106 protein-coding genes and 1 tRNA gene (2 of these 107 only partly in view) are annotated in these 113,125 nt (G+C 63.4%); 47 read left to right on the top strand and 60 right to left on the bottom strand.

Annotation, left to right across the window (positions count from 1 at the left end):
- The 7 genes from FIU89_RS20535 to cysQ form a co-directional block, all read right to left on the bottom strand.
- Window positions 1-146: the start of a beta-1,6-N-acetylglucosaminyltransferase gene (locus tag FIU89_RS20535; protein WP_152494306.1), read on the bottom strand. Its footprint begins 1,555 nt before the window's first position; only the first 146 of its 1,701 coding nucleotides appear in the window; its start codon is at window positions 144-146; the stop codon falls past the left edge of the window.
- A gap of 13 nt (window positions 147-159) precedes the next feature.
- On the bottom strand, window positions 160-1,146 hold the full coding sequence (locus tag FIU89_RS20530) for a glycosyltransferase family 2 protein (RefSeq protein WP_152494621.1): 987 nt from the start codon (window positions 1,144-1,146) through the stop codon (window positions 160-162).
- Between the two features lie 184 nt (window positions 1,147-1,330).
- A complete protein-coding gene (locus tag FIU89_RS20525) occupies window positions 1,331-2,353 on the bottom strand; it encodes a glycosyltransferase family 2 protein (protein ID WP_152494305.1) in 1,023 nt (340 codons plus the stop codon).
- A 39-nt stretch (window positions 2,354-2,392) separates the two neighbouring features.
- On the bottom strand, window positions 2,393-3,376 hold the full coding sequence (gene galE / locus FIU89_RS20520; protein WP_152494304.1) for a UDP-glucose 4-epimerase GalE: 984 nt from the start codon (window positions 3,374-3,376) through the stop codon (window positions 2,393-2,395).
- A gap of 16 nt (window positions 3,377-3,392) precedes the next feature.
- On the bottom strand, window positions 3,393-4,292 hold the full coding sequence (locus FIU89_RS20515) for a UTP--glucose-1-phosphate uridylyltransferase (RefSeq protein WP_152494303.1): 900 nt from the start codon (window positions 4,290-4,292) through the stop codon (window positions 3,393-3,395).
- Between the two features lie 119 nt (window positions 4,293-4,411).
- Window positions 4,412-5,212 (bottom strand): 3-deoxy-manno-octulosonate cytidylyltransferase, encoded by an 801-nt coding sequence (locus FIU89_RS20510; protein ID WP_152494302.1) that lies wholly within the window; start codon window positions 5,210-5,212, stop codon window positions 4,412-4,414.
- On the bottom strand, window positions 5,212-6,009 hold the full coding sequence (cysQ, locus tag FIU89_RS20505; RefSeq protein WP_152494301.1) for a 3'(2'),5'-bisphosphate nucleotidase CysQ: 798 nt from the start codon (window positions 6,007-6,009) through the stop codon (window positions 5,212-5,214). Before cysQ ends, FIU89_RS20510 begins: the two co-directional genes overlap by 1 nt.
- 138 nt (window positions 6,010-6,147) lie before the next feature.
- Between cysQ and FIU89_RS20500 the strand changes: the two genes are divergently transcribed.
- A complete protein-coding gene (locus FIU89_RS20500) occupies window positions 6,148-6,969 on the top strand; it encodes an ABC transporter permease (protein ID WP_152494300.1) in 822 nt (273 codons plus the stop codon).
- Window positions 6,966-7,580, top strand: coding sequence for an SH3 domain-containing protein (locus FIU89_RS20495; protein ID WP_152494299.1), 615 nt, complete (start codon window positions 6,966-6,968; stop codon window positions 7,578-7,580). The genes FIU89_RS20500 and FIU89_RS20495 overlap by 4 nt, the downstream gene beginning before the upstream one ends.
- 12 nt (window positions 7,581-7,592) lie before the next feature.
- On the opposite strand, the gene FIU89_RS20490 is transcribed toward FIU89_RS20495, so the two are convergent.
- Window positions 7,593-8,201, bottom strand: coding sequence for an alpha-ketoglutarate-dependent dioxygenase AlkB (locus tag FIU89_RS20490; RefSeq protein ID WP_152494298.1), 609 nt, complete (start codon window positions 8,199-8,201; stop codon window positions 7,593-7,595).
- Window positions 8,202-8,412: 211 nt separating this feature from the next.
- Here FIU89_RS20490 and dnaK point away from each other — a divergent pair, with 211 nt between their 5' ends.
- The 3 genes from dnaK to radC all read left to right on the top strand — a co-directional run bounded on the left by dnaK (window position 8,413) and on the right by radC (window position 12,532).
- Window positions 8,413-10,329, top strand: coding sequence for a molecular chaperone DnaK (gene dnaK, locus FIU89_RS20485; protein WP_152494297.1), 1,917 nt, complete (start codon window positions 8,413-8,415; stop codon window positions 10,327-10,329).
- 65 nt (window positions 10,330-10,394) lie between these two features.
- On the top strand, window positions 10,395-11,564 hold the full coding sequence (gene dnaJ, locus FIU89_RS20480) for a molecular chaperone DnaJ (RefSeq protein ID WP_152494296.1): 1,170 nt from the start codon (window positions 10,395-10,397) through the stop codon (window positions 11,562-11,564).
- Window positions 11,565-11,770: 206 nt separating this feature from the next.
- Complete coding sequence (gene radC / locus FIU89_RS20475) at window positions 11,771-12,532, top strand: DNA repair protein RadC (protein WP_152494295.1); 762 nt, start codon at window positions 11,771-11,773, stop codon at window positions 12,530-12,532.
- Between the two features lie 4 nt (window positions 12,533-12,536).
- Here the strand turns inward: radC and FIU89_RS20470 are convergent, their stop codons facing one another.
- The 3 genes from FIU89_RS20470 to secA all read right to left on the bottom strand — a co-directional run bounded on the left by FIU89_RS20470 (window position 12,537) and on the right by secA (window position 18,175).
- Window positions 12,537-14,096: a substrate-binding domain-containing protein gene (locus FIU89_RS20470; RefSeq protein ID WP_152494294.1), complete on the bottom strand. Its 1,560-nt coding sequence runs from the start codon at window positions 14,094-14,096 to the stop codon at window positions 12,537-12,539.
- Between the two features lie 21 nt (window positions 14,097-14,117).
- On the bottom strand, window positions 14,118-15,347 hold the full coding sequence (locus tag FIU89_RS20465; protein ID WP_152494293.1) for a hypothetical protein: 1,230 nt from the start codon (window positions 15,345-15,347) through the stop codon (window positions 14,118-14,120).
- Window positions 15,348-15,454: 107 nt separating this feature from the next.
- On the bottom strand, window positions 15,455-18,175 hold the full coding sequence (gene secA / locus FIU89_RS20460) for a preprotein translocase subunit SecA (RefSeq protein ID WP_152494292.1): 2,721 nt from the start codon (window positions 18,173-18,175) through the stop codon (window positions 15,455-15,457).
- 186 nt (window positions 18,176-18,361) lie between these two features.
- Between secA and FIU89_RS20455 the strand changes: the two genes are divergently transcribed.
- The 3 genes from FIU89_RS20455 to FIU89_RS20445 are packed head-to-tail and all read left to right on the top strand — an operon-like array spanning window position 18,362 to window position 20,929.
- The gene (locus FIU89_RS20455) at window positions 18,362-19,243 is read left to right on the top strand and encodes a peptidylprolyl isomerase (protein WP_152494291.1); all 882 of its coding nucleotides are present in this window, start codon (window positions 18,362-18,364) and stop codon (window positions 19,241-19,243) included.
- A 2-nt stretch (window positions 19,244-19,245) separates the two neighbouring features.
- Window positions 19,246-20,475 carry a bifunctional glutamate N-acetyltransferase/amino-acid acetyltransferase ArgJ gene (gene argJ, locus FIU89_RS20450; RefSeq protein ID WP_152494290.1) on the top strand — a complete coding sequence of 410 codons (1,230 nt, stop codon included), beginning with the start codon at window positions 19,246-19,248 and terminating at the stop codon, window positions 20,473-20,475.
- Window positions 20,476-20,530: 55 nt separating this feature from the next.
- Window positions 20,531-20,929, top strand: a complete 399-nt coding sequence (locus tag FIU89_RS20445) for a (deoxy)nucleoside triphosphate pyrophosphohydrolase (protein ID WP_152494289.1) — start codon at window positions 20,531-20,533, stop codon at window positions 20,927-20,929.
- A 119-nt stretch (window positions 20,930-21,048) separates the two neighbouring features.
- Here FIU89_RS20445 and infB read toward each other — a convergent pair whose 3' ends face one another.
- The 5 genes from infB to pip all read right to left on the bottom strand — a co-directional run bounded on the left by infB (window position 21,049) and on the right by pip (window position 27,636).
- A complete protein-coding gene (gene infB, locus FIU89_RS20440; protein WP_152494288.1) occupies window positions 21,049-23,547 on the bottom strand; it encodes a translation initiation factor IF-2 in 2,499 nt (832 codons plus the stop codon).
- Window positions 23,548-23,552: 5 nt separating this feature from the next.
- Entirely contained in the window at window positions 23,553-24,122 is a 570-nt protein-coding gene (locus FIU89_RS20435) for an RNA-binding protein (protein WP_254701892.1), read from the bottom strand.
- Between the two features lie 79 nt (window positions 24,123-24,201).
- The gene (nusA, locus tag FIU89_RS20430) at window positions 24,202-25,833 is read right to left on the bottom strand and encodes a transcription termination factor NusA (protein WP_152494286.1); all 1,632 of its coding nucleotides are present in this window, start codon (window positions 25,831-25,833) and stop codon (window positions 24,202-24,204) included.
- A 4-nt stretch (window positions 25,834-25,837) separates the two neighbouring features.
- On the bottom strand, window positions 25,838-26,410 hold the full coding sequence (gene rimP, locus FIU89_RS20425; protein WP_152494285.1) for a ribosome maturation factor RimP: 573 nt from the start codon (window positions 26,408-26,410) through the stop codon (window positions 25,838-25,840).
- Window positions 26,411-26,661: 251 nt separating this feature from the next.
- Window positions 26,662-27,636, bottom strand: a complete 975-nt coding sequence (pip, locus tag FIU89_RS20420; protein ID WP_152494284.1) for a prolyl aminopeptidase — start codon at window positions 27,634-27,636, stop codon at window positions 26,662-26,664.
- A 48-nt stretch (window positions 27,637-27,684) separates the two neighbouring features.
- Between pip and ubiG the strand changes: the two genes are divergently transcribed.
- Window positions 27,685-28,428, top strand: coding sequence for a bifunctional 2-polyprenyl-6-hydroxyphenol methylase/3-demethylubiquinol 3-O-methyltransferase UbiG (gene ubiG, locus FIU89_RS20415; protein ID WP_152494620.1), 744 nt, complete (start codon window positions 27,685-27,687; stop codon window positions 28,426-28,428).
- 8 nt (window positions 28,429-28,436) lie between these two features.
- On the opposite strand, the gene FIU89_RS20410 is transcribed toward ubiG, so the two are convergent.
- The 4 genes from FIU89_RS20410 to FIU89_RS20395 are packed head-to-tail and all read right to left on the bottom strand — an operon-like array spanning window position 28,437 to window position 30,701.
- The gene (locus FIU89_RS20410; protein WP_152494283.1) at window positions 28,437-28,886 is read right to left on the bottom strand and encodes a MarR family winged helix-turn-helix transcriptional regulator; all 450 of its coding nucleotides are present in this window, start codon (window positions 28,884-28,886) and stop codon (window positions 28,437-28,439) included.
- The gene (locus tag FIU89_RS20405) at window positions 28,883-29,713 is read right to left on the bottom strand and encodes a carbon-nitrogen hydrolase family protein (RefSeq protein ID WP_152494282.1); all 831 of its coding nucleotides are present in this window, start codon (window positions 29,711-29,713) and stop codon (window positions 28,883-28,885) included. Before FIU89_RS20405 ends, FIU89_RS20410 begins: the two co-directional genes overlap by 4 nt.
- Entirely contained in the window at window positions 29,710-29,967 is a 258-nt protein-coding gene (gene grxC / locus FIU89_RS20400) for a glutaredoxin 3 (protein ID WP_152494281.1), read from the bottom strand. Before grxC ends, FIU89_RS20405 begins: the two co-directional genes overlap by 4 nt.
- A gap of 35 nt (window positions 29,968-30,002) precedes the next feature.
- Entirely contained in the window at window positions 30,003-30,701 is a 699-nt protein-coding gene (locus FIU89_RS20395; RefSeq protein ID WP_152494619.1) for a double zinc ribbon domain-containing protein, read from the bottom strand.
- Between the two features lie 47 nt (window positions 30,702-30,748).
- On the opposite strand from FIU89_RS20395, the gene FIU89_RS20390 reads away from it, so the two are divergent.
- Window positions 30,749-31,564 (top strand): methyltransferase domain-containing protein, encoded by an 816-nt coding sequence (locus FIU89_RS20390; RefSeq protein ID WP_152494280.1) that lies wholly within the window; start codon window positions 30,749-30,751, stop codon window positions 31,562-31,564.
- Window positions 31,565-31,624: 60 nt separating this feature from the next.
- Window positions 31,625-32,686 carry a ferrochelatase gene (gene hemH / locus FIU89_RS20385; RefSeq protein ID WP_152494279.1) on the top strand — a complete coding sequence of 354 codons (1,062 nt, stop codon included), beginning with the start codon at window positions 31,625-31,627 and terminating at the stop codon, window positions 32,684-32,686.
- Between the two features lie 236 nt (window positions 32,687-32,922).
- Here the strand turns inward: hemH and FIU89_RS20380 are convergent, their stop codons facing one another.
- The gene (locus FIU89_RS20380) at window positions 32,923-33,513 is read right to left on the bottom strand and encodes a L,D-transpeptidase (protein WP_152494278.1); all 591 of its coding nucleotides are present in this window, start codon (window positions 33,511-33,513) and stop codon (window positions 32,923-32,925) included.
- A 169-nt stretch (window positions 33,514-33,682) separates the two neighbouring features.
- Between FIU89_RS20380 and FIU89_RS20375 the strand changes: the two genes are divergently transcribed.
- A complete protein-coding gene (locus FIU89_RS20375; protein WP_152494277.1) occupies window positions 33,683-34,198 on the top strand; it encodes a CAP domain-containing protein in 516 nt (171 codons plus the stop codon).
- A gap of 9 nt (window positions 34,199-34,207) precedes the next feature.
- Here the strand turns inward: FIU89_RS20375 and FIU89_RS20370 are convergent, their stop codons facing one another.
- The 6 genes from FIU89_RS20370 to FIU89_RS20345 all read right to left on the bottom strand — a co-directional run bounded on the left by FIU89_RS20370 (window position 34,208) and on the right by FIU89_RS20345 (window position 40,781).
- Window positions 34,208-34,699, bottom strand: a complete 492-nt coding sequence (locus FIU89_RS20370; protein WP_254701751.1) for a murein L,D-transpeptidase family protein — start codon at window positions 34,697-34,699, stop codon at window positions 34,208-34,210.
- Window positions 34,700-34,794: 95 nt separating this feature from the next.
- Window positions 34,795-36,018 (bottom strand): class I SAM-dependent RNA methyltransferase, encoded by a 1,224-nt coding sequence (locus FIU89_RS20365; protein WP_152494275.1) that lies wholly within the window; start codon window positions 36,016-36,018, stop codon window positions 34,795-34,797.
- 3 nt (window positions 36,019-36,021) lie between these two features.
- The gene (locus FIU89_RS20360) at window positions 36,022-37,869 is read right to left on the bottom strand and encodes an ABC transporter ATP-binding protein (RefSeq protein ID WP_152494274.1); all 1,848 of its coding nucleotides are present in this window, start codon (window positions 37,867-37,869) and stop codon (window positions 36,022-36,024) included.
- Window positions 37,870-38,039: 170 nt separating this feature from the next.
- Window positions 38,040-39,197: a CCA tRNA nucleotidyltransferase gene (locus FIU89_RS20355; protein WP_152494273.1), complete on the bottom strand. Its 1,158-nt coding sequence runs from the start codon at window positions 39,195-39,197 to the stop codon at window positions 38,040-38,042.
- Window positions 39,194-39,799, bottom strand: a complete 606-nt coding sequence (locus FIU89_RS20350) for a CoA pyrophosphatase (RefSeq protein ID WP_152494272.1) — start codon at window positions 39,797-39,799, stop codon at window positions 39,194-39,196. The genes FIU89_RS20355 and FIU89_RS20350 overlap by 4 nt, the downstream gene beginning before the upstream one ends.
- The gene (locus tag FIU89_RS20345) at window positions 39,789-40,781 is read right to left on the bottom strand and encodes an Hsp33 family molecular chaperone HslO (protein WP_152494271.1); all 993 of its coding nucleotides are present in this window, start codon (window positions 40,779-40,781) and stop codon (window positions 39,789-39,791) included. Before FIU89_RS20345 ends, FIU89_RS20350 begins: the two co-directional genes overlap by 11 nt.
- A 92-nt stretch (window positions 40,782-40,873) precedes the next feature.
- Between FIU89_RS20345 and FIU89_RS20340 the strand changes: the two genes are divergently transcribed.
- Window positions 40,874-41,314, top strand: coding sequence for an NUDIX domain-containing protein (locus tag FIU89_RS20340; RefSeq protein WP_152494270.1), 441 nt, complete (start codon window positions 40,874-40,876; stop codon window positions 41,312-41,314).
- Here FIU89_RS20340 and FIU89_RS20335 read toward each other — a convergent pair.
- Window positions 41,289-42,518: a PP2C family protein-serine/threonine phosphatase gene (locus FIU89_RS20335; protein WP_152494269.1), complete on the bottom strand. Its 1,230-nt coding sequence runs from the start codon at window positions 42,516-42,518 to the stop codon at window positions 41,289-41,291. The two genes, FIU89_RS20340 and FIU89_RS20335, sit on opposite strands and share 26 nt — an antisense overlap.
- A 187-nt stretch (window positions 42,519-42,705) precedes the next feature.
- Between FIU89_RS20335 and FIU89_RS20330 the strand changes: the two genes are divergently transcribed.
- Window positions 42,706-43,038 (top strand): Hpt domain-containing protein, encoded by a 333-nt coding sequence (locus tag FIU89_RS20330; RefSeq protein ID WP_152494268.1) that lies wholly within the window; start codon window positions 42,706-42,708, stop codon window positions 43,036-43,038.
- Here the strand turns inward: FIU89_RS20330 and ilvA are convergent.
- Window positions 43,030-44,265: a threonine ammonia-lyase IlvA gene (gene ilvA, locus FIU89_RS20325; RefSeq protein WP_152494267.1), complete on the bottom strand. Its 1,236-nt coding sequence runs from the start codon at window positions 44,263-44,265 to the stop codon at window positions 43,030-43,032. The genes FIU89_RS20330 and ilvA overlap by 9 nt on opposite strands.
- A gap of 107 nt (window positions 44,266-44,372) precedes the next feature.
- On the opposite strand from ilvA, the gene FIU89_RS20320 reads away from it, so the two are divergent.
- Window positions 44,373-45,599, top strand: a complete 1,227-nt coding sequence (locus FIU89_RS20320) for an argininosuccinate synthase (protein WP_152494266.1) — start codon at window positions 44,373-44,375, stop codon at window positions 45,597-45,599.
- A gap of 131 nt (window positions 45,600-45,730) precedes the next feature.
- Here FIU89_RS20320 and FIU89_RS20315 read toward each other — a convergent pair whose 3' ends face one another.
- Window positions 45,731-46,462, bottom strand: coding sequence for an HAD family hydrolase (locus FIU89_RS20315; protein WP_152494265.1), 732 nt, complete (start codon window positions 46,460-46,462; stop codon window positions 45,731-45,733).
- Entirely contained in the window at window positions 46,462-47,370 is a 909-nt protein-coding gene (locus FIU89_RS20310) for a D-amino acid aminotransferase (protein ID WP_152494264.1), read from the bottom strand. Before FIU89_RS20310 ends, FIU89_RS20315 begins: the two co-directional genes overlap by 1 nt.
- 181 nt (window positions 47,371-47,551) lie before the next feature.
- Here FIU89_RS20310 and msrA point away from each other — a divergent pair, with 181 nt between their 5' ends.
- Window positions 47,552-48,214, top strand: coding sequence for a peptide-methionine (S)-S-oxide reductase MsrA (msrA, locus tag FIU89_RS20305; protein ID WP_152494263.1), 663 nt, complete (start codon window positions 47,552-47,554; stop codon window positions 48,212-48,214).
- On the opposite strand, the gene FIU89_RS20300 is transcribed toward msrA, so the two are convergent.
- Window positions 48,175-49,083 (bottom strand): ribokinase, encoded by a 909-nt coding sequence (locus FIU89_RS20300; RefSeq protein WP_152494262.1) that lies wholly within the window; start codon window positions 49,081-49,083, stop codon window positions 48,175-48,177. The two genes, msrA and FIU89_RS20300, sit on opposite strands and share 40 nt — an antisense overlap.
- Window positions 49,084-49,239: 156 nt before the next feature.
- Here FIU89_RS20300 and mutS point away from each other — a divergent pair, with 156 nt between their 5' ends.
- Complete coding sequence (gene mutS / locus FIU89_RS20295) at window positions 49,240-51,858, top strand: DNA mismatch repair protein MutS (protein WP_152494618.1); 2,619 nt, start codon at window positions 49,240-49,242, stop codon at window positions 51,856-51,858.
- Window positions 51,859-51,998: 140 nt separating this feature from the next.
- Here the strand turns inward: mutS and FIU89_RS20290 are convergent, their stop codons facing one another.
- Entirely contained in the window at window positions 51,999-52,565 is a 567-nt protein-coding gene (locus tag FIU89_RS20290; protein ID WP_152494261.1) for a nucleotide exchange factor GrpE, read from the bottom strand.
- Window positions 52,566-52,574: 9 nt separating this feature from the next.
- Window positions 52,575-53,639, bottom strand: coding sequence for a heat-inducible transcriptional repressor HrcA (gene hrcA, locus FIU89_RS20285; protein WP_152494260.1), 1,065 nt, complete (start codon window positions 53,637-53,639; stop codon window positions 52,575-52,577).
- A 117-nt stretch (window positions 53,640-53,756) separates the two neighbouring features.
- On the opposite strand from hrcA, the gene rph reads away from it, so the two are divergent.
- The 3 genes from rph to hemW are packed head-to-tail and all read left to right on the top strand — an operon-like array spanning window position 53,757 to window position 56,224.
- Window positions 53,757-54,473 (top strand): ribonuclease PH, encoded by a 717-nt coding sequence (gene rph, locus FIU89_RS20280; protein ID WP_152494259.1) that lies wholly within the window; start codon window positions 53,757-53,759, stop codon window positions 54,471-54,473.
- On the top strand, window positions 54,466-55,074 hold the full coding sequence (rdgB, locus tag FIU89_RS20275; RefSeq protein WP_152494258.1) for an RdgB/HAM1 family non-canonical purine NTP pyrophosphatase: 609 nt from the start codon (window positions 54,466-54,468) through the stop codon (window positions 55,072-55,074). The genes rph and rdgB overlap by 8 nt, the downstream gene beginning before the upstream one ends.
- On the top strand, window positions 55,067-56,224 hold the full coding sequence (gene hemW / locus FIU89_RS20270) for a radical SAM family heme chaperone HemW (RefSeq protein WP_152494257.1): 1,158 nt from the start codon (window positions 55,067-55,069) through the stop codon (window positions 56,222-56,224). The genes rdgB and hemW overlap by 8 nt, the downstream gene beginning before the upstream one ends.
- Here the strand turns inward: hemW and FIU89_RS20265 are convergent.
- The 7 genes from FIU89_RS20265 to hemJ form a co-directional block, all read right to left on the bottom strand.
- Window positions 56,221-57,120, bottom strand: a complete 900-nt coding sequence (locus tag FIU89_RS20265; RefSeq protein WP_152494256.1) for a ParB/RepB/Spo0J family partition protein — start codon at window positions 57,118-57,120, stop codon at window positions 56,221-56,223. The two genes, hemW and FIU89_RS20265, sit on opposite strands and share 4 nt — an antisense overlap.
- 10 nt (window positions 57,121-57,130) lie before the next feature.
- Window positions 57,131-57,940: a ParA family protein gene (locus FIU89_RS20260; RefSeq protein ID WP_152494255.1), complete on the bottom strand. Its 810-nt coding sequence runs from the start codon at window positions 57,938-57,940 to the stop codon at window positions 57,131-57,133.
- Window positions 57,933-58,544: a 16S rRNA (guanine(527)-N(7))-methyltransferase RsmG gene (gene rsmG, locus FIU89_RS20255; RefSeq protein WP_152494254.1), complete on the bottom strand. Its 612-nt coding sequence runs from the start codon at window positions 58,542-58,544 to the stop codon at window positions 57,933-57,935. Before rsmG ends, FIU89_RS20260 begins: the two co-directional genes overlap by 8 nt.
- On the bottom strand, window positions 58,541-60,403 hold the full coding sequence (gene mnmG / locus FIU89_RS20250) for a tRNA uridine-5-carboxymethylaminomethyl(34) synthesis enzyme MnmG (protein ID WP_152494253.1): 1,863 nt from the start codon (window positions 60,401-60,403) through the stop codon (window positions 58,541-58,543). Before mnmG ends, rsmG begins: the two co-directional genes overlap by 4 nt.
- Window positions 60,404-60,416: 13 nt before the next feature.
- A complete protein-coding gene (mnmE, locus tag FIU89_RS20245; RefSeq protein WP_152494252.1) occupies window positions 60,417-61,703 on the bottom strand; it encodes a tRNA uridine-5-carboxymethylaminomethyl(34) synthesis GTPase MnmE in 1,287 nt (428 codons plus the stop codon).
- A gap of 22 nt (window positions 61,704-61,725) precedes the next feature.
- The gene (gene rho / locus FIU89_RS20240) at window positions 61,726-62,997 is read right to left on the bottom strand and encodes a transcription termination factor Rho (RefSeq protein ID WP_152494251.1); all 1,272 of its coding nucleotides are present in this window, start codon (window positions 62,995-62,997) and stop codon (window positions 61,726-61,728) included.
- Between the two features lie 124 nt (window positions 62,998-63,121).
- The gene (gene hemJ / locus FIU89_RS20235) at window positions 63,122-63,571 is read right to left on the bottom strand and encodes a protoporphyrinogen oxidase HemJ (RefSeq protein WP_152494250.1); all 450 of its coding nucleotides are present in this window, start codon (window positions 63,569-63,571) and stop codon (window positions 63,122-63,124) included.
- Window positions 63,572-63,989: 418 nt separating this feature from the next.
- On the opposite strand from hemJ, the gene FIU89_RS20230 reads away from it, so the two are divergent.
- From FIU89_RS20230 to dnaQ, 4 genes are read left to right on the top strand one after another with little or no spacing between them, the layout of a single operon-like run.
- Complete coding sequence (locus FIU89_RS20230) at window positions 63,990-64,589, top strand: nucleoside triphosphate pyrophosphatase (RefSeq protein WP_152494617.1); 600 nt, start codon at window positions 63,990-63,992, stop codon at window positions 64,587-64,589.
- The gene (locus FIU89_RS20225; RefSeq protein WP_152494249.1) at window positions 64,586-65,419 is read left to right on the top strand and encodes a shikimate dehydrogenase; all 834 of its coding nucleotides are present in this window, start codon (window positions 64,586-64,588) and stop codon (window positions 65,417-65,419) included. Before FIU89_RS20230 ends, FIU89_RS20225 begins: the two co-directional genes overlap by 4 nt.
- Entirely contained in the window at window positions 65,416-66,009 is a 594-nt protein-coding gene (coaE, locus tag FIU89_RS20220; protein WP_152494248.1) for a dephospho-CoA kinase, read from the top strand. Before FIU89_RS20225 ends, coaE begins: the two co-directional genes overlap by 4 nt.
- Window positions 66,002-66,697 carry a DNA polymerase III subunit epsilon gene (gene dnaQ / locus FIU89_RS20215; RefSeq protein ID WP_152494247.1) on the top strand — a complete coding sequence of 232 codons (696 nt, stop codon included), beginning with the start codon at window positions 66,002-66,004 and terminating at the stop codon, window positions 66,695-66,697. Before coaE ends, dnaQ begins: the two co-directional genes overlap by 8 nt.
- 111 nt (window positions 66,698-66,808) lie before the next feature.
- On the opposite strand, the gene secB is transcribed toward dnaQ, so the two are convergent.
- A complete protein-coding gene (secB, locus tag FIU89_RS20210; RefSeq protein ID WP_152494246.1) occupies window positions 66,809-67,324 on the bottom strand; it encodes a protein-export chaperone SecB in 516 nt (171 codons plus the stop codon).
- Between the two features lie 87 nt (window positions 67,325-67,411).
- The gene (locus FIU89_RS20205) at window positions 67,412-67,909 is read right to left on the bottom strand and encodes an FxsA family protein (RefSeq protein ID WP_152494245.1); all 498 of its coding nucleotides are present in this window, start codon (window positions 67,907-67,909) and stop codon (window positions 67,412-67,414) included.
- 112 nt (window positions 67,910-68,021) lie between these two features.
- Between FIU89_RS20205 and FIU89_RS20200 the strand changes: the two genes are divergently transcribed.
- From FIU89_RS20200 to FIU89_RS20190, 3 genes are all read left to right on the top strand, one after another.
- Complete coding sequence (locus FIU89_RS20200) at window positions 68,022-68,684, top strand: Tim44/TimA family putative adaptor protein (RefSeq protein ID WP_152494244.1); 663 nt, start codon at window positions 68,022-68,024, stop codon at window positions 68,682-68,684.
- Window positions 68,681-69,718, top strand: a complete 1,038-nt coding sequence (locus tag FIU89_RS20195) for a murein transglycosylase A (protein ID WP_152494243.1) — start codon at window positions 68,681-68,683, stop codon at window positions 69,716-69,718. The genes FIU89_RS20200 and FIU89_RS20195 overlap by 4 nt, the downstream gene beginning before the upstream one ends.
- Before the next feature lie 161 nt (window positions 69,719-69,879).
- A complete protein-coding gene (locus tag FIU89_RS20190; RefSeq protein ID WP_368373273.1) occupies window positions 69,880-70,305 on the top strand; it encodes a Smr/MutS family protein in 426 nt (141 codons plus the stop codon).
- Here FIU89_RS20190 and FIU89_RS20185 read toward each other — a convergent pair.
- A complete protein-coding gene (locus FIU89_RS20185; protein ID WP_152494241.1) occupies window positions 70,288-71,511 on the bottom strand; it encodes an MFS transporter in 1,224 nt (407 codons plus the stop codon). The genes FIU89_RS20190 and FIU89_RS20185 overlap by 18 nt on opposite strands.
- 649 nt (window positions 71,512-72,160) lie before the next feature.
- Here FIU89_RS20185 and FIU89_RS20180 point away from each other — a divergent pair.
- Both FIU89_RS20180 and FIU89_RS20175 read left to right on the top strand, forming a co-directional pair.
- Window positions 72,161-72,481, top strand: coding sequence for a helix-turn-helix domain-containing protein (locus FIU89_RS20180; protein WP_152494240.1), 321 nt, complete (start codon window positions 72,161-72,163; stop codon window positions 72,479-72,481).
- A gap of 16 nt (window positions 72,482-72,497) precedes the next feature.
- Window positions 72,498-73,538 carry a reverse transcriptase family protein gene (locus FIU89_RS20175; protein ID WP_152494239.1) on the top strand — a complete coding sequence of 347 codons (1,041 nt, stop codon included), beginning with the start codon at window positions 72,498-72,500 and terminating at the stop codon, window positions 73,536-73,538.
- A 32-nt stretch (window positions 73,539-73,570) separates the two neighbouring features.
- Here FIU89_RS20175 and hslU read toward each other — a convergent pair whose 3' ends face one another.
- From hslU to regB, 11 genes are all read right to left on the bottom strand, one after another.
- Window positions 73,571-74,881, bottom strand: coding sequence for an ATP-dependent protease ATPase subunit HslU (gene hslU / locus FIU89_RS20170; RefSeq protein WP_152494238.1), 1,311 nt, complete (start codon window positions 74,879-74,881; stop codon window positions 73,571-73,573).
- A gap of 63 nt (window positions 74,882-74,944) precedes the next feature.
- Window positions 74,945-76,024, bottom strand: a complete 1,080-nt coding sequence (locus FIU89_RS20165) for a hypothetical protein (protein ID WP_152494237.1) — start codon at window positions 76,022-76,024, stop codon at window positions 74,945-74,947.
- Between the two features lie 108 nt (window positions 76,025-76,132).
- The gene (gene hslV / locus FIU89_RS20160; RefSeq protein ID WP_152494236.1) at window positions 76,133-76,684 is read right to left on the bottom strand and encodes an ATP-dependent protease subunit HslV; all 552 of its coding nucleotides are present in this window, start codon (window positions 76,682-76,684) and stop codon (window positions 76,133-76,135) included.
- A gap of 310 nt (window positions 76,685-76,994) precedes the next feature.
- Window positions 76,995-77,315, bottom strand: coding sequence for a thioredoxin (gene trxA, locus FIU89_RS20155; RefSeq protein WP_057795333.1), 321 nt, complete (start codon window positions 77,313-77,315; stop codon window positions 76,995-76,997).
- Between the two features lie 59 nt (window positions 77,316-77,374).
- A complete protein-coding gene (gene addA / locus FIU89_RS20150; protein ID WP_152494235.1) occupies window positions 77,375-80,737 on the bottom strand; it encodes a double-strand break repair helicase AddA in 3,363 nt (1,120 codons plus the stop codon).
- Window positions 80,731-83,682: a double-strand break repair protein AddB gene (gene addB / locus FIU89_RS20145; protein ID WP_152494234.1), complete on the bottom strand. Its 2,952-nt coding sequence runs from the start codon at window positions 83,680-83,682 to the stop codon at window positions 80,731-80,733. The genes addA and addB overlap by 7 nt, the downstream gene beginning before the upstream one ends.
- The gene (locus FIU89_RS20140) at window positions 83,675-84,367 is read right to left on the bottom strand and encodes a nucleotidyltransferase family protein (protein ID WP_152494233.1); all 693 of its coding nucleotides are present in this window, start codon (window positions 84,365-84,367) and stop codon (window positions 83,675-83,677) included. Before FIU89_RS20140 ends, addB begins: the two co-directional genes overlap by 8 nt.
- Window positions 84,343-85,371, bottom strand: coding sequence for an aminoglycoside phosphotransferase family protein (locus tag FIU89_RS20135; protein ID WP_152494232.1), 1,029 nt, complete (start codon window positions 85,369-85,371; stop codon window positions 84,343-84,345). Before FIU89_RS20135 ends, FIU89_RS20140 begins: the two co-directional genes overlap by 25 nt.
- Window positions 85,364-85,840: a tRNA (adenosine(37)-N6)-threonylcarbamoyltransferase complex ATPase subunit type 1 TsaE gene (gene tsaE, locus FIU89_RS20130; RefSeq protein ID WP_152494231.1), complete on the bottom strand. Its 477-nt coding sequence runs from the start codon at window positions 85,838-85,840 to the stop codon at window positions 85,364-85,366. Before tsaE ends, FIU89_RS20135 begins: the two co-directional genes overlap by 8 nt.
- Before the next feature lie 47 nt (window positions 85,841-85,887).
- The gene (locus FIU89_RS20125; RefSeq protein WP_152494230.1) at window positions 85,888-87,243 is read right to left on the bottom strand and encodes a PAS-domain containing protein; all 1,356 of its coding nucleotides are present in this window, start codon (window positions 87,241-87,243) and stop codon (window positions 85,888-85,890) included.
- A gap of 224 nt (window positions 87,244-87,467) precedes the next feature.
- Window positions 87,468-88,862 (bottom strand): sensor histidine kinase RegB, encoded by a 1,395-nt coding sequence (gene regB, locus FIU89_RS20120; protein ID WP_152494229.1) that lies wholly within the window; start codon window positions 88,860-88,862, stop codon window positions 87,468-87,470.
- Window positions 88,863-88,950: 88 nt separating this feature from the next.
- On the opposite strand from regB, the gene FIU89_RS20115 reads away from it, so the two are divergent.
- On the top strand, window positions 88,951-89,577 hold the full coding sequence (locus tag FIU89_RS20115; protein ID WP_152494228.1) for an SCO family protein: 627 nt from the start codon (window positions 88,951-88,953) through the stop codon (window positions 89,575-89,577).
- Window positions 89,578-89,645: 68 nt separating this feature from the next.
- Window positions 89,646-90,197 (top strand): ActR/PrrA/RegA family redox response regulator transcription factor, encoded by a 552-nt coding sequence (locus FIU89_RS20110; RefSeq protein WP_152494227.1) that lies wholly within the window; start codon window positions 89,646-89,648, stop codon window positions 90,195-90,197.
- Here the strand turns inward: FIU89_RS20110 and FIU89_RS20105 are convergent.
- On the bottom strand, window positions 90,186-90,677 hold the full coding sequence (locus FIU89_RS20105) for a GNAT family N-acetyltransferase (protein ID WP_152494226.1): 492 nt from the start codon (window positions 90,675-90,677) through the stop codon (window positions 90,186-90,188). The two genes, FIU89_RS20110 and FIU89_RS20105, sit on opposite strands and share 12 nt — an antisense overlap.
- On the bottom strand, window positions 90,674-91,267 hold the full coding sequence (locus tag FIU89_RS20100) for an HD family hydrolase (RefSeq protein WP_254701750.1): 594 nt from the start codon (window positions 91,265-91,267) through the stop codon (window positions 90,674-90,676). Before FIU89_RS20100 ends, FIU89_RS20105 begins: the two co-directional genes overlap by 4 nt.
- 266 nt (window positions 91,268-91,533) lie before the next feature.
- Between FIU89_RS20100 and FIU89_RS20095 the strand changes: the two genes are divergently transcribed.
- The 4 genes from FIU89_RS20095 to FIU89_RS20080 all read left to right on the top strand — a co-directional run bounded on the left by FIU89_RS20095 (window position 91,534) and on the right by FIU89_RS20080 (window position 94,906).
- Complete coding sequence (locus FIU89_RS20095; RefSeq protein ID WP_152494225.1) at window positions 91,534-91,848, top strand: hypothetical protein; 315 nt, start codon at window positions 91,534-91,536, stop codon at window positions 91,846-91,848.
- 116 nt (window positions 91,849-91,964) lie between these two features.
- Window positions 91,965-93,353 carry an adenosylhomocysteinase gene (gene ahcY, locus FIU89_RS20090; protein ID WP_152494224.1) on the top strand — a complete coding sequence of 463 codons (1,389 nt, stop codon included), beginning with the start codon at window positions 91,965-91,967 and terminating at the stop codon, window positions 93,351-93,353.
- A gap of 165 nt (window positions 93,354-93,518) precedes the next feature.
- On the top strand, window positions 93,519-94,349 hold the full coding sequence (locus tag FIU89_RS20085; RefSeq protein ID WP_172978179.1) for a PRC-barrel domain-containing protein: 831 nt from the start codon (window positions 93,519-93,521) through the stop codon (window positions 94,347-94,349).
- A 215-nt stretch (window positions 94,350-94,564) separates the two neighbouring features.
- A complete protein-coding gene (locus tag FIU89_RS20080) occupies window positions 94,565-94,906 on the top strand; it encodes a DUF2853 family protein (RefSeq protein ID WP_152494222.1) in 342 nt (113 codons plus the stop codon).
- A gap of 58 nt (window positions 94,907-94,964) precedes the next feature.
- Here the strand turns inward: FIU89_RS20080 and FIU89_RS20075 are convergent, their stop codons facing one another.
- Window positions 94,965-95,507, bottom strand: a complete 543-nt coding sequence (locus tag FIU89_RS20075; RefSeq protein ID WP_152494221.1) for a hypothetical protein — start codon at window positions 95,505-95,507, stop codon at window positions 94,965-94,967.
- A 151-nt stretch (window positions 95,508-95,658) separates the two neighbouring features.
- Window positions 95,659-95,745, bottom strand: a tRNA-Leu gene (locus FIU89_RS20070).
- 148 nt (window positions 95,746-95,893) lie between these two features.
- Here FIU89_RS20070 and FIU89_RS20065 point away from each other — a divergent pair.
- Window positions 95,894-96,877 carry a complex I NDUFA9 subunit family protein gene (locus FIU89_RS20065; RefSeq protein WP_152494220.1) on the top strand — a complete coding sequence of 328 codons (984 nt, stop codon included), beginning with the start codon at window positions 95,894-95,896 and terminating at the stop codon, window positions 96,875-96,877.
- Window positions 96,874-97,608, top strand: a complete 735-nt coding sequence (locus FIU89_RS20060) for a hypothetical protein (protein ID WP_152494219.1) — start codon at window positions 96,874-96,876, stop codon at window positions 97,606-97,608. The genes FIU89_RS20065 and FIU89_RS20060 overlap by 4 nt, the downstream gene beginning before the upstream one ends.
- On the opposite strand, the gene FIU89_RS20055 is transcribed toward FIU89_RS20060, so the two are convergent.
- Entirely contained in the window at window positions 97,599-98,402 is an 804-nt protein-coding gene (locus FIU89_RS20055) for an undecaprenyl-diphosphate phosphatase (protein ID WP_152494218.1), read from the bottom strand. The two genes, FIU89_RS20060 and FIU89_RS20055, sit on opposite strands and share 10 nt — an antisense overlap.
- Before the next feature lie 214 nt (window positions 98,403-98,616).
- On the opposite strand from FIU89_RS20055, the gene FIU89_RS20050 reads away from it, so the two are divergent.
- From FIU89_RS20050 to FIU89_RS20005, 10 genes are all read left to right on the top strand, one after another.
- Window positions 98,617-100,053: an NAD(P)-dependent oxidoreductase gene (locus FIU89_RS20050; protein ID WP_172978178.1), complete on the top strand. Its 1,437-nt coding sequence runs from the start codon at window positions 98,617-98,619 to the stop codon at window positions 100,051-100,053.
- A 65-nt stretch (window positions 100,054-100,118) separates the two neighbouring features.
- Window positions 100,119-104,651, top strand: coding sequence for a glutamate synthase large subunit (gltB, locus tag FIU89_RS20045; protein WP_152494217.1), 4,533 nt, complete (start codon window positions 100,119-100,121; stop codon window positions 104,649-104,651).
- Between the two features lie 159 nt (window positions 104,652-104,810).
- Window positions 104,811-105,497 (top strand): monofunctional biosynthetic peptidoglycan transglycosylase, encoded by a 687-nt coding sequence (mtgA, locus tag FIU89_RS20040; RefSeq protein ID WP_254701749.1) that lies wholly within the window; start codon window positions 104,811-104,813, stop codon window positions 105,495-105,497.
- Between the two features lie 57 nt (window positions 105,498-105,554).
- A complete protein-coding gene (locus tag FIU89_RS20035) occupies window positions 105,555-106,220 on the top strand; it encodes a glutathione S-transferase family protein (RefSeq protein ID WP_152494614.1) in 666 nt (221 codons plus the stop codon).
- A 60-nt stretch (window positions 106,221-106,280) separates the two neighbouring features.
- Entirely contained in the window at window positions 106,281-107,330 is a 1,050-nt protein-coding gene (queG, locus tag FIU89_RS20030; RefSeq protein ID WP_152494215.1) for a tRNA epoxyqueuosine(34) reductase QueG, read from the top strand.
- A gap of 44 nt (window positions 107,331-107,374) precedes the next feature.
- On the top strand, window positions 107,375-109,375 hold the full coding sequence (locus FIU89_RS20025) for a hydantoinase/oxoprolinase N-terminal domain-containing protein (RefSeq protein ID WP_152494214.1): 2,001 nt from the start codon (window positions 107,375-107,377) through the stop codon (window positions 109,373-109,375).
- An 87-nt stretch (window positions 109,376-109,462) separates the two neighbouring features.
- Complete coding sequence (locus FIU89_RS20020) at window positions 109,463-110,662, top strand: glycine C-acetyltransferase (RefSeq protein WP_152494213.1); 1,200 nt, start codon at window positions 109,463-109,465, stop codon at window positions 110,660-110,662.
- Window positions 110,659-111,579, top strand: coding sequence for a PLP-dependent cysteine synthase family protein (locus tag FIU89_RS20015; RefSeq protein WP_254701748.1), 921 nt, complete (start codon window positions 110,659-110,661; stop codon window positions 111,577-111,579). The genes FIU89_RS20020 and FIU89_RS20015 overlap by 4 nt, the downstream gene beginning before the upstream one ends.
- A 15-nt stretch (window positions 111,580-111,594) precedes the next feature.
- Entirely contained in the window at window positions 111,595-112,626 is a 1,032-nt protein-coding gene (gene tdh, locus FIU89_RS20010; protein ID WP_216647041.1) for an L-threonine 3-dehydrogenase, read from the top strand.
- A gap of 179 nt (window positions 112,627-112,805) precedes the next feature.
- Window positions 112,806-113,125: the 5' end (the start) of a GlxA family transcriptional regulator gene (locus FIU89_RS20005; RefSeq protein ID WP_152494211.1), read on the top strand. Its footprint extends 691 nt past the window's final position; 320 of the gene's 1,011 nt are visible here — the first part of the coding sequence; it begins with the start codon at window positions 112,806-112,808; its stop codon lies beyond the right edge, outside the window.

Raw genomic sequence — 113,125 nt, 5'->3', positions numbered from 1 at the left:
GCCGCGACGAAATTCCTGTACGTCTCGCTGGGCACGTTGCGGTCTGCATGAATGACCAGCGGACAGCCCACCGCGGCCCAATGGCGCGCCACTTGCTCGGCCCGGTCGAATGCCGTGTGGACCAGCATTATGATGCCGACGCTCACCCTCTGCCCATCCTCATGCCCAGTTGCCCTTGGACATCAGCCCAAGAATTTCCAATTGTCGCCAGTTTATATATTTCTCCGACCATTTGCACCAAAGGTCGGGACTGTCCTGAAATTTCTCGGCATATGATCTGTATTCGACACTTCCGGCATAGTGCTGTCCACGCTGCAACTCTTCCTCGGCCTTGGCGGTGAAGGTGTTGAGGAACTTCGCGTGCAGCAGGATGCCACTGGCCTTCTCTCCGCCCCACTCGTCATAGGTCAGGTTCAGACCCCGCGGCAAAAGCGTGTGCGTCGAGCTGATATAGGTGTACCGCTTGTCCCACTTCACCAGCGGTGTCTTGTTCAGCGCCGGTGACTTCTTGGGCCTGTCGGCAAAGAACACCCGGCTGCGCGGCCCGCCCTGGATCCACAGGTTGCCGTATTTGCGGTTCTTCTCGATCACGTAGTTGCCCGGATCGAACCAGCCGGCAATTTCCAGCGGGTCCTGCCCCGGCAGGTACGACACCGAGTCGATCCGGCCCTTCGGGTACATGTCCAGCAGCATCGCGCCGAAGGATTTGACCTGGCTGGTGTCCAGCCAGTCGGTCAGCGCCCGAATGGGCCGCGTGTCGCAGAACGGGTAGATGAACAGCTCGTCCGGATCGACCACCAGCGTCCAGTGCCCATGGCCATATTTGCGCTGCAGCCAGTTCAGCCAATCGACCCCGAACTTCGAGCCCTTGTAGCTGGCCTTGGTGGTCCAGATCGACACATCCTCCTGGTCGGCCATGAACTCGCGCCCGCCATCGGTGCTGTCATTGTCGACGATCAGGAAATGCGAAACCCCGAGGTTGCGGTAATATTGCAGAAAGAAGGGAAGGCGCACGAACTCGTCGCGCATGGTCGAGAACAGCAGGATGTCCCCGGGCCGGATCTTGCGCGTGCGGTCCACCACGGGCTTGAGCGAGAAATGCTTGCGAAACGCACGGATGCGATGCCGCTTCCGCCGCAGCCGCATCGCGTATGACTGCAAGATACTCACTACTCATATCCCTTTGGCCGCCGGCCAGACCAGCCGCCACCATACCCGGACTGCGTTAAAGCATTCTTTTCCAAAATGGTACACCGATGAAAACACCGGCTCCGTTCCCCTCGCTCCGGTATAAGCGACTGTTTACAAAACGCAAACAATTCCGAACTCATCAAATCCAGTTACCTTTCGACATCAGGCCCATCGCCTCCAGCTGCCGCCACCCGATCAGCCGCATGGACTGCTCGCACCACAGGTCCGGGTTTTCGGTCAGCGCGTCGTAATAGCTGTCGTAAAGCGTGCTGTTGGCGAAATGCTCGGCCCGCGTCTTCTCTTCGGCCGAGCGGTCGACGATCGTGTTCAGGAACTTCGTGTGCAGCAGAATCCCGGACAGAAGCTCTCCACCCTGCTCGTCGTAGACCCGGTTCAGGCGCCGGGGCAACAGGGAATGCGCGCTGCTGACATAGGCGTAGCGGCGGTTCCACTTCACCAGGGGCATCTTGCCCATCGTCGGCGCCCGCTCTGGCCGTTCGGCAAAGAACCTGCGCGCCCGCACCCCGCCCTGGATCCACAGGTTGTGCAGGTCCGGTTTCTTCTGGATCATGTAGTTGCCGCCATCGAACCAGCACAGCCGCTCGAACGGATCGTCGCCCGCCGCGTAGGGATGCGCCGCCAGCGGGCCCTTGGGATACATGTCCAGCATCAGCGTGCCGAAAGACCGGCGGCCCGATTGCTCCAGCCGTTCGACCAGCGCGGGCAGGGGGCGGGTCTCGTGATGCGGATAGATCAGGATCTCGTCGGCATCCAGCGTCAGGCACCAGTGCCCGTGCCCGTGCTGCATCTGCAACCATGTCAGCCAGTCGACCCCGAAGCGCGACAGCTTGTAACTGGCCTTCGTCCGCCAAAGGGAAACGTCGTCTTGCGCCTGCAGGTAGTCGCGCGTGCCGTCGTCGCTGTCATTGTCCACGAACAGGAAATGCCGCACGCCCAGCGCGCGATGATGCGCCAGGAAAAACGGCAGGCGCACCGCCTCGTTGCGGACGGTCGAAAAGCACAGGATGTCCCCCGGCGCGATCCGGTCGGTGCGGTCCACCACCGGACGCAGCTGGCGTCGCTTGCGCAGCGCACGGAACAACAGGCGCCGGCGCTTCCACCGAAGCTTGTACGCCAGCCACGCCTCCGAAAGCACGCTCATCCGTCCTGCCTGACCATTCCTTCGACCTCAGGGTCGGCGTTATTTCTCGTAATGTCCAGTTTGATGCCACCGCCACGCATCGCGGATCATCTCGTCCAGCGTCGACCTTGACGGTGTCCAGCCCAGCTCGGACACCGCGCGTTCGGACCCCGACACCAGCTTGGTACAATCGCCGGGCCGCCGCAGCCCCTCGACGACGGGCACGTCCTTTTTGGTGATGCTGCGCGCGTGGTCGATCACCTCGCGCACCGAGAAACCGTCGCCGGTGCCCAGGTTGAAGACACGGCTTTGCTTGTCGTTTTCCAGCCATTTCAGCCCAAGAACATGCGCATCGACAAGATCGCAAACATGCACGTAGTCGCGGATGCAGGTCCCGTCGGGCGTGTCGTAATCCGTCCCGAAAATGGTCAGCGCATCGCGCTTGCCATCCACCGCATCCAGGATCAGCGGCACAAGATGCGTCTCCGGCTGGTGAAACTCGCCCACCTCCGCCTCCGGGTCCGCACCCGCCACGTTGAAATAGCGGAAGATCACGTGCCGCAGCCCGTGCGCCGCCTCGAAATCGCGCAGCATTTCCTCGATCGCGCGCTTCGACGCGCCGTAGGCGTTGATCGGCGCCTGGGGGCTGGACTCGTCCAGCACCACGTTGTCCTGGTCGCCATAGGTCGCGCATGTCGATGAAAACACCAGGTTCAGGCATCCGGCCGCCACCGCCGCTTCCATCAGCACCAGCGACCCCGTGACATTGTTGTCCCAGTACCGGCCCGGCTCGCGCATGCTCTCACCCACCTGGCTCAGCGCGCCGAAATGCAGCACGGCGGTCGGCTGATAGGCCGCGAACACGGAATCGAGCCGCGCCCGATCGCGCAGGTCCCCCTGCTCGAACGGGCCGAACCGGACCGCCTCGGCCCATCCGGTGCTCAGGTTGTCATAGGTTATCGGCGTATACCCGGCGGCCGCCAGCGCCTTGCAGGCGTGCGAACCGATATACCCGGCCCCTCCGGTGACAAGAATATTGGCCACGGGACGGGCTCCTTCCTTACTGCGCGGCCTTGGCCGGCTGAACCACGTCCGTCAGGTACTTCATCAGGTCGTCGCGCAACTCTGGCCGGTTCAGCGCGAAGGCCACCGTGGCCTGCAGGAACCCGGACTTCGAGCCGCAGTCGAACCGCTCGCCCTCGAAGCGGAAGCCGAAGACCTCCTCGCCCTCGTCCCGGGCCGAATCGATCGCATCGGTCAGTTGGATTTCTCCGCCCGCGCCGGTCTGCTTCTTGTTCAGCTTCTGCAGAACGGTCGGCGTCAGGATATATCGCCCGATCACCGCAAGGTTCGACGGCGCCTCGCCCGGGGCAGGCTTTTCGACCATGCCCTTGGTCGAGACCATCCGGCCCATGTCCTCCTTGACGTCCAGCACACCATAGGCCGAGGCCTTGTCCGGGGGCACTTCCATGGCGGCCACCATGTTGTTCTCGCCATCGGTTTCCTTGAACGCCTCGGCCATCTGCGCCAGGCACGATTTTTCCGCCGCGATCACGTCGTCGGGCAGGATCACCGCGAATGGCTCGTTGCCGATCAGGCGCCGCGCGCACCACACCGCGTGGCCCAGGCCCAGCGCCTTGTTCTGGCGCGTATAGGCGATCTCGCCGCTGTCCATGTTGGTCGACTTCAGGATCTCCAGCAACTCGTCCTTGCCCTTCTTGCGCAATTCCTGCTCAAGCTGCGGCGCGTTGTCGAAGTAATCCTCCAGCGCGCCCTTCCCGCGCGAGGTGATAAAGATGAACTCCTTGATCCCGGCCTCGCGCGCCTCGTCGATGGCGTATTGCACCAGCGGACGGTCGACCAGGGTCATGATCTCCTTCGGCACCGACTTGGTCGCCGGCAGAAAGCGCGTGCCAAGCCCTGCGACGGGAAAGATAGCCTTTGTCAGTTTCTTGCGCATCAGAAGCTCCTTAACCGCGATCACTGCATTACGAAATAACTTGGCTCACGCCGCCGACCGGAACACAACGGGTCATGCATGGCAGGCCGATGAAACCTCGTGCCTTCATCTCGTATTGCTCATGACATGTGCATCTCGCGCATCATGCCTTCTATTCTCTCAATATCTTCCGGGTTGTTGAGTTCCCAGAATTGCCGTCCGCGCGCCTCGACCTCGACGCACAGGATAGCGCGCCCGTTCTCGAGAAACCGAAGCTGTTCCAGGCCTTCCAGCTGTTCCAGAGGACCTGCCGACCAGCCGCCGTAGGCGTGCAGCGCCTCGGGTCTGTAGGCATAGACCCCCACATGGTGAAAGACCGGGGTATCCCCCCCGTCGTCATATACGTCCGAAGTATAGGGAATGACTTCCTTGGAGAAGTAGAGCGCATGTCGAGATCGGCTGAAAACGGCCGTCGTCCCGCCGACACGCCCATTCGCCCGGTCCTGCAGAAACCCGTTGAGCGCACGACCGTCGCAGCGCAGCACCGGGGTGGCCACGTCGGCCTGCGGGTCGCTGTGCATCCCGGCGACAAGATCCTCGACGAACCAGTGCGGCGTCAGCGGCGCATCGCCCTGCAGGTTCACCACGATCTCGTAATCCTCCCCGACGCTGCGCAGCGCCTCTGCGCAGCGCTCGGTTCCGTTGGCGCAGTCCGGCGACGTCATCACCACCTCCGCGCCAAAGGCGTGCGCCGCGTCCTCGATCCGGGCGTCATCCGTGGCCACGACCACCCGCGCGACGCCGGCCACGCTCTGCGCGGCACGCCAACTGCGCTCGATCAGGCTTTTCGAGGTCCCGTCGGCGCCGCGCAGCATCGCAAGCGGCTTGCCCGGAAAACGGCTCGAGGCATATCGCGCCGGAATGACAATCAGGACACTCATCAGGCGGACTTCAGCTCGACGCCGGGCGCGTGGCCGATGAAGAATGGGTTGGCGAAGTCCTCCTTGCCATAGGTCAGCGGCGTCTGGTCATCGTACCGCACGACCCGACCGCCGGCCCCCGCCAGCACGGCGTGCCCGGCGGCGGTGTCCCATTCCATCGTCCGGCCCAGGCGCGGATAGATATCCGCCTCGCCGGTCGCGACCAAGCAGAATTTCAGCGAGGACCCGGCGCTTGTCATGTCCTTCACCGCATACTTGCCGATGTAATCGTCCGTGGCCTGATCCCGGTGGGACTTGCTGGCCACCACCATCAGCGCATCATTGTCGGGATTCGACACGCCGATGTCGGTCAGCGCGCCCGACCTGTGGCGGGCAAACGGCCCGGTTTCCTCGACCGACGTGCCATCGGCCCGGGTAAAGAACATCCGGCCCTTGGCCGGCGCATAGACCACGCCACGCGTGGGCACGCCGTTCTCGACATAGGCGATGTTGACCGTAAAGTCGCCGCGGCGGTGGATGAATTCCTTCGTTCCGTCCAGCGGATCGACGATCAGGAACGTGTCGGCCCGCGCCCCGTGGGTGTCGGCCTGTTCCTCGGTGATCAGCGTCACATCGGGAAACGCCGCGCGCAGCCCGTCCGAGATGATCTTGTCCGCCGCCTCGTCAGCCGCCGTGACAGGGCTGTCGTCGGACTTCACCTTCACATCGAAATCGTCCGCGTCGTAGATCTCCATGATCCGATCGCCGGCTTCCAGCGCCAGGCGGCGCATCACCGTGACAAGTTTGTCGTAATCCAAACCCTGCTCCAATTCTTTTTCACAGTCCGCAAAGGCGTTTGTTGCGGGAATGTTGCGCGCCCCTTATGCTGCGTCACTAACGGAACGGCAAGAATTCCGTGTGAGATTTCAGCAAAAGGCAGCCGGTCCAGACAGGTCATGTTTCAGAACACGCGCAAGAAATCCCTGCTGTCGTCCATCGTGACGATCTGCGAGCTGATCTACCACACCACCGTCCGGGATGTGCGCAGCACGCATGGCAACGCCTTCATGGCGCTGTTCGTCAATATCAGCACGGCGATCATCTTCGTCCTCGCCTTCTATTTCATGTTCACGGTGCTGGGCCTGCGGGGCGCCAAGCTGCGCGGCGATTTCATGCTCTACATGATGTCCGGCGTGTTCCTTTATCTCACCCACATCAAATCGCTTGGTGCGGTCGCCGGGGCGGCCGGGCCATCGTCGCCGATGATGCAGCACGCGCCGATGAACACGGTGATCTCCATCACGTCCGCCGCACTGGGTGCCCTTTATATCCAGGTGCTGTCCGCCTTGGTGATCCTGTTCGTATATCACACCGCCTTTCAGCGGATCGAGATCGACGATCCGATCGGCGCCCTGGGGATGCTTCTTCTGGCGTGGTTCACAGGCTGCGGCGTCGGCCTGCTGATCATGGCGGCGAAACCCTGGTTTCCGACCGCCGTGAACCTGGTCCAGGTCGTTTACACCCGCGCCAACATGATTGCGTCGGGCAAGCTTTTCGTCGCCAACACGCTGCCCGGCTACATGCTGGCCATGTTCGACTGGAATCCGCTGTTTCACGCCATCGACCAGTGTCGCGGTTACGTGTTCGCCAACTATTTCCCGCACAACACCAACGCCCAGTATGCCCTGATCGTCGGCTGTGTCCTGCTTGTTCTCGGCCTGCTGGCAGAGTTCTACACGCGTCAGTTCGCCTCCAGCAGCTGGTACGCCCGCCGATGAAAGCAGTCCTGTCAGCCTGTCTTCTGTCGCTCTGGGCCAGCCTTGCCCACGCGCAGGCCGTGCCCGCCTTCTACGACGTGTCCGGCGTGGCGCCTGACGATGTCCTGAACGTGCGCGCCGCGCCCGGCGTCGGCAATTCCATCGTCGCCAAGCTGGACGCCGGCGCCACCTACATCGAGGTCGTGGGTTTCGACGACAGCCGCGAGTGGGCGCGCATCAATGTCGAGGAACAGTCGGGCTGGGTCGCCGCGCGTTTCCTCACGCGCCGCGCCGGTCAGCCCGACGATGAACTGCCCCGCCCCCTTGTCTGCACCGGCACCGAACCGTTCTGGTCGCTCGAAGTCGCGCGCACCGCAAGCGCCACTCTCGACCGCATGGACGAAGACCCGGTCTCGGTTTCCACGCTCAATCCGGTCACGTCGGAGAACCGGACGGACCGCTACGCCATATTCGGCCAGTCGCAGACCCAAGAAGTCTTCACCTTCATGTTCCAGCGCGATGCCTGTACCGACGGCATGTCCGACCGCTACTATGGCATGAGCGTGGACCTCTTCGTGACCGAGGAATCAGGCGTCACCTACCTGACCGGCTGCTGCAACCTGTCGCGCTAGGCGCGGCTGTGGTCAGTCCACCACCCGGCACGTCAGGTTGATGCGCCCCGGATGTTCCAGCAGCATCGAGGTGCCCGGCCTGATCCGGTCGATCCCGTGATAGGTCAGCCGCGCGTCGCCGCCCATCACCACCACGTCCCCCGATTGCAACCAGTGCGACTCGGTCTTGCCGCCCCGCGTCGCGTTCCCGATGCGGAACAGCCCCTCGTCGCCCAGCGACACGGACAGCACCGGCCATCCGAAATCGGCCTCGTCCCGGTCCTGGTGCATCCCCATCCGCGCGTCGGCATCGTAGAAATTCACCAGGCAGCAATCCGGCATCCTCTCGGCGCTCACCACGTCCCGCCAGATCGACAGAACCTCCTCGGGGATCGGCGGCCAGGCCATGCCCTCGGGGTGCCGCTCCTCGTAGCGGTATCCGCGCCGGTCCGACACCCAGCCATAGCGTCCCGCCGAGGTCATCCTGACCCGCATCGGCTTGCCATAGGGCGTCATCGGCGAAAACAGCGGCGCCGCGCGCACCACCTCGCGCAGCGCCGTCACCAGCGCGGCCTGCTCCGCAGCTTCAAGATATCCCTTGAAAATGCGAAATCCGCGTATCCGAAGCGTCTCGTCGGTCATGTCTCCCCGGATTCCATCGAATCCGCCAAATTAAAACCCGAATCCTGCGATTCACCGCTTTTCAACCGCTTGCAGGGCCATATTCCCCTGCCTATATACCGTCCGAAGCGCAGAGACCGCTTTCGGGATCTGTAACTCACACGGTGGCCAGATGCCTTTAACGGGTCCGGTCGCCCCTCAATCGCCTTAAGAAGAGAAGGGATCGAAAAACATGTCCAAAGTCATTGGTATTGACCTCGGAACCACCAACAGCTGCGTCGCCATCATGGATGGTTCGCAAGCCCGCGTCATCGAAAACTCCGAAGGCGCCCGCACGACGCCCTCGATCGTCGCCTTCACCGACGAAGAGCGCCTTGTCGGCCAGCCGGCGAAACGCCAAGCGGTCACCAACCCCGAAAACACCATCTTCGGCGTCAAGCGCCTGATCGGTCGCCGCGAGGACGACAGCGATCTGGCCAAGGACAAGAAGAACATGCCGTTCGAAGTGATCGACGGTGGCAATGGCGACGCCTGGGTGCGCGCCAAGGGCGACAAGTATTCGCCCAGCCAGATCTCGGCCTTCATCCTCGGCAAGATGAAAGAGACCGCCGAATCCTATCTCGGCGAGGAAGTGACCCAAGCCGTCATCACCGTGCCCGCCTATTTCAACGACGCCCAGCGTCAGGCCACGAAAGACGCCGGCAAGATCGCCGGTCTCGAAGTGCTGCGCATCATCAACGAGCCGACCGCGGCCGCGCTGGCCTATGGCCTCGACAAGGAAGAAACCCAGACCATCGCGGTCTACGACCTTGGCGGCGGTACGTTCGACGTGACCATCCTCGAAATCGACGAGGGTCTGTTCGAGGTCAAATCCACCAACGGCGACACGTTCCTCGGCGGTGAAGACTTCGACATGCGCATCGTAAACTACCTTGCCGATGAGTTCAAAAAGGAACACAGCGTCGACCTGACCAAGGACAAGATGGCGCTGCAACGCCTGAAAGAGGCCGCCGAGAAAGCCAAGATCGAGCTTTCCAGCTCCTCCCAGACCGAGATCAACCAGCCGTTCATCTCGATGGGCTCCAACGGCCAGCCGCTGCACATGGTCATGAAGCTGACCCGCGCCAAGCTGGAAAGCCTGGTGGGTGACCTCATCACAAACTCGCTCAAGCCCTGCAAGGCCGCGCTCAAGGATGCGGGCCTCTCGGCCAGCGACATCGACGAGGTCGTTCTCGTCGGCGGCATGACCCGTATGCCCAAGGTGGTCGAGGAAGTGACCAAGTTCTTCGGCAAGGAACCCCACAAAGGTGTGAACCCCGACGAGGTCGTCGCCATGGGCGCCGCCATTCAGGCCGGCGTTCTGCAAGGCGACGTCAAGGATGTCGTCCTTCTGGACGTCACGCCGCTCTCGCTCGGCATCGAAACCCTGGGCGGTGTCTTCACCCGCCTGATCGACCGCAACACCACGATCCCGACAAACAAGTCGCAGATCTTCTCCACCGCCGAGGACAACCAGTCGGCCGTGACGATCCGCGTCTTCCAGGGCGAGCGTGAGATGGCCGCGGACAACAAGCTTCTGGGTCAGTTCAACCTCGAGGACATCCCGCCGGCCCCGCGCGGCATGCCCCAGATCGAGGTGACCTTCGACATCGACGCCAACGGCATCGTCTCCGTGTCGGCCAAGGACAAGGGCACGAACAAGGAGCAGAAGATCACGATCCAGGCGTCGGGCGGTCTGTCCGAGGAAGACATCGACAAGATGGTCAAGGACGCCGAGGAAAACGCCGACGCCGACAAGGAGCGTCGCGCCCTGGTCGAGGCCCGCAACCAGGCCGAAAGCCTCATCCACTCGACCGAGAAGTCGATGGAAGAGCATTCGGACAAGGTCGACCCGTCCACCATCGAGGCCATCGAACTGGCCATCTCGGCCCTCAAGGACGACCTCGAGAAAGAGGATGCCACCGCCGACAAGATCAAGGCCGGCATCCAGAACGTGACCGAGGCCGCCATGAAGCTGGGCGAGGCGATCTACAAGGCCAGCCAGGAAGACGGCGACGACGAGCCTGCGGCGGCCGATGAAATGGGCAAGGACGACGAAGACATCGTCGACGCCGATTTCGAGGACCTCGACAACGATAAACGCGCTTAAGCGTCAAACGGACAGGCAGGGGGCGCACCGGCGCTCCCTGCTCTCCGATGCAAAGGAGACATCCGATGGCCAAACGCGATTATTACGACGTTCTTGGCGTCTCGAAAGGTGCCAACGCCGACGAGATCAAGAAAGCCTACCGCACCAAGGCCAAAGAGCTTCACCCGGACCGCAACAAGGACAACCCCGACGCCGAGAAGCAATTCAAGGAAGCGGGCGAGGCCTATGACATCCTGAAGGACGCCGAGAAGAAAGCGGCCTATGACCGCTTCGGCCACGCGGCTTTCGAGGGCGGCACCGGCGCGGGTGCACGCCCCGGCGGCGGGTTCGGCGGGGCCGGTCCCGGCCAGGGCGATTTCGCCAGCGCGTTCTCCGACGTGTTCGACGACCTCTTCGGCGATTTCATGGGCGGCGGCGCCCGTGGCGGCGCCGGCGGACGTCAACGCGCCGCGCGTGGCGCCGACCTGCGCTACAACCTGCGCGTCAACCTCGACGAGGCCTATCGCGGCCTGCAGAAAACCATCAACGTGCCCACCTCTGTGACCTGTGACGCCTGCGACGGCTCCGGGGCCGAAGGCGGCGCTGAGCCGACCACCTGTCCGACCTGTTCGGGCATGGGCAAGGTCCGTGCGCAACAGGGGTTCTTCACGGTCGAACGCACCTGCCCCACCTGCTCGGGCCTGGGCCAGATCATCAAGAATCCGTGCAACGTGTGTGGTGGCCAGGGCCGCGTCCAGAAGGACCGCTCTCTGTCGGTGAACATCCCCGCCGGCGTCGAGACCGGCACCCGCATCCGCCTGGCCGGTGAAGGTGAGGCCGGCATGCGCGGGGGTCCCGCGGGAGATCTCTATATCTTCATCGAGGTCGCGCCCCACAAGATCTTCGAGCGTGAGGACACCAACCTCTTCTGCCGCGTGCCCGTGTCCGTGGCCAAGGCCGCGCTCGGCGGCGATATCGAGGTGCCCACGATCGACGGCGGCCGCAGCCGCGTGAAAATCCCCGAAGGCTCGCAATCGGGCCGCCAGATGCGCCTGCGCGGCAAGGGCATGCCCGCCCTGCGCGGCGGCGGCCACGGCGACATGTTCATCGAACTGGCAGTTGAAACGCCGGTCAACCTGACCTCGCGGCAAAAGGAGATCCTAAAGGAATTCGACACGCTGTCAGAGGATAACAACCCGGAAACCAAGAGCTTCTTCAAATCGGTGAAGGGCTTCTGGGACTCCATGAAAAGCTGACGCACAGAGGTCATCCCCGGGCGTGACCCGGGATCTCCCACAGTCAACGTCATCCTCGGGCACGACCCGAGGATCTCTTGAACCTGGAGATCCCGGATCAAGTCCGGGATGGCGTCGCGCAACGCAAAGCCCCGCCCCGGGCCTGACCCGGGGCCTCCTCTCAGCCATTAACCGTTCACTAACCTTCCCGCGCCACCATCGGGACCATGTCCGACTCGCGCGCCTTCAAGGAACTGCCCCTGCCGCTCTTCGACAGCGACGAGGTTCCCGTCGCCGCCAGCGCGCCGGGCAAGCAACCCTCCTACATCCGCGACCACCGCAAGCGCCTGCGCGACCGTTTCATGTCCGGCGGGGCCGCCGCGCTGCCGGATTACGAGATGCTCGAACTCGTGCTCTTTCGTGCCATCCCCCGGCGCGACGTCAAGCCGCTGGCCCATGCCCTGCTGGACCGGTTCGCCAGTTTCAACGCCGTCATCTCCGCGCCTTTCGACCAGCTTTGCGCAGTGCCCGGCGTGGGCGAGGCCGTGATCTGCGAACTCAAGATCGTCGAGGCCGCCGCCCATCGCCTCGCGCGGTCGCGCGTGGCCCAACGCCCCATCGTCTCCAGCTGGGATGCCCTGCTGGATTATTGCCACACCGCCATGGCGCACCGGGATGTCGAACAGTTCCGCGTCTTCTACCTCGATCGGCGCAACACGCTCATCGCCGACGAGGAACAGGCCCGCGGCACCGTCGATCACGTGCCCGTCTACCCGCGCGAGGTGGTCAAACGCGCCCTGCACCTCAACGCCAGCGCGCTGATCCTCGTGCACAATCATCCCTCGGGCGATCCCACGCCGTCCCAATCCGATATCGACATGACCATACAGATCGAAGCGGCAGCAACCGCGCTTGGCATCACGCTCCACGATCACATCATCATCGGGAAATCCTGTGAAACCAGCTTTCGCGCCCAGGGCCTGATTTAGGGCACTACCGCACCCAGACCTCGACCCGCCGGTTGATCTGGCGGCCCCATCCGGTCCCGTCACAGGCCATCGGCATCGCCTCGCCAAAGGCTTCCAGCTCCATGCCGATCCGGTCCATGTTCGCCGTCTCCGCCGCCGCGACCACGGCACTGCGCACGGCTTCGGCGCGGCGCAGCGCGATCCGCCGGTTGTTCTCGGCCGGGCCGGCGCCGTCGCTGAACCCCACGAAGACCAGCCGCCGCGCGTCGTACTTGCCGACCTCCATCGCCCGCGCCAATTGCGCCACGTTCGACCGCGACTGCGCGTCCAGCCGCGCCGATCCGGCCTCGAACCGGAAGGTCGTCGTCAGGCGTTTCAGCGGCGTCAGCGCCGCCACCATCCGCTGCAGCTCCTCCAGCCCCAGTTCCTCCCCCGCCTGCGCGATGGCATTGGCAAAGCGGTCGCCCTGCTCTTCGATGCCAATCTCCTCGGGCGCCTGGTCCACGAAACCCGCCCGCCGGATCACCAGCTGTGCCGTGGGGTCCTTCAGATAGGCCAGGAACTCACGCCCCAGCTTCGGCAGACGCCGTGCGGGCAGGTACAGGAACATCGGCGCGGTCAGCGGATAGTCCTCGGTCTTCACCGCCCGGCGCGTCGCCCTCAGGGCAAATCCGCACTCGCCGCTAAGCGCAAGCGCCGCCGTATCCCCGATCTCGGCCCGCGCCGTCAGACCCATTGCGAAAGGGTCCCCGGCCACGGCCTCGGCCAGCGTGGCCCCGTCCCGATGCCGCGTGATCGCCTCCGCCAACGTCACGCCCGCGGGGCGCATCACAAGGTCTTCGGTGGCCTGGCCCAGGCCGCTGGTCTCTTCGAAGAGATGCAGCGCGATGGGCGCATCCGGCCCCCCCAGCCCGGCCCAGTTGTCGACCTGCCCCGACAGCACGCGTGCCAGCTCCGACAAGGTCACCTGCCGCAGCGGGTTCGAGGGCGCCACCACCGGCACCAGCGCCTCCAGCGCCATCACCCGGCCGCGCCCCTGCGCCGACATGTCGCCCAGCGCGGCATCCTTGCCCAGGAACACTTCCTGGGGACGGATCTCGCGCATCGACATGGCGATGTCCGCCACATCCGCGATAAGGTCGGCAAACCCCTCGTCGGAATTGGTCAGGCGGAACACGAATTCCCCGACCACGCGATCCTCGCCGGGATCATGTATCGCCAACAGAAGGTTGCCGTCCTCCAGCACCTCGCGCTCCATTTCATAGCCCTCACGGATCGCGAAAGCCTCGACCAACGCGGGCATCAGCAGCCGCCCGATCGTTGGCGCACCCGAAAACACGATCTCGGCGACGTAGGTCTCCAGGTTGGGGCATCCCGGCCCGGCGCAATCCACACCGGACCCGTCGACCGTCAATTCGCCATAGATCGTGTCGACGCGGTAGAATTCACCATCGAACCCCAGCAGGTTGCCGGTGATTTCCACGTCGCCATCGCGTGAGGTCAGCGTCACGTCCTGCGCGTGGGCCGGAAATACGCCCGCAAAAAGGAAAAGTGCGGCGAAGGCCGCCGCACGGTACATTTTCATGGATGCCCTCGGATCGCAGCGTCAGTTGCGTGCGATCTTCAGGTCTTCGTACAGGTTTTTCAACACCAGAAAGTCGCCGACGGCATCGCACTCGGGGATGGCCATGGTCAGATCCCGCGCCGTCATTTCACCGATGCCCGGTTTGATCAGGGCCTGCGCTTCAACGTCGCGTCCACAATTCATGGCGTTGATCTCGGCTTCGAGACTGACCTGCACCTCGCCGTCACGCTGCGCAGTCCGCGTCGGAAAGGTGTAGACCTCCGCCATCAGGGTCGTCTCATCGATGACGCCTTCGCCAAGTCGCAGCAGGAACCCGCCCAGGCCGGTCTCGGCGCTGGTGGCATCGCGCCCCGCATCGCGCCAGACATGGTCGTCCTCGCCATAATCGGCACCGTATTCCATCGCGTGAAGCTCCATGCCGCTCCGGCCCTGCCATTGCACGACATAGCGGTCGTAACGGTCCAGCGTATCGACATTCGTGGTTGCCACCGCGCCCTCGCCGCTCTCGAAGGCGGCGATGAACACCGCGTTTTCCGCCAGCGCCGGCACCTGCATCGACCACGCGCCGACATCGTCGATGATCGCGCTGAACATCATGCCGTTATGGTGCAGGGTGAACTGCTTGTTGGCCCCGCAAGGCGCGGTCAGATCCAGCTGGACCATCGCGGCGGCGGCGGGGCTTGCCGTCATTTCGATCTCGCCGTCGCAGGTCAGGGCCGGCGCCGTCTCTTCCTTCGGGAAGGTGCGAATGGGCGCATCCTGAAGCGCGGCCAGTTCCAGCGGCGTATCCGGCAAGGCCTTGGGCTGCGGAGCGGCCGCGGGCGGCACCGGCTCGGCCGACGTCAGCGCCACTCTCTCGATCTGAAGCCCGTCGACATCAAAGCTCTGCCCGCCCGTCATCGCGGCGGTCCGGAAAATGGCCTTGTCGGCGGGGTCGGCCATCGGCAGGGGCGGCTTTTGGGTTTCGGCCGTTTCAACGGCTCCCAGCTTGTCGTCCACCGGGGCGGGGACCGCTTCGGGCTCTGAAACCGCCGGCGCCGGGGCCGCAGGCTCCGGGGCAGACGGCGCGGGCGTGCCGCCGACGAAGGCCTGCGCGAACGCCTCGGCGGTCTCGGGTTCGACTTGGGGCGCGGGCGGCTGCGTCACGGTGCGGTCGGTCGCAGAGGACTGCATGATGTAGCCAATACCAAGGGCACAGCCCATGGTCACGCCGGCCATGACGATACGCTTCGGATTGCCCAGCTTGATCATAACGATCTCCCAAACCTGTCATAGGTCGAGCGAACGCTATTGCGCGAAAGTGGCCCCTTGAAGGCACGTCAGGGGAGTCATTGAGGCCGAGTTGTGGCGCCCCCTTGTCAGCCCAGCCGCCCGTGACAATGCTTGAACTTCTTGCCCGAACCGCAGGGGCACGCCTCGTTCCGGCCCGGGTTGCCCCATGTGGTCGGGTCGTTCTCGTCAAAGCCGGGCAAGGCGGCGCCGGTGGGATCCTTCAGGCTTTCGGCACCGGGCTCGCGTTCCTCCGTCTCGGACGGTTTCGGCGCCATCGAGGCCTGCTTGGCCCGCAGGTCGCGCAGCATTTGCTGCTGTTCTTCGTCCGTCACCGGACGGATGCGGGCCAACTGCTGCGTCACGTCCTGACGCAGGCTGTTCAGCATCGACTCGAACAGCGCGAATGCCTCGTTCTTGTATTCGTTCAGCGGGTCGCGCTGCGCATACCCGCGAAAGCCGACGACACTGCGCAGATGCTCCAGCGTCAGAAGGTGTTCACGCCATTTGCTGTCGATGGTCTGAAGCAGCACCTGCTTCTCGATCATCCGCATCTGCTCGGGCCCGAACGCCTCTGCCTTCTCGGCCATCATCTTGTCGGCGGCCTCTTCCAGGCGGTCGGCGATCTCGTCGTCGTCCACGCCTTCCTCTTCGCCCCAGGCCATCACCGGCACATCCAGGTTCAGCCGCTCGATCACGGCGACATAGAGCCCTTCCGTGTCCCATTGGTCGGCATAGGTCTTGGGCGGCATGTACTGATCGATCAGGTCGTCGATCACTTCGCCGCGCATGTCCTTGATGATCTCCGACAGGTCCGTGGCTTCCATGATGTCCAGCCGCTGGCGGAAGATCACCTTCCGCTGCTCGTTCATCACGTCGTCGAATTTCAGCAGCTGCTTGCGGATGTCGAAGTTGCGGCCCTCGACCTTCGCCTGCGCGCGTTCCAGGCTCTTGTTCACCCACGGGTGAATGATCGCCTCGCCTTCCTTCATCCCCAGCGTCGACAGCACCTTTTCCAGCCGTTCAGAGCCGAAAATGCGCATCAGGTCATCGTCCAGCGACAGGAAGAACGCCGACCGCCCCGGGTCACCCTGGCGGCCCGACCGGCCGCGAAGCTGGTTGTCGATCCGGCGGCTTTCGTGCCGTTCCGTGGCAAGAACAAACAGACCACCGGCATCGATCACCGCCTGCTCGTCATCCTTGTGTCCGGCTTCCAGCCGCTTGCGCAGCTCCTCGGGATCGGCGTCGGGATCGGCGGCAATCGCCTCCATGATCTTGAAATCGAGGTTCCCGCCCAGCTTGATGTCGGTCCCGCGCCCTGCCATGTTGGTGGCGATGGTCACGGCGTTCAGCTTGCCCGCGTCGGCGACGATCTGCGCCTCCTGCTCGTGCTGGCGCGCGTTCAGCACGTTGTGCTTCACCCCCGCCTTCTTCAGCAGCTCGCTCAGCATTTCGGATTTCTCGATCGAGGTGGTGCCGACAAGGATCGGCTGACCCTTTTCATGCGCCTTCTTGATCGAGTCGACCACCGCGTCGAACTTCTCCTGCGCGGTCCGGTAGACGGCATCGTCCTCGTCCACCCGGGCGATCGGCTTGTTCGTCGGCACCTCGACCACGCCCAGCCCGTAGATCTGCCCGAATTCCTCGGCCTCGGTCGTCGCCGTGCCGGTCATGCCCGACAGCTTGTCGTACAGGCGAAAATAGTTCTGGAACGTCACCTGCGCCAGCGTCACGTTCTCGGGCTTGATCTCGCAGCCTTCCTTGGCCTCGATCGCCTGGTGCAGACCGTCAGACAACCGCCGCCCGGCCATCATCCGCCCGGTGAACTCGTCGATCAAAACGACCTCGTTGTCGCGGACGATATAGTCTCTGTCCTTCAGGAACAGCTTGTGCGCCCGCAGGCCCTGGTTCATGTGGTGCACGATGGTCGTGCTCTCGGGATCGTACAGCGACTGACCCTCTTCCAGCAGATCCTTCTGGTGCAGAAGCTCTTCGATATACTCGTTGCCTTCGTCGGTGAAGGTGACGTTCTTGGTCTTCTCGTCGATCTTGTAGTGATCTTCCTCCAGGCTCGGGATCAGCCCGTCAATGGTCACGTAAAGCTCGCTGCGGTCCTGTGCCGGGCCCGAGATGATCAGCGGCGTCCGCGCCTCGTCGATCAGGATGCTGTCCACCTCGTCGACGATGGCGAAATAATGCCCGCGCTGCGCCATCTCCTCGAGGCTCGATTTCATGTTGTCGCGCAGGTAATCGAAGCCAAGCTCGTTGTTGGTCGCATAGGTGATGTCGGCGGCATAGGCGCCTTTCTTCTCCTCATCCGGCTGCTGCGGATAGACCACGCCCGTGGTCATCCCCAGCGCGGAAAACACGTTGCCCATCCACTCGGCGTCCCGCTTGGCGAGGTAGTCATTGACCGTCACGATATGCACGCCCTTGCCGGACAGCGCGTTCAGGTAGGCCGGAAAGGTCGCCACGAGGGTCTTGCCCTCGCCCGTCTTCATCTCCGAGATATTGCCCTGGTGCAGAAAGATCCCGCCCATCAGCTGCACGTCGAAGGCCCGCAGTCCCAACGCCCGGCGCGCCGCCTCGCGGCAGTTGGCAAAGGCTTCGGGCAGAATCGCATCCAGGCTCTCGCCCTCCGCGATACGTTTCTTGAAATCCTGGGTCCTGGCGATCAGTCCGGCATCATCGAGGGCCTCGTACTCGGGCTCCAGCGCGTTGATCTTCTCCACCAGCGGGCGGGTCGTCTTGACCTTGCGGTCGTTCGGGGTGCCAAAGATCTTCTTGGCAACCGTTCCAATACCCAGCATATCCTATCCGTTCCGGTCTTTCGCTATCTCGTGAATGGCAATCGCTTGCCCCGTCCGTCGCACCGCCCTAGAACGGGCCCAAGGGGACGGCCCTGCCTTTGATCATAAGGCGATGTAAGGGGCCGCTCATTGACTGTCAACGTCACAACGCGTCGCGTTCCGGCGCGAGAAAGCAAAGGGTTTTCCATGTCACATCCGATAAAGTCGATCTTCGCCGCAACCTGTACCGCCGCGATGCTGGCGCAGGGCGCTTGGGCGCAGGATACGGCTGAAACAGAGACTGATGCGCCCGCCGCCGACCCGTCGCAGGTTGTCGCCACCGTCAACGGCACCGAGATCACGCTGGCGCATGTGATCGCGCTCCGCGCCACCTTGCCGCAGCAATACGACCAGTTTCCGCCCAACCTTCTGTTGCAGGGCATCGTCGACCAGCTGATCCAGCACACGCTCCTGAAACAGTCTCTCGACGGCGAGCCGTCGCTGCGCAGCCGCGTGTCGATCGAGAACGAAGAGCGCGCCATCATCGCCGGCGAGGTCATGGCCGGCGTGATGCAACAGGCCCCGTCCGAAGAGGACCTGCAGGCGGCCTACGAGGAACAGTATCCGGCCGATGTCCAGGAGACCGAGTATCGCGCCTCGCACATTCTGGTCGAAACCGAGGAAGAAGCGCAGGAGCTGGCGACCGCCCTCGAAGGCGACGCCGATTTCGCCGCGCTCGCCCGCGAGAAATCCATCGGTCCCTCGGGCGCCTCCGGCGGCGATCTCGGCTGGTTCGGTGCCGCCGACATGGTCGCGCCGTTCTTCGATGCCGTGGCGGCGCTCGAACCGGGCGAGGTCTCGGACCCTGTCGAAACCCAGTTCGGCTGGCACGTGATCACCCTGGCCGAAACCCGCAACAAGGAACGCCCCGCGCTCGACACCGTGCGCGAGGAACTGTCCTCGCAGCTTCAGCAAGGCGCGCTCGAATCCTTCATCGAAGGCCTGAAATCCGACGCCGAGATCGACCAGGTCGACCTTGAGGGGATCGACCCGAACGTGATCACCAATCTCGACCTCTTGGAGAACTGACAATGGCCAAGACCCTCGCCGTTTCGCCACTGGCGCCTGCCACCTTTCCAGAGCTTCCCGCAATCGGCGGGGTAGAGTTCGCCAGTGTCGAGGCCGGCGTGCGCTATGCCGGCCGCAAGGACGTGATGCTGGCCCGGCTCGCGCCCGGCTCGGTCTTGGCGGGGGTCTTCACCCGGTCCGCGACGCGCTCCGCCGCCGTGCTCGACTGCCAGGAAAAGATCGGGTTCCAGTCTGACGAGGGGGCCGCGATCATCGTCAATTCGGGCAACTCCAACGCCTTCACAGGCCGCAACGGCGTCACATCGGTCAAGGCGGTCACGAACGCCGTCGCACAGACCTTATCCCTGCCGGAATCGCGTATTTTCAGCGCGTCCACCGGCGTCATCGGCGAACCCCTCAAGCACGACCGCATCACCGCGAAGCTGTCCGAACTCGCGGACAATCTGTCGCCCGACGGGATCGAGGATGCCGCCCGCGCGATCATGACCACGGACACGTTTGCCAAGGGCGCCACCGCCACGATCACGATCGACGGCCAGGAGGTGCGCATCGCCGGCATCGCCAAGGGCTCGGGCATGATCGCGCCGGACATGGCCACGATGCTCGTCTACATCTTCACCGATGCCGCCATCGACCGCGAACACCTGCAACAGATGGTCTCGGCCCTGAACGAAAAGACCTTCAACTGTATCACCGTCGACAGCGACACCTCCACGTCCGACACGCTGCTGGTCGCCGCCACCGGCGCCTCGGGCGTGCGCGTCACCGACCAAAGCGTCGGCTTCATGGAAGCGTTGCGCGGCGTCATGCTCGACCTCGCGCACCAGGTTGTCCGCGACGGCGAAGGCGCGACGAAGTTCGTCACTATCTCCGTCACCGGCGCGTCCAGCGACAATGACGCCAAGACCCACGGCCTCGCCATCGCCAACTCGCCGCTGGTAAAAACCGCCATCGCCGGCGAAGACCCCAACTGGGGCCGCATCGTGATGGCCATCGGCAAATCCGGCGCTCCGGCCGACCGGGACACGCTCTCGATCTGGTTCGGCGACACGCTCGTGGCCGAAAAAGGCTGGGTCAGTCCCACATATCGCGAGGAAGACGGCGCCGCCCACATGAAGAACCAGGAGATCACGATCCATGTCGATCTCGGTCTGGGGGGCGGCACCGCCCATGTCTGGACCTGCGACCTGACCCACGGCTACATCTCGATCAACGCCGACTACAGGTCATGAAGCCGAAGCGATCAGAGGAAAAGTGGCCTCCGGTTTTCCGCCCGGGATTGCGACAATGAAAACTGTTCTCGTGTCCGCCGTCGCCCTGATCGACGTCGACGGCCGCATCCTTCTGGCGCAACGCCCCGAGGGCAAGTCCATGGCCGGCCTCTGGGAATTTCCCGGCGGCAAGGTCGAAGCCGGCGAGACGCCCGAGGTGGCGCTCATCCGTGAGTTGGAAGAAGAGCTTGGCATCAACACCTGGGAAAGCTGCCTCGCGCCGCTGACCTTCGCCAGTCACAGCTATGACGACTTCCACCTGCTGATGCCGCTCTTTGCGTGCCGCAAGTGGCAGGGCACGCCCCGATCGCGCGAGAACCAGACCCTGAAATGGGTCCGCCCCAACGCGCTGCGCGACTATCCCATGCCCCCCGCGGACGTGCCGCTCATCCCGATCCTCCGCGACTGGCTCTGAACGCCGCAAAAGCTTTCAGAAAGCTTTTGCCAAGTCTTTTCAGAAAAGACTTGGGTCCAGCACATGAAAAAGGGCGACCCATCAGGCCGCCCTTTCCCGAAAACAGTCTCTGACACGGCTCAGTCGAGGTTCCGCTCGACTTCCTCGCGCTCAAAGATCTCAATGACGTCGCCTTCGCGAATGTCCTCGTATTTCTCGAACGCCATGCCGCATTCCTGGCCCGACTGAACCTCCGACACTTCGTCCTTGAAGCGCTTCAGCGTCTTCAGCGTGCCTTCGTGGATAACCACGTCTTCGCGCAGCAGGCGCACACCGGCCGACCGGCGGGCAACACCCTCGGTCACCAGACAGCCCGCAACCTTGCCGACCCCGGTGACCTTGAAGACCTCCCGGATCTCGGCATAGCCGATGAAGTTCTCGCGGATCTCGGCACCCAGCAGACCGCTCGCGGCCGCCTTCACGTCATCCACCAGGTCATAGATCACGCTGTAATAGCGGATCTCGACACCCTTCTGGTTGGCACTGTTCCGCGCCGGCGCGTTGGCCCGCACGTTGAAGCCGATCACGGGGGCACCCGATGCTTCGGCCAGGCCGATATCGGATTCGGTGATCGCGCCCACGCCCGAATGCAGCACGCGCACGCGCACCTCGTCGTTGCCGATCTTCTCCATCGCCTGAACGATCGCCTCGGCAGAGCCCTGCACGTCGGCCTTCATCAGGATCGGAAGTTCCTTGACGTTCTCGTTCTCCTTGGCCTGCGCCAGAAGCTGTTCGAGCGTGGTCCCGGCACCGGCTGCCGCGCGTTTTTCCTTCGCGGCCTTCTCGCGGTACTCGGCGATCTCACGGGCCTGACCTTCGGATTTCACGACGTTCAGAACATCGCCCGCCTCGGGTGTTCCGTTGAGGCCAAGAACCTCGACAGGCACCGACGGCCCGGCTTCCTGCACGCGCTCGCCCCGGTCGTTGATCAGCGCACGGACCTTGCCATACTGCTCGCCCACGACGAAGATATCGCCCTGTTTCAACGTGCCGCGCTGCACCAGAACCGTCGCGACAGGGCCACGGCCCACATCCAGCTGCGCCTCGATCACCGCACCTTCGGCGGCGCGGTCCGGGTTCGCTTTCAGCTCCAGGATCTCGGATTGCAGCGCGATGGCTTCCAGCAGTTCATCCAGGCCCTGACCCGTCTGGGCCGACACCTCGACATCCTGCACGTCGCCCGACATCGCCTCGACGATCACTTCGTGCTGCAACAGCTCGGTGCGCACCTTGTCGGGGTTCGCCTCGGGCTTGTCGCACTTGTTGATCGCCACGATCATCGGCACCTTGGCGGCCTTGGCGTGGTTGATCGCCTCGATGGTCTGCGGCATCACCGAATCGTCGGCAGCCACCACCAGAACCACGATATCCGTCACCTGCGCGCCACGGGCCCGCATGCTGGTGAACGCGGCGTGACCCGGCGTATCGAGGAAGCTCAGCACGGCACCGCTGTCGGTCGTCACCTGGTAGGCGCCAATATGCTGGGTGATGCCCCCGGCCTCGCCGGCCACCACCTTGGCGTCGCGAATCGCGTCCAGCAGCGACGTCTTGCCGTGGTCCACGTGACCCATGATGGTGATCACCGGCGGACGCGGCATCAGGTCGGCTTCCTTGTCCTCAACCGAATCGATCACGTCCTCAACATCCGAATCGCTGACCCGGACGATACGATGGCCGAATTCCTCGACGATCAGTTCGGCCGTATCGGCGTCGATCGACTGGTTCTGCGTGACCATCATGCCGTTGTTCATCAGCGCCTTGACCACGTCGCCCACGCGCTCGGCCATACGGTTGGCCAGCTCGCTGACCACGATCGCCTCGGGCACCTGCACGTCGCGCACGACCTTTTCACGCTCCTGCGCGCCACCCATGGCCTTTTGCCGCGCACGCTCCTGCTTGCGCTTCATCGCCGCCATGGATTTCTGCCGGCCGCCTTCGCCACCCGACAGCGCCTGGTTCAGCGTCAGCTTGCCGGCCCGACGGCCACCATCGTCGCCACGGCCCTTGCCCTTGCCACGGCCATCGTCGCCACGCTGGTCGCGCTCGGGCGCCTTGCTGCGGGGCGCCTGCTTGGCAGGGCGGGTCTGCTGATCTTCGGCCGGCGGTGCGGCGGCGGCGGCCGCAGCCTGCTTGGCGGCGTCCGCTGCTTCGCGCTTCTTGCGCTCTTCCTCGTCGGCCTTCGCCTTGGCGCGTTCCTCGGCCTCGCGCTGTTCGCGCTCCTTGGCCTCGGCCTCCTCGCGGCGGCGCATCTTCTCTTCCTCGCGCTCACGCTCTTCGGCCTCACGCTGCGCGGCTTCCTCCGACTCGCGTTCCTTCGCGGCGGCAAGCGCCCTCATCCGGCGTTCCATCTCCTCGTCGGAGATCCCCGCCGGGCGTTTCGATCCTGCTCCGGCTGCACCCGGCTTGGCGCCACCCGGCGCAGGCGCCGCGGCACCGGGTTTCGGTTTCACGATCCGCTTGCGCTTGGTTTCCACCACGACGTTCTTGGTGCGGCCATGGCTGAAGCTCTGCTTCACGTTCCCCGACCGAGGACCGCCACCACGTACACCCAGAGTTTTCTTTCCGTCGTTGTCGCTCATCTATCTCAACTTCCTTTCCGGCGGGGTCGGTCCCCGTCCGTGACGCGCAAGCCCTTGAGTCTTGCCGCCTCCTCTACAACACGTTCGCACAAACCGCCAGCCGCGAGTGCGGCGTGGATGCTTGTTTCACGCCCGAATGCCTGGCCCAGCTCATCGGCGGTGATCCAGCCGATCCAGCTGCCGCCATAGGGCGTGCTCAGTTTCGTCTTCCCGCGCGCCGAACCGTCGCTGGCCTGGATCAGGACCTCGGCCTCTTCCTTGGCCAGCCAGTCCTTGACCTTCTCGTACCCGGCCACCGCCTGTCCGCCCTTGCGCGCCAAGCTCAGCAGTTCCACGACCCGCCGCGCAAGCATCGCCTCGACCTGTTCGACCAGGCCGTCGGGCACCGTGACGCTCTGCTTGGCGCTGCGCGAAAACAGGCCCTTCTTCACGGCCGTCTCCAGCGCCTGCCGCGTCGAACTCACCCAGATGCCCCGGCCCGGCAGCTTCTCCAGGATGTCCGGCACAACCTGCCCCTCGGGACTTATGGCAAACCGAATCAACCCATGCTTCGGGCGCACTTCGCCCGTGGCAATGCACTTGCGCTCGGGACCATTCGTCCGGTCCTTGGGCTGCCCACCGCGCCCCATATCAACGCCTACGAGGCCTGACGCATCAGGCCTCGGCCTCCTCTGCGGTGCCGCCTTCGGACTCTTCGCCGTCTTCGGCCTCTGCCTCGGGCTCAAGATCCGCCGGATCGACCCAGCCCAGCATGACGCGTGCGGTCATCACCAGGTCCTGCGCCTCTTCCAGCGACACTTCAAAAGGTTCCAGAACGCCATCGTCCTTGACGCGCTCGCCGTCCACGGTGGTCCAGCCGCCCGCCAGTTCCCAGTCGGCGCAGGTGGCGAAGTCTTCCAGCGTCTTCACGCCATCCTCGGCCAGTGCCTGTACCATCTGGGGTGTCAGGCCCTCGAATTCAATAAGGCTGTCCTCGGCACCCAGCGCGCGGGCCTTCTCCAGCGCTTCCTTGGCCTGTGCTTCCAGAACGTCACGAGCGCGCGCCTGCAATTCGTTGGCGGTGTCCTCGTCCACGCCGTCGATCACCAGCAGCTCGTCGATCTCGACATAGGCGACCTCGTCGAGGTTGGTAAAGCCTTCCGACACCAGAAGCTGGGCAAAGAACTCGTCCAGGTCCAGCGTGTCCATGAACAGCTTCGTGCGCTCCTCGAATTCCTTCTGACGGCGCTCGCTGTCCTCGGCCTCGGTCATGATGTCGATATCAAGGTTGGTCAGCTGGCTCGCCAGCCGCACATTCTGACCGCGGCGACCGATGGCCAGCGACAGCTGGTCTTCCGGCACCACGACCTCGATGCGCTCGGCTTCCTCGTCCAGAACCACCTTGCTCACCTCGGCGGGCTGCAGCGCGTTCACCAGGAAGGTCGGCTGGTCCTCGTTCCACGGGATGATGTCGATCTTCTCGCCCTGCAGCTCGTTCACCACGGCTTGCACGCGGCTGCCGCGCATACCCACACAGGCGCCCACCGGGTCGATCGAGTTGTCATAGGAGATGACCGCGATCTTGGCGCGGCTGCCCGGATCACGGGCCACGGCCTTGATCTCGATGATGCCGTCATAGATCTCCGGCACTTCCATCTTGAACAGCTCCGCCATGAATTCCGGCGCCGTGCGGCTCAGGAAGATCTGCGGCCCACGGGCTTCGCGGCGCACATCCTTGATGTAGCACCGGATCCGGTCGTTCGGGCGATAGCTCTCGCGCCCGATCTTCTCGTTCCGGCGCAGGATCGCCTCCCCGGCACCCACGTCGACGATGACGTTGCCGTATTCCTCGCGCTTGACCACGCCGTTGATGATCGTGCCGGCCCGGTCCTTGAATTCCTCGTACTGGCGGTCGCGCTCGGCCTCCCGCACCTTCTGCAGAATCACCTGCTTGGCGCTCTGCGCGGCGATCCGGCCCATGTCCACCGGCGGCACTTCCTCGACGAAGGTGTCACCGACCTTTGGATCGTCCAGGTATTGCTTGGCCTGCTCGACGGTGAACTCCGCCTGGTAATTCTCCAGCTCCTCGTCCTCGACCACCGTGCGCACGCGGGTGAACGTCGCCTTGCCGGTCTTGCGGTCGATGCTGACGCGAATGTCCATTTCGGCGCCGTACCGGCTCTTGGCCGCGCGCGAGAGGCTCTCTTCCATCGCCTCGATCACAAGGCCGGGGTCGATCATCTTCTCCCGCGCCACCGCCTCGGCGGTCTGCAAAAGCTCAAGCTGGTTGGCAGAGGTAATAGCCATTGTCTCAGGTCTCCTCGGACGAGTCAGTCTCTATGTCGTCAAAATTGTCTTCGTTCAGAACGCCCGCTTCCTTGCGCGCCTTCAGCATGTCCTTGATCAGCTCATCGGTCAGCACCAGCTTGGCATCCGCCAACCAGTCGAAATGCAGCCCGATCGTGCCTTCCTCGACGTTAATCAGCACCTCGCCGCCCTCGGTCCCGGTCAGGACACCCTTGAACCGCTTGCGCCCGTCGATCAGCTCGTGAGTCTCCAGCTTCGCCTCGTAGCCCTCGAACTCGTCGAAATCCTTCAGCCGGGTCAGCGGCCGGTCGATGCCGGGGCTGGACACTTCCAGCGTGTACTCATCAACGATCGGGTCTTCCACGTCCAGCACGGCGCTGATGGCGGTGGAAATCTCGGCGCATTCATCCACCTCGATACCGCCCTCGGGCCGCTCGGCCATGATCTGCAACGTGGCGGTCTTACCGCCCATCAGACGCACGCGCACCAGCTCGAACCCCATGTCCTCGATGACAGGGGTAATGATCTCGGCGATCCGCCGATCCATCGACGATTTTGCAATCAGGTCGTTGCTCATGGGTCCTTCGAACACAAAAAAACGGGCGCGCGGCCCGTCGATCTTTCCCGGTGGAGCGCCGGGTGTGGACCCCAGCGCGCCGCTGTTGAAAGGGGATATACGACTCAGAGGCTGAGTCTGCAAGGGGGAAAGCAGGTTGCGCAGACGTCAGCTTTTCCCACACCCGTCATCCCCGACTTGATCGGGGATCTCTCGGGGTCAGAGATCCTCTGCTCAAGGCAGAGGATGACGGCTCTCCAAGACCCCGCCCGCTACCGACCGGCCACCATCCGGTCCATAATCTTCACCAGTTCCGCACTGATCCCCGGCTCGGACAGCGCATGCCCCGCCACCGGAATGATCCGCAGATCACCTTTCGGCCACAGCCCTGCCAGCCGGTGCGCCGCCTCGGGCGGGCAGATCATGTCGTAACGCCCCTGCACGATCACACCGGGCGTATCCGCCAGCTTGTCCATGTTGTCATAGATATAGCCGTCCTGACCCAGGAACCCGTTATGCAGAAAGTAATGGTTCTCCAGCCGTGCGAAAGCACGGGCATAATCCGCCGGGCTGTCGCCGCTCTGACCGTTGGAGTTGACCGTGGCCAGCGCGTTTTCCCAAGCGCTCCACGCCTTGGCGAACCGCACCTCCTCGGCCCGGTCGCCGGAAAACAGGCGCTTGTTATAGGCCCCGATCATGTCACCCTGTTCATCCTCGGGGATCAGCGACCGGAACTTCGCCCAGGTCTCGGGCCAGAACCGCCCCGCGCCGCCACCATAGAACCAGTCCAGCTCCCGCTGCGTCATGGTAAAGACGCCACGCAACACCAGATGCGCCACCGCCTCCGGATGGCTCTGGCCGTAGATCAGCGCCAGCGTCGCGCCCCAGCTTCCGCCAAAGACGATCCACCTCTCGATGCCCAGCGCATCCCGGATCCGTTCGATATCCGCCACCAGATGCCAGGTCGTGTTGTCCTCGACACTCGCATGGGGCTTCGACCGGCCACAGCCGCGCTGGTCGAACAAGACGATCCGGTAATGGTTCGGATCGAAGTAGCGCCGCATCGCCGGGCTGCACCCGCCACCGGGCCCGCCATGCAGCACCACAACGGGCGTGCCCTCGGGATTGCCCGACTGCTCCACATAGATCGTGTGTCCGTCGCCCACATCCATCATACGCCGGTCGAACGGCTCGATCGACGGATACAGGAATTGCGCTGCGCTCTTTTGGCTCGAAAACTTGTCCATGAATGTCCTATATAGACCGTCCAAGACATTGAGCACATGGAACGCGGAATGCAACCCAACTCGACCACGATCGACACCGATGAAGTCGCCAAATTCGAGGCTATGGCCGCCGAATGGTGGGACCCGAACGGCAAGTTCAAGCCGCTTCACATGCTCAATCCCTGTCGTCTGGATTACATCACGTCGCAGATCGCGGCGGAATTCGACCGCGACCTGAAAACGTCGAAACCCTTCACCGGCCTGCGCCTGCTGGACATAGGCTGCGGCGGCGGTCTGCTGGCCGAACCGATGGCCCGCCTTGGCGCCACCGTCGTCGGCGCCGACGCGGCGGCGGGCAACATTCCCGTGGCACAGGTGCACGCCGCACAGTCCGGCCTCGACATCGACTACCGCAACACGACCGCCGAGGCGCTCGCCGCGTCGGGCGAGCAGTTCGATGTCGTTCTGAACATGGAAGTGGTCGAGCATGTGGCCGACCCCGCCACCTATCTCACCGCCTGCCAGCGCCTGCTGAAACCGGGCGGTCTGCACATCTGTTCCACCCTTAACCGCACCGCCAAAAGCTTTGCCGCCGCCATCGTCGGCGCGGAATTCATCATGCGCTGGCTGCCCAAGGGCACCCATGACTGGAAGAAGTTCATCACCCCGGAAGAGCTTTACGACCTTCTGCGCGACGCCGGCCTCGACCCGGTCGACCGCAAGGGGTTCGTCTTCAATCCGATAAGCTGGTCGTGGTCCCTGTCAGACCGCGACCTGGCCGTGAACTACGTCACGACCAGCGTAAAGCCCTGAGTTAGAGTCTAGGTTTCGTCCGACAGCTTCGCCCGCATCTCGCGCAGAACGGGCAGGGTGGCGCGCACATTACCCTCGCCCAGCTCGCTCACCACCTCGGTGATCAGCGGCATGATCGCGGAAATCGCCGCATCCCGCGCCCGCGTTCCGGCGGGGCTGATCGACACCATCTTGCGCCGCGCATCGTCCCAGTCGGGCCGGATATGCACGTAGCCCGCCCATTCCAGCTTGCTCAGCGTGTTGGTCATCGCCCCGCGCGTCACGTGAAAGCTCTTGGCCAGCTGCGCCGGGCTCCGCTCGCCATTGGCCCGCGCGAGGTGATTCAGTACCGAGAAATGCGAGATCTCCATGCCTTTCGGCAGCACCCGGCTCAGCCGGCTCCGGATCAGCTGCTCGTTCGCCAGAACCTCGCTGAACAGCGAAACGGCAATCGAATGCAGCGTGTTATCCGTTGTCACGACCAAGTGATGTCGACCTCACTGTTTACCGCCGGTATCCGCGCCCGTGCCTGGGTCACCTCGTCCCGGTTCACGTCCACGAATACCACACCGGGGCCCGTTCCGGCATCTGCCAATACGTCACCCCACGGTCCCAGGGCCAGCGAATGCCCATAAGTGCGGCGTTCCTTGCCGCGCGTGGCCGAATGTTGGCCGGTCTGTGCCGGGGCCAGCACATAGCACCCCGTCTCGATCGCCCGCGCCCGCAGCAGCGTTTCCCAATGCGCCTCACCAGTGGGCACGGCAAAGGCCGACGGCACCGTCAGGATCTCCGCCCCGGCCTGCGCCAACCGCCGGTACAGCTTGGGAAATCGCAGGTCATAGCAAACCGTCATCCCCACGGTGCCAAACGGCGTCTTGGCCGTCACACCCCGGTCGCCGGGGCGATAGCCCGCCGATTCCCTATATTGCTCCGTCTCGGAGACCTTCACGTCGAACATATGAATCTTGTCATACCACGCCGCTATCCCGCCCCTGGGGTCGATGAGAAACGAGCGATTGGCAAAACGACCGTCCGCATCATCCGTCTTGACCGCAATCGACCCAATCAGCACCCAGATCCCCAGCCGCTCCGCCTGTTCCCGAAGGCCCGCGAGCGTCGGATCGTCCTCCTGGTGGCGCAGCACTTCCTTCTGCCGCGTCCGGCTGGCAGACAGGCAATTCGTCACTTCCGGGGTCAGCACGAACCCGGCGCCACCCGCCGCCGCCTCGTCGATCAGACCTTGCGTGACCGTCAGGTTCTCGTCCGGGCGATCCGACGAATTCAGCTGGATCAGAGCCGCTTTCATGCCTTCAGCAGCGCATCCAGCTTGCCCGCCCGGTCCATCGCGTAAAGCTCGTCACAGCCACCCACATGCACGTCGCCCACGAAAATCTGCGGCACCGTCCGCCCGCCATTCGCGCGCTGCGTCATCTCGGCCCGCTTCTCGGGCTCCCGCCCCACGTCGATCTCGGTGTACTCCACGCCCTTCTGCGACAGCAGCCGCTTGGCCGCGTGGCAAAAACCGCAAAGCTGCGAGGTGTAGATCTCAACGGGTCTCATGACAGGGTCCAATCCTTTCCGTGGTTGGCCCCTACTTAAGCATCCTTGACCACGCGCGCCAGTGTCAGTGTCCTGACCTCCGCCGCGCCGCCCGCCAGCAAGGCCCCCGCGCAGGCCGCCAGCGTCGCGCCCGATGTCATCACGTCATCCACCAATATCACTACGCGCCCGTGGATCATCACCCGCCGCCCTTTCCGCACGCGTATGGCCGCATCCAGCGTCGCGAACCGCGCCTCCATGCCCTTCCCGTCCAGCGAGGGCGTCCGCCTCACACGTTTCAGAACATCGGGACACCACGCCGCGTTCAACTCTTTCGCCGCCGCCTGGGCCAGCAGGGCCGACTGGTTGAACCGCCGTTTCAACAGCCGCGTCCAGTGCAAAGGCACCGGGACGAACAGACACTCCGGCACCATTAGCGGCGCCGCCGCCCCTTTCATCCACGTCGCCGCCAGCGGCACAACGTCATGCCGGTCGCCGTGTTTCAAGGCCAGCACCAGCTTGCGCGCGTTGTCTTTGTAGATCAGCGCCGCGCGCCCTTTCTGCCAAGGCCGCGCCACCCGCAAGCAGTCGTCACAGCGCGCGTCGCTGCCCGCCTCCTCCCCGGGCAACGGACAGCCACACAGGTCACAGACCAGCCCGGCCAACACCGGCGTATCGCGCCAGCACGGCCCGCACAGACCGAACTCGCTCTCCACCAGCCCGCCGCACAAGGTGCAGCGCGGCGGATAGACCACGCGAAGCGCCGTTTGAATTGCCTCGAAAGCCACTCTATTTAGCCACCATGACCAGAACCCTCACCGATCGCCGCGCGCTTCAGCGCCACCGCCAACGGGCCAGCCGCGCCCCCGCGCTCTTCCTGCACGAGACCGCGATCGACGAGGTCAAGGATCGGCTGAGTTTCGTTAACAAATCGTTTACGCAGACGAGTATCGTCGCAGGCCTCCCCGATCCGTGGACGGCCGCCTTCCCCGACGCGCAGATCATCGAAGACACCGAAACCCTTGCATTAGAGCCTGGATCGCGTGACCTGATCCTGCACGCCATGTCACTGCACTGGGCCGACGACCCCGTGGGCCAACTGATCCAATGCCGCCGCGCCTTGCGCCCCGATGGCCTGTTCATCGCCGTCTTCTTCGGCGGCCAGACCCTGCATCAGCTGCGCGCCGTCCTCGCCCAGGCCGAATCCGACCTGCGCGGCGGCCTGTCGCCCCGCGTCCTGCCGATGGGCGATATCCGCGACCTTGGCGCGCTCCTGCAACGCGCCGGTTTCGCGCTGCCCGTGGCCGACACCCTGCCGCTCGATGTCAGCTACGAAAACCTTGTCGCCCTGATGCACGACCTGCGCGCAATGGGCGAGGCCAACGCGCTCGACGCCCGGCCGCGCAGTTTCACCCGCCGCGACGTGCTTTTGCGTGCCGCGGAGCTCTACGCCGAAACCTTCGCCACCCCCGACGGCCGCATCCCCGCCACCTTCGAGCTTATAACCCTCACCGGCTGGGCCCCGTCCGAAGACCAACCCCAGCCCCTCCGCCCCGGAAGCGCGACAACACGTCTCGCCGACGCGCTTGGCACCTCCGAGACCCCGCTCAAAGATTGACGACCGACCGCAATCCTTTATGTGTCCGTGATCCAATCCGACAAGAAAAGACGCCCGCCCATGTTTGACGCCGCCAAGAACAAGACCTGTCCCGTCCATGCCCCGTCCGACCATCCGGCCATTCCGGAGCCCAAGACAGGCGTTCTGATCGCCAATCTCGGCACGCCCGACGATTACGGCTACTGGTCCATGCGGCGTTATCTCAACGAATTCCTGTCGGACCGCCGCGTGATCGACTATTCGCCCTGGCTCTGGCAGCCTCTTCTGCAACTGGTGATCCTCTCGAAACGCCCCTTCACCAGCGGCGAGGCCTACAAATCCATCTGGAACGAGGACAAGGGCGAAAGCCCCCTGATGACCATCACCCGCGACCAGACGACCAAACTGTCCGAGGCGCTGCAGGCCCGGTATGGCGACAATGTCATGGTCGATTTCTGTATGCGCTACGGCAACCCGTCGACCAAATCCAAGGTACGCAAGCTGGTCGAGGCCGGCTGCACCCGGATTCTCTTCTTCCCGCTCTACCCGCACTATGCCGGCGCCACCTCGGCCACCGCGAATGATCAGTTCTTCCGCGCTCTGATGGACGAAACCTGGCAGCCCATCGCCCGCGTGGTCGAACCCTATTTCGAGCATCCGCTTTATATCGAAGCATTGGCCCAATCGGTCGAAAAGGCCTATGCAGAGACTGACAAGAAGCCCGAAATCCTCGTCGTCTCCTACCACGGAATGCCGCAGCGCTATCTGAAACAGGGCGACCCCTACCACTGCCAGTGTCAGAAAACGACGCGGCTGCTGCGGGAGCGTCTGGGCTGGGACGACACCCAAATCACCACCACCTTCCAGTCCGTCTTCGGCCCCGAGGAATGGCTGCGCCCCTACACGGTGGAACATGTCGCCAAGCTGGCCGAGGACGGCAAAAAGAACATCGCCGTCATCGCCCCCGCCTTTTCCGCCGACTGCATCGAGACGCTCGAAGAGATCAACGAAGAGATCAAGGAAAGCTTCGAGGAGGCCGGCGGCGAGGAATTCCTCTATATCCCCTGCCTCAACGACAGCGACGCGCATATCAAGGCGCTGAGCACGGTGATCGAAGACAACCTCAAGGGCTGGCTGGACTGAAGCGGTCGGAACAAATGGCACACGTCATCCCGGACTTGATCCGGGATCTCGTGGGGCAAGAGATCCTCTGGTCAAGCCAGAGGATGACATAGGGTCAGAAGGCGCAGTGGGCGGTCTGGCGATCGCGCGGCGGCCTGCGGCCTTGGGTCCGCGCGAAGCAACTTGACCCTCCAAACAACAGAAAAGGCAGCGCCAAAACGCTGCCCCTTTTCGTCTCTATTCCAGCGCAAAACGCCTCAGATCACCAGCACCTGCGTGCCCACCTTGGCCCGCGCGAACAGCTTCGCGATATGCTCGTTGTAAAGCCCGATACACCCGTTCGACGACCGCCGCCCGATCTTGCGCGTGTCATGCGTGCCGTGGATCCGGTAATAGGTCCAGCCCAGGTACAACGCATGGGTGCCCAGCGGGTTGTCCGGCCCCGGCGGCACATAGGACGGCCAGTCCGGGTTCCGCTTCAGCATCGACGGCGTCGGCCGCCAGTCCGGGCCCTCCACCTTGCGCACCACCCGCGTCCGACCCCGCCGCGTCAGCTCCTCGGACATCGGGATGCTCGACGGGAACAGGAACTTCGTCTGCCCGTCCTCGTCCCAGAAATGCAGCGCGCGGGACGAGATATCGACCAGGATCGCACCATTCCTCAGGCTCTTGAAATGCGGCCGCCAGTCCGCTGCGCGAAAGCTCGAAATGTTGCGCCGCACCGTCTGGGTAATCGCGCTCTCCATCTCGGTGGTGCCGGTCTGCGCCAGCGCGGGCGCGCCCAGCGAAACGGCGGTGCCGGCCAGGAAAGCGCGCCGGCTGAATGTGTTTTTGGGATATAGGGACATGTCTGTCTTCCAACTGTCTGCTTTGGAACTGATCGCAGCATATGGCGCGAATGCCTCAGTCGCAAATCAAACCGGCAACATTCGGGCACCTGACGTGGTTGTGGGTTTGAAAGACCACTCAAGCCGCGCTAAGAGGCGAGTCGAACGAACTTCTGGGTGGTAGAGACTGATGACGCGTATTTTTGGCCTGCTGGTTTCCGCACTTGTGCTCTTGTCGGCCTGTGCCGCGCCGCCGCCGCAATCCACTGTCGGCCCCGACGGCGAGCCGCTGCAGCAGGTCTACCGCATCCGCCCGGGCCAGACCGCTGAAATCCAGTACCGGATGCTCGACGCCGTCAATGCCCTGCGCCAGGCCGCCGGGCGCCCGGCCGTTCAGCTGAACGCGCAGCTCAACGCGGCCGCCGCCACCCATTCGCGCGACATGTCGGTGCAGAACCGCCCCTGGCATTTCGGCTCCGACGGCTCCTCGCCGATCGACCGGGTCCGCCGCGTCGGCTACAGCGGCGACTTGGTCGGCGAGAACATCTCGGAAACCTACGAGACCGAGCTTGAAACCCTGACCGCCTGGATGGACGAGGCGTCGACCAAGCAGGTCATAATGGCACCCGACGCCCGGCAAATGGGCTTTTCCTGGGAACAGGAACGCAACGGCAAGATCTGGTGGACGCTGGTGATGGGCAAGTAAGCCAACCCCTCACGGCATGATGCGGATGGGGGTGCCGTTGCGCACCATCGCATAGATCTTTTCCATTTCCTTGTTCCGCACGGAAATGCACCCGGCGGTCCAGTCCCGGCCCAAACGCCGCTTCCGAATCCAGCCCAGGTCGTTGGGCTCGCCGTGGATAAAGATATCCCCGCCGGGTTTCTTGCCCTGCGCCTTGGCAAAGGCACGGTCCGCCTCGTTGGGGTACGAAATCCCCAGCGACAGGTGGAACGAACTGTTCGGATTGCGCCGGTCGATGAAATAATCGCCTTCCGGCGTCTTGCCATCGCCCTCGAACTGCTTGTGCCCCGCGGCGGTAAAGCCCAGGTCCACGTCATAGGCCTTCAGCACCTTGTCGTGGTGGAAAAGATACATCCGCCGCCGGCTCTTGCTGATCAGAACCTGCGTCACTTCCGGCCCGTTATAGGATTTGAACTTCGATCCACAGGCCGCCAGAAATGCGCTGGCGACCGACAGAAGCATGAAATTTCTGCGATTCATTGCTCGATTAACCTGTTGCCTGTCTCTGGCCGCATTTTACACAGTCAGGACCGCCGCGTCATTTCAAATTTGTGCAATCAGCCTGTTTTGCGGCGGATTGCGGCAACCAGTTCGACATGCACCGACCAGCGAAACTGGTCGACCGGACGCACCCACTCCACCACGTAGCCTGCATCGGTCAGGATCTTCGCATCGCGCGCGAATGTCACCGGGTTGCAGGACACGTAGGCGATCACGGGCACCTGCGCTTCGGCCAGTTCGCGGCATTGCGCCTCGGCGCCGGCGCGCGGAGGGTCGATCACCGCGCCGCCGAACCGTTTCAGGTCCTCGGCCATGACAGGCTGGCGAAACAGGTCCCGCACCTCGACCGTCACTTTCTTCAACCGCGCACTGTGCCGCCATCCCTCGTCCAGCGCCCGCGTCATCCCCGCGCTGCCTTCCACGGCATGCACCGCCCGCTCGCGCGCCAGCGGCAGAGCAAAGGTGCCGCATCCCGCGAACAGGTCGATAACAGGCTCTGTTCCGGCCAAAATCGCCGCAACCTCATCCTGCAACAGCCGCTCGGAGTCCTTGGTTGCCTGCAGGAACGCCCCCGGCGGCGGGGTCACGGCGATCCCGTCGAAATCCTGCATCGGCGGTCGCCGCGTGACCACGGTCTCTTCGTCCCATGTCAGCCGCGCCAGGTCTTCGCTCTCGGCCAGTTGCGCCAGCGCGATCCGCAGGGGCCCATCCAATGACTTGCCTCCCTCCACGCGCACGTCCAGCCCCGCCTCGGACAAAGCGACCGCGACGCTCAATTCGCCTTTCCGGCTGGTGCCGATCCGGGCCAGCGCCTGCGCCACGCGGGCGCCCTCCAGCAGTTCCGGCACCACCACCTGGCATTCGCTTAGTTCCACGATCACGTCCGACCCTTTGGCGTGAAACCCCGCCGTCGCGCCTTTCTTGGTGCGGCGCGCCGAAAACCCGGCCCTGCGCCGCGCGTTGGCCGGCGATACGGCGATCTCGCGCATCTCGGTCTCGATCCCCTGAGCCGCCAGCGCCTCGCGCACGATCCCGGTCTTCCAGTCGGCCAGAAATCCGTCATCGGCGTGCTGCAACTGGCACCCGCCGCAGGATTTGTAATGCCGGCAAGGCGCCTTCACCCGTGTCGCGGCGGGCTGCAGGATCTTCACGTCCCGCAGAACGTTGCCCTCGAGCGTGCCGGTCACCCGCTCGCCGGGCAGCGCGCCGGGCACATAGACCGGCCCCTCGGCGATCCCGTCCCCAAGATGCCCAAGACGTTCGATCACAAATTCGGCCATGTCCTACTCCGCCGCGTCGTCCTCGTCGGCATTGATGAACCCGCCCGACTGGCGGCTCCAGAACCGGGCGTACAGCCCGCCCTGCGCCAGCAGTTCGCCATGCCCGCCCTCTTCGACGATCCGACCGTGATCCAGCACGATGATGCGGTCCATCTGCGCGATCGTCGACAGGCGGTGGGCAATCGCGATCACCGTCTTGCCCTCCATCATGCCATAGAGCGTTTCCTGAATCGCCGCTTCCACCTCGCTGTCCAGCGCGCTCGTCGCCTCGTCCAGCAACAGGATCGGCGCGTCCTTCAGGATCACCCGCGCCAGCGTGATGCGCTGCCGCTGGCCACCCGACAGCTTCACACCCCGTTCGCCCACATGCGCATCGTACCCCTTACGCCCCTGCGGGTCCTCCAGGTCGAGGATGAACTCATGCGCCTCGGCCTTCTTCGCCGCCTCCAGCATCTGCGCCTCGCTCGCCTCGGGTTTGCCATAGAGGATGTTGTCCCGCACCGAGCGGTGCAGCAAAGAGCTGTCCTGCTGCACCATTCCGATCCGGTCGCGCAGACTGTCCTGGGTTACCTTGGAAATGTCCTGACCGTCGATCAGTATCTGTCCCTTCTCGGCGTCGTAAAACCGCAAAAGCAGCTTGACCAGGGTCGATTTTCCGGCCCCCGACCGGCCCACAAGCCCGATCTTCTCGCCCGGTTGGACATTCAGCGAAATCCGGTCCAGACCGCCGCTGTCACGCCCGAAATGATGCGAAAGCTCCCGCAGTTCGATCCGGCCTTCCTGCATGTCCAGCGGCTTGGCATCCTTCGCGTCCACAAGGGTGATCGGCTGGGCAATCGTCTCCATCCCTTCGGCCACGACACCCAGCTGCCGAAAGAACGAGGTCAGCGCCCACATGATCCACCCGGTCATCGCGTTCAGCCGCAAGGTCAGCGCCGTCGCCGCGGCCACCACGCCGACACTCGCCTGCCCCTGCATCCACAGCCAGAACGCCCAGCCGACAACGGCCACGATCAAGAGGCCATTGAGCAGCGTCAGGACCACGTCCATCACCGTGTAGATCCGCATCTCGTTCTGGAAGGTCTGCCGCGCGTGTTCGATCGCCTCCTTGGCGTATTCCACCTCGCGCGTGTTATGCGCGAACAGCTTCACCGAATGAATGTTGGTATAGGCGTCCACCACGCGCCCCGTCACAAGGCTGCGCGCATCCGACGCCGCTTTCGAGGCCGGCTGCACCCGCTTGACCGTCCAGTGCACCAGAAATCCGTACAGCGCCAGCCAGCCCACCAGCGGCAGCATCAGCCGGGGGTCGGAATCGCTCAGCAATATGCCCGCCCCGATGATGTACGCGATGGAAAACGCGATGGCGTCGAACGCCTGGAACACCGCTTCGCCCGCCGCCGGCGGCGTCTGCATGATCCGGTTGGCGATCCGCCCGGCAAAGTCGTTCTCGAACCAGCCCACCGACTGGCGCAGCACATGCTTATGCGCCCGCCAACGGATCAGCGTGCCGAAATTCGGCAGGATCGTGTTGTTCAGCAACATCACGTCGAACGCCTGTATCGCGGGGCGTACGGCCAAGATGAACACCGCCACCACGATGATCTCGGTGCCGTAGGCCCGCCAGACCTCCATCGGGTCGCCCGCCAGGATGTCGACGATCCGCCCCATGTAGTAGATCAGCCAGATCTCGATGGCGGCCACCACGACCGACATGATCCCGGCCATCCAGAACACCCGGCGAAACGGCACCATGTAAAGCCGCATGAACGGCCACAGCCGCGTCGGCGGCGTGTCCGACTCTTCATACGGCACATAAGGATCAACGAGGTTTTCGAAAAACTTGAACATGGAGGGGACTCCGCGAAAGAATAGACATGACAAAGGGGCGCGACGCCGCGCACGGGATCACTTCCGCGATCCGGCGCTTATGAGCGTTCAAAGTCCCCGATAAGCATGTCTCAACCTCCATGTGGTGCGGGCAAGATGCCGCCAAATTCCGGCGAAGTCAAATGACCCTTTCATGTCGCCAGTTTCAGCAGCGCCTGCCGGTCGAGCGCAAACCCCGACGCGATCCACGCATCCTCCAGTTCTTTCAGGGCCTTGCCCAATGCGGGACCTTCCAGCGCCGGCATCAGGTCCTGCGCGTTGATAGGAAACACCGCGTTCGCCCCCAACTCTGCGGCGGCAAAGGCGTGACGCGGAACCGGCAGCTCGAACATCGCGGCACGCAACAGCACGATGTCCCGCGCCGTCTCCGCCCCGTGGTGATACCCCAGCGCCTCGGGCGGTTGCGGGCCCGCGGCCTCGTTGCGCAGACCCTCCAGCCGCCGCGCATCCTTCCGGCTCAGGCGCAGCGCGTCGGCCGGATTGTCCCCACCCAGCGCCGCCAACCGCCGCATCGCGTCCGCGTCAAACCCGTGCATCTCTTCCAGATGCACCAGCGGCGCCAGCGCCCGGTTATCGGCCCCGGGCAGAACGTGCGCCAGCACCCCCGCCTGCCGCATCGCCGCAACCGATGGCGCGGGGTCGCGCGCCGCCAGCAGCTTGCCCATCTCCGCCCCGATCCGCTCTTTCGACAACCCGTCGATCCCGTCCGCCAGCGCCGCGCAGGCCGCCAGCCCGTCCGGGTCCAGACCCCCCGCAGGGTCCCCGTAGGCCGCGTGAAAGCGAAAGAACCGCAGGATGCGCAGGTAATCCTCCCGTATCCGCGTCTCGGCATCGTCGATGAACCGGATGCGCCGCGCCGCGATATCCGGCAACCCGCCCAGCGGGTCGATTACCTCACCCTTTCGCGTCGCATAGAGCGCGTTCACCGTGAAATCCCGCCGCCGCGCGTCACTTTCCACGTCATCGGCAAAGGCGACCACGGCGCGCCGCCCGTCCGTCTCCACATCCTTGCGAAAGGTCGTCACTTCGAACGGCACGCCCCGGCAGACCACCGTCACCGTGCCATGCTCGATCCCCGTGGGCACCGGCTTCATCCCCGCCGCCTCTGCCAGCGCGACAACGGCATTTGGCCGCGCGTCCGTGCTGATGTCGATGTCGTTCACCGCCACGCCCATCAGCGCGTTTCGCACGCAGCCGCCGACCAACAGGGCGCGATGCCCGGCTGCCTCCAGCATCCGGCACACATCCTGCGTCTCGTTCGCGTCGATCCAGTCACCTGTCAGGGTCATGCGCCCAAGCGTACAGCCTCGGCCATCGCGCGCAACATCCGCGCGGTCGCGCCCCAGATGTAATAGGGGCCATACGGCACCGCGAAATAATGCCGCCGGGTCCCGCGCCAGCGCCGGGATTCGACCCTGAACCGGCCCAACTCCAACACGTGCTCCAGCGGAACCGAGAACACTTCCTCCACTTCGCCCGCCTCGGGCACCGGCGAAAACGGCGTCGAGATCACCCCGATCACCGGCGTCACGTGGAAACTCGTCACCGTCTCGTGCGGCGGCAACGTGCCCAGGACCTCCACCTTGTCCGGGTCCAGCCCGATCTCCTCGTGCGCCTCGCGCAGGGCGGCGGCCACGATATCGGCGTCACCGTCCTCCTGCTTGCCACCGGGAAACGCCACCTGCCCCGGATGATGCTGCAAGGCCGAGGACCGCTTGGTCAGCCACAGCCGCGCGCCCGCTTCCGTCACCTCGATCGGCACCAGCACCCCGGCGGGCCGCAGCTTGCGCCCCTCCGGCAGTACCACATCCGGGTTCAGATCGTAATCCGACGACGGCGCCATGTCGCCCTGCAACGCGCCGCGCAGGGTCGCAATCAGGTCACTCGTCATCGCCCTTCGCCTCGGCCTCGAAACCCAGCGTCGCCGGGTCGAGCGTGTAATGCGCCCCGCAGAACTGGCAATCGGCGGTGACCGTGCCCTCGTCGGTGGTCATGTGCCCGATATCCTTGGCCGAATAGATCGACAGGCTGTTGCGCAACCGCTCCTCGGAACAGGTACAGCCAAAGCGCACCGGCTGAACGTCAAAGACGCGCGGGGTCTCTTCGTGAAACAGACGCACCAGCAGGTCGGTCGACGACACCGACGGTCCGATCAGTTCCAGGTCCTCGACCGTATCCAGCAGGGTGTTTACGCGGTTCCAGTTTTCCTCGCCATCCTCATCCAAGATATCCGAGGCCGACAGCAACCCGTCTTCGCCGCTTCCGCCACCGCTGGCAAAGGGCGACGCCTTGGGCATCATCTGGATCATCACGCCGCCCGCGCGCCAGTGCTCGCGCCCGTCGCCCTCGGTCGAACGGCCATAGCTCAGGGCAAACCGCGTCGGCAATTGCTCGGACTGCGCGAAATAGGCCTCGGCGCAATCGCTCAGACGCGTGCCCGCGATCGGCGTGATTCCCTGGTAGGGCGCGGTATCCTTGCCCTGGTCCAGAATCACCGCGAAATACCCTTCGCCGATCTGCTCGAACGGCGTGGCATCGGTAATCTGCTCCGGGTCGAAACTGGCATAGGCGCGGATCTTCGCGGGCTCGCCATCCTCGGACGGGGCGAAGTAATCCGTCGCGATCATCCGCACCGGGCCTTGTGACTGCACCTGCAAAGACAGCTTCCAGCGCAGCTTGATCGTCTGTCCGATAAGCGCCGTCATCAACGCCATCTCGGCAATGAGCGCCTCCACCGGCGCGGGATAGTCATGCTGTTTCAGCACACCATCTAGCACACCGTCCAGCCGCACCACGCGGCCACGCACGTCCGATTGGTCCAATTGAAATGGCAGGACGGTATCGTCCCAGGCGATCTTCTGGCCGAGTGTCATCGCGTATCCTTTGGGGGGTTTTCTTGTGCGCCCGTTCTTGGCATATCGCGACTATATATGCGCAACAAGGCATACTCCAAGGGGGGCCCGCCATGCGACGCTTCGGCAAGCCGCCAAGGCCCGACATCCGATACACCGCGCGCCCCGGCGCCTACGCCATCCTGCCGCGCAACGGAAAACTCCTCCTGACCTGGCAGGAAGAGCCCAAGCCCGAGATGCAATTGCCCGGCGGCGGCATCGACCCCGGCGAATCGCCCCTCCAGGCGCTGCACCGCGAAGTGTTCGAGGAAACCGGCTGGCGCATCGCCGGCCCCCGTCGGCTCGGCGCGTTCCGGCGCTTCGTCTACATGCCGGAATACGATCTGTGGGCCGACAAGATCTGCATCGTCTACCACGCCCGGCCCGTCCGCCCTCTGTCCGCGCCGTCCGAACCCGGCCATACCGCCTTTTTCGCCGATCCCGAAACCGCCGCGCGCCATGTCGGCAACCCCGGCGACCGGCACTTCGTCAGGGTGCTTTTCCGACTGGCCTGAACTCCAGCAGCACTGCCGACACGTCGTCGTCGAAATCGTCGCGCCCGGCATACTCCGCCAGCTTCCAGATCACCGATTCCAGCAACGCCATGCCTTCGGTCTGGCGCAGCTCGCGCAGGATACGCCGCACCCCGTCCTCGCCCAGCAGCCTGCCCGCGCGATCCGCGCATTCGTCCACCCCGTCCGAATGCAGCAACAGCCGGTCGCCGGGATACAGCTGCACCTCGAAAGCGTCATACGTCGCGCCGTCGATCAGCCCCACGGGCAGGCCCCCCGGCCCGTTTATCTCGACCCGCCCGTCGGCGCGCTGGATGGCCGGGCACGGGTGCCCCGCCTGCGCCATGGTCACGCGCCCGGTGGCAAGATCGACATCGGCCAAGAGCATCGTGAAATAAAGTTCAGTCTCTATTTCACCCAGAAACATCTGGTTCAGGTCCGCCAGCACCTCGTTCGGCGGCCGCGGCAGAAACCCATCCGGACCATGCACCAGCGCCACGTTCTGCTCGGGCGTGGTGGCCGACAGGTATCCCGCCAGCCGCGCCGTCATCAGGGCCGAACTCACGCCATGCCCCGACACGTCTATCGCATAAAGACCGATCCGCGTCTCGCTTACCGGAAAGACCCCCACAAGGTCGCCCCCCACATGCGCCGCAGAGCGCAACAGCAACGACACCTGCGCCGAGCCAAACTCGCGGTAGCGTTCGGAAATCAGCGACTGTTGCAGCTTCTTCGCCTCGATCAGGTCACTGTCGAGCGAATCGTAGAGCCCCTGCAATTCCGCCAGTGTTTCGCGCACCAGTCGGTTCGTCTCGCTCAGCTCGCGCTGCATCCGCACGATCCGGTCCCCCGCCGCGATCCGTGCGCGCAGCTCGCCCGGGTTGATCGGCTTCGTCAGGAAATCGTCCGCCCCGGCATCGAGGCCCAGCGCCACCTCCTCCTTCTCGCTCTTCGAGGTCACCAGGATGAAATACCCGTAATCTTCCCGCGGCAGCGCCCGGAACGCACGGCACAGCTCCAGCCCGTTCATCCCCGGCATCATCCAGTCGCTGATCACCAGGTCCGGCGGCGCCGCCTCGCAAATCGCCAGCGCCTCGGTCCCCGATCCGGCCTCGACCACCTCCAGCCCCAGTCGCGACAGGGCCGCGTTGATGATGCGCCGCTGCAACCGGCTGTCATCGACAACCAGCACACGGCGGATGCTCATCTGATCGGGCGGCGGATCTATCGCCTTGCTGGGGTGGGCCGACACGGGTCTTGCCTATGCGTTTTCGCCCATATGCAACCACGCCCCCCTTAATGCCATGTGAAGCCTAAAATGCCGCCTAATTCGTCCACCTCCTTCACCGGCCTTTAATCGAGTGCCCCTAGCGTCCGGCAGAAAGGAGGCTGCCATGATCGATTGGAACCGTGTGACCCAGTTGCGTGACGAAATCGGGGCCGAGGATTTCGACGAGGTGGTCGAGATCTTCCTCGAAGAGGTCGAGGAGGAGATTGCCGAGCTTCGCGCCAACCCCGCCCCCGAAACGCTCGAGGCCAAGCTGCATTTTCTCAAGGGCAGCGCGCTCAACCTCGGCTTCGATGACTTTTCCAGGCTCTGCAAGGATGGCGAACTCACGGCCGCGCGCGGCGACGCCTCCGATATCGACCTCGCCCATATCGTCGAGACCTACACCTCGTCCAAGACCGAGTTCCTGGGCGAACTGCCCCGCCTCACCTCAAATTAGGAACTCCGCCAGGATCTGGTCATTGGTGATATCGCGGTGCTCGAACCCGCCCGCGGTCATCTCCGCCTCGATCCTCTGGAAATTGGCCGCGTCACTGGTCTCGATCCCGATCAGGACCGAGCCGAAATTGCGCGCCGATTTCTTCAGGTACTCGAACCGCGCGATATCGTCGTCCGGCCCCAGAATCGTCAGGAAGTCCTTCAGCGCCCCGGGCCGCTGCGGCATCCGCAGCACAAAGTATTTCTTCAGCCCCGCGAACCGCTGCGCCCGCTCCTTCACTTCCGGCAGGCGTTCAAAATCGAAATTCCCGCCCGAGGTCACGCAGACGATCTTCTCGCCGGGGCTTATATCCAGGTCCTTCAGCGCATCCACCGCCAGCGCACCTGCCGGTTCCAGCACCATGCCCTCGATGTTCAGCATCTCCAGCATCGTGGTGCAGACCCGATCCTCGGCCACGGCCAGAACGCTTGCGGAATCCACATCGCGCAACCGCTCAAACGTCCGCGCCCCGATCTGCGCCACAGCCGCCCCGTCGGCAAAGGTGTTCACGGATTTCAGCCGCACAGGCGCCCCGGCCTGCAACGCGGCGGCAAGACAAGCGCCGCCCATCGGCTCCACGAACACCATGTTCGCCTCCGGCCCGAAATAACTGCGCACGCCCGACGACAGGCCCCCGCCGCCCACCGGCAGCACGATCCGGTCCGGCACCACGCCCAACTGCGCCTCGATTTCCACCGCGACCGACGCCTGCCCCTCGATCACGTCCTCGTCGTCAAACGGCGACAGGAAATGCCCGCCCACCTCGGCGCAATAGGCTTGCGCCTTGGCCAGCGTGTCGTCGAAATAGTCCCCAACCATGCGGATCGTCACTGCATCGCCGCCAAACTTGCGCGTCTGGCCGATCTTCTGCTGCGGCGTCGTCACCGGCATGAAGATCACGCCCTTCACCCCGAAATGCCGGCACATGAAGGCCACGCCCTGCGCATGGTTGCCGGCACTGGCGCAAACGAACACCGGCGCATCCTCGCCCGCCGCCATCACCTTGCGCATCGCGTTGAACGCCCCACGCAGCTTGTAACTTCGCACCGGGCTCAGATCCTCGCGCTTCAGGTACACCTCCGCGCCGTACCTGTCGGACAGGTGCGCATTGCGCTGCAGCGGCGTCGGCTCGAAGACGGCGCGCATTTCGGCCTCGGCGGCCCGGGCCTTGGTTCGGAAATCGCTCATGCCCCGTCCTTCGCTCATCGCGGCCCGCGTGACAAGCCTCCGCCGCCTTGCCCCGCCTGTGAAAACCCGGTAATCGCCCCTGCAACATCATGCAAAGGGGTACCAAGATGTCCGCGCCCAAGAAAGTCGTGCTGGCCTATTCCGGCGGCCTCGATACGTCGATCATCCTCAAGTGGCTGCAAACCGAGTACGGCTGCGAGGTCGTGACCTTCACCGCCGATCTCGGCCAGGGCGAAGAGCTCGATCCAGCCCGCAAGAAGGCCGAACTCCTCGGTATCAACCCCGACAATATCTACATCGAGGATATCCGCGAGGAATTCGTCCGCGACTTCGTCTTCCCGATGTTCCGCGCCAACGCGCTTTACGAAGGCCAGTACCTGCTCGGCACCTCCATCGCGCGCCCGCTCATTTCCAAGCGCCTTGTCGAGATCGCCGCCGAAACCGGCGCCGATGCTGTCGCCCACGGCGCCACCGGCAAAGGCAATGACCAGGTCCGGTTCGAACTGGCCGCTTACGCGCTCAACCCCGATATCAAGGTCATCGCGCCGTGGCGCGAATGGGACCTGACCTCGCGCACCCGCCTTCTGGAATTTGCCGAGAAGAACCAGATCCCCATCGCCAAGGACAAGCGCGGCGAGGCGCCGTTCAGCGTGGACGCCAACCTCCTGCACACCTCATCCGAGGGCAAGGTGCTGGAAGACCCCGCCGAGCCGGCACCCGACTACGTCTACCAGCGCACCACGAACCCCGAGGATGCGCCCGACGTCCCCGAACTCGTCGAGATCGGGTTCGAAAAGGGCGACGCCGTGTCGATCAACGGCGAGGCCATGTCCCCCGCCACGATCCTGACCAGGCTCAACGAGCTTGGCGGCAAGCATGGCATCGGCCGGCTCGATTTCGTGGAAAACCGTTTCGTCGGCATGAAGTCCCGCGGCATCTACGAGACCCCCGGCGGCACCGTTCTGCTCGAGGCGCATCGCGGCATAGAGCAGATCACGCTCGACAGCGGCGCGGGCCACCTCAAGGACAGCCTGATGCCCCGCTATGCCGAGCTCATCTACAACGGCTTCTGGTTCAGCCCCGAACGCGAGATGCTGCAAGCCGCCATCGACAAAAGCCAGGAGCACGTCACCGGCACCGTCCGGCTGAAGCTCTACAAGGGGTCCGTCACCTGCGTCGGTCGCTGGTCCGATCACTCGCTCTATTCCGAGGCCCACGTGACGTTCGAGGAAGACGCCGGCGCCTACGACCAGAAAGACGCCGCCGGGTTCATTCAGTTGAATGCCCTGCGCCTGAAACTTCTCGCCGCGCGCAATCGGCGCCTGAAAGGCTAGGCGCGGCAACTCAGACGGGCCGACGCGCGTTCGGCCCGTTCACCACGGCGTTCTGCAAAATCGGCACCGTCGCGATACCACTGAAATACCGACGCGATACCGACATGCCAAATCAGGCTCTGATTCGCCCGTTAACCCTGATACGGTGCGTTAACCGCTTCCCCGCGCAACGCCTCGTAATAGGGCATCGCGGCGGCGGACAGATCAGCCTTCCACCCGGTCAGTTCCGGCACCTCTCCCTCGGCCGATGCGAACCCGGTCGAGCCGTGCACAGCCCCGTACCAGTGGCTGGCCCAGACCCCATCATCCGCGTGCCCGCCCTTGGGCCAGCGCAGCATGTCCGGCGTCCATTCCAACCCGATCCGGTCGCACAAGGCCCGCAAGTGCCCCTCGGGATCGCGCCGGATATCGGCGCTGTCGATCACCACCGGATCGCCACCCAGCGCCTTGACCTGGTCGAACAGCTCCGCCTGCTGACGAAAGCCGATATCGTCCAGCGTGGGCTTTTCGTACTTGGCGGAAAAACTCGCCACCACCCGCGCCGGATGCCGGATCAGGAACACGTTCACCACGTCCCGGATCCATTCGCGCGGCACGCCGTCTATCATGTGCTGCGCCATGTGCTTGTGATAAAAGTGCTGCTTTCCCTGTGGGATAGGCCCCATCAGCCCGGCGACCACATCCGCAGGATCACACGATTGCGAGGCAATGATCTCGTCCCGCATCGGGTGCTCCAGCCCTGTCATCGTCAGGTAGGCGGCATAGAACGGCTCATCGATCACGGCGCAATCGCCCCGCGCCGCAAAGGCATACATCATCGCCGTCGACAGGTTGCGCGGCCCCGACCACATCGCGATCCGCATCAGGCGCATTCCTTGGCGATCAGGTCCTTGTAAAGCGCTTGGATCCGCTTCGTCACCGGCCCGGCCTCGCCATCGCCAATGGGCCGCTCGTCGATCTCGCTCACCGGCGTCTGCGCGCCGAATGTGCCGGTCAGAAACGCCTCCTCCGCGCCATAGGTATCCACCAGAGAATAATTCCGCTCGTGAACCGGAATGCCGTTTTCCCTGCATAGGTCGATGACTTTCTGCCGCGTAATTCCGTTCATGCAATAGTCCCCGGTCGAGGTCCAAACTTCGCCTTTACGAACGATAAAGAAATTGCAGGCATTAGTCGTGTTCACGAACCCATGCACATCCAGCATCAAGGCTTCGTCCGCACCCGCTTTTTCCGCGGCGATGCAGGCCAGGATGCAGTTGAGCTTGGAATGCGAATTCAGCTTCGGGTCCTGCGTCATCGGCAGGCCCCGGAGATGAGGCACAGTGGCCAGCCGTATGGGCCGCGCAATCTTGGGGCGCGAATGCTCCATGATGATCGTGACCGTCGGCCCCTGCCGCGACAGGCTCGGGTGCTGGAACGGTCGCGTCTTGACGCCCCGCGTCACCATCAGGCGTGCATGGGCATCGCTTGTCATGTCGTTAGCTTTCTGCGTGTCCAGAATGGCTTGCAACACCTCCTCGCGCGACAGGCCGATATCCAGGTCAATCGCCTTCGCCGCCTCGAACAAGCGATCAAGATGCTCATCGACAAAGGCCCACGTCCCGTCATACAGCCGCAGACCTTCCCACACCCCGTCGCCCAGCATGAATCCGCTGTCATAGACACTGACCAGCGCTTCTGCCTTCGGCACGATCCGACCGTTCAGCCAGATCAGGATCTCTTCGTTCCGCGCATCCTCTTCCGCCTGGTGTGTCGTCTGATGCTCTGCCATACCCGTCGCCCTTTCGCTTTGTTACAAACCGCCCCGCGATTTGTTTCAGCACACGCTAGGAACAGGCCAAATCGGTGCCAAGGGGTAAATTCGCATCACCGGCCCGTGACCTCACGGCGTGGTGAGTTGGAACAGCAGCCGAAGCGCGGCAGTTTGACCCTGACCAAAGGGAGGCTGTGCCATGCACCATCTGCGAAATATCAAGGCGACCGTGCTCGCCATATCCATCGCCGTCGGCTTCGGTGTCCAGACCAACGCCGCCAAGGCCGCCGAAACCGAAACGCTCACGGTGGCCGGCGGCTGTTTCTGGTGCGTCGAGGCGGATTTCGAATCCGTCGAAGGCGTCAGCGAGGTCGTCTCCGGCTATACCGGCGGCACCGTGGAAAACCCGACCTACAAACAGGTCGTGCGCGGCGGCACGGGCCACTACGAGGCGGTACAGATCGAGTACGATCCCGCGCAGGTCAGCAGGGACGAGCTCTTGTCACTCTTCTTCCGCTCGGTCGATCCCACCGACGCCGGCGGCCAGTTCTGCGACCGGGGCGACAGTTACCGCACCGCGATCTTTGTCAACGGAAACGCCGAGAAAGAGGCCGCAGAGACCGCCAAGGCAAAGGCGGCCGCGTCTCTTGGCCAGGATATCGTGACGCCGATCCTGCCCGCGTCGGACTTCTACCAGGCGGAAGACTATCACCAGGACTACTACAAGGGCGACCGCCTGATCATCACCCGCTTCGGTCCGAAAACGCAGGCCAAGGCCTACAAGGCGTATCGCAAGGCATGTGGCCGAGATGCCCGCATCCGTCAGTTGTGGGGCAACGACGCGCCATTCGTCGGGTCCTGACGCATAAAGGCCTGAACCTCCGTCAGGTCCGGGATAGCATCCGCAGTCCCGCGCCGCGTCACCTGCAACGCCGAGGCAGACACCGCGCGCTGGACCGCGACCGCGGCATCCAGCCCGGCATCGAGGCCAGCGGCCAGATACCCCGCGAACGTATCACCGGCGCCTGTCGTATCCACCGGGTCAACGGCGGGCGCGGCAAAAACCCGTTCCGTCCAACCGGCGCTTTCCTCCAGCAACAGCGCCCCCTGCGCCCCGCGCGTCACGACTATGGTTGCAACCCCAAGAGTTGCCACGTCCCGCCCGGTGGCCTGCATCATCTGGCTGAACTCAATTTCGTTCAGCACCAGAATTTGAGTGTATGAAAGCACATCCATCACTGCGCTTTCATCGTACGGCGCAGGCACATACACCACGTGCAGCCCCTTTTCCCGCGCTTGCGCGGCCGCAAATTTCTTGCCGTTGGTTTCGTTCTGAAACATCAGAATATCACCCTGACGCGCATCATGCAGTGCCGCGTCAATTGACCCGGGTGACTGTTTGCGGTTCGCGCCGGGGAAGATCACGATCGCGTTCTCTCCCTGGCGGTCCACATTAATCACGGCATGGCCCGTCGCCGTGTCGACCTCGGATATGTGCGCAACGTCTATCCCGTAGTCCGCCAGCCGCGTTTTTAGCCAGGCCCCCTCGGGCCCGACGGCTCCGATATGGCGCACTTGTCCTCCGGCCCTGGCGATGGCCACCGACATGTTCGCGCCCTTTCCCCCCAGTCCCGTCGCATAGGATTTTGCCGCCAGCGTCTCGCCCGGCTGCGGCAGATGCGGAACTTCGTAGAAATAGTCGACGTTGATCGAGCCCAGATTGAAGATCATGCCATCCCTCCCTCACCAAGCACTCATTCCGCGCTTTGCCCCGGTTTTCAAGGAATCCCGGCGGTTTTGCCTTTTACCCCCAGCCCGTGATTTGTAAGCTGCCCGCCAAAGCCGATGGGGGGCAGGGTGGCATCCACGACAACAGCCGTGACACCGATGATGGCGCAGTATCTGGAACTGAAGGCGCAGTACCAGAATGCGCTGCTGTTCTATCGTATGGGTGACTTTTACGAACTGTTCTTCGACGATGCCGTTGCCGCCGCCGAGGCGCTGGATATCGCGCTGACCAAGCGCGGCAAGCACCTGGGCGAGGATATCGCGATGTGCGGCGTGCCCGTGCATTCTGCCGAAGGCTACCTTCTGACGCTGATCCGCAAGGGGTTCCGCGTGGCCGTCTGCGAACAGATGGAGGACCCCGCCGAAGCCAAGAAACGCGGCTCGAAATCCGTCGTCAAACGCGATGTCGTCCGTCTGGTCACCCCCGGCACCCTGACCGAGGAAAGCCTGCTCGAGGCACGGCGCCACAATTACCTGACCGCCTTCGCCAAGGTGCGCGACGCCACCGCGCTGGCCTGGGTGGATATTTCCACCGGGGCGTTCCATGTCATGCCACTGACCGAGGTGCGTCTTTCACCCGAACTGGCGCGGCTTGCCCCCAGCGAGCTGATCGTTGCCGAAGGGCACGAGGCTGAAATTCGCGACATCGCCGACGAGCACGGCGTCTCGCTCACGCCGCTCGGCCGGTCGGCTTTTGACAGCGCGGGTGCCGAAAAACGGATTTGCGCCCTGTTCAATGTCAGCACGCTCGACGCCTTTGGCCAATTTGATCGTGCCGAGGTCGCGGCCATGGGTGCGATCGTCGAGTACCTGGAGATCACCCAGAAAGGGAAACTCCCACTGCTGCAAAAGCCCTTGCGCGAGAACGAAGCGCGGGTGATGCAGATCGACGCGGCCACACGGCGCAACCTGGAACTGACGCAGTCCTTGAGCGGTGGCAGGTCCGGCTCACTGCTGGCGTGCATCGACCGGACGGTAACCGCCGGCGGTGGCCGCTTGCTGGAGCGGCGCATCTCCAGCCCGAGCCGGGTGCTGCACGTTGTCCAGGATCGGCTCGATTGCGTGGATTTCATGGTCGGGCACACCCGCTTTGCACAAGATCTGCGAGAGGTGCTGCGCAAGGTTCCAGATCTGGATCGGGCCCTGTCCCGTCTTGGTCTTGACCGGGGCGGACCCCGGGATCTGGCCGCCATTCGCAACGGCCTCACGCAAAGCGCCGAGGTCGCGCGGATGCTGGACGGCCAGGACCTGCCCAAGCCCCTGCAGGAGGTGTCCGCCGCGCTCACCGGCCATGATGAACTGTTGGACCTGCTGGACGAAGCCCTGATTGCAGAGCCGCCCCTGCTGGCCCGCGACGGCGGCTTCATCGCCGATGGGTACGACGCCGAGCTGGACGAGGCCAGAAAACTGCGTGACGAAGGGCGCAGCGTCATCGCGGGGATGCAGGCGGAATACGCCCAGGCGACCGGCATCCAAAGCCTGAAAGTCAAGCACAACAATGTCCTTGGGTATTTCGTCGAGGTGACGGCGACCCACGCCGACAAGATGCTGTCCGAACCGCTAAATGAAACCTTCAAGCATCGCCAGACCACGGCGAACCAGGTGCGTTTTACCACCGTCCCGCTCAGCGAAATGGAAACACGCATCCTCAATGCGGGAGGGCGAGCGCTCGAAATTGAAAAGCGGCTCTATGACGCCCTGAAACGGGCAATCCTGGAAAAATCGGCCGAGGTTTCGCTGGTCGCGCGGTCCTTGGCCGAGTTCGACCTCTCCGCCGCTTTGGCGGATCTCGCACGCGCCGAGAACTGGTGCCGCCCGCAGATCGACGACAGCCGAGCGCTGCATATCGAGGCGGGACGTCATCCGGTGGTCGAGGCCGCGTTGCGCACGCAGGATGGGGCGCCTTTCATCGCGAACGATTGCGCTTTGGGCGATGCCAGCGACATCTGGCTTCTGACCGGGCCGAACATGGCCGGTAAATCGACCTTCCTGCGCCAGAACGCGCTTGTTGCCGTGCTCGCGCAGATGGGGAGTTACGTGCCCGCAGCCCGTGCGCGTATCGGCCTTGTCAGCCAGCTTTTCAGCCGAGTTGGCGCCTCCGACGACCTGGCGCGCGGCCGGTCCACCTTCATGGTCGAGATGGTGGAAACCGCCGCCATCCTGAACCAGGCCGACGACAAGGCGCTGGTGATCCTTGACGAGATCGGACGCGGCACCGCCACCTATGACGGCCTCAGCATCGCTTGGGCCACCTTGGAACATCTGCACGAAACCAATCGGTGCCGCGCCCTGTTCGCGACGCATTACCATGAACTGACGCGTCTGAGCGACAAATTGGAGCGCGTGGACAATGCCACTGTCGCGGTCAAGGAACACGAGGGCGACGTGATCTTCATGCACGAGGTCCGGCGCGGTGCCGCGGATCGCAGCTATGGGGTGCAGGTGGCAAAACTGGCCGGCTTGCCCGCCACCGTGGTCGAACGCGCCCGGGTCGTGCTGGACGCCCTGGAGAAAGGCGAGCGGGAAGGCGGCGGCAAGCGGGCCGCCTTCATAGACGATCTGCCGCTGTTCGCCGCGAGCCCTCCCCCGCCGCCGAGTCCGAAAGCCGCGGAGTCCGCCGCCGTGCTGCGGCTGAAAGAGGTCCTGCCCGACGACCTGACCCCGAAAGAGGCTCTGAATTTGATCTATGAACTGAAAGCGCTCTCGCGCGAAGAGTGACAACAGGCTGCCACCGTCGCGCCTGCGGCACCACTCAACCTCGACTCGCCAGGAGATTTTCCGGATACAGTCGGGATGCTTCTGCGCCAGGACCGCCGCCAATGCACAGGCATCGGCGATCGGCCCTGCCGGACATCGCATCACCCGGTGAAGGACGACACGCCGACCTGCGCGGGGCGCAGGATGCGATCATACAGCATGAAACCCTGGGCAGAGACCTGAATGATCTCGCCGGCCTTGGTTCCCGGAACCGGCGCCTCGAACATCGCTTCGTGCTGCTTGGGATCGAACTTGTCCCCCACCTGCGGGTCGATCACCTGGATTCCGTGCTTGGAAAACACGTTGACCAGTTCGCGCATGGTCAGTTCGATCCCTTCGATCAGGGCCGCCGATTGCGCGCGCTGTTCGTCCGTCACGGTTTCGACCGCACGTTTCAGGTTGTCGAACACCGGCAGCATGTCGCGTGCCAGTTTCGAACCGCCATAATTCTCGGCCTCGGTCCGGTCCTTCTGGGCGCGCTTTCGGGCGTTCTCTGCGTCGGCAAGCGCGCGCATGAACTTGTCCTGGAACGCATCGCGCTCCGCGCGAAGGGTTTCGACCTGATCCTCCAGACTTTCCGGAGCATCCTCTTCGGCCATCGCGGCGTGTTCCTCGTCTTCCGCTTGCTCTATGTCATCAAGAAACGGGTCTTCTTTCGACTGCGCCATGCTCTTCCTCTATTTCCGGTCCGCGATCAGCTTTCCGACAAGCTGCGCGGTGTAATCCACGATTGGTACAATTCGACCGTAGTTGAGGCGTGTCGGACCAATCACACCGACCGCGCCCACGATCTTTCGATCAGCGTTCATATATGGAGAGACCACCAAAGAGGAACCCGAAAGTGAGAAAAGTTTGTTTTCCGAGCCGATAAAAATGCGCACACCCTCGCCCTGATCGGTCAATTCCAGGAACTCGGCGATGTCGCGCTTGCGTTCAAGGTCATCGAACAGCGTTTTCATCCTGTCGAGGTCCTCTTGCTCGACCTCGGAATTGATCAGATTCGCACGCCCACGCACGATCAACCGCTCATAACTGTCAGCCTCGCCCTCCCAGACGGCCAGGCCGCTTTCGACCAGTTGATGCGCCAGTCCGTCGATCTCCTGCCGGCGCGCCTCGATCTCCTTGGCGATCACGGTTTGCACGTCTGACAGCGTCTTGCCTTCGATCAGCGCGTTCAAGAAATTGGCGGCCTCGCGCATCGAACTGGGGGTCTGGCCCGGCGGCGGGTGAAAGATACGGTTCTCGACATGCCCATCGCCAAAGACGATCACCACAAGCGCACGATCATGGCCCAGCGACACGAACTCGATATGCTTGATCGGCGCCTCGTGCTTTGGCGCCAGAACCAGGGAAGCGCCTTGCGTCACGCCGGACAAGGCCGATCCGATTCGATCGAGCGCGAGGCTGACATCGTCGGAATTCGAGCCCAATGTCGCGTCAATCTTCTCTCGGTCGTTCAGCTCCAGGTCACTGACTTCGAGCAGACCATCGACGAACATGCGCAGGCCCTGTTGTGTCGGGACGCGCCCGGCCGAGACGTGTGGACTGTCCAACAGGCCAAGATACTCCAGGTCCTGCATCACATTGCGGACCGTCGCGGCGGATACCTTTTCGCTCATGTCACGCGTCAGGGTGCGCGACCCGACCGGATCGCCCGTTGCAAGATACCCTTCGACCACGCGACGGAACACCTCCCGCGAGCGGTCGTTCATTTCATCCAGGATCTTTCGCGCGTTTTCCATCTGCATTTCTGTCGCCTCGTGAAGTGCCATTAAAAACGGCCCGGCAAAAAGGTCAATCAGGGTTGCTATCGGGTTTCGGTCACCTGTATTCCCGACATGCAAACAAGGAGTTCTGGCATGCGTCCTTCTGGGAGAGACTTAAGTGAAATGCGCGCGGTTTCAATCGAGACCGGGGTCACGAAACATGCCGAAGGGTCCTGCATGATCCGTATCGGCGACACCCATGTCCTGTGCACCGCGACGATCGAGGATCGCGTGCCGCCTTTCATCAAGGGATCGGGCCTGGGCTGGGTCACGGCCGAATACGGAATGCTGCCCCGCTCGACCACCTCCCGGATGCGGCGCGAGGCGTCGGCCGGCAAGCAAGGGGGACGAACCGTCGAGATTCAGCGCCTGATCGGCCGCAGCCTGCGCGCCGGCGTTGACCGCGTGGCACTGGGAGAACGCCAGATCACCGTCGATTGCGATGTGATCCAGGCCGACGGCGGAACCCGCTGCGCCTCGATCACCGGCGGATGGGTTGCCCTGCGGCTTGCCGTGAACAAGCTGCTCAAGACCGGCGATATCGTCAGCGACCCTCTGGTAGACCCTGTTGCGGCGGTCAGCTGCGGTATCTACGCCGGTCAACCTGTCCTGGACCTCGACTATCCCGAGGACAGCGATGCAGGCGTCGATGGCAACTTCATCATGACCGCATCCGGTCGCCTGATCGAGGTGCAGATGAGCGCGGAAGGCGCGACTTTCAGTCGGGACCAGATGACGAGCCTCATGGACCTGGCCGAGAAAGGCGTGGCGGAGCTGGTAGAAGCGCAGAAGGCGGCGACAGGTGCGTAAACTGTCAAGCGACACCTTGTTGGTGGCCACGCACAACGCCGGAAAGCTTGAAGAAATCTCCAAACTGCTGGCGCCTTATGACGTGTCCGTTGTTGGGGCCGCCGAGATGAACCTCGGCGAGCCCGATGAGACCGAGACCACGTTCGTCGGCAACGCTCGCATCAAGGCGCACGCCGCGGCGCAGGCAACCGGCCTTCCCGCGCTCTCGGACGATAGCGGGATTGAAATCGACGCCCTGGATGGGGCGCCCGGGGTCTACACCGCAGATTGGGCAGAAACAGAGACTGGTCGCGATTTTGGAATGGCCATGAAGAAAGCCTATGACGGGATCATTTCCAAGCAGGCTGCACCGCCTTGGACGGCGCGTTTCTGTTGTACGCTCGTGCTGGCCTGGCCGGATAGGCATGACGAAGTCTTCCCCGGTACCGTCGAAGGCCAGATCGTCTGGCCGATGCGCGGCGAACACGGTCACGGCTACGATCCCATCTTCCAGCCCACTGGCCATGACGTGACCTTTGCCGAGATGGACCCGGATCTCAAGAACCGGATCAGCCACAGGGCGGACGCGTTCAGAAAACTGGTGAAGGGCTGCTTTGACTGAGGATTGGCAAGCCGGGGGGTTCGGCCTCTACCTGCATTGGCCATTTTGCGAAGCCAAGTGCCCATATTGCGACTTCAACAGTCATGTTCGGTCCGAAATCGACCAATCCCGCTGGCTTGCGGCGTATCTTCGGGAACTCGACAGATATGCCGAGATGTTTTCCGGGCGGGTGCTGAACTCGGTCTTTTTCGGTGGGGGTACGCCCAGCCTTATGAAACCGGACGTGGTCGCGGCGATCCTGCAGCGGGTTCACGAGATCTGGACACCCGCGAATGACCTGGAGGTCACGCTGGAGGCCAACCCCGGGTCGGTCGAGGCTGGCCGGTTCTCGGGGTTTGCAGAGGCTGGCGTCAATCGCGTTTCTCTTGGTGTTCAATCCCTGCGGGACGAAGACCTGCGACGGCTCGGACGGATTCACACGGTCAGCGACGCAAGGAAAGCGTATGAAATCGCGCGCGTGTATTTCGATCGCGTCAGTTACGACCTAATCTATGCACGGCAGAACCAAACACTTGAAAACTGGCGCGAGGAACTGTCCGAAGCGCTTGATCTGGCTGTCGATCACCTCTCGCTCTACCAACTGACAATCGAGCCCGGAACCGTCTTTCATCAACGCCGCGCCCGTGGCGGATTGCGCGGTCTGCCGTCCGAGGATCTTGCGGCCGACATGTACGAACTGACCCAGGAGCTTTGCAACGAAGCGGGTCTTTCTGCATACGAAGTGTCCAACCATGCTGCGCCGGGCGCCGAGTGCAGACATAATCTCGTCTACTGGCGATATGGGGATTACATCGGCATTGGTCCCGGCGCACATGGCCGCATAACGGTCGGAAGCGGGCGTAGAGAAACCGAAGCCTGGTCAAATCCCGAAAAGTGGCTGACGCTTTCGGAGATAGACAAGTCATTGAAAAACAATGATAAAGTGTCTTCCCAGGATCAGGCAACAGAGCATTTCCTGATGGGTCTACGCCTTGTCGAAGGGGTCGATCTTGAACGCCACAGGAAGCTCGCTGGCGCTCCGGTCCCGGCGTCCAAAATCCAGAACTTCTGTGACCTGGGTCTTTTGACCCATCAAAACGGCCGTATCGCGGCGACGCCGTCGGGCAGGTCGATCTTGAACCATATCATTGCCGATTTGCTTGACGACTAGTTTCCGGCAAGTTTGCGGCACAGGTCGTCCAGTTGATCCAGGCTTTCATAGCTGATCGTCATGCTGCCATTCTCATGCCCCGGCCGATGGTTGAGCGCGACCTTCATACCGAGGTTCGCGGACAGGTCCCCTTCCAGCGCTTTCGTGTCGGCGTCTTTCTCAACCGGATTTTTCTTCTTCGGGGCGGAGCCGTCAGAGAAGATATTCTGCTGCGCCTTCTTCGCCAGCTTTTCCGTCTCGCGCACCGAAAGCCCTTTTTTCACCACCTGCTGCGCCAGTTCAGAAGGATTGTCGGCAGTGATCAGCGCCCGCGCATGACCCGATGACAGTTTTCCGTCGCGCAGCAATCTTTGGACGTCATCGGGCAAACTCAAAAGACGGACAAGGTTGGCGATATGGCTTCGGCTTTTCCCCAGGGCTTGCGCAAGCTTTTCCTGCGTGTGCCCGAATCGCTCCATCAACTGGCTGTACCCGGCCGCTTCCTCCACCGGGTTCAGGTCCGCGCGTTGGACGTTTTCGATGATGGCCACTTCCAAGACTTCGGTGTCGTCGAATTCCCGGATAATCACCGGCACCTGGTGCAATTTGGCAAGCTGCGCAGCACGCCAGCGGCGTTCACCGGCAACGATCTCGAACCCGTTTTCGGCCCGGGGGCTGGGCCTGACGATCAGGGGCTGAATGATCCCTTTTTCGGAAATCGAAGCGGCAAGATCACGCAACGCGTCTTCGTCAAAGTCGCGCCGAGGCTGATCGGGATTCGGTTCTATCCTCTCGATCGGCACGGTCTTGTCCGCCGCTTTTACGGCGCCTTCGGAGGTCTCGGGAACTTCCGCGACATCGGACATCAAGGCGGAAAGGCCCCGGCCAAGACCGCGCTTGGATTTCTTGTCTGACATGCTGTCCTCCCTACGCCGCCTGGCGCTTGTTGTTATTCACCAATTCCCGCGCCAAGGCGCGATAGGCCTCGGCACCTTTCGACGAAGGGTCGTAGGTCAAGACGGGAACAGAGTAAGACGGCGCCTCACTTACCCGTACGTTCCGTGGGATCTTTGTCTGGAACACCAGCGGCCCGAGATTCTCGCGCGCATCCTGTTCGACCTGGGCGGACAGGTTGTTTCGACCATCGTACATGGTCAGCACGACACCTTCGATCCGCAGATCCTTATTGGCGGATTGTCGGACCTCGCGCACCGTCAGCATGAGTTGCGACAGGCCTTCGAGAGCGAAGAACTCCGACTGCAACGGAACGAGAACTGAATGCGCCGCGACCATGGCATTGACCGTCAAAAGGTTCAGCGACGGCGGGCAATCAATCAGTATGTAATCAAACCCATACTCATCCATGGCGGGCTGGCGCAGCGCGTCGTGCAACAGGAAGCTGCGCTTCTCATTTGAAATCAGCTCCATGTCCGCCGAACTCAGATCGACGGTTGCGGGGACGATGCTCAGGTTGCGCTGAGGTGTCTCCTGGATCACGCGCGAGAGCTCGATTTCCTCGAGCAAAAGCTCGTAGGCGGTATACTCGCGCGCATCCGGCTCAATCCCCAAGCCGGTTGAGGCGTTGCCCTGCGGGTCAAGGTCAACGATCAGAACCTTGAAGTTTTCCTCAGCCAAAGCCGCCGCGAGGTTGATAGCTGTCGTCGTCTTTCCGACGCCCCCCTTCTGGTTGGCAATCGCAATAATCTTCGGGTTTGAAGAGCGCGTGAGTTCAAGCACGGCGTACTCCTGAAATGCACAGAATGACGGATTGGTCGCTCGTTACACTTTTAACAACCTGATGATTGAAACGCCACTTCGATTGCGCCTCAACAAGCTCCGATTGCCAATTTTTTCCCTTCGGGAACAGCATCACGCCATTTGTCGCAAGATGGTCATGAGACAGGGAAAAGAGCTTCGACAGGTTTGCCAACGCCCGCGCAGATATAACGTCGGCGCACAAAGGCGGCATTTCCTCCACCCTCTCGCACACAACCTTGGTGTTTATGGAGGTCTCCCGAACAACGTTCCGCAGGAAAGCCGATTTTCGAGCGTCGCTCTCTGCCAGCATCACGGACATATCCGGCCGCAGTTCATTGGCCAAAATCGCGATCACCAGCCCCGGAAATCCGCCGCCAGCCCCGAAATCAGCCCAGGTCTTCGCATGATCAGGCGCCAGCTGGAAAAGCTGCGCAGAATCAAGGAAGTGACGGCTCCAAATTTCTTCTAGCGTCGACTTCGCGACCAGGTTTACGCGAGGATTCCATTTTCTGACGAGGTCAGCATACCTCTCCAGGCGCTCGAATGTTTCACGTGAAACATCAACGCCGAGATTGTAGCTCATGCGGACTTCTCGCGCTTCATCTGTCGCAAGCGCGCCAGAATGATTGTCAGCGCGGCCGGAGTCATTCCATCAATACGGCCCGCCTGCGCAAGGTTTGCAGGTTTCGCGGATACCAGCTTGGCCTTCACCTCATTCGACAAGCCCTGGATCGAGCCAAAGTCGAAATCAGGTGGAATAACCTGCTTTTCATCTTTCTTGATGGCCTCGATGTCCCGGTTTTGCCGCTCAATATAGTTTGCGTACAGCGCATCTCTTTCCAGCTGCCGTCTGGTTTCCTGATCAATATCCGACAAGGACGAATCCAGCGCCAAGAGGTCTTCGAAACTTACGTCGGGAAAGGACAGCAGTGTATACCCACTGCGCTTGGTCCCATCCTCGTTGACCTTGAGCCCGGCCTGGTTCAGCTGCCGTGGCGTATAAAAGGTGTCCGAAATCCGCGCTTTGCCATCCGACAGCCGCTGCATCTTGTGTTCGAATGCGTCCCGTCTTCCCGCACTGACGGAGCCAAGCTCCACACCTATCGGGGTCAGGCGCTGGTCTGCATTGTCCGCGCGCAGGGAAAGCCTGAACTCCGCCCGCGAGGTAAACATCCTGTACGGTTCCGACACGCCGCGGGTGACCAGATCGTCTATCATCACACCGATATAGCTTTCGGCGCGACTGAAAATCACTGGATCTCTGTCCAAAGCAGAAAGCGCTGCGTTCAGGCCCGCCACGACCCCCTGCGCCGCAGCTTCTTCGTATCCGGTGGTGCCGTTTATCTGGCCCGCCAGGAACAGGCCGGGCACCGAGCGCACCGCCAACGTCGCGTCCAGCGCTCTTGGATCAACAAAATCATACTCGATCGCATAGCCCGGCTGCAGAATCTTCGCATTCTCCAGCCCCTTGATCGAGTGAACGTAATCTTCCTGGATCTCTTCGGGCAAAGATGTCGAAATTCCGTTCGGATAAATCACGTCATCCGATAGGCTTTCAGGTTCCAGAAATATCTGGTGAGACGGCTTGTCCGCAAAGCGCACGATCTTGTCCTCGATAGACGGACAATAGCGCGGCCCGACACCGCCGATATGCCCTCCATACATCGCAGAACGATGGAGGTTTTTCTGGATGATCTCGTGCGTTTGGGTGTTGGTATGCGTGATTCCGCAAGCCACTTGCCGCGCGGAGGGACGTTTCGACATGAAGGAAAAGAGAACCGGCTGGTCGTCGGCCGCCTGCATATCCAGCCCTGCCCAGTCGATGGTCTTTCCATCAAGGCGCGGCGGCGTTCCTGTTTTCAGGCGCCCGAGGGGTAAACCGAACGTATCGATCCGCTCCGCCAGACGAACCGACGGATTGTCGCCCATTCTTCCGCCGGGCCTGGACACGTCCCCGATATGAATCACGCCCCGCAAAAACGTTCCGGTGGTAAGAACAACAGCCCGCGCAGAAATCTCGCTGCCATCCGAGAGCACGATCCCGGATACCCTCTGATCTGTCATGATGAAGTCGGCCGCCTCACCCTCGATCACCGACAAATTCGGCTGGGACGCGACTTCCGCCTGCATCTCTTCACGATAGATCTTCCGGTCCGCCTGTGTGCGCGGCCCCTGCACTGCAGGCCCTTTCCGGCGGTTCAAAAGGCGAAACTGTATGCCTGCCTTATCCGCGACACGTCCCATGACCCCATCCAGCGCGTCGATTTCGCGAACGAGATGTCCCTTCCCCAAACCGCCAATCGCTGGGTTGCATGACATAACCCCGATCGATGATCGGCTCAAAGTAATCAGCGCCGTGTTTGCGCCAAGGCGAGCAGATGCATGGGCAGCATCGGTTCCGGCATGGCCGCCCCCTATGACAATCACATCAAAATGTTTCACGTGAAACACTCCACTACTTGCCCAGACAAAAGCTCAAGAAGATCTCGTCAAGAACGGCTTCGACATCCACACGTCCTACCAGAGAATCAAGATGACGCACAGCACTCCGCAACTCTTCCGCGGCCAGGTCCGTTTGTTCGTTGCCAAGCCCCAGATGCGCCATCGCTCTGCCGAGGCATTCACTGCCGGATATAAAGGCTTCCCTGTGGCGCATCCGCGTCGCAACGCCCGCGTTCGCAGCCCGCGAGGAAAGAACATTCGACACGCTGTCGATCAAAGCAGGAACGCCGTGACCCGTGATGCCTGAAATCGAATTCTCAGGGCATCCGTGAAGATCAGCCTTTCCGATCAACACCACGTCTTCGGCGGCCGGTTCCATTGCAGGCTCCTGGCCCGGCTCCACGAGGAAAACCCGAATGTCGGCTGTCTCAGCTCGCTTCATGGCCCGGTCCACGCCGATGGATTCAACCTTGTCCTCGGTGGCGCGCAATCCCGCAGTATCAAGCAATGTCACAGGCAGACCGTTCAGATCCATCCGCACCTCGATGACATCCCGTGTTGTTCCGGCAACCTCGGACGTGATTGCCGCATCCCGCCCGGCAAGCGCATTCAGCAACGTCGACTTGCCAACATTCGGTGCGCCGACAATCGCGACCTCGAAACCTTCACGGATACGCTCCGCGGTTCCGACGCCAGAGGCCTCTCTGTCCAATTCGGTGCGCACGCTCTCAAGCAGGCTCAACACTTCCGGTGACACGTCTTCCGGCACGTCTTCGTCCGCGAAATCTATTGTCGCTTCCAGGAGCGCCGCGGCGCGGATCAATTTTTCACGCCATTCTTCCGCCCGTGCGCCCAACTGGCCGGACAGAACGCGCACGGCCTGCCTGCGTTGCGCCTCCGTTTCCGCTTCGATCAGGTCTGCCAGGCCTTCCACCTGTGCGAGGTCCAGGGTTTCATTCTCCAATGCGCGTCGCGTGAACTCGCCGGGTTCGGCTGGCCGCAACCCGTCTTGACCGCCCAGCGCATCGAGGATTGCCAAAACCACCGCCCGCGATCCGTGGCAATGGATTTCAACCGTCGCCTCTCCGGTAAAGCTGTGGCCGGCCTCGAAGGTCAGTACCAGGGCTGTGTCCAACAAAGAACCATCTGGCGCCTTGAAGTTCCGCAAGCCTGACTGCCGCGGCCTAGGCAAACCGTCAACCAAGGACCCGACGGCCTGAAACGCTCCGGCGCCGGAAACGCGGATAATCGCGACGCCAGCTTTGCCTGGCGCGGTCGAAAGAGCAAAGATTGTGTCCATAGGTCCTCTGACCGGGCTCACATCAGGTGTTCATGGAATCGAAGAAATCCGAATTCGTTTTCGTTTGCTTCAGCTTTCCAAGAAGGAATTCGATCGCGTCCGTGGTGCCCATCGGGTTCAGGATACGACGCAGGACATACGTCTTCTGCAGATCGACCTTGTCTATCAACAGGTCTTCTTTCCGTGTGCCCGATTTCAGAATGTCGATTGCCGGGAACACGCGCTTGTCGGCAATCTTGCGATCCAACACCAGCTCCGAGTTGCCTGTGCCTTTGAATTCTTCAAAGATCACCTCGTCCATCCGGCTGCCGGTATCGATCAGCGCGGTAGAAATGATGGTCAGCGATCCACCTTCTTCGATATTTCGGGCTGCGCCAAAAAACCGCTTGGGCCGTTGCAGGGCGTTCGCATCCACACCACCCGTCAGGACCTTGCCCGATGACGGCACGACCGTGTTATAAGCCCTACCAAGTCTTGTTATCGAGTCGAGCAAAATAACAACATCTCGTTTATGCTCGACCAAGCGCTTTGCCTTTTCGATTACCATCTCCGCAACCGCGACGTGCCGGCCGGCGGGCTCATCGAATGTCGAGCTGATGACCTCGCCTTTGACCGAGCGCTGCATGTCGGTCACCTCTTCGGGCCGCTCGTCGATCAGCAGGACGATCAGATAGCACTCGGGATGGTTCCGCTCGATGCTCGAGGCAATGTTCTGCAGGATCACCGTCTTACCCGTCCGCGGCGGCGCCACGATCAGAGACCGCTGACCTTTACCGATGGGCGCCACCAAGTCGATCACGCGGGCCGATTTGTCCTTGATGGTGGGATCGTCGATCTCCATCTGCAGGCGCTCGTCGGGATAGAGCGGCGTCAGGTTGTCGAAGGCGATCTTGTGCTTGGCGTTCTCGGGATCCGCAAAGTTGATCTGCGTCACCGACGTCAGGACGAAATACCGCTCATTCTCCTCCGGGGCCTTGATCTCACCTTCGATCGTGTCGCCGGTGCGCAGCGAATGTTTCCTGATCGTGTCCGGCGACACGTAGATGTCATCCGGTCCGGGAAGATAGTTTGCCTCGGAGGACCGAAGAAACCCGAACCCGTCCTGCAGCACCTCGAGAGTGCCATCGCCGTAAACCGTCCAGCCTTCATCCGCCCGCTCGCGGAGGATCTGAAACATCATCTCCCCCTTGCGCATGGTGGACGCGTTTTCAATCTCCAGCTCTTCCGCCATCGAAAGCAGATCCTTGGCGGATTGCTTCTTGAGATCGGACAGGTTGAGGCGTTCGTCAGACATGGAAGTATCCCTAAGAAATCGGCGCGAGATCCTCGCGCGGTTTCTTCATTCTGTTATGAAAGTCGGCACGCCCGGACGGGCACCGTTCACAGCTACCTAAGAGCAGACGTGCGCCGAGTCAATCTCAGAACTTCACGACGACCGACAGAACGATCACGACCATCAACAGCGTCGGCACTTCGTTCATCATGCGGTACTGCCGGCCCGTCAGAGTATTTTCGCGGGTCGCAAAGGCCTTGCGGCGACCCGCCAACCACATGTGGAACCACGTCATGGCAAGGATGCCGGCCAGCTTCAGGTACGGCCATATCGCACTCCAGTCCACGATCCCGGGCGTGGCGACCAAGCATAACCCTGCACCCCAAGCCACGATCATCGCTGGGTTCATGATCACCCGCAGCAGCTTGAGCTCCATCGTCTGGAACACCTCGTCGCGGCTGTCTCCCGGCGTCGATTGCTCTGCGTGATAAACGAAAAGCCTTGGCAGGTAGAACAGGCCGGCCATCCAGGAGATCACGGCCATGATGTGCAGCGACTTCATCCAGGGATAAAGTGAGGCCAGAAGGTCGGTCATGTATTCCCCGCGTTCCCTGCCCTTCTCTTAAATAATAAATATAGAAAGAAAAAGGATGATGATTTTGTAGGGGTCTGTCCAAGCTGGGGATTATGAATCTGTCCACCGAATTCCCCACACTGCCTGCGGATGTGGATAAATGTGTTGAATACGTCCGCCCGCACTATGCTGATGTGCGTCAAGTATATGAAAATATGAGATAGTTCAGTTGCACAGATCCGGTAAACCCCGTGGATGAAATGTCCCGGTACCAGCTCCGAAGGCTGTTTTCCCGGTGCCGAAGTTTTCCTTGTCCCCACGTGCAAAGAAACCCTGAAGACGCACGAAAACACGGACTTTGTTCCTCAGCCCCTCTAATGTTGGAAACTTCGCCATTCTGTCCCTAGAAGATCAGTGAGATATGCAACAGGTTATCCACATGCCACGCAGGATCATTCTGGCCTCCGGATCGGCCATCCGAAAAACTCTGCTTCAGAATGCGGGCGTCTCATTCGATGTCGTGCCCGCGCGTGTCGACGAATCCGCAATGCGCGACGGCCTGATTGCCGAAGGTGCCTCGCCGCGCGATATCGCTGATGCCCTGGCAGAGCTCAAGGCCGCCAAGCAAAGCGCCAAACACGCCGACGCACTGGTCATAGGATGCGACCAGGTCCTGAGTTTCGAGCGGCAGATCCTGTCCAAACCCGACACCCCCGAGCAAGCGCTGGAACAGCTTCGCGCAATGCGTGGCAAGCGACACGAGCTTCTGTCCGCGTCAGTCGTCTGCGATGACTCCCGGCCGGTTTGGCGTCATGTCGGTGTTGTCAGGATGATGATGCGAGAGGTGTCCGACAGCTATCTCGAGGGCTATGTCGAAAGAAACTGGGATAGCATCCGGCATTCTGTGGGTGCATACAAACTGGAAGAAGAAGGGGTTCGACTTTTCAGCCAGGTTCACGGAGACTACTTTCACGTGCTCGGTTTGCCCTTGCTTGAACTTCTGTCGTACCTCAGCCTGCGAGGAGAGCTTGAGACATGACTGAAAACCGGATTCCACTGGCAGGTGTGATCGGCTCCCCGGTGTCGCATTCGAAATCCCCGCAGATACATTCGCATTGGCTCAAGACCCACGGGATTGCAGGTCATTACATTCCGATCGACGTTTCCACCGATGATCTTGAAAACGTCCTGCGCACCTTGCCCAAGATGGGGTTTGTCGGGGTCAACATCACGGTACCGCACAAGGAAAAGGTGCTGGAGATTGCGGACCTCATCACCGATCGGGCGACCTTGATCGGGGCGGCGAACACGCTGATCTTTCGCAAGGACGGAAAAATTCATGCCGACAACACCGACGGTGTCGGTTTCATCCAGAACCTGCGCCAGAACGCGCCGGGCTGGGATCCCAAGGCGGGGCCCGCGGCGCTGCTGGGAGCTGGAGGAGCCGCGCGGGCGGTGATCTCGGCCTTGTTGGAGGTCGGTGTTCCGCAAATCATGATCGCCAACCGTACAAGGGTCCGGGCCGACGCGCTCAAGACGGAATTCGGCAAGCGCATCGTGGTGATCGACTGGGTTCAGGCCGGCAACATGATGGAAGATGCGGCGACGGTCGTGAACACCACGTCGCTGGGCATGATCGGCAAACCGCCCTTGCGCGTGCCGCTGGACGGGTTGCACAAGGGCGCCATGGTGACCGATCTTGTCTACGCCCCGCTCAAGACCAGGCTGCTGGCCGAAGCGGAAAAACTGGGCTGCCAGACTGTCGACGGGCTTGGCATGTTACTGCACCAGGCGGTGCCGGCCTTCGAACGCTGGTTCGGTGTCCGCCCCGAGGTTGACAGCGCGACGCGCGCAGCCGCCCTCCGATGACGTTCAAGCTTGGGCTGACCGGCTCGATCGGGATGGGCAAGTCGACCACGGCCCGTATGTTCGCAGACGAAGGCTGCGCCCTCTGGGATGCCGATGCTGCGGTTCATCGCCTGTATTCGCCCAACGGCGATGCGGTCGCGCCGATTGCATCGGTTTTTTCATCCGCGGTCGTCGACGGTGCCGTCTCACGCGAGCGATTGAAAGCAATCATCGCCCAGGACCCGAACGCCCTGAAGACAATCGAAGACATCGTCCACCCGCTGGTCGCACAGGACCGTGCGGCGTTTCTCGCAAACACGGATGCCGCGATCACCGTTCTGGATATTCCGCTGCTGTTCGAAACCGGCGCGGACAGATCCATGGATGCAACCGTCTGCGTGAGCGTGCCTGCCGAGATGCAAAAAGCCCGCGTCATGGCCCGCGGGACCATGACCGAGGCCCAGTTCGATGCAATCCGAAACAAGCAGCTGCCGGATGCCGATAAACGCGCGCGGGCAGATTACACGATCACTACCGACACGCTTGAACATGCGCGCCGCCAGGTTCAGGATGTTCTGAAAGATATTCGGACCAGGTTGACCCATGCGTGAAATCGTACTCGATACCGAAACCACGGGCTTTGACCCTGAACAGGGGGATCGGATTGTGGAAATCGGCGCGGTCGAGCTGTTCAACCACATGCCGACTGGCCGGACATATCACGAATACATCAATCCTGAACGGTCCATGCCGCAGGAAGCCTTCGAGGTCCACGGGCTGGGCGACGATTTCCTGCGTGACAAGCCAGTCTTCAGCAAGATCGCCCAGAGTTTTGTCGACTTCATCGGCGATGCGAAGCTGGTGATCCACAACGCCGCCTTCGACATGAAATTTCTGAACGCGGAGCTTGGCTGGCTGAAGATCCCCAGAATCCCGTGGGAGCAGGCCGTCGATACGCTTGATATCGCCCGAAGAAAGTTTCCGGGCTCGCCCGCGTCCCTTGATGCCCTTTGCCGTCGGTTCGGCATCGACAACTCGTCACGAACCTTGCACGGCGCGCTTCTGGACTCCGAGATACTGGCCGAGGTCTATCTGGAACTGATCGGCGGCCGGCAGCCCGATTTCGCCCTCGCCGGCGCATACTCGCCCGATACGTCGAAAGAGACGGAAGAGACGAATTGGCATCCCGGCCCGCGGACCAAACCGCTTGCGCCTAGGCTCAGCGACGAAGAGCGCGCCGCGCACCAGGCATTCGTGGAACACATGGGCGACGACGCGCTCTGGAAAAGGCTGAGCTAAAGCGCTTCGCCTTTTACCTGAGGCATCAGCGAAAGGCGAAACGCGTTCAACGATTGGCTGTTGTGCTGCGTTTCGCGGGTAAGCTGTGATTCAGGTTTATCACGAAACGCTTTAGGCGTCAGGCGTCGGCTTTTCTTCGGCAGCCGCCGCCTGGCGCCGCCTGAGTTCGTTGCGGTAAAGCTGAACGAAGTCGATGGTTTCAAGGTTCAGCGGCGGGAACCCACCGTCGCGCGTGACGTCGCTGACGATCCGGCGCACGAAGGGGAAGATCATCCGCGGACATTCGATCAGAAGGAAGGGATGCATCTGGTCATCGGGCACGTTCTCGATATGGAACACGCCGACATATTCCAACTCCATCAGGAACAGCGTGTCTTCTGTCCCCTTGTTCTTGGACGTGACCACCAGTTTGATCGTCACCTCGTACTTATGATTTGCAGATCTCTTCTTGGCGTCCAGATTGACGGCCACCTGCACATCGGGGTTGACCTCGCCGCCAGAGCCGCGTTGCGCCAGGACATTTTCGAATGACAGGTCCCTAATGAACTGGGTCAGAACGTTCATTTTCGGACCTGCCTGCGTTGCTTGAGCGTCCGACTTGGCGGCGCCATTTTCCTGTTCGGCCATCTGCTGTCTCCTGGCGGATAAATTATTCGTTGGAAGGCTTAGCAGGATGCCGATGCCGCCTCAATGCCCTGTCTTGATGCCTTCAGATCAATGCCGGGTCCAGCCAGAACCGTCATGGTTGGGCTTCTTCGGGGGATCGACCTCCTCGAACTGACCTTCGATCACGTCGGGGCGGTTTCGTCGTCGCGGCTCGTTCCTCATGTCACGTGGACCGTTCGGGCCCATCTCGAAGCGCTGTACCTTGATCCGCGTTCGCAGGAACTGAAACAAGGCCTTGCGGATCGGCGGGGCGAGCAGGGAAAAGCCGACGGCATCGGTAAAGAAGCCCGGGGTCAGCAGCAGCGCACCGGCAATCAGGATCATGGCCCCATGCGCCAAGGGTTCGGTCGGATCGTCCAGCTTCTGAAAAGACGAGCGCAACTGTCCGAACGCCATCGCGCCTTGGGTCCTGACAAGCCACGTTCCCAGAACGGCGGTTATGATGACGATCGCCAGGGTCGGCCACAGACCGATCAGGCCACCGACCTGGATGAACAGCGCGATTTCGATCAGTGGCACGGCGAGAAAGGCTACAAACAGCCACATAAAAACGATCCTCCTTGCTTTGAAAGGCGGGTATGGTGGACTCGCCCGGATCAACACCCTACATAAGAACCGAACCGGGAGGTTTCCATCCTGGGCACGTTGAGAGGTATGAATGAATTCGCCCCTACTCCAATTGCTTGTCCTGGCGGGCATTGCCATCTTCCTTATTCTTCGGCTGAAAAGCGTTCTGGGGACCCGCGACGGGTACGAGCCGTCGCAACAGCCACGGCCGTCGACCCCTGCGCCGTCTCGTCGACAGGATTTCGAGGTGATCGACGGCGGTCCGGATTTCGACATCACGGATCATGTGGCAGAAGGCTCGGATAGCGCCAAGGCGCTCGCCGACATGAAGCGCGCAGACAGCAGCTTTGCGGTTGGCGAGTTCTTGCAAGGCGCGAAACAGGCCTATGAATGGATTCTCATGGCGTTCGAGCGTGGCCAGATGGAGGAAATCAAACCCTTCCTCGATGAAGACGTGTACGAAGCCTTCAAGAGTGTGGTGGACTCGCGCGCCCAGCAAGGCCTGACCGTGGAGGCGGAATTCATCGGCGTTCGCGAGACGACCCTGACCGGGGCAAGTTTCGACAACGCCACCAATTCTGCCGAGATCACGGTTCGGTTCATCGGCGAGCTTGTTTCTGTCGTGCGCGACCAGAACGGCGAGATTGTCGAGGGTGAGCCCGGCAAATCCAAAAAGCAGAAGGACAGCTGGACCTTCGAACGTGTCATGGGGTCCGACGACCCGAACTGGCGGCTTGTTGCCACAGGCGAATGATCGGACGGGCGGCGGCAGCGTTCTCATTTTTCCTGACGGTGGGGACCACCGTCGCGGCCCAGGACGTGACACATACCGTTCTCGACTTCGAAGACCTCAGCGGTTGGGCCGAGGACGACCACGACAAGGCGCTCGAGGCATTTCTGCTTACCTGCCCGGACCTTGAAGACCCGGACTGGCGAGCGCTTTGCGGTCTCGCGCAGCAAAAGCCTGACGCGACCGATTTTTTTCGACTGTTCTTTCGCCCGGTACTGATCGAGGACGGCAAAAAGGCCCTGTTCACTGGCTACTTCGAACCGGAACTCAGCGGCTCACTGTCGGCCAGTGCGCGCTATCGTTATCCTCTCTACCGGAAACCTCCCGAGGCGGCGGGCGAATTGCCGTGGCTGACACGCCGGGAGATCGAGGCCGGGGTCGCCATGCAGGGGCGCGGGCTGGAAATCGTCTGGGTCGACGATCCGGTCGAAAAGTTCTTTCTCCAGATCCAGGGCTCCGGTCGCGTGACCTTGCCGGACGGGCGTAAAATCCGCGTTGGCTACGGCGGTGCCAACGGACACGAGTACCGTTCGGTCGGGGCGGAACTGGTTCGCCGTGGAATTTACCAGGCCCACCAGGTGTCCGCCCAGGTCATCAAGAACTGGGTGCGCCGCAACCCAGTGGCCGGCAAGGAATTGCTCTGGCACAACCCGTCTTACGTGTTCTTTCGCCGGATCGATTCCGTTCCCGCTCACATGGGTCCGCTCGGGGCGATGAACCGCTCGGTGACAGCGGGACGCACGATTGCGGTCGATCCGGCCTATGTTCCTCTCGGTGCGCCGGTCTGGATAGAGAAAGAGGGCGCAGATCCCATCCGCCGCCTCATGATCGCACAGGATACCGGCTCTGCCATCAAGGGGGCGCAAAGGGCGGATATTTTCATCGGCACCGGCGACACCGCCGGTCGCATCGCCGGACGCTTGCGCGACCCGGGCCGCATGGTGGTTCTTTTGCCGATACAGCGCGCCTACGCCACCGCGACGGAGCCGAACCTTTGAGCCGGAGGCGGGTGACACCCGAAGAATTGAAGCTTTGGCAGCAGGTGGCGAAGACAACCGACCGGCTTGATCCGAAAACCGGAAAAGAAGGGCCAAGGCTCCTGGATAGGCCGTCGAAGCCACCGTCTGACGCGCCGCAACCCGCGCTTCCCGATTTCAGGGTGGGACAAAACGCCAACCGCTCGGGCCACAAGCACGACACTTTGCCAGGCCTGCCCGAGCGCCTTGCGCGACAGCCGTTGCAGATGGACAAGCGCACGAACACGCGGCTCAAACGTGGCAAGGTCGAACCGGAAGCCCGGATCGATCTGCACGGCATGACCCTGGCCCGGGCGCAACCTGCCCTGACGGGCTTCATTCTCCGGGCGCAGGCGCAGGGCAAGCGGCTGGTTCTCGTGATCACCGGAAAGGGCAAGAACACCGATACCGGCGGACCGATACCCACCAGAAATGGTGTGCTGCGGCACGCGGTACCGCAATGGCTGGGCGCAGCGCCGTTGTCGGGGCTGGTGTTGCAGATCACCCAGGCGCATGTGCGGCATGGGGGTGGTGGGGCCTACTACGTCTATCTACGCCGCAACCGGTAGCAGGGGTTTGGCCCTTGTGATGCCGATGGTCATCATCAGGGTGGTAAAGACGAAATAGCCTGCGACGATCAGGTACTGGCTTTCCAATCCCAGCCCGAGGTCGATGCCCATTCCAGTCAGGCCGGGGCCGATGGCGGAGCCGAAGACCATGACGGCGGCGGCCATGGCCTTGATCGAACCAAGCCGAGCGGTGCCGTAGAATTCGGCCCAGAAGGCGTTGGGTAAGGTGGTGTTGGCACCCGTTGTCAGGCCGAGGAAGAAGAGGCCGGCGAGCAGGGTCAAGGTATCGTCGGATATGGCGAAAATCCCAAAGGCGGCAACCATGGGAAGCTGGAAGAACGGGATCAATCTGGCGGTGCCGAACCGGTCCAAGGCCCAGCCGGATAAGACCATCGCGACGATGCCGACGGCGGTGTAGAACGGGTAGAGGGCGACAAGCTGGACGTGGGGGATGCCCTTCAGTTCAGCGAAGTGGACCTGGTGGAAAAAGAAGGCGGTGTTGAAGGCTGCGGGGCCCAGAAGGGCTGGGACCATGAACCAGAAAAGCCAATGAAATAAGGCCTGATTGCGGGTCCAGTGGCGGGAGTCCATGCCCACCGACTGGTCGGTTTGGGCCAAGGATTGGGGGGTGCGTTCTAGGCGGAGGAGGCGGTAGATGACGGGGACACCGGCTAGGGCGATTATCGCGGCGGCGACCCAGAGCATGTGCCAGTCGTAGATGGCCAGAAGTGCAACGAAAACAAGGGGTAACAGGGCCTCGCCCAGGGCGAAGCCGAGGGTGGCGATGGACAGGGCCTTGCCCCTTGTGGCGATGAACCAGCGGGACATGGCGACGACGGCGAGGTGGCTGGTCATGCCCTGGCCGGTGAAACGCAGGGCAAAAATAACCGCGATCAACCCCCACCAGACCGGGTTGAAAGCCATGGAGAGGCAGGCAAAAGCGAGTAATATCAGTATGATAGGGGCGAGGGTGCGGACGCGAAAAAAATCCGTGAGGCCGCCGGCCCAGACCATGACCAGGGCGGAGGCGGTGGTGCCAGCTGTGTAGATACCACCCCATTGCCCGTGGCTGAGATCGAACGCGGCCCGAATCTCGCCGGCGAAGAGAGAGATAAAAAACGTTTGTCCAAAAGAACTTAGAAAGGTCAGCAGCATACCCGCCGACAGGAAGGGGAGGTTGTCACGGAGAAAATCGAGGAGCCGCATGGCCCCCTTCGTGGCCCGAAACCCGGGGGAAGGAAAGGGGATTCAAAGGCGTGCCGATTTGATTCGTTAATTTTCCGGATCGGCCCAAAAGGACGTCGGTATCGCGTCGGTACTTGGGTGGTATGCCGACGGTGCGATTTTCTGGGCTGGGGGGTTAAGAGGGAGGGCGGAAGGTTACGATTAAATAAATTATCGCTTAGAGCGATATTCTACTTGCAGATTGGAGAATGACACGCTACTTCTGTAGCCGTGATGAACCTTGTGAATGCAGAACCCGACGAGAACTGGGGCCAGAGGCCCTGTGAAGGCTTAGCGCCTTCGACTCTCACCTGCGTCTCGGGATGCGGGGTGGCCGCCGGCCGCACCCATCCGGGATTGGGTGCGGCATGTAAGGGGTCAAACGTCGCTGATCACACTCCTCATTCCTACGGGGGCCAACTTCGGCCGGTATCGAGGAGAAAAAGACATGAGCAAGAAACACGTTCAGCACCAGCGGCGGCATCGCAAGAAACCTTCAAGATGGCGGTTCCTTTGGACCGCCGTCGTAACCATCGCTCGCCTACTGAGCATGGATTGGGATTTCTGGGAGTGATCTCGGTTGTCTTGAGGGTTGGCGGCGGTGACCCCTTCACAGCCCTTTGGAATAGCCATGCCTGATAACAAGAAACCGATGATCAATGAGGCGCTTACATTGGCGCGTCTCTATTGGGGGTACTCTCAAACGGAAATGGCAGAGTTACTTGGTATGTCCCAAGCTATGGTCTCAGAACTTGAGCGAGGAACCAAGTCTGTCACGTTGGACACTTTGGAGCGCTATAGTAATGCGCTAAATGTCAAAAAATCCCAGCTTATGTTCTTTGCGGAAGAAATAGAGGGGGAGGCACCTGTTCGAAAAGGTCGACTGATTATTGCGAGAAAGGCCCTAGACTTGCTGGAAAAGCTAAGGCCAATGGATACAAACCATGCGTAGTCGTCCAGCACGTAAAATGTACGAAAGGTATGAGCTAGAGCGCTCGCCATTTGCTCAGAAGCCTACGCAACGCGATATTGCTGCTCTTGTTCGAGAAAATAAAGAAGATCTCAACAAACTTGGAACTGATCGTTTCAAAGAACAATTCTTGGTACGCAGAACGATCGAAACCAGCGGTAAAGAGAGGAGGTTGGTCTATCCTGAGGCGAGACTCCGCGCCGTGCACGAAAGGCTGAAGTATCATCTAAACAAGATCATTCAGCCTAGTTATCTTTTTAGTCCTAGGAAGAACAGATCCCAGCGCGACAACGCCGAAGTACATTTGAGCGCTTTTCAATACCTCACGTTAGACATCAAGCAATTCTATCCATCCACTACGCGAAGAATGATCAGAAACTCTCTTGCCGTTCAATTTGGTATGGCAGGTGACGTTGCCGGTTTGATTGCGCATGTTGCGACAGCAGATGATAGAGCTTGTTTTGGTTCACCGCTTACACCTGTACTGGCGTCTCTCGTTCATCGTCCCATGTTTGATGAGATATCTGATTTGTGCGTATCGTATGGATTGAGCCACTCTATTTGGGTTGATGATCTCACAATCTCAGGGCCGAAAATTCCTGGGGCATTCATTGCCGAAATTCGAAGAATTATCGCATCATACGGCCTGCGTTCCCACAAACTGAAATACTATACAGGAAACAAAGCTGTTTTTGTTACAGGCGTCGGCATCGTCGGTAGTAACTTAGTCGCAAAAAAGAAAGTCGAACTGCGCTCGAAAGAACTGTGGCGAGCGCTCAAAAACGCAGAAACCTTGGATGAAATTGATACCGCAACGACACGACTTTTGGCTCATCTAGGTGGCATCAAGCAAATCGTGGGAAAGTCCTCCAAACGTGGTCAGAAGCTTTCCAATGAGATGCACTCAATACGCCAGAAACGTGAAAAAGCATTTCGAAAGAATACTGAACGGCTAATAAACGAGGCTTCCGGCCTTCGCCGCCTTTCGCCCGAAGAGCAAGAGGCGAGGCGCGAAGAAATTGATGCACTACCCTTCTGAAAACAGTCGGCGGTTTCACATTTAGCCACCCCTCACAAAACATACCTGCTCAAATCCGTCGACTTCATCAGTTCGCCCAGGTTGGCGTCCACGAAGGCTTCGTCCACGACCACCTTCTCGCCGGCGCGGTCCGGCGCGGTGAAGCTGAGTTCCTCGAACACGCGTTCCATCACGGTGTAGAGCCTGCGCGCGCCGATATTCTCGATGGTCTGGTTGACCTCCGCCGCGATGCGGGCGAGGGCCTTGATGCCGTCCTCGGTGAATTCGACGTTCACCTCCTCGGTCCCCATGAGGGCGGAGTACTGGCGAGTCAGGGCGTTGTCCGTCTCGGTCAGGATGCGCACGAAATCTTCCTCGGTCAGGGCGCGCAGTTCGACCCGGATGGGCAGGCGGCCCTGGAGTTCGGGCAAGAGGTCTGACGGCTTGGCGATGTGGAAGGCGCCGCTTGCGATGAAGAGGATGTGGTCGGTCTTGACCGGGCCATGCTTGGTGGAAACGGTCGTGCCCTCGATCAGGGGCAGGAGGTCGCGCTGTACCCCCTCGCGCGAGACGTCGCCGCCGCGGGCCTCTTGCCTCGCACAAACCTTGTCGATCTCATCGAGGAAGACGATGCCGTTCTGCTCGACCGCTTCGAGGGCGGTGCGGTTGACGGTTTCGTCGTCGAGCAGCTTGTCGGCTTCCTCGGAAATCAGGATGTCGTAGCTTTCGCGGACGGTCATCTTCTTGCGGGTGGTGCGGCCGCCGAAGGCCTTGCCGAAGATGTCGCCGAGATTCATCATGCCCATCTGGCCGCCGCCGGGCTGGCCGGGGATGTCCATCATGCCAAGGGGGTTGGAGGTGTCGGCGACGTCAAGTTCGATCTCGGTGTCGTCGAGCAGGCCATCCTTGAGCTTCTTGCGGAACATCTCGCGCGTCGACTCGCGGGCATCCTCGCCGGCGATGGCGGCGATGACGCGATCCTCGGCCTGTTGGTGGGCGCGGGTTTTGACGTCTTCGCGCATGAAGTCGCGGGTCTGGGCGATGGAGCTGTCGACGAGGTCGCGGATGATCTGTTCGACATCGCGGCCGACATAGCCGACCTCGGTGAACTTGGTCGCCTCGACCTTGATGAAGGGGGCGCGGGCGAGTTTGGCCAGGCGGCGGGAGATTTCGGTTTTGCCCACGCCGGTCGGGCCGATCATCAGGATGTTCTTGGGATAGACTTCCTCGCGCAGGTCGTCGGAGAGCTGCTTGCGGCGCCAGCGGTTGCGCAGGGCGACGGCGGTGGCGCGCTTGGCGTCCTTCTGGCCAATGATGTAGCGGTCGAGTTCCGAGACGATTTCGCGCGGGGTGAGGTCGGTCATGGGGCGTCCTGTGATTGCGTTACGGGGGAACGTAAGCATGGGGGGGCGAAACGCAAGGTGCGGTTATTCGGAGGTTGCGGTGACGTCGTCATAGGGGGGCAGGCGGGATTTGCCGGGGAAGTTCGGCAGGGCGCGCATGAGGGCGACGCGCAGGTGGGTCCAGAAGGTGCCCAAGCCGGTGATGAAGGCGCCGATGACGAGCATCAGGAGGGGCAGCTGCGTGCCGCCGCCATCCATGCTGAAGAGCCAGTAGATCACGGCGGCGAGATAGCCCATGCCGGCGGTCAGAAAGGAACGGCGGTCGATCACGAGGGCAAGGCAGGTGACCAGAAGGAAGCCGATGATGGTGAGGATCGTGCCGAGCGCGCCATCGAAATTGTAGACGGTCATCATCACGGTGTTCACCAGCGCTGGCGCGGCCAGCAGGTGCAGCCAGAAAGCCGAGCGGGCGCGGCGGCCGATACGGTGCGGGTCCTGCATGTCGAACCAGAGGCCGGCGATGAAGGCGAGGATGCCGAAGATCAGCGTGCCGATGGCCAGCGACCCGCCTTGACGGAGGTCGAAGAGGCTCCAGAAGCTGCCGGTGATCAGCGTGTCGACGGGGCTGGTTTCAGTGGTGATCGCGTAGATCGTCATGAAGCCGTAAAGGCCGACGAGAAGCATCGAGAAGGGCACGCGGAAATGGCGGTAATGCAGCAGGATCGAGGCCATGCCACCGAGGCCCAGCAGGATGGCCGCGAGCGCGCCGGAGGTGAGGCCGATCATGTCGAGGATATAGCCGATCAGCCCGCCCGCGCCGGTGGCATAGGTGCAGACCAGCACGATGGAGGGCAGGCTCATCCGGCGTTTCAGCGTGAAGTAATGCGCCGCGAACCAGCCGACGGCCATGAGCGCCGCCATGACGAACACCACCCCGCCCGCGGCGAAGGCGAAGGTCACGGCGCCCGAGGTCAGCAGGATCAGGCCGAGCGAGATGAAGATCTCGGCAAAGCCCGAGAACAGCTCGAACGGTTCGTCCTCGTTCGCGCGGCGGGCGATGCGGCCGGCGCGTTCGTGCGAGAGGGCGCTGAGGCGCGCGGCCTGGGCCTCGTCGATGATGCCGGCGGCGGTGGCGGCGCGCAGGTCGTCCTGGGTCAGGGTCATGGGAAGTCCTCTGGTCGTCTTCGCGCCAGCACTAATGGACCGTTTGGACGAAAGAAAGACCGCATTCCGCCCTGCTCTGACTGACGAACGATGCTCGCCAAGCGCTCGCTAGGCGCTGATGGTTTCCACGGTCAGGTTGCCGTTGGTGTAGACGCAGATGTCCGAGGCGATGGCCATGGCATCCCGCGCGATCTGTTCGGCGGACCTGTCGCTGTCGATCATGCCGCGCGCGGCGGCCAGCGCGTAGTTCCCGCCCGAGCCGATGGCGGCGACATCGTGTTCGGGTTCCAGCACGTCGCCCGCGCCGGTGATCACGTAAAGCTGCGAGCCGTCGGTGACGATCAGCATCGCCTCGAGCTTTTGCAGGTACTTGTCGGTGCGCCAGTCCTTGGCCAGTTCGACGGAGGCGCGTTGCAGCTGACCGGGGGTCGCTTCCAGCTTCGACTCCAGCCGTTCCAGCAGGGTGAAGGCGTCGGCGGTGGAGCCGGCGAAACCTGCGACCACATCATATCCGCCGGGGCTGATCCGGCGGACCTTGCGGGCGGTGCCCTTGATGACGGTGTCGCCAAGGCTGACCTGCCCGTCGCCCGCGACGACGACCTGCCCGCCCCTGCGGACGCCGATGATGGTTGTGCCGTGCCAGCCGGGGAAATCGCTCATGGTCGAGGCTCCTTAGATGTTTGGACCTATATGGAAGGGGTGAGGAGGCATGGCAACCCGGGTAGGAAAATGGGGCCGCGCATTGGCGGGCCGCGGTGCGGCGAACCTACCGTTGTTCTGAAGAGCTTTATGGTTGCCACAACCGAGAGTAGTTCAAGCGAAGCACCTAGATCTGCCCAATCGCCGTGCCGGGGGGCGGCCCGGCGATGCGCGGCGGCGCGGCTCGCCGCGCCTTTGTTCCGCGCGTGGTTCTTAAATGAAAAAGGGCCCCCCAGTAGGCGACCCCTTCGCTATTCTACTCGGCTTAGCTTCAGATCGACTCTTCGATCCAGCCTTGCAGCGCGGCCTTGGGCGCGGCGCCGGTCTTGGTCGACACGACCTCGCCGTTCTTGAAGATGAAGAGCGCCGGAATGCCCCGCACGCCCAGTTGCGACGGCGAGTTGGGGTTCTCGTCCACGTTCACCTTGGCGATCTTGACCTTGCCATCCATCTCGGAGGACAGCTCTTCCAGCGCCGGGCCGATCTGCTTGCAGGGGCCGCACCATTCGGCCCAGAAATCCACCACGACGGGAATGTCGGAGTTCTTCACTTCGCTATCGAACGTGTCGTCGGTTACGGCAACGGTGGCCATCTTGCGTCTCTCCTTGAGCTCGGGTTCGACAGAGAACCTATGAACACCCGTAGGGAGCGTCAAGCTATATGGGTGTCGGCCAGCGCCTGTGTCACAAGATCGTGTGGCAGGGGCATGAGCGTGGCGGTGCGGGTCCAGAGCAGCGCGGTCTCGATGGCGCGGTCGGGATAAATCTGTTGCAGGGCATGGGCATAGGCGCCCATCTGCCGCAAGAGGCCAGAGGGCACATCGGCCGGCGTGGCGGGGACGACGGCGTTGGTCTTGAAATCGACGGCAAGGATTTTCTCAGGCGTCACGATCAGGCGGTCGATCGTGCCGTGAATCCGCCAGCCACCCAGCGAGTCGATATGGGCGGAAACCGGGACCTCGGCCAGTGCCTCGGGGGTAAAGAGCATGTGCAGGTTATCTTGCGTCAGCACGGCTTGTGCCTCGGCCAGCAAGAGGGTCAGATCCTGCCCCTGCGCGGCGTCGGGACCGTGGGCCAGGACGGAGGCGGCCCTGTCGGCCCAGTCGTCCGGGGCCAGTTGCGGCAGAACTTCCAGCAGGCGGTGCACCTGGCGGCCGCGGCGCTTGGCGGCGTCTTCGTCCAGCCCCGCCTCGCCCGGCAGCGCCTTGTCGCCGCCAAGGTCGGTGGAGGGGGCAAGGGTTTCGGGCGCGGCCGGCGCGGGCCTGGCGGGGTCGGCGAAAAAGGCGGGAAGCGTGACGGTTTCGGCCTCGGCCTTTTGGGCGGATTCAGGCTCTAGCCCGGCCCAGTTTCCGCCCTGCAGGCGCAGCCCCTGCCCCGCGTCGAAGACATGCTCGACAGCGTTCGACCGCAGCATTCCGCCGCGCACCTTGCTGTACCAGTCGCGACCTTCGCGATCGAGATCGCCCGCGGCGGCCACGATCAGCCATTGCTCGGCCCGGGTCATGGCGACGTAAAGCAGCCGGTCACGCTCGGCCCATTGCGCGTCCCGCTCGGCCGCGTCCAGGGGCTGAAGTGCCGTGGGCAGATCGTCCTTGCGGGGCCGCCACAGAGCGGTGTCGCCCGCCGCGATCAGCCTGGCCTCGACCCGCAGGTCGCGCTTGGCGCTGTCGGGCAGGATGACGATGGGCGACTCGAGCCCCTTGGCGGCGTGGGCGGTCATCACGCGGATCCGGTCGCCCGCGCCGTCCAGCTGGCGCTTGATCTCCAAATCGTCGGTTTCCATCCAGACCAGAAAGCCCGTCAGGCTGTCGACCGCGTTCTGCTCGTAGGCCATGGCCTGGGACAAGAGCGCGTCGATGCCGTCTTCCGCCTCGGACCCCAGCCGCGCCAGCAGCCGCGCGCGCCCGTCGTGGCGCGTGAGAATACGCTCGATCATGTCATAGGGGCGCAGGTAGTCGGAGGCGTCGCGCAGATCGTCGAGAATGGCGAAGGTTTCGGGAAACTCCGCCGCGCGGTCGCGCAGCGCCTGCCAGAGATAGCGTTGCTGGCGGTAATGCGCGAGATCGAAGATCTGTCCCTCGCTCCAGCCGAAAAGCGGCGACCGCAGGGCGGTGGCGAGCGACAGGCTGTCCTCGGGCGTGGCGAGGAAGGACAGGAGGGCGGCGATGTCCCGCACGGCGAGTTCCGCGCCGACGCGCAGGCGGTCGGCCCCGGCGACGTTCAGGCCCTGGGATTTGCAGGCGCGGATGATCTCGTGAAAGAGGTCGGAGCGGCGCTGCACGAGGATGAGGATGTCGCCCTCGGTGATCGCGCGCGCCGATGTACCGTCCTTCGACGGCAGGGGCGTGCCCAGCATCGCCTTTACGTTCCGGGCCGTTTGCGCGGCCAGCCGCGTTGCCGGATCGCCGGGCGTCATGATGTCGACGGGGTCGTACCACTCGGGCGGGTCTTCGGCCTCTTCCTTTTCGACCGGCGGCCACAGATCGACGCGGCCCGGCATGCCGGCGTGGAACGCCTTGTGCGGTTCGCGCTGGGTAAAACCGCTGGCCTCCAGCCCGCTAAAGGTTTCATCCACCAGCGACAGAATGGTCTGCGCCGAGCGGAAGGAAAACTCCATCTCCATGTCCTGCAAGGGCGCGTCGGTGACGTCCAGCTTGGCGCGGAAATCCTCCTTCATGCGGTCGAACCCTTCGGGATCGGCGCCCTGGAAGGAATAGATCGACTGCTTCTTGTCGCCGACGACGAAGATCGTCCGCTCCCGATCGGCGCGGGCGCCGGTGCCGCTGGTGAATTCCTGCGACAGCCGCTCGATCAGGGTCCATTGGACCGGGCTGGTGTCCTGCGCCTCGTCGACGAGGATGTGGTCGATGCCGCCGTCGAGCTTGAACAGCACCCAGTCGGCGACCTTGGGATCGTCCAGCAGGTCGCGGCTGCGCAGGATGAGGTCGTCGAAATCCAGCATCCCGCGCGCTTCCTTGGCGGCGGCATAGGCGGGCAGGAAAACGGCGGCGAAGCGATGCAGGACACGCGTCATGGCCCGGGCGTCGAGGGCGAGGCGGGTCTCGCGCGCTGCCTCGACGCGGGCCATGAAGGCGTTGAGTTTCTCTGTCAGACCGGGGTTGCTTTCGCGCAGGGCCTTGGTCGGGAAAGAGCCTATCTTGGCGGAAAACGGCGATTTTGCACTGCTGCCGGTGAGGAAGACATCCTCGAGGATCGGCAGCGCCTGGAGCGACGGGATGTCGGCCATGGTCAGCTTGACCGCTGCGGTGGCCTCCGTCTTGCTGCCCGCGGTCAGCAAGGGGAGCAGGGTGGCCATCAGGTCGGCCTCGCCACCCGGAAAGACGGACGCGACGAGCGTCTGCGCGGTGTCATCCGGTTTCAGCCCGAACAGGGCGGAAAGCCGTGCATCGTCGACAGGCCGTGACAGGAGGTCCCGCTTGCCGACGATTTCCCGGGTCAGGCTCTCGAAATCCTCGCCGGTATATTGTTCGGCCACATCGTAGAGCAGCTGCGCGTCGGGCCCGTTGGCGATTGTCTCGACCACCTCGGCCCGCAGCAGGGCGGCGGCGCGGTCCTCCATCTCGGTAAATTGCGGGCTGACGCCGGCCTCGAGCGGAAAACGGCGCAAGAGGGCCGAACAGAACGAGTGGATGGTCTGGATCTTGAGCCCGCCGGGCGTCTCGATGGCGACTGCGAACAGGCGGCGCGCCTCGCGCAGGCGCTCGGGCGTGATCGCGCCGTCGATGCCTAGGCCCGTCAACTGCGCTTCCAGCCTGGCGTCGGGCAGCATCGCCCACTCGCCCAGCCGGTCGAACAGGCGGTTCTGCATCTCGGATGCGGCGGCCTTGGTGTAGGTCAGGCACAGGATATTTTGCGGGTCTGTTCCAGCCAAAAGCAGCCGCGCGACCCGGTCAGTCAGCACCTTGGTCTTGCCCGATCCGGCATTGGCCGACAGCCATGTCGAGCGCCCGGGCCGCGCGGCGTCGATCTGGCGCTGGGTGGCGTCGTCTACCATCTGCCCACCTTTTCGGGGTTCGCCGTGTCGGTGATGTCCCACTCGCCGAAGCGGGCAAGCTGGTCATAGTCGCCCTGCATGTCCCGTGTCTTCATCGCGCGGCGCGAAAGGTAGCCCTGGTTCGCATCCATGTAGCGGCTGATGAGGTCCTTCAACTCCGCCCAGACCCGATCGGGCGGGGCGTCTTCGAGGGGCGCCGGCACTTCCTTGGGGTCGCCGGTCAGCCCGATGAATACGGCGCGTTCCACCGGGCCGGGCGCCAGCTCGCCGAACCCGGCGCGTTCGGCCAGGGCGGCCTCCAGCAGAAGCTGCTTTTCGAACGCCTTTTGCGACTTGGCGGAGGGCGGCGCGCCGGTCTTGTAATCGTAGATATGCAGGCGACCGCCCGCGTCCATGTCGATCCGGTCGGCCTTGGCGGTCAGCGTGAAATCCAGCGGGTCGAGCCGCGCCGAGGCCTGTTGCTCGAACGCGGTGGGCCGGGCCAGGTTGCGGCGCTGCGTCTCGGTGTCGACGAACCACGCGGCGATGCGGGCCATGCGCGCAAGCCAGAGCGCACGCGCCTCGCCCCAGGGCACGGTTTCCGCCAGAACAGAGACTGTCTGATCGGTCAAAAAGGCGGGTGTCAGCCTCTCGGGATCATCCATCGTGGCCTTGATGACATGCTCCAGCACGTCATGCAGAACCTCGCCGCGCAGGCGGGCATCGGGCGCGCGCATCAGCGGGTCGAGCGGGCGCAGGCGCAGGATCTTGTCGGCATAGATCGCGTAGGGATCCCGGATCAGCTTTTCGATCCGGGTGACGGACAGCTCCCTGGGGCGCGTCCCGACCGGCGGGATCGGCGCGGGACGGGGGGCCGACGGGGCGGGATCGACGGCTTCGAACGCCTCGGCGCGCGCGATGGCGGTCAGGCCACGGGTCTTCATGCCCTCCAGCGCGGCCTGGCCACCTTCGGCCGGCAGGCCCTTCAGAAGGTTGGTCAGACGATTGAGCCAACGCGAGGGCACCGTCTGCGCGTCGTCGGACCGGATGGCGCGGGTGATCCACACCTCCTTTGTGGCGGTCACGGCCTGCTGGAAATCATGCGCCGCCAGGCCGATGCGCCGCTCGGGCAGAAGGAGCCCGGCCTCGTGCCGCATGGCGCGGTTCAGCCAGGGATCGCGCGGCGGCGTCTCGGGCCAGGTGCCTTCGTTCAGCCCGGCGAGGATCAGAAGATCGGCGCCCTGCACGCGCGCCTCGAGCGTGCCCCAGATCAGCACGCGGGGGTCGGTTTCCAGCTGCTGCCGCACGGTGCCGCGCGACAGCACCGCGTGAAACAGGTTGATATAGTCGATGGCGCGCATCGCCTGCCCGTACTCGGCGTTTTCGGCCAGCTCAGAGACGCATTTCCACGCTTCGCGCCCGGCATCCTCGTCCCAGAGGCGCAGCGGCGCGTCCGGCTCCGGCCCGCGCGAGATGGCCTCGGCGAGGGTCATATGCGCCTCGACACGCGCCCCTAAGGGGAGGCTTTCGGGCATGGCATTATCGAAGAAGTTGGCGCGCAGCCAGACCAGCCAGGTGGCGAGATAGGGGTCGTCGATCTTGTCGGCCCAGGCGTCGAGCGTTTGCAGGGTCGGAACGGGCGGGCCATTGCGGCGCAGGTAAAGCTCCAGCTCTCGCGTGAGGCGCAGATGCGGGCCGCGCTGTCCCGCGCCGTGTGTCAGCGGATGTTTCAGAAGCGTCAGCAGTTGCGCGGCGTCGAGCGGCGCGTTCAGGCATTCGGCCACGTGGCGCAGAAAGCGGCCGGGCGCGGAATGGTGCAGCGGCATGCCCGCGCTGTCGTCGGGCGTAATGCCCCAGCGATCGAGCGCCGAGGCGACGCGGCGCGTGAGCGTCCGGTCGGGTGTGATCAGGGCGGCGGTCTGGCCGTCTTCGACCGCCTCGCGCAGGCGCATCGCGATGCAAAGCGCCTCGATCCGAGCCGAGGGCGCCTCCAGCAGGGTCATGCCGTCGGTGGCCGGGCCGATGTCGGCGGCAAGCGCGGGGCCGTGCGACAGCCACTCGTCCGTCACCGGCGCGGGGCGCAGCGCGAGAGAGACCAGACGGTTGCGTTGGGGCGAGACAGGCTCTGATCCCGGCCAGTGCCGGATGATGGATGGGGGGCTGTCCAGGTCCGCCAGAAGCTGGGCAAAGCGGTATTGCGGATGGTCTTCGCTGCGGTCGGGTGTGTCCTGCAACCGGGTCCAGACGTGCTCTGGCTGATCGGCGTCGAAGCCGGGAAGAACCACAGCGCCCTGCGGCAATGTCGCGACCGTCTTCATCAACAGGCGCGTGGCCCCGCGCGAGCCGGTCGAGCCGGCAAGGATGATGGGGTGGTCGGGCGGTTGTGACTGCCACATCCGGGCATAGGTTTCGATCACCCGCCTTTGGCGCGTTTCCACGTCGGGCGCATCTTCGTCGGTTTCGAAATAGGGACTGATTATGCCCAGGAAGGTCTTGATGCGCTCCCAATGGCCCGACTGGTCGCCGGTGTCGATGCGCGTGATGTGGTCCGGCGTAACCCCCTCGCCATGCATTTCGTCCATCAGCTTGGCCAGGCTGTCGGACAGGTCGTAAAGCGCGGCGCGGGGCGCAAGATCAGGCTCCTGGTCAAGCAGCGCCGCAACGACCTTGGTCAGTTCCAGCCGCCGACGAAGGGGCGGAATGGGGTCGGGGATATGGGCCAGGCCCAGCGTTTCGCCGAAATCGGTGACCAGGCTGATCCGGGGCAGCAGGCGCGCCGGCCCCGCGTCGAACAGCGCGCGGATGCGGCGGCCCATGCGGCGGGTGTTGACGATGAGATGGACGCGGGCCAGCGCCTCGGGCGGTTGGGCGGCATAGGCGTGGCACAGCCCATCGACCAGCGCCCTGGGAAAATCGGCGCCGAGCGGGACGCCGAAGACGCGCGGCGTGTCCTGCGGCTCAAACATCGGTGCCTCGCAGCATGGCTTCGGCGAGGGCTATCCCCTCGGGCGTGCCCACGTCGCACCACCGGCCCGCATAGCTCACGGCGTGCAGCCGGCCTTCGTCGAGCATGCGGTTCCACAGGATGTTGAGCGAAAAGGCGCGATCCGGGATGTCGGCAAGCCCGTCGGTTTTCAGGATCTGAACGCCGGAATAGATGGCCCCGGCACCCCGGGCGGCGCGGCCATCGGGGCCGATGACGAAATCGCCCGCGCCGGCATGGCCGATGGCATTTTCCGGCGGCACGCAGAGCAGGAGCGCGTCCATCTGGCCGGGATCCCACGCCGCTGCAAGCTGTTCCAGCGGGTTGGGGCCGGACCAGACGGCGTCCGTGTTCATGGTGAACACCGGGCCGTCGCCCAGGATCGGCAGGGCCTTGCGCAGGCCGCCGCCGGTTTCCAGGATATCGGGCTGTTCCTCGGATATCGTGATGTCGCGCCCGGCCAGGTGCGCGGCAACCTGGGCAGACAGGTAATGCGTGTTGACCACGACGCGCCGTGGCCCCTGCGCCGTGACGAGGTCGAGCGCGTGGTCGATCAGCAGCTTGCCCGCCACCTCGATCAGCGGCTTGGGCCGGGTCGCTGTCAACCGGCCCATCCGCGTGCCGAACCCGGCGGCAAAGAGCATCACTGCATCTGGGGTGTCGCGCATTTCGATTTCAGCTTTTCCATGAGGGCGGCGTCGGGCGGGGGCAGCGCGCGGTCCAGCAGCGCCTTGAGCGGGGCGAGGGCCGGATGCGCGAGATCGCGTTGCAGCAGGCCCCAGACGCGGGGGATCAGGTCGACGTAATGCGCCTTGCCGTCGCGGATGCAGAGCCGCGCGAAGACGCCGAGAATCCTCAGGTTGCGCTGGGCGCCGAGCGCCGCATAGGCGGTGGCGAAGGCCTGCGGATCCTGTGCGGTCTGGAGGGCGTATCGGTCTCGCATGTGAATTTCGAGGTCCGCCGGTACATCCCGGCGGGCGTCCTGCAACAGCGAGACGAGGTCATAGGCCCGGTGGCCCAGCATCGCGTCCTGGAAATCCAGCAGCCCGACACGGGCAACCCCCTTGCGATCGGGCAGCCACAGAAGATTCTGCGCGTGATAGTCGCGCTGGATGAGGACATCGCAGTCGGCGGCATGTTCGGCCAGAAGGTCCTGCAAACAGGCCTCGAATCCGGGCCGTTCCGTGCTATCGGTCGTGTCCGTCGCGCCGGGCACGTACCAGTCGAACACCAGCGCCGAAAGCGCGGTGGCGGTGGCCGGATCATAGGGGACCAGCCCGTCGGGCGCCGGCTGGGCATGAAGATGCACCAGGACGTCGATTGCGGTGGAATAGAGCCTGTCCTCGAGATCCGGGTTGCGCGGGACGATGCTGGCGAAAAGCGCATCTCCGAGGTCTTCGAGCAGAAGGAACCCCGCTTCGTCGTCGCGGTGAAGGATGCGCGGTGCACTGAGGCCGACGGACGTCAGATAGGTGGCGATTCTCACGAACGGGCGGACATCCTCGCCCTTGTCCGGCGGCGCGTCCATCAGCACGGCGCGCTGGGCGTTGGAGGGCCGGATCAGGCGCAGGTAGCGCCGGTTCGAGGCGTCCCCGGCAAGGTGAGACACCACCGCGTCGCCCCAGCCGGCGTTTTCGACAAAGGCCTCGATCTGCGCGTTGCGATCAGTCATTCGACAGCTCCCCTACCCTGTCACCCCATCGCGGATCGGACCATGCGAAGTCAAGCACGCGCCGGTCGGGATCGGCCTGCGGCATGAAGGTGAGCGACAGGGCATTGGCCGGGGCCAGATCGCCAAGGCGGTCGGGCCATTCCACCAGCGCCACCGAGGTTTCGAAAGCCTCGAGCAGGCCCAGCTCGATCACCTCGTCGGGGTTGGTGAGACGGTAGAGATCGGTGTGCCAGACATCGAAACCGGGGGTCTCGTAGGTCTGGACCAGGGTGAAGGTGGGCGAGGGCACATCCTCGGGGGCGGGCAGCAGCGACTGGATCAGGTTGCGCGCAAAATGTGTCTTTCCGGCCCCGACCGGCCCGGTGAGCAGCAGCACGTCGCCGACACGCAAGACCGCACCGACCCGTCGGGCGAGCGTGGCGGTGGCCTCGGGATCGGCCAGGGTGATTTGCAGCGTTCGCGCGGGCATGGCCCGACACTACACCGCAGCGTGCCACCTGCAACACAAAGGCGGCGTCAGGCTTGTGCTTTCGCGTGTGATCGCGACGTGCCGTGCTGTGCCAGAAGCGTGATGATCGCAGAATTTCCCGGCAGATGGCCGACCCGGCATATCAGCGTGCTGCCGTCCGGTTGCGGCAGCGTCTCTTCCAGCGCGGCGCGGTTCAGAACCGCCTGCTCCACCCGGTCCCAGACCCCGTCGCGCGACAGGGAGTCGCGGCAGACGGTCACCACCTCGCGCAGGGTCATGTCGGCGAAGGAGGCATCGGGATCAATGCCCAGCAGCTGTCGGCAGGGCCGGTTGCACAATGACACGATATTGTCTGGCCCGAAGACGATCTTGGCCTCGTCGCTGGCATCGAGGACGGCCTCGCACAGGGAAATCTGGCTGCGGAAGTGGCGGGCGAGCGAGACGTTGTCGGTGATATCCTCGAACAAGAACGCGATGGCCCCGTCCGGGTGCGGGCGCCCGGTGACGCGGTAGGTCATGCCGTTCGGCAGGTTCCAGTCCTCGAGATAGAGCCCGCCGGCGGCGCTGCTGATCATGGTCTCGATCTGGTTGCGCCAGGAGGCGTAATTCTTCGGTTCCGGCAGAACGCGGTTGTCGCGCAGGCTGTCGAAGAACTGGATCAGCGAGGGCTGCGACGACAGGATCGGCGCGGGCAGTCCGGTCAGGTCCAGGAGCGCGGGATTGAACAGCGCCAGGTTGCGGTGCCGGTCGAACACCGCAAGCCCGGTGGTGAGGTTGGCGAAGATCTTGGTCAGGGTCTGGATGAACTCGCGGCGCAGCGCCTCGGCATTGGCGACCTGCGTGACGTCGGTTGCGAACACGGCCCGAACGTCGCCGGCGCGGATATGGACCACCTCGCAGACCCTGTCTTCGGCCGTGGCCGGGCCGGGCATCCGCAGGCGCGTGGCTGTGTCCCTTGCGGTTGCCGTGTCGATCAAAAGCTGCGCCTGCGCGGGATCGTAGCCGGCGAAGACCGCGTTCTGCCAGAGCATCCGGCCGGCGGGATCAAGGATGCGCACGGCGCAGGGGGCCTTGTCGAACACCGTCTGGTAGCGCGTGATTGTGGCGCCGAGCCGCCGGGTGCGGTGCCGGTCCAGGGGCCCGGCCCGCGCCGGATCCGTCACCTGGACCCGGCCGCCATCGTTGAGGCGCGACAACGACAGCGTTGCCATGTCATCGGCATCGGTCGCGGGCAGATCGCGCAATTCGCCATCGTCGAGATCCTCGAGCGATCGGGGCAGCGGCCCGAAACGGCAGCCCAGCCAACTGCGCAGGCTGGGCCAAGTGCCGATATCGCCGGAGGCAACGCCCGGCATCGTTTCGGCCGGGGTATCCTGGTCGACGAGGATGTCGTCCTGGAACACGAAGGTCGCGCGGTGCCCGGAGCCGGATGTCGTGTTTCGCGAACCGGGGTATAGGACGACCAGGATCGGCCAAGCGCCCACAGCACGAGCAGCGAAACGGCGGCCGAGGCCATGAGCGTGGCGGCGAGAAAGAGAGGCGAAAAGCCATCCATGCAAGGCGTCCTGGTCCAAAGACGCGGCTAGCTTGCCCTTTCAAGGTTAACGGGTCGTTAACGGGCGCGATGTCAGCCCTGGATCAGCTGGTTGTCCCCCAGAGATTGCCGCCCGCGCTGGTCGTCGGTTTCGAGGCTGCTTCGCGGCCAGGAGACCTCGACGAACGCGCCGGTGCGCTCGGCATATGTTTCCTTCTTGCGCAGGTCGTCGCTGCCGTTGGCAAAGGTCAGGTCGGCGCCGGACCGTTCCAGCAGGGTCTTGGCAATGAAAAGGCCCAGACCCATGCCTTCGTATTCGGGACGCTGGGGATCGGGACGCGGTGCGCGGCGGCGGATGAACGGCTCGCCGATCCGGCCCAGGAAGTGCTGCGGATAGCCGCGCCCGTCATCCATGATCCGGACGGTGATGGTCCGGTCGGTCCATTCGCTGTCGATCCAGACCCTGTTCCGGCTGAAATCGACCGCGTTCTGGATAAGGTTGCGCAGCCCGTGGATGACCTCGGGGCGGCGCAGAACGGTGGGTTGCGCGCCCTCGTGGGCGATGTCGGCGACGATCTCGAACCGGATGTCCTTGCCACGGTTGAGATGCGGCTCGGCGGCTTCTTCCAGCAGGGCCGACAGGGGCGCGCGGCGCAGGTGCAGGTCGTCCTTGCCCGCCCGCCCCATGGACCGCAGGATATCGCGGCAGCGGTCGGCCTGTTCGCGGATCAGCAGGGCATCGTCGCGCAGCTCCGGGTGGTCGTCCAGCTCCTCTGCCAGTTCCGCGCTGGTCAGCTTGATCGTCGCCAGGGGCGTGCCCAGCTCGTGCGCCGCGGCGGCCACCACGCCGCCCAGGTCCGTCAGTTTCTGTTCGCGGGCCAGCGCCATCTGCGTGGCCTGCAACGCCTCCGACATGGCGTACATTTCCGAGACAATCCGGCGGGAATAGACCCCGAGGAACACCACCGCGATCAGGATCGCGACCCAGTTTCCGAACAGGAAAAGATCGGGGATGAACAGCCGTTCGCCGGTCTGCGTGGTCAGCGGCATGAAGAACCGCGTCAGCGCCGATGTGATCAGGATCGCCATGCCGCCAAGAAAGATCGTCGATCCTGCGGTCAGCGCCGAGGCCGACACCGTCACCGGGCCCACGATCAGGATCGAGAACGGGTTGTTCAGACCTCCTGTCAGGTACAGCAGCACGCCGAGCTGCAGCATGTCGAACAGGACAACCAGCAGCGTCTGGCGCTGGCTGAGGCGCTTGTTTTCCGGAAAGATGAAATACGCCGTGACATTCGAGATGATCGACAGGCCGACGAAGAAATAGCACATGCCGAAGGCGAGGCTGAGCCCAAGCACGTATTGCGCCACCAGAAGTGCCGACAGCTGGCCGGTCACCGCCCACCAGCGCAGCATGATCAGCGTGCGCAGGGGGATCGACTGTCGGCCCGAGCCGAAATCCTGTGGCGGCGCGTGGGTGTGTGCCATGCGTGATCTTGTCTCTCTTTCCTTCGGCGAAGGGTGACTTTAGATGTGCCACAGGCAAGTGGATATTCCTAGCGTGAGGGCAGGCGTCATGACACGAGTTTACGCAATTCTGGCAGGTGTGGCCGTGATCGTGCTGCTGGGTGTGACCTATTTCGTCACCCAGCGCGGCGGAAACGGGGACGATCAATTCGCGCAATGCCGGGGCGGGGCGGTGGCCGGCGGCGCCGGTGCCATCGGCGGGCCGTTCAGCCTGGTCAGCGAAACCGGCGAGACGGTGACCGAAGAGGACGTGATCGACAAGCCGTCGCTGATCTACTTCGGCTATACCTTCTGCCCCGATGTCTGCCCCATCGACAATGCGCGCAACGTGGCCGCCGTCGATATCCTGGAAGAACGCGGCAAGGACGTGAAGCCGGTCTTCATCACCGTCGACCCCGAGCGCGACACGGCCGAGGTGATGCGCGAGTTCACCGATGCCTTCCACCCCGACCTTCTGGGCCTGACGGGCAGCGAGGAACAGGTGAAGGCGGCGACCACCGCCTATCGCGCCTTCTCGGCCAAGCAGGACAGCGACGATCCCGACTATTACCTCGTGGATCACTCGACCTTCACCTATCTCACCCTGCCCGAGCACGGTTTTGTCGAGTTTTTCCGGCGGGATGACACCGCCGAGCAGATGGCCGACCGTGTCCAGTGCTACTTAGATGCCAGTTGACCCTGCGATAGTTTGACGCATCATGGGGGTGGCGCTACACCTTAAGGCGCGAGCGGGAGGAGACTTGCATGACAGCCGGACAGACCGAGATCGGAGCCGACAGGACGTTGCTTCTTGTCGATGACGACGAACCCTTTCTGCGGCGCCTTGCAAAGGCGATGGAAAAGCGGGGGTTCGAGGTGGAAATGGCCGGCTCGGTGGCGGCAGGACAAGCCATCGCCACGGCGCGGCCGCCGGCCTATGCGGTGTGCGATCTGCGGCTGGAGGACGGCAATGGCCTGGACGTGGTCGAAACCATCCGCGAAAAGCGGCCCGACAGCCGGGTCGTGGTGCTGACGGGCTATGGCGCGATTGCCACCGCCGTTGCGGCGGTGAAGATCGGCGCGACGGATTACCTGTCGAAACCCGCTGACGCGACCGACATCACCAACGCGCTTCTGGCCAAGGATGACGAGATGCCGCCGCCGCCCGACAACCCGATGAGCGCCGACCGCGTGCGGTGGGAGCATATCCAGCGGGTCTATGAGCTGTGCGACCGCAATGTCAGCGAAACCGCGCGGCGGCTGAACATGCACCGCCGGACCTTGCAGCGCATCCTGGCGAAACGCTCACCGCGATAAGTCGTACCGTTTGCAAACGCGGTCGACGGTGGTGCCGTCGGCCAGCACGGTGTCGGGCAGGCGCCTGTACTCCTCGAACCCCTTGCTTTGGTAATAGGTCAGGCCGCTGTCGTTGTCGGCGCGGATCGTGGCGTTGATCCATGCGTACCCGATGCGCCTGGCGCGCCGTTTGGTGGCCTCGAAGAGTTTCGAGCCGATGCCAAGTCCTGTCTGGCCCAGACGGACGAAAGTGGCGATGTCGGCGGCCTCGGGCGGCAGGTCGGGATGCGGGCCGATATGTTGAAACCCGAGCACAAGCGCGGCGTCGTCCTCGGCCAGACTCCACGCGTTTTGGCCGGGATAGAGCCGCATTTCCGCCTGCATCTCTTGCGGCGTGATGGGGTCGGTTCGCGCGGTGGTGCCGCCCTTGGCGATGATCTCGTTCAACAGCTCGGCCATCTGTCGGGCGTCGAGCGGAGTGGCCTGCCGGACATGGATCATTCGGTCAGACGCATCAGCTCGGCGTGGCGGGCGGTATAGTCGGCGCGGGCCTCCATCGGCGGGCGCAGCACGATGCGCAGGCCGTCGATGATGTCTGCCGGGGGCGTGCCGAAGAAACGAGTCGCTTCGGCCTCGGAAAAGCCGGCGATGGTCGTGGCCTCCATCCAGGCGCTGATCTTGTCGGCCTTCTTGATCATCTTCTTGACCGGTGCCGGGATCGCGGCGGGCAGGCCAAAGCGCAGATGCACCGCTGCCGCCAGCCGCTTGTCGAGCTCGTCATAGGCCGGGCCGACCGCGTTCTTCACAGGAGAGATCATGTCGCCGATCACGTATTCCGGCGCGTCGTGCAAGAGCGCGGCCAGCTGCCATTTCGGCTCGGGGCGCGGAATCAGGCGGGAATAGAGCCTCTCCACGAGCAGGGAATGCTCGGCCACCGAATAGGCGAAATCGCCGTCGGTCTGCCCGTTCCACCGCGCCACGAAGGCAAGGCCATGGGCGATATCCTCGATCTCGATATCGACGGGCGTCGGGTCCAGCAGGTCGAGCCGGCGACCGGACAGCATCTTTTGCCAGGCACGGGGAGGTGGCACGGCGGGCTCCGTTACAAGGGCGTTTTTTCATGGTTTAGGCCCGGCCCGACCGAATTGCAAAGCCTCGCTGGCAGGGCCGTTGCCACACAAATGCCACATTTGCGCCGCACGTTGACCGCATCGCGTCACTGCTGCCAACGATGCCGGGCTTTTGAGGCAATAATAACAATCGAGCACCGCCCCGCATCGACGTGACCGCGACAAAAAACGAGGCGTGCCGGGTCTGCTGCGGCCTGCCTTTGATAAACCTGTGAAAGGAGCTTGAGATGATCAGGCAACTGACAGCGGTCTGGGCAGCATCGGGCGCAATCGTCATCGGCGCCCCCGCCATCGCCGCGCAATGCGCGGACCGCGAAACGGTGGTAGAGCGGCTTGCCGCCCATTACGACGAACAGCCCACCGCCGCCGGACTGCAGACCGACGACGACTCGCAGGCGCTGGTCGAGATATGGTCGTCGCAGAACACCGGAACGTTCACCGTGATGATGACAATGCCCGACGGCATGACCTGTATCGTGGCATCGGGCACCGACTGGCACCAGAAAGAGCCCGGCGCGCCGGTCCTCGGATCGGCAAGCTAGCTCGGGTTTTCGTCAATTTGGCGTCAACCCAGGGCGCGATCCGCGCGACTGTGGATTGCCCATGTGCGGGTCGGGTGCTATCTGCCTTGCAACATTGGAATGCAAGGATCGTCGAGATGGCAAAAGACTACGTGGTCAAGGATATCAGCCTTGCCGCTTTCGGGCGCAAGGAACTGGACATCGCGGAAACCGAGATGCCGGGCCTGATGGCCCTGCGCGAGGAATACGGGGCAGACAAACCGCTGAAGGGCGCGCGCATCGTCGGCAGCCTGCACATGACGATCCAGACCGCCGTTCTGATCGAGACGCTGGTGGAACTGGGCGCCGATGTGCGCTGGGCGTCGTGCAACATCTTTTCCACGCAGGACCACGCCGCGGCGGCAATTGCCGAGGGCGGCACGCCGGTCTTCGCGATCAAGGGCCAGACGCTGGCAGAGCACTGGGATTACCTGGACAAGTCATTTATGTTCGAGGACGGCCCCAACATGATCCTCGACGATGGCGGCGATGCCACGCTTTATGTCCTGTTGGGCGCACGCGCCGAGGCGGGCGAGGATGTGATCCCGACGCCGACCTCGGAAGAGGAAGAGGTCATCAAGGCGCAGATCAAGAAGCGGATGGAGGCCAGCCCCGGTTGGTTCACCAAGGTCCGCGACCAGATCAAGGGCGTCAGCGAGGAAACCACCACCGGCGTCAACCGCCTCTATCAACTGGTGCGCGACGGGCAGCTGCCGTTCCCTGCGATCAACGTGAATGACAGCGTCACCAAGTCGAAATTCGACAACAAGTACGGCTGCAAGGAAAGCCTTGTCGACGGCATCCGCCGCGCCACCGACACGATGATGGCCGGCAAGGTCGCCGTGGTCATGGGCTATGGCGACGTGGGCAAAGGCTCGGCCGCCTCGCTGAAAGGTGCCGGCGCGCGGGTGATCGTGACCGAGGTCGACCCCATTTGCGCGTTGCAGGCCGCGATGGACGGCTTCCAGGTGACGACGCTGGAGGATGTGGTTTCCACCGCCGACATCTTCGTCACCACCACCGGCAACAAGGACGTGATCCGCATCGAGCACATGCGCGAGATGAAGGACATGGCGATCGTCGGCAATATCGGCCACTTCGACAACGAGATCCAGGTCGCCAGCCTGAAGAACCACAAGTGGACCAACATCAAGGAACAGGTGGACATGATCGAGATGCCCTCGGGCAACCGCATCATCCTGCTGTCCGAGGGACGCCTGCTGAACCTCGGCAACGCGACCGGCCACCCGTCCTTCGTGATGTCGGCCAGCTTTACCAACCAGGTTCTGGCGCAGATCGAGCTGTGGAAGAACGGCGGCGAGTACGAGAACAAGGTCTACATCCTGCCCAAGCACCTGGATGAAAAGGTCGCCCGCCTGCACCTGGACCGGATCGGCGTGAAGCTGACCCAGCTGGCGAAAGAGCAGGCCGATTATATCGGCGTCTCGCCCGAAGGCCCGTACAAGCCGGAACATTACCGCTACTGAAAACGAACGGGGTTTCGCGGAAACCCCGAATATTCAGGGTCCTACCCGACTTTTTCGGCAAAAAAATGCCGCCCCGCATCCCGCCGGGCGGCATTTTCGATTCCGGCGGGAACTATCTTCGTCCGGGCGATGTTGAGGCGACATAACGCAAAGGAGGAAGACCCAATGTATAAGACCCTGACAACTTCTGTTGCCGCCATTGCCCTGATGACCGGCGCAGCCATTGCCCAATCCGATACGGATGCCGAAGGCACGCTCACCACCGAGCAATCGGCTGAAGCGGAAACCCAGGACACGTCCGAGCAGCTGGAACAGAGCGCCGAGAACACCGGCGAAGCTGTCGAAGACGCTGCCGAAGATTCGGCACAGGCCGTTGAAAACACGGCAGAAGACGCGGCCGAAGGTGCCGAGGACATGGCCGAAGGCGCAGCCGACGCGACTGAGGACGCAGCCGATGATGTTGCCGAATCGACCGACGAAGCCGCTGACGACATGACCGACAGCGACGTTGCCACGGACACCGAAGCCGATGCCGAGACGTCGGATGAAAACATGGCTGCGGACACTGAAACCAACGCTGAAACCGAGTCGTCCGACAACATGGCGGCCGACACCGAAGCCGACACCGAGATGGGTGCCGACGACGGGAATGCGGTCACCAGCACCGAAGGTGGCATGGACAGCAGCTTCAGCGGCATGCTGGTCGGCGACATCCTTGGCCAGAACGTGACCACCCAAGCCGGTGAAGACGTCGGCGAGATCGACTACATCGTGCGCCAGGGTGAAAGCCTTGCTGCCGTGATCGGCATCGGTGGCTTCCTTGGCCTGGGCGAATACACCGTCGCCATCCCGCTGGAAGAGTTCTCGATGGCCCCCGAAGGCGAAGGCATGATGCTGAGCTCGTGGACCGAGGAAGAACTGAAGGCACAGCCCGAGTTCGATGAGACCGGCGTGGAAGGTCTGGAAGACGACGTGCCGCTCGACACCGCGATGTAAATCGTACCCCTGCATCGGTACGCAGGCGCTGGGCGCTCTCCTTCGGAGGGCGCCCTTTGCGTGCCCGCATCGGGTGCCGTGTCGGTCCGTTCCGGGGAATACCGGCGAGAATTCCCTTTGTCGGGTGTCCGTCTGTGGCTATCCTGCCCGTGGCTTTCACGCCGGAACTGAAAACACACCCCGGTGGGACGCCGGGACAGGTGGGAGAAGACTTTATGGGACGCCGTGACGAATTGATCGCAAGATATGCTGACGATTTGAAAACGAAATGCGGGATGACCCCGGACATGGACCTGTTGACCAAGGTCACGATCGGCTGCGGGCCGGCGATTTACAACGCCGACGCCGCGACCGTGGCAGCCGGCCAGGACCACGAGCTTGAGACCATCAAGGACAATTTCCTGATCAAGAAGCTGGGTCTGTCCGACGGGCCGCAACTGATGGATGCGATCAACCAGTGCATCGAAACCTACGGCAAGTCCGAGCGCAACAAGTACCGCGCGGTGATCTATTACATGCTGACCAAGCATTTCGGCAAGGAATCGGCCTACGGCTGAGACCGGCCGAGAGTGTCAGGCGCCCGCCCCTTCGGCGGGCGTTTTCGCGTGCAACGCCTCAGCGCGACAGGCCGGGATCCCGCCCGCCCCGTTTGGGAACGGCTTTCACCACGATCCGCGTGGCCGGCCCGCGTGTGCCGTCCGGCGCGACAAGCACCGCGTTGAACACCGCGTCGATCCTCTGCTGCTCGGATGGCTGTCCGTCATACCACGCGTTGCCAAGGGTCAACGTGTCGGCGGCCGCGTCGTCGGGCATGACCGACCCTTTCGGAAACACGAAATCGTGGAACCGGCCCTCGGCCAGCGTCACCTCCGCCCCGACCTGGCCCAGCGTGAAGGGCGCGCCGGGCGGCAGTGCCAGTTCGACACTGATATAGCCCATTCCCCCGCAGAGCGACGACTCGCCCGGCGCCCCGCGCGCCAGCGACGCGTTGCGGATCACGGGTTTGGTCCGGGCCACGTACCGGGCGATCTCGTCCGGCGCCGCCGTACCCGGGCGCGGCTCGTAAGGGACGTGGAAAATCGCCGGCGGTTCACAGGCGACTCCCGCAAGCGGCAGCAGGGCACCAGCCACGAAGGCCAGAAGGATACGACATTTCATGCGACGTACTCCGACAGAAGGACGGCGCGTATCATAGCACGCCCCTGCAAAATGGGTCGCGGTTTCGCGTCTGCCGGTTCAGATTTCGGGAGTGTCGCCGTCGAAAACCCCCGAAGCGACAAGGCATCCCTGAATGTTGGGGTTTGACGAATGGTGCCCAGGAGAGGACTCGAACCTCCACGTCCATACGGACACTAGCACCTGAAGCTAGCGCGTCTACCAATTCCGCCACCTGGGCAGGTGTCGTGGAGGCGCATTTAGACATCTGGCCGGGGCGTGTCAACGTCGATTCGTGCGGATAATTCGGATTGGTCAATTCGCCTTGTCGATTTCCACCATCACGTCTAGTAGAATGGAACCCAAAGGCGCAGACGGGAGCACCAACCATGTCCAGGCTTGTCACCATTTACGGCGGATCGGGGTTTGTCGGGCGGTATATCGCACGGCGGATGGCGCAGAAGGGCTGGCGCGTGCGGGTCGCGGTGCGCCGCCCGCACGAGGCGATTTTCGTCAAGCCCTATGGCGTGGTGGGACAGGTCGCGCCGGTCGCCTGCAACCTTCGCGACGATGACAGCGTGCGCTCGGTAATGCGCGGCGCGGACGCGGTGATCAACTGCGTCGGCACGTTCGACCGGCGCGGCAAGAACAACTTTGACGCCATCCAGGTGGAGGGCGCGCGCCGCGTCGCGAAGATGGCGTCGGAGACGGGCGTTGGCCGCATGGTCCAGATCTCGGCCATCGGCGCCGACGTTGACTCGCCCAGCATCTATGCCCAAACGAAAGCCAAAGGCGAAGAGGCGGTGCTGGAGCACATGCCCGAGGCCGTGATCCTGCGACCGTCGGTGATCTTCGGGCACGAGGACAATTTCTTCAACCGGTTCGCCGGCATGACCAAATTCTCGCCGGTTCTGCCCGTGGTGGGCGGCGCGACAAGATTCCAGCCGGTCTATGTCGACAATGTCGCCGAGGCCGCGGTGATGGGTGCGACGGGCGACGCCGCGCCTGGCATCTACGAACTGGGCGGGCCGGACGTGCACACCTTCCGCGAGCTGATGCAGCAGATGCTGGACGTGATCCGTCGCCGCCGCCTGATCGTGAACATTCCCTTCGCGCTGGCGCGGCCCATGGGCATCGTGATGGACGGCGTGGAATTTCTCAGCGGCGGCCTGATCCCGGCACAGATCACGCGCGACCAGGTCGACAGCCTGAAGCGCGACAACGTGGTGTCGGAGGGCGCAAAGGGCCTCGATGCGCTGGGCATCCATCCCACGGCGATGGAGGCGGTGCTGTCCGATTACCTGTGGCGGTTCCGTCCGTCGGGCCAGTATTCGGACATCAAGGAATCGGCGCGCAACCTGCGCCAGGGATGATCCGCCGCGCGATATTGGCGGCGCTCCTGCTTGTGTGCTCCGCGCTTGCCACCGCGGCGCAACCGATCCCGGAACAGCAGGCGCAATTGTTCCTCGACTTCGCGCGTGACGTGTCGGGCAATGACCCGCAGGTCATGTCCACCACCCGCGCGCTGATCGAAACGCCGCCCACGACGCTGGAAACCATCGGCTTTTACGGTCTCGAAGACGCCCCGGCGCCCGAGCGCACGCTGCGCGGGATCATCAGCCTGCTCGACGCGCAGGGGCATCTGATTGGAATCGAGGACAAGTACATCTTCGAGATGCCGCTGGTGCTGGAACAGCAGGGGCTGGCCGATTTCGCGGGCGATCCGCGCAAGGATGTGATGCGCCTGTTTCCGGGTGAGGTAGACCCTGACTCCGGGCCGACGGCGGATCAGTGGCGCGCCTTCCGCCACGGATTCGGCGGCCATGTTCGCGCGATCGAGAAAGCCATGGCGCGCAAGGGGCATGTGCTCATGTCGCTGGATCTGCCGCTGGGCGACACGTTGCACCTGTGGTGCGCCTCGCCCGAGATGGCCGAGAAGTGGCGCGGCACGGCGCTTTACTTCGGGATCAACACGGTGACGGGGCGGCACTTTTCAACCGTCACGGTCAGCGTGACCGATCCCGCCTGGGACGATTACTGGGGGTTCCTGACCTATGCGCTGTTCATCCCCGAGCGCTATAGCGCCGTGCCGGATTACGAATAGGCCACGACCAGCAGCACGAGGCCAAGGACGATCCGGTAGATCACGTAAGGCGTAAACGACACGCTGCGCAGGAGCCGCATCATCAGGGTCAGCGCCAGCAGCGCCGACACGAAGGCGAACGCGGCGGCGATGGCGCTGTCGCGGATCAGCCCGATATTGGCGGTGTAGACCGCCTCTGCCCCCAGGAACACGCCGCTTTCAATGATCACGGGGATCGACATCAGCATCGAAAGTCGCGCCGCGTCGGACCGGCCATAGCCCATGAATCGCGCGCCGGTGATCGTTATCCCTGATCGCGACGTGCCGGGGATCAGCGCGATGGCCTGCCAGACGCCCATCACCATGGCATCGCGCAACGACCAGTCGCGCGCCTCGCGCGTTGCCTCGCCGGCCTGGTCGGACCAGTAGAGCACGATGCCGAAGACCAGCATCGTCCAGCCGATCACGGCGATCGACCGCATGTCGTCGTCCAGCCCCGTCATTTTCAAGAGCACGCCAAAGGCCACCACGGGGATCGACGACACGATCAGAAGGAAGGCCAGCTTGGACCCTTCCGTGTCGATCCGCCCCGTGACGGCGCGGGGCAGGCCCGACAGCGCCAGTTTCACATCGGACCAGAAATACAGGATCACGGCGAAGAGCGTGCCGACATGCACCGCCACGTCGATCGCCTGTCCCTGGTCGTCCAGTCCGGTCAGGCCCGGCAATAGAATGAGGTGCCCCGAGGACGACACCGGCAGGAACTCGGTGATCCCCTGAATCACGGCCACAAGGATGAGGTGGAAAAGCGGCATCTGCTCTGCTTCGTCTTTTTTTCTTAGCTATACTGCAAAGTGGATCAGAGGAAAGCGCGCATTTAAGTCCGGTTCGGACCTAAGTTTTTGATCAAACTTGACGCGAGCAGGGTCGGCAGATAAAAATAATGGAATATAGGTCAACTGTGCTGACTTTATTTTATCGTGACCTTGCACTAGACCATGTAGACCGAGGCGATCTTTGGAGAGAATCGTGGCAAAAACACCGATGCTGAAATTCGTGTCCGTCGAGCGGGACATGCCCACCAAGCGCACCGCTGATGCGCGCCGGGAAGATTTCAACGAGATCTATGCCGAATACGCCGACGAGAAGGCGAAAGAGCAGTCCGGCCGGTGCAGCCAATGTGGCGTGCCCTATTGCCAGAACCATTGCCCGCTGCACAACAACATCCCCGACTGGCTGCGCCTGACCGCCGAGGGACGCCTGCAGGAGGCCTACGAGGTCAGCCAGGCGACCAACACCTTCCCCGAGATCTGTGGCCGCATCTGCCCGCAGGACCGCCTGTGCGAAGGCAATTGCGTGATCGAGAAATCGGGCCACGGCACCGTCACCATCGGCGCGGTCGAGAAATACATCACCGACACCGCCTGGGAGGAAGGCTGGGTGCAACCCATCGCGCCCCTCCAGGAGCGCGAGGAAAGCGTCGGCATCATCGGCGCGGGCCCCGGTGGCCTTGCGGCGGCGGATGTGCTGCGCAATGCCGGCGTGCAGGTCACGGTCTATGACCGCTACGACCGCGCCGGCGGGCTGCTGACCTATGGCATCCCCGGCTTCAAGCTGGAAAAACACGTGGTCATGCGCCGCAACGACCAACTGGAAAAAGGCGGCGTCGAATTCGTGCTGAACTGCGACGTGGGAACCGACATCAGTTTTGACGAGATCCGGCAGAAGCATACCGCCGTCCTGATCGCCACCGGCGTCTACAAGAGCCGCGAACTGCCCGGCCCCGGCGCCGGTGCCGCCGGCATCGTGCGCGCCATCGACTACCTCACCGCGTCGAACCGCAAGAGCTTTGGCGACGATGTGCCGGAATTCGAAAGCGGCGAATTGAATGCCGAAGGCAAGCGCGTGGTGGTCATCGGCGGCGGCGACACCGCGATGGACTGCGTGCGCACCGCGATCCGCCAGGGCGCTACGTCGGTGAAGTGTCTCTATCGCCGCGACAGGGCCAACATGCCCGGCTCGCAGCGCGAGGTGATGAACGCCGAGGAAGAAGGCGTGGAATTCGAGTGGCTTTCCGCCCCCAAGGCGTTCCACGGCGACCCGGTGACCTCCGTCAAGGTTCAGAAGATGCGCCTTGGCTCGCCCGACGCAACGGGCCGGCAAAGCCCCGAAGAGATCGAGGGCGCGGATTATGACGAGCCCGCCGACCTTGTGATCAAGGCGCTGGGCTTCGAGGCCGAGGAGCTGCCGACGCTGTGGGGCCAGGACGAGCTGACCGTGACCCGCTGGGGCACCATCCGCGCCGAGTTCACCAGCGGCAAGACGTCCCTGCCGGGCGTCTATGCGGTGGGCGACATCGTGCGCGGCGCGAGCCTGGTGGTCTGGGCGATCCGCGACGGGCGTGACGCCGCTGCGGCAATCCTTGAAGAAATGGACGCCGGCGCAACGGCGGTGGCGGCGGAATAAGCGTATTTCGCTAGCTTAGAGACTGTTTTCCGGGCCACGCCCGCACCCACTGAAAGGGTATTGTGATGACCAAATTCGATGCAAACTGGGCCTCGCGCGAAGAGCAAAAGCGCAAGTGGATGGCCGAGAACGGCATGTATTCCGAAGAGGAAGAGCATTCCTCCTGCGGCGTCGGCCTGGTGGTGTCCGTCAATGGCAAGGCCAGCCGCAAGGTGGTCGAGGCCGGGATCGACGCGCTCAAGGCGATCTGGCACCGGGGCGCCGTCGATGCCGACGGCAAGACAGGCGACGGCGCGGGCATTCATATCCAGATCCCGGTGCCGTTCTTCTATGACCAGGTGCAGCGCACCGGCCACGAGCCGCGCGAAAACCAGTTGCTGGCGGTGGGTCAGGTGTTCCTGCCGCGCACGGATTTCGGCGCGCAGGAAACCTGCCGGACCATCGTGGAAACCGAAGTGCTGCGCATGGGCCATTACATCTATGGCTGGCGCCACGTGCCGGTGGACATCAGCGTGCTGGGAGAAAAGGCCAACGCCACCCGCCCCGAGATCGAGCAGATCCTGATTTCCAACGCCAAGGGCATCGACGAAGAGGATTTCGAGCGCGAGCTTTACGTCATCCGCCGCCGGATCGAGAAAGCCGCCGCCGCGGCGGGCGTGGGCCAGCTCTATATCGCGTCGCTCAGCTGCCGCAGTATCATCTACAAGGGCATGATGCTGGCCGAGCAGGTCGCGGAATTCTATCCCGATCTCAAGGACGAGCGGTTCAAGTCGAATTTCGCCATCTATCACCAGCGCTATTCCACCAATACCTTCCCGCAATGGTGGCTGGCGCAACCCTTCCGCATGCTGGCCCATAACGGCGAGATCAACACGCTGAAGGGCAACACCAACTGGATGAAAAGCCACGAGATCCGCATGGCCTCGCAATCCTTTGGAGAGATGGCCGAGGATATCAAGCCGATCATCGCGCAAGGATCGTCGGATTCCGCCGCTTTAGACTCTGTTTTCGAGGTTCTGGTGCGGGCCGGACGCTCGGCGCCCATGGCGAAAACCATGCTGGTGCCGGAAAGCTGGTCGAAGCAGGCCGAGGAACTTCCCGTCGCGTGGCGCGACATGTATTCCTACTGCAACTCGGTGATGGAGCCGTGGGACGGCCCCGCAGCTCTTGCCATGACCGATGGCCGCTGGGTCTGTGCTGGGCTCGACCGGAACGGGTTGCGCCCGATGCGCTATGTCGTGACGGGCGACGGCCTGGTGATCGCCGGGTCCGAGGCCGGGATGGTCCCGATCGACGAGGCCACCGTGCGTGAAAAAGGCGCTCTGGGCCCGGGCCAGATGCTGGCCGTGGACACCCAGAAGGGGCTTCTTTACCACGACACCGAGATCAAGGACAAACTGGCGCGCGCCCTGCCCTTCGACGAATGGGTGGGCAAGATCACAGACCTCGACGAGCAACTGGCCGGCGTGACCGAGACGGCGACATGTTCGGGCACCGACCTGCGCCGCCGCCAGATCGCCGCGGGCTATTCCGTGGAAGAGCTGGAACAGGTCCTCGCCCCCATGGCCGAGGACGGCAAGGAAGTCGTGGCCAGCATGGGCGACGACACGCCCAGCGCGGTCCTGTCCAAGAAATACCGCCCGCTCAGTCACTATTTCCGCCAGAACTTCAGCCAGGTGACCAACCCGCCGATCGACAGCCTGCGCGAATTTCGCGTCATGAGCCTGAAGACGCGGTTCGGCAACCTCAAGAATGTGCTGGACGAGTCGAGCGCCCAGACCGAGATCATGGTGCTGGAAAGCCCGTTCGTTGGCAACGCGCAGTGGCAGGCCATGCTGGAATGCCTGAACGCCGACCTGTGCGAGATCGACTGCACGTTCGAATCCGGCAAGGGCGCGCTGAAGGCCGGACTGGAACGTATCCGCGCCGAGGCCGAGGATGCCGTGCGCTCGGGTGCCGGGCATATCGTGCTGACCGATCAGGGCGTTTCAGAGACGCGCATCGCCATGCCGATGATCCTGGCCACCAGTGCGGTGCACAGCCACCTGACTCGCAAGGGCCTGCGCACCTTCACCAGCCTGAATGTCCGTTCGGCGGAATGCATCGACCCTCATTACTTTGCCGTCCTGATCGGCGCGGGCGCCACCGTGGTCAACGCCTATCTGGCCGAGGACAGCCTGGCCGACCGGATCGAGCGCGGCCTGCTGGATTGTTCTCTGACCGAGGCCGTGGCGCGCTATCGCCTCGCCATCGACCAGGGCCTGCTGAAGATCATGTCGAAGATGGGCATCAGTGTCATCTCGTCCTATCGCGGCGGCCTGAATTTCGAGGCCGTGGGGCTGAGCCGCGCCATGTGTGCCGAGTATTTCCCGGGCCTCACCAGCCGTATTTCCGGCATCGGCATCAGCGGCATCCAGGCCAAGCTGGAGGAAATCCACGCCACCGCCTTCCGCGGCGGCAAGAACGTGCTGCCTATCGGCGGTTTCTACAAGTCGCGCAAATCGGGCGAGACCCACGCTTGGGGCGCGCAGACGATGCACATGATGCAGATGGCCTGCAACAAGGCCAGCTTCGAGCTGTGGAAACGCTACAGCCAGGCGATGCAGGCCAACCCGCCCATTCACCTGCGCGACCTGATGGCGATCAAGCCCATGGGCAACGCCGTGCCGCTGGAAGAGGTGGAAAGCGTCACCGCGATCCGCAAACGCTTCGTCACGCCGGGCATGTCGCTGGGGGCGCTATCCCCCGAGGCGCACAAGACCCTGAACGTGGCCATGAACCGCATCGGCGCGCGCTCCGACAGTGGCGAGGGCGGCGAGGATCCTGCGCATTTCGTGCCCGAACCCAACGGCGACAACCCCAGCGCCAAGATCAAGCAGGTCGCCTCGGGCCGCTTCGGCGTGACGGCGGAATACCTCAACCAATGCGAAGAGCTTGAAATCAAGGTGGCCCAGGGCGCCAAGCCTGGCGAGGGCGGGCAGCTTCCGGGCATGAAGGTGACCAAGCTGATCGCGCGTCTGCGCCACTCGACCGAGGGCGTGACGCTTATTTCACCTCCGCCGCACCACGACATCTATTCGATCGAGGACCTGGCGCAGCTGATCTATGACCTCAAGCAAATCAACCCGACCGTGAAGGTCTGCGTCAAGCTGGTGTCGCAATCCGGCGTCGGCACCATCGCCGCCGGCGTCGCCAAGGCCAAGGCCGACGTGATTCTGATTTCGGGGCACAATGGCGGCACGGGCGCGTCCCCGGCCACGTCGATCAAGTACGCCGGCCTGCCCTGGGAAATGGGCCTGACCGAGGCGCACCAGGTTCTGTCGATGAACAACCTGCGCGACCGCATCACCCTGCGCACCGATGGCGGCCTGCGCACCGGGCGCGACATCGTCATGGCCGCGATGATGGGGGCCGAGGAATACGGCATCGGCACCGCCGCCCTGATCGCCATGGGCTGCATCATGGTGCGCCAGTGCCAGTCCAACACCTGCCCCGTGGGCGTGTGCACCCAAGACGAGTCGCTGCGCGAAAAGTTCACCGGCAATGCCGACAAGGTGGTGAACCTGATCACCTTCTACGCGCAGGAAGTGCGCGAGATCCTCGCCAGCATCGGTGCGCGCAGCCTCGATGACGTGATCGGCCGTGCCGACCTGCTGACCCAGGTCAGCCGCGGCTCGGCGCATCTGGACGATCTCGACCTCAACCCGATGCTGATCACCGTGGATGGCGCGCAGCACATCACCTATGACCGCAACAAGCCCCGCAACGAGGTGCCCGATACGCTGGACGCCGAGATCGTGCGCGACGCCGCGCGGTTCCTAAACGATGGCGAGAAGATGCAGCTGCACTACGCCGTGCAGAACACGCACCGCACCGTGGGCACCCGCGTTAGCAGCCATATCGTCCGCAACTTCGGAATGCGCAACGCGCTGCAACCCGATCACCTGACCGTCAAGCTGACCGGCTCTGCCGGCCAGAGCCTTGGCGCCTTCGCCGCGCCGGGGCTGAAGATCGAGGTGTCGGGCGATGCCAACGACTATGTCGGCAAAGGTCTGTCGGGGGCGACCATCGTGGTGCGCCCGCCCATGGTCAGCCCGCTGGAGGCGGCGGAGAACACGATCATCGGCAACACCGTCCTTTACGGGGCGACCGCGGGCTATCTCTTTGCCGCCGGCCGCGCCGGTGAACGCTTCGCCGTGCGCAACTCGGGCGCCAGGGTGGTGATCGAGGGCTGCGGCAGCAATGGCTGCGAATACATGACCGGCGGCATGGCCGCGATCCTCGGGCCGGTCGGCGCGAACTTTGCCGCGGGCATGACCGGCGGCATGGCCTTCCTCTATGATCCCGAAGGCGCGACCGACAAGCTGATCAACCGTGAATCCGTGGTGACCTGCCCGGTGACCGAACTGCACTGGCTGACCGAGCTGAAGGACCTGATCGAACGCCATGCCGAGGAAACCGGCAGCCTCAGGGCGCGCGAGATCCTGCAATACTGGGACGCCGAAAAGGACAAGTTCGTCCAGGTTTGCCCGAAGGAGATGCTGGGCAAGCTGGAGCATCCCATCGGCATCGAGGACAGCGCCATTCCGGCGGAATAGGGTCTGATATCGTATCCGGCCGGGGGCGGGTCCGCCTTGCCTCCGGCGCGGATATGGTCCGCCGGAACAAAGTGCCGATTGACCATCGGACCCCGGTTTGCACTATTGCGGGCAGCGATGGCCAGGAAAACGAGCAGCAGAAAATCCAGACCCTCGGTGATGGACCGGATCGCCGCCCCCGTCCTGTGGGCGCGGGTCTGGGTCGTGCGCCTGTTCCTGATCGTGGTGGTGATCGTCTGCGGCACGGTCCTGGCGCATCGCTGGTTCGCGCCGCCCGATACGCTCTACATGAAACAGGAGGCCTTTCGCCTGGGCGAGATCCGGCACCGATGGGTGCCGCTCGGCGATGTGGCGCCCGTGATGGCGCGCGCGTTGGTGGCGGCAGAGGACGCCAATTTCTGCCTGCACTGGGGCTTTGACATGAACGCCATCCGCGACGCGCTTGAAGACGGTAGCGGGCGCGGCGCGTCGACCCTTAGCCAGCAGGTGGTCAAGAACGTCTATCTCTGGCACGGGCGCAGCTGGACCCGAAAGGCGCTTGAGGCCGGGCTGACGCCGGTGGTCGAGCTGTTCTGGTCCAAGCGGCGGATCATCGAGGTCTACCTGAACGTGGCGGAGTTCGACGAGGGGATCTTCGGCATCGATGCCGCCGCCCGGCACTATTTCGACGTCGCCCCCGACGCGCTGAGCGACGTGCAGGCGGCGCGGCTGGCCGCCGTCCTGCCCAATCCCAAGGACCGCTCTGCGTCCCGGCCCAGCGATGCCACGCGCCGGCGCGCCGCCGGCATCATGGACGGGGCGGCCACGATTCGCCGTGACGGGCGCGCGGCGTGTTTCGAGGATTGAAATGGACGCGCTTACAGGGCATTGAAGGACTGATTTCGCAAGATGACCGGACCCCCAATGGCCAAGCTCTATCACGTTCCACTCTCGCCCTTCTGCCGCAAGGTGCGGCTATGCCTCGCCGAGAAGCGGATCGAATGTGAACTGGTGGAGGAACGCTACTGGGAAGCCGACCCCGATTTCCTGCGCCGCAACCCGGCGGGCAAGGTGCCGGTGCTGCGGCTGGACGGCATGACCCTGTCGGAAAGCACGCCGATCTGCGAGTACCTCGAAGACAAGCACCCCGAGCCCGCCCTGATGCCCAAGGCGCACGAGGGCCGCTACGAGGTGCGCCGGCTGGTGGCGTGGTTCGACGACAAGTTCCATCACGAGGTGACGTCGAAACTGCTCTACGAGCGGGTGAACAAGAAGGTGATGGGCAAGGGCTTTCCCGACAGCACCAACGTCAAGGCGGGCGCCAAGGCGATCAAGTTCCACCTCGATTACATGGCGTGGCTGCTGGACCGCCGCCGCTGGCTGGCCGGCGACGTGATGACCCTGGCCGATTTCGCCGCCGCGGCGCACCTGTCGAGCCTCGACTATATCTCCGACGTGGACTGGAACCGCTCGGACGTGGTCAAGGACTGGTACGCCAAGATCAAGTCGCGCCCGGCGTTCCGCAACATCCTGGCCGACCAGGTGCCGGGTTTCCCGCCGCCGGCGCATTATGCCGATCTTGACTTTTAAGGGGCTTTGCCCCTCGGCCTGCGGCCTCACCCCAGGATATTTCTGGCCAGAGAAAGAGCCATGGATGGGCTGAAACAGAGACTGGTGGCGCAGGCCTTGGCCGAAGGCTTCGACCTGTGCCGCGTGTGCCGTCCGGGCGATGTGCCGCAAGTGCCCGCGCGGTTGGCGGCCTTTCTGGACAAGGGCTATCACGGACAGATGGATTGGCTGGCCGACCGGGCGCACTGGCGCGGCGCGCCCGATGTGCTGTGGCCCGAGGCGCGATCTGTGATCATGCTGGGCGAAAGCTATACGCCCGAGAGCGACCCGATGGCGACGCTGGACGACCCGGAAGTCGGCACCGTTTCGGTCTATGCCCGCAACCGCGACTACCACGACATCGTGAAAAAGCGGCTGAAGCGCCTGGCGCGCTGGCTGATCGCCGAAGCGGGTGGCGAGGTGAAGGTCTTCGTGGACACCGCGCCGGTCCCGGAAAAACCCCTGGGCGAGGCGGCGGGCCTCGGGTGGCAGGGCAAGCACACCAACCTCGTGAGCCGCCAGATGGGCAGCTGGTTCTTCATCGGGTCGGTCTTCACCACGCTCGAAATAGACACTGATCCTGCGGAAGAGGATCATTGCGGCTCTTGCCGCGCCTGCCTGGATATCTGTCCGACCGATGCGTTTCCGGCACCCTACCAGCTGGATGCACGGCGCTGCATTTCCTACCTGACGATCGAGCACAAGGGCCCGGTGGACGGAGAGTTGCGCGAAAGGATGGGCAACCGGATCTATGGCTGCGACGATTGCCTTGCCGTCTGCCCGTGGAACAAGTTCGCGGTCGAGGCGACGGAGCTGCGCTATCACGCCCGCGACGATCTGGTCGCCCCGCCGCTGGCAGAGTTGGCAAAACTGGACGACGCCGGGTTCCGGGCGCGGTTTTCGGGCAGCCCGATCAAGCGGATCGGGCGCGACCGTTTCGTGCGCAACGTGCTCTATGCCATCGGCAACTCGGGCCGGCCCGACCTGGCGCCGGTTGCGCAGGATCTGTGCGACGACCCCGATGCAACCGTGGCCGATGCGGCGCGATGGGCGGTAAAGCGGCTCGATCATGCCGCAAACGGGCGCGATTAGCCCGCGGTTTGGCGGTAACCGAACCGCGGACGAAAGGGACCATCATGGCGATACTTCTGGGCGTGGATACCGGCGGCACCTATACCGACGCCGTCCTGGTGCGCGACGAGCGCGAGGTGATCGCCAGCGCCAAGGCCCTGACCACGCGGCAGGACCTGTCCATCGGCATCGGCGATGCGATCGAGGCCGTGCTGACCCGAAGCGGCATAACGCCCAATCAGATCGGGCTTGCCTCGCTGTCGACCACGCTGGCCACGAATGCGTTGGTCGAGGGGCAGGGCGGGCGCGTCGGGCTGGTCTATATCGGCTTTCGCGAGCGCGACCTTGACATGCACGGCCTGACAGAGGCGCTGGCCGGGGATCCGGCCCTGGTGCTCGGCGGCGGGCACAACCATGCGGGCAGCGAGGCGGCGGCGCTGGATGAAACCGCACTTTCGGCTTGGTTAGAGACTGATCTGGGTGCCTCCGCCTTCGCCATCGCCAGCCAGTTCGCCACCCGCAACCCCAGCCACGAGCTGCGCGTGGCCGAGATGATCCGCGCCGCGACCGGCAAGCCCGTCAGCTGCTCGCATCACCTGTCGGCCAAGCTGAACGGGCCCAAGCGGGCACTGACCGCGCTCTTGAACGCGCGCCTGGTCGGCATGATCGCCCGGCTGATTGAAAAGGCCGAAGGCACGCTCACCCGGTTCGATATCGACGCGCCGCTGATGGTGGTGCGCGGTGACGGTGCTTTGATCTCCAGCGCGCAGGCGCGGGAACGCCCCATCGAGACCATTCTCAGCGGTCCGGCGGCCAGCATCGTCGGGGCGCGTTGGATGACCGGCGCCGATCACGCGCTGGTCTCCGACATTGGCGGCACCACCACGGATGTCGCCGTTCTGCGCGATGGTCGTCCCATGATCGACCCGGCGGGCGCGCAGGTCGGGCCGTGGCGCACCATGGTCGAGGCGGTCGCCATGCGCACCACCGGCCTTGGCGGCGACAGCGAGGTGCACGTGATCGACGAAGGGCTGGTGGGTGGCGTCACGCTCGGCCCGCGACGGGTGATCCCGGTCAGCCTGATCGCGCTGGAAGATCCGGCCGCCCTGCACGCGGTGCTGGACGACCAGCTGCGCAACGACACGCCGGGCGAACATGACGGGCGCTTCGTGCGCCTCGTGCCGGGGGTCGAGGCCGACGGGCTAGGGTCGAAAGACACCGCCCTGCTGGAGCGGATCGGAACGGGTGTGAAACCGCTGGGCGCGGTGCTGCGCAACCGGATGGACAGCGCGGCGCTGCGTCGGCTTGTGGCACGGGGCCTTGTGCAGGTCGCGGGCGTGACACCATCCGATGCCAGCCACGTTCTGGGGCGGCTCGATGCCTGGGATGCCGAGGCGGCGCGCAAGGCCGTGCAACTGGTCGGGCGCAAGCGCACCGGCAATGGCAACCGTCTGTGCTCCGAGCCTCAGGCGATGGCGCAGATGATTGTCGATCAGTTGACCGACCAGACGAGTCTGGCCTTGTTAGAGACTGCTTTTGCCGAGGACGATGAAGACTTCGGCCTGCCCCCGGCGCAACTGGCACGGCATGTCCTGATGCAGAAGGGGCTGGACCGGCATCGCGGGCTGGTGCGTCTCGACACCGGCCTGAACGTGCCGGTGATCGGGCTGGGTGCCTCGGCCAGCAGCTACTATCCGGCGGTGGGCGCGCGCCTGGGCTGCGACATGATCCTGCCTGAACATGCCGGGGTCGCCAATGCCATCGGCGCGGTGGTCGGGCGCGTCACGATCCGGCGGCAAGGCACCATTACCAGCCCCGCCGAGGGCCGGTTCCGCGTGCATCTGGAAACCGGGCCGGAGGATTTCGTTGAGTCAGACAAAGCCATGGAAAAACTCGAAGACGTGTTGAAATCCGATGCCCGCCAGACAGCCCTCGCCGCCGGCGCCGAGGACCTTCAGACGGACATTACCCGCGACATTAAGACCGCACAGGCTGAAGGACGGGACGTATTCCTCGAAGCCACCATCACCGTCGAGGTCAGCGGGCGGCCCCGCATCGCCTCGTGACCGGGCCACCCATCTGACGGCTGCGCTTGTGATCGGCGGCTGTTACATTGAGAATGTGAAGAACAGTGAAAGCGAGGGGGGCGCACCATGCGGGCAGCTGAGAAATTTGACGCGGATATAGCCGGGCGCCTCGACGGGCTGCGCGACGACGGCCTTTACAAGACCGAGCGGGTCATCACCTCGATGCAGGCGGGCGAGGTGACGCTGGAGGGCGGGCACGAGGTGGTGAACTTGTGCGCCAACAACTACCTCGGGCTGGCCGACGACGCGCAGGTGATTGCCGCCGCGCATGACGCGCTCGACCGTTACGGGTTCGGCATGGCCAGCGTGCGATTCATCTGCGGCACGCAGGAAGAGCACAAGGCGCTGGAGGCGCGAATTGCAGACTTCCTGGGGACCGAGGACAGCATCCTTTATGCCGCCGCGTTCGACGCGAATGCAGGTTTGTTCGAGACGATTCTGGGCCCCGAGGACGCGATCATTTCCGACGCCCTGAACCATGCCAGCATCATCGACGGTGTGCGCCTGTGCAAGGCGCAGCGCTATCGCTATGCCAACAGCGACATGGCCGATCTTGAACGCTGCCTGAAAGAGGCGGAAGGCGCGCGCCATCGCCTGATCGCCACTGACGGCGTGTTCAGCATGGACGGCTATATCGCCAGGCTGGACCGGATCTGCGACCTGGCCGAGCGGTACGATGCGATGGTCATGGTCGACGATTGCCACGCCACCGGGTTTCTTGGCGACACCGGGCGTGGCAGTCACGAGCATTGCGGCGTCATGGGGCGGGTCGACATCCTGACCGGCACTTTGGGCAAGGCGATGGGCGGCGCGTCGGGCGGCTATACCGCGGCCAGCGCGCCGGTGGTGGACTGGCTGCGGCAGCGTTCGCGGCCTTACCTGTTTTCCAACACGCTGGCCCCGGTCATTGCCGCCGCCTCCCTGCGCGTCTTCGACCTGCTGGAGGAACGCGGCGATGCCCTGCGCGGTCAGCTTTGGGACAACGCCGCCTATTTCCGCGAGCGGATGGGCACGCTGGGCTTCGAACTCCTGCCCGGGCAGCACGCGATTATCCCCGTCATGTTGCGCGACCCCAAGCTGGCGCAGGAGATGGCCAAGCGGCTCAATGACCGCGGCGTCTATGTCACCGCCTTCAGCTTTCCGGTCGTGCCGCGTGAACAGGATCGCATCCGCACCCAGATGAGCGCCGCGCTGACCCGGGACATGTTGGACCGCGCGATTGACGCCTTCGAGGCGGTGGGCCGCGAACTGGAGGTGATCTCGTGACCGTCCTACCCTCTGTCATCGAGGCCATGGGCGACACGCCTCTGGTCGAGTTGAGCCGCATCAGAGACGCATTGCACCTCGACGGCCGCATCCTCGCCAAGCTCGATTACCTCATGCCCGGCTTTTCCAAAAAGGACCGCGCGGCACGGGCGATCATCGAAGGCGCGCGCGCCACAGGTGATCTTGCACCGGGCCAGACCGTGGTGGAGCTGACCTCCGGCAACATGGGCACGGGGCTTGCCATCGTCTGCGGCGTGCTGGACCACCCGTTCGTTGCGGTGATGAGCGAAGGCAATTCCGAGGAGCGCGCCCGGATGATGCGGGCCCTGGGGGCAGAGGTGATCCTCGTCCCGCAGGCCCAAGGCAGCCGCAAGGGCGAGGTCTCCGGCGCGGACCTCGCTCTGGTCGATGCCGCCGCGCAGCAGATCACGGCAGAGCGAGATGCCTACCGCGCCGACCAGTTCGAGCGGGCCGGCAACCCCCTGGCGCACGAGATGGGCACCGGCCCCGAGATCTGGGCGCAGTCGGGCGGAACGGTCACCGCGTTTTGCGACTTCATCGGCTCGGGTGGCACGCTGGCCGGGGTGACGGCCTATCTTGGCCCAAAAGGTGTGCGCTGTTACGGAATCGCCCCCGACAAACCCGGCCATCCGATCCAGGGTGGCGGCTATTCCATGCCGGACCTCACGCATCTGAAATCCGCCGATCTGGCTGGAACAGTCACTGTTTCCGGCCGCGACGCCGCCGAGGCCGCCCGCCTGCTGGCCCGCACCGAAGGCATATTCGCCGGCTATTCCGCCGGCGCCAACCTTGCCGGCGCGATCCAGCTGCTGGGCGGGCTGGAACAGGGCGGCAAAATCGCTATCGTGATGTGCGACAGCGGCCTCAAATACCTCAGCACCCATTTGTGGGACTAGACCATGCAGAACCAGATGAAAGCCCTCGTGAAGGCCAAGCCCGAACCGGGTTTGTGGATGGAGCATGTCCCGGTCCCCGAACCGGGGCCGAGCGACGTGCTGATCAAGGTGAAGAAGTCCGCCATTTGCGGCACCGACGTGCATATTTGGAAATGGGACGAATTCAGCGCCAAGACCGTGCCCGTGCCCATGGTCGTCGGCCACGAATTCGTCGGCGAGATCGTTGATATGGGCCGTGCCGCGATGAAATACCGGATCGGCCAGCGGGTCAGCGGCGAGGGGCATATCGTCTGCGGCGCCTGCCGGAACTGCCGCGCCGGGCGCGGGCACCTGTGCCGCAACACCAAGGGCGTCGGCGTCAACCGCCCCGGCAGCTTTGCCGAGTATCTGTGCATCCCGGAAAGCAACGTAGTCCCGATCCCCGAGGATATCCCCGACGAGATCGCCGCCATCTTCGACCCGTTCGGCAATGCCGTGCACACCGCCCTGTCCTTCGACCTGGTGGGCGAGGATGTGCTGGTCACCGGCGCCGGCCCCATCGGAATCATGGGCGCGCTGGTCGCGCAGAAGGTCGGCGCGCGCAAGACCGTGATCACCGACATCAACCCGTATCGCCTGAACCTCGCCCGAGAGATGGGCGTGCAGCACGTGGTCGATACCAGCCGCGAACAGCTGCGCGACGTGATGGACCGGATTGGCATGACCGAAGGCTTCGACGTGGGGCTGGAAATGTCCGGCGCGTCGGCGGCCATGCAGCAGATGATCTCGCGCATGAACAACGGCGGCAAGGTCGCCCTGCTGGGCATCGCCCCCAGCGAATTTCCGGTCGACTGGAACACGGTCATCTTCAAGATGCTGCATATCAAGGGCATCTACGGCCGTGAGATGTACGAGACCTGGTACAAGATGATCGCGCTGGTGCAGTCGGGGCTGGACGTCTCGGGCCTGATCACGCACCGGATCGGCATCGATGACTTCGAGGACGGCTTCGCGGCGATGATCTCGGGCAATTCCGGCAAGGTGGTGATGGACTGGGGCGTGGCCTGAGGGCCCGGCGCGCGTTATCCGACCCGTCGAGGGGATGTGGCGGATCGGGTCAAATCGTGTCGCCTGCGGACCTGTTTCTGCCGAAAACCCGCGCGACAGGCAGGGCCGGTCCGGGTGATTGGTACCGCCCACGCACCCCGTCCACGGGCCTTGCGTGACCCACAGCCAAAGAATTCTTGATGCGCGACACCGACCAGCCTCCGAAACGCTATGTCTTTCTTCTGATCCCGGGCTTTTCGATGCTGGGCTTCACCTGCGCGCTGGAATCGCTCAGCCTCGCCAACCGCCATTCCAGCAACCGCGTCTATTACGAATGGCGGTTGCTCAGCGCCGATGGCGCACCGGCCCGGGCCTGGAACGGCGTGACCGTCACCGTCGACGGCGCATTGGAAGAGTTGCGCCGCGAGGATACGCTGGTGGTCTGTGCCGGTCACGCCGCCGCTGCGGGCAGCACCAAGGACGTTCTGGCCTGGCTACGGCGCGAGACGCGCAAGGGGAT

The organism is Roseovarius sp. THAF27, from assembly GCF_009363655.1.
Classification (GTDB): domain Bacteria; phylum Pseudomonadota; class Alphaproteobacteria; order Rhodobacterales; family Rhodobacteraceae; genus Roseovarius.
The sequence above is the reverse complement of the archived record's forward strand: the minus strand, read 5'-3'. Positions and strand labels throughout refer to the sequence as shown.

Excerpts from the sequence above, each read along its gene's own strand:
- FIU89_RS20345 (WP_152494271.1), bottom strand. The coding sequence starts at position 40,781 with ATGACACTCGGCCAGAAGATCGCCTGGGACGATACCGTCCTGCCATTT.
- FIU89_RS20020 (WP_152494213.1), top strand. The coding sequence starts at position 109,463 with ATGCGGGCAGCTGAGAAATTTGACGCGGATATAGCCGGGCGCCTCGAC.
- gltB (WP_152494217.1), top strand. The coding sequence starts at position 100,119 with ATGACCAAATTCGATGCAAACTGGGCCTCGCGCGAAGAGCAAAAGCGC.
- secB (WP_152494246.1), bottom strand. The coding sequence starts at position 67,324 with ATGGCCGAACAGGAAAATGGCGCCGCCAAGTCGGACGCTCAAGCAACG.
- FIU89_RS20075 (WP_152494221.1), bottom strand. The coding sequence starts at position 95,507 with ATGAAATGTCGTATCCTTCTGGCCTTCGTGGCTGGTGCCCTGCTGCCG.
- FIU89_RS20330 (WP_152494268.1), top strand. The coding sequence starts at position 42,706 with ATGATCGATTGGAACCGTGTGACCCAGTTGCGTGACGAAATCGGGGCC.
- ubiG (WP_152494620.1), top strand. The coding sequence starts at position 27,685 with ATGCAACCCAACTCGACCACGATCGACACCGATGAAGTCGCCAAATTC.
- FIU89_RS20310 (WP_152494264.1), bottom strand. The coding sequence starts at position 47,370 with ATGGCAGAGCATCAGACGACACACCAGGCGGAAGAGGATGCGCGGAAC.
- FIU89_RS20360 (WP_152494274.1), bottom strand. The coding sequence starts at position 37,869 with ATGTTCAAGTTTTTCGAAAACCTCGTTGATCCTTATGTGCCGTATGAA.
- FIU89_RS20055 (WP_152494218.1), bottom strand. The coding sequence starts at position 98,402 with ATGCCGCTTTTCCACCTCATCCTTGTGGCCGTGATTCAGGGGATCACC.
- nusA (WP_152494286.1), bottom strand. The coding sequence starts at position 25,833 with ATGGCTATTACCTCTGCCAACCAGCTTGAGCTTTTGCAGACCGCCGAG.
- FIU89_RS20025 (WP_152494214.1), top strand. The coding sequence starts at position 107,375 with ATGGCGATACTTCTGGGCGTGGATACCGGCGGCACCTATACCGACGCC.
- FIU89_RS20405 (WP_152494282.1), bottom strand. The coding sequence starts at position 29,713 with ATGAAAGCGGCTCTGATCCAGCTGAATTCGTCGGATCGCCCGGACGAG.
- tdh (WP_216647041.1), top strand. The coding sequence starts at position 111,595 with ATGAAAGCCCTCGTGAAGGCCAAGCCCGAACCGGGTTTGTGGATGGAG.
- pip (WP_152494284.1), bottom strand. The coding sequence starts at position 27,636 with ATGGACAAGTTTTCGAGCCAAAAGAGCGCAGCGCAATTCCTGTATCCG.
- FIU89_RS20340 (WP_152494270.1), top strand. The coding sequence starts at position 40,874 with ATGCGACGCTTCGGCAAGCCGCCAAGGCCCGACATCCGATACACCGCG.
- FIU89_RS20320 (WP_152494266.1), top strand. The coding sequence starts at position 44,373 with ATGTCCGCGCCCAAGAAAGTCGTGCTGGCCTATTCCGGCGGCCTCGAT.
- FIU89_RS20225 (WP_152494249.1), top strand. The coding sequence starts at position 64,586 with ATGACTGAAAACCGGATTCCACTGGCAGGTGTGATCGGCTCCCCGGTG.
- FIU89_RS20380 (WP_152494278.1), bottom strand. The coding sequence starts at position 33,513 with ATGTCCCTATATCCCAAAAACACATTCAGCCGGCGCGCTTTCCTGGCC.
- regB (WP_152494229.1), bottom strand. The coding sequence starts at position 88,862 with ATGGCACACACCCACGCGCCGCCACAGGATTTCGGCTCGGGCCGACAG.
- FIU89_RS20445 (WP_152494289.1), top strand. The coding sequence starts at position 20,531 with ATGAAAACTGTTCTCGTGTCCGCCGTCGCCCTGATCGACGTCGACGGC.
- queG (WP_152494215.1), top strand. The coding sequence starts at position 106,281 with ATGGATGGGCTGAAACAGAGACTGGTGGCGCAGGCCTTGGCCGAAGGC.
- tsaE (WP_152494231.1), bottom strand. The coding sequence starts at position 85,840 with ATGCCCGCGCGAACGCTGCAAATCACCCTGGCCGATCCCGAGGCCACC.
- mtgA (WP_254701749.1), top strand. The coding sequence starts at position 104,811 with ATGGACCGGATCGCCGCCCCCGTCCTGTGGGCGCGGGTCTGGGTCGTG.
- FIU89_RS20335 (WP_152494269.1), bottom strand. The coding sequence starts at position 42,518 with ATGAGCATCCGCCGTGTGCTGGTTGTCGATGACAGCCGGTTGCAGCGG.
- addB (WP_152494234.1), bottom strand. The coding sequence starts at position 83,682 with ATGTTTGAGCCGCAGGACACGCCGCGCGTCTTCGGCGTCCCGCTCGGC.
- rimP (WP_152494285.1), bottom strand. The coding sequence starts at position 26,410 with ATGAGCAACGACCTGATTGCAAAATCGTCGATGGATCGGCGGATCGCC.
- hemH (WP_152494279.1), top strand. The coding sequence starts at position 31,625 with ATGTTTGACGCCGCCAAGAACAAGACCTGTCCCGTCCATGCCCCGTCC.
- rho (WP_152494251.1), bottom strand. The coding sequence starts at position 62,997 with ATGTCTGACGAACGCCTCAACCTGTCCGATCTCAAGAAGCAATCCGCC.
- FIU89_RS20080 (WP_152494222.1), top strand. The coding sequence starts at position 94,565 with ATGGGACGCCGTGACGAATTGATCGCAAGATATGCTGACGATTTGAAA.
- FIU89_RS20230 (WP_152494617.1), top strand. The coding sequence starts at position 63,990 with ATGCCACGCAGGATCATTCTGGCCTCCGGATCGGCCATCCGAAAAACT.
- dnaK (WP_152494297.1), top strand. The coding sequence starts at position 8,413 with ATGTCCAAAGTCATTGGTATTGACCTCGGAACCACCAACAGCTGCGTC.
- hrcA (WP_152494260.1), bottom strand. The coding sequence starts at position 53,639 with ATGGAAAACGCGCGAAAGATCCTGGATGAAATGAACGACCGCTCGCGG.
- FIU89_RS20510 (WP_152494302.1), bottom strand. The coding sequence starts at position 5,212 with ATGAGTGTCCTGATTGTCATTCCGGCGCGATATGCCTCGAGCCGTTTT.
- rph (WP_152494259.1), top strand. The coding sequence starts at position 53,757 with ATGCGTCCTTCTGGGAGAGACTTAAGTGAAATGCGCGCGGTTTCAATC.
- FIU89_RS20315 (WP_152494265.1), bottom strand. The coding sequence starts at position 46,462 with ATGCGGATCGCGATGTGGTCGGGGCCGCGCAACCTGTCGACGGCGATG.
- hslV (WP_152494236.1), bottom strand. The coding sequence starts at position 76,684 with ATGAGCGATTTCCCCGGCTGGCACGGCACAACCATCATCGGCGTCCGC.
- FIU89_RS20205 (WP_152494245.1), bottom strand. The coding sequence starts at position 67,909 with ATGTGGCTGTTTGTAGCCTTTCTCGCCGTGCCACTGATCGAAATCGCG.
- ilvA (WP_152494267.1), bottom strand. The coding sequence starts at position 44,265 with ATGAGCGATTTCCGAACCAAGGCCCGGGCCGCCGAGGCCGAAATGCGC.
- hemJ (WP_152494250.1), bottom strand. The coding sequence starts at position 63,571 with ATGACCGACCTTCTGGCCTCACTTTATCCCTGGATGAAGTCGCTGCAC.
- FIU89_RS20175 (WP_152494239.1), top strand. The coding sequence starts at position 72,498 with ATGTACGAAAGGTATGAGCTAGAGCGCTCGCCATTTGCTCAGAAGCCT.
- FIU89_RS20105 (WP_152494226.1), bottom strand. The coding sequence starts at position 90,677 with ATGATCCATGTCCGGCAGGCCACTCCGCTCGACGCCCGACAGATGGCC.
- FIU89_RS20180 (WP_152494240.1), top strand. The coding sequence starts at position 72,161 with ATGCCTGATAACAAGAAACCGATGATCAATGAGGCGCTTACATTGGCG.
- ahcY (WP_152494224.1), top strand. The coding sequence starts at position 91,965 with ATGGCAAAAGACTACGTGGTCAAGGATATCAGCCTTGCCGCTTTCGGG.
- hslU (WP_152494238.1), bottom strand. The coding sequence starts at position 74,881 with ATGACCGACCTCACCCCGCGCGAAATCGTCTCGGAACTCGACCGCTAC.
- FIU89_RS20525 (WP_152494305.1), bottom strand. The coding sequence starts at position 2,353 with ATGAGCGTGCTTTCGGAGGCGTGGCTGGCGTACAAGCTTCGGTGGAAG.
- FIU89_RS20350 (WP_152494272.1), bottom strand. The coding sequence starts at position 39,799 with ATGACGAGTGACCTGATTGCGACCCTGCGCGGCGCGTTGCAGGGCGAC.
- addA (WP_152494235.1), bottom strand. The coding sequence starts at position 80,737 with ATGGTAGACGACGCCACCCAGCGCCAGATCGACGCCGCGCGGCCCGGG.
- coaE (WP_152494248.1), top strand. The coding sequence starts at position 65,416 with ATGACGTTCAAGCTTGGGCTGACCGGCTCGATCGGGATGGGCAAGTCG.
- infB (WP_152494288.1), bottom strand. The coding sequence starts at position 23,547 with ATGAGCGACAACGACGGAAAGAAAACTCTGGGTGTACGTGGTGGCGGT.
- FIU89_RS20370 (WP_254701751.1), bottom strand. The coding sequence starts at position 34,699 with ATGCTTCTGTCGGTCGCCAGCGCATTTCTGGCGGCCTGTGGATCGAAG.
- argJ (WP_152494290.1), top strand. The coding sequence starts at position 19,246 with ATGGCCAAGACCCTCGCCGTTTCGCCACTGGCGCCTGCCACCTTTCCA.
- grxC (WP_152494281.1), bottom strand. The coding sequence starts at position 29,967 with ATGAGACCCGTTGAGATCTACACCTCGCAGCTTTGCGGTTTTTGCCAC.
- FIU89_RS20165 (WP_152494237.1), bottom strand. The coding sequence starts at position 76,024 with ATGACCCTGACCCAGGACGACCTGCGCGCCGCCACCGCCGCCGGCATC.
- FIU89_RS20110 (WP_152494227.1), top strand. The coding sequence starts at position 89,646 with ATGACAGCCGGACAGACCGAGATCGGAGCCGACAGGACGTTGCTTCTT.
- FIU89_RS20135 (WP_152494232.1), bottom strand. The coding sequence starts at position 85,371 with ATGACTGATCGCAACGCGCAGATCGAGGCCTTTGTCGAAAACGCCGGC.
- FIU89_RS20465 (WP_152494293.1), bottom strand. The coding sequence starts at position 15,347 with ATGATCAAGCTGGGCAATCCGAAGCGTATCGTCATGGCCGGCGTGACC.
- mutS (WP_152494618.1), top strand. The coding sequence starts at position 49,240 with ATGATGGCGCAGTATCTGGAACTGAAGGCGCAGTACCAGAATGCGCTG.
- dnaJ (WP_152494296.1), top strand. The coding sequence starts at position 10,395 with ATGGCCAAACGCGATTATTACGACGTTCTTGGCGTCTCGAAAGGTGCC.
- FIU89_RS20455 (WP_152494291.1), top strand. The coding sequence starts at position 18,362 with ATGTCACATCCGATAAAGTCGATCTTCGCCGCAACCTGTACCGCCGCG.
- dnaQ (WP_152494247.1), top strand. The coding sequence starts at position 66,002 with ATGCGTGAAATCGTACTCGATACCGAAACCACGGGCTTTGACCCTGAA.
- FIU89_RS20035 (WP_152494614.1), top strand. The coding sequence starts at position 105,555 with ATGGCCAAGCTCTATCACGTTCCACTCTCGCCCTTCTGCCGCAAGGTG.
- FIU89_RS20265 (WP_152494256.1), bottom strand. The coding sequence starts at position 57,120 with ATGTCAGACAAGAAATCCAAGCGCGGTCTTGGCCGGGGCCTTTCCGCC.
- FIU89_RS20530 (WP_152494621.1), bottom strand. The coding sequence starts at position 1,146 with ATGCGGCTGCGGCGGAAGCGGCATCGCATCCGTGCGTTTCGCAAGCAT.
- FIU89_RS20060 (WP_152494219.1), top strand. The coding sequence starts at position 96,874 with ATGATCCGCCGCGCGATATTGGCGGCGCTCCTGCTTGTGTGCTCCGCG.
- mnmE (WP_152494252.1), bottom strand. The coding sequence starts at position 61,703 with ATGGACACAATCTTTGCTCTTTCGACCGCGCCAGGCAAAGCTGGCGTC.
- FIU89_RS20515 (WP_152494303.1), bottom strand. The coding sequence starts at position 4,292 with ATGCGCAAGAAACTGACAAAGGCTATCTTTCCCGTCGCAGGGCTTGGC.
- FIU89_RS20365 (WP_152494275.1), bottom strand. The coding sequence starts at position 36,018 with ATGGCCGAATTTGTGATCGAACGTCTTGGGCATCTTGGGGACGGGATC.
- rsmG (WP_152494254.1), bottom strand. The coding sequence starts at position 58,544 with ATGAGCTACAATCTCGGCGTTGATGTTTCACGTGAAACATTCGAGCGC.
- FIU89_RS20085 (WP_172978179.1), top strand. The coding sequence starts at position 93,519 with ATGTATAAGACCCTGACAACTTCTGTTGCCGCCATTGCCCTGATGACC.
- FIU89_RS20115 (WP_152494228.1), top strand. The coding sequence starts at position 88,951 with ATGACACGAGTTTACGCAATTCTGGCAGGTGTGGCCGTGATCGTGCTG.
- FIU89_RS20195 (WP_152494243.1), top strand. The coding sequence starts at position 68,681 with ATGATCGGACGGGCGGCGGCAGCGTTCTCATTTTTCCTGACGGTGGGG.
- msrA (WP_152494263.1), top strand. The coding sequence starts at position 47,552 with ATGCACCATCTGCGAAATATCAAGGCGACCGTGCTCGCCATATCCATC.
- FIU89_RS20375 (WP_152494277.1), top strand. The coding sequence starts at position 33,683 with ATGACGCGTATTTTTGGCCTGCTGGTTTCCGCACTTGTGCTCTTGTCG.
- secA (WP_152494292.1), bottom strand. The coding sequence starts at position 18,175 with ATGCTGGGTATTGGAACGGTTGCCAAGAAGATCTTTGGCACCCCGAAC.
- FIU89_RS20300 (WP_152494262.1), bottom strand. The coding sequence starts at position 49,083 with ATGATCTTCAATCTGGGCTCGATCAACGTCGACTATTTCTACGAAGTT.
- FIU89_RS20185 (WP_152494241.1), bottom strand. The coding sequence starts at position 71,511 with ATGCGGCTCCTCGATTTTCTCCGTGACAACCTCCCCTTCCTGTCGGCG.
- FIU89_RS20500 (WP_152494300.1), top strand. The coding sequence starts at position 6,148 with ATGTTTCAGAACACGCGCAAGAAATCCCTGCTGTCGTCCATCGTGACG.
- FIU89_RS20490 (WP_152494298.1), bottom strand. The coding sequence starts at position 8,201 with ATGACCGACGAGACGCTTCGGATACGCGGATTTCGCATTTTCAAGGGA.
- FIU89_RS20095 (WP_152494225.1), top strand. The coding sequence starts at position 91,534 with ATGATCAGGCAACTGACAGCGGTCTGGGCAGCATCGGGCGCAATCGTC.
- FIU89_RS20390 (WP_152494280.1), top strand. The coding sequence starts at position 30,749 with ATGACCAGAACCCTCACCGATCGCCGCGCGCTTCAGCGCCACCGCCAA.
- FIU89_RS20290 (WP_152494261.1), bottom strand. The coding sequence starts at position 52,565 with ATGGCGCAGTCGAAAGAAGACCCGTTTCTTGATGACATAGAGCAAGCG.
- FIU89_RS20470 (WP_152494294.1), bottom strand. The coding sequence starts at position 14,096 with ATGAAAATGTACCGTGCGGCGGCCTTCGCCGCACTTTTCCTTTTTGCG.
- FIU89_RS20495 (WP_152494299.1), top strand. The coding sequence starts at position 6,966 with ATGAAAGCAGTCCTGTCAGCCTGTCTTCTGTCGCTCTGGGCCAGCCTT.
- FIU89_RS20140 (WP_152494233.1), bottom strand. The coding sequence starts at position 84,367 with ATGCGCGACACCCCAGATGCAGTGATGCTCTTTGCCGCCGGGTTCGGC.
- trxA (WP_057795333.1), bottom strand. The coding sequence starts at position 77,315 with ATGGCCACCGTTGCCGTAACCGACGACACGTTCGATAGCGAAGTGAAG.
- radC (WP_152494295.1), top strand. The coding sequence starts at position 11,771 with ATGTCCGACTCGCGCGCCTTCAAGGAACTGCCCCTGCCGCTCTTCGAC.
- FIU89_RS20065 (WP_152494220.1), top strand. The coding sequence starts at position 95,894 with ATGTCCAGGCTTGTCACCATTTACGGCGGATCGGGGTTTGTCGGGCGG.
- FIU89_RS20355 (WP_152494273.1), bottom strand. The coding sequence starts at position 39,197 with ATGACCCTGACAGGTGACTGGATCGACGCGAACGAGACGCAGGATGTG.
- FIU89_RS20200 (WP_152494244.1), top strand. The coding sequence starts at position 68,022 with ATGAATTCGCCCCTACTCCAATTGCTTGTCCTGGCGGGCATTGCCATC.